Source organism: Pseudomonas sp. R2-37-08W (assembly GCF_003851705.1).
Taxonomy (GTDB): domain Bacteria; phylum Pseudomonadota; class Gammaproteobacteria; order Pseudomonadales; family Pseudomonadaceae; genus Aquipseudomonas.
Map to the genome: position 1 here is coordinate 4,129,135 of NZ_CP027728.1, position 115,343 is coordinate 4,244,477.

Genomic DNA, 115,343 nt, shown 5'->3' on the forward strand with positions numbered 1-115,343 from the left:
GCCGCCATGCGTGTAAAAGCATCCAACAGCAAAGCAAAGCCAGCTCCCGCCGTTGAAACCAGCGAATCGATCAACAGCCAGATTGCTGCGTTTCTCAAGTCCGGTGGCGAAATCCAGCAAATTGCCAAGGGCGTAAGCGGCCAGACTTTCGGCCCGTCCAAGCAGATCAGCCTGGGCAAGAAGTAACACCTGCGCAACGCACCTGGTCCCTAAGCGTCTTGCCTTCAAGGCGCTAGGACTAGAGCTCCGAAACACCCTCTGCTTCACCCTTTATTGCGCAAAAACGACGAACGGGCCTCATCTGCGCGCATTCGCCGGTATCCTTGCACACGTCTAGCACGGGCATCCGCCTGATTTTTCGTTACTGCTCCTCGCTTTTCATGGAGTGAAGCATGTTCAAACCCTGCACGTTTCTGATCGTTGCGTTAATTGCCAGTCCGCTCGCCCAAGCGCAGATCTTCCAGCGCGAATTGGGCGACTTTGACCTTAAATTGGGCACCACGCCCAGCCGCAGCATGGCCCAGGGTCTGGTCAAGCCCACCGCGCCCGGCAGCGACTCGTTCCACGGCGGCCTGGACTTGAGCCACGACAGCGGCGTGTATTTCGGGCAGTTCTCGCCGAATATGGACCTGTCCTCCAAGAGCACGCTCGAAATCGATTCCTACATGGGTTTCAAACACCCTTTCGACCAGACCCTGGGCTACGAAGTCGGCCTGATCCACTACAGCTATCCCAAGCTCAGCCCTCTGGACAGCCAGGAGTTCTACGGTGGCCTGAACCTGTTGGGCAACCGCTTCGGCGCCTCCTTCAGCAACGACCCCGACCGCCAGGACAGCACGCTGTTTGCCGACCTCGGCGGTACCCAGCCTTTCGGTATCGGGGTCAGCATGAAGTACACCACCCATCAGCTGGGCACCCCGGTTTCGGTGGAAAATGGCTCCATCCGCACGTTCAGCGACTGGTCGGTACAGTTCTCCCGAGAATGGAAAGGCGTTGACCTGGACTTGATCTACAGCGACTCCAGCCTCAGTGGTGGGGACTGTTCGGCCTACTCCGGACACAATTCGCAATGTGATGGGCTGTTGACCTTGAAGGCCGTGCGATCGTTTTATTGATGGGCTGAACTGTCGCCCCCGCCGCAGGTTCACATGCATTAACCCCCATCCGTGCAAGGACCCGCCCATGTTGCGTCGGCTCAAATTTCTGGCGTTATTGCTGACCCTGAGCCTGGCGCTCGCCGGCTGCAACCGCGTAGGCCTGGCCTACCGTAATCTCGATGTGATTATCCCCTGGACCCTCAACGATTACCTGGACATGAACGCCGGGCAAAAGAGCTGGTTCAACGACAGCCTCAAGCAGCACCTGGCATGGCACTGCACCACGCAATTGCCGGGTTACCTGGATTGGCTGGACCGCTTGCAAACGATGGTCGACAGCAATCAGGTCACGGACGCGGCCTTACAAACCCGTACCGTGGAAGCCAAGCAGGCCATCGGCGAGATTGCGCGTGAAATCACCCCGACTGCGGTGCAATTGCTGCAAGGTCTGGATGACCAACAGGTCAAGGAGATGAACGACGCCCTGGCCAAAGACCTGCGCAAACGCCAGGACGAATACCTCAAGCCGCCACTGCCCCAGCAGATCAAGGAACGCGCCGAACGCATGAGCAAGCGCCTGGACGCCTGGATCGGCCCGCTCAGTACACGTCAGCAAAGCCGGGTGATGGCGTGGTCCGTCGCGTTGGGTGATCAGAACACCGAGTGGATCGGCAACCGCGCGCGCTGGCAGGCTCAATTCATCGACGCCGTGCAGCAGCGTCAAAGCGTCGACTTCCCGCGCAGGATGCAGCAACTGCTGGTCGACCGTGAGAGCCTGTGGACCCCGGCGTACCGCAGCGCCTACGCACAGACCGAAGCCGCGGCGCGCAGCCTGATCGTTGACCTGATGGCTGAAAGCACCGCGCAGCAACGCTTGAAGCTGACCCAGAAAATCGACGCCGTGCGCAGCGACTTCAAGGCGCTGAAGTGCCTGAAGGCCACTCCATCCCAATAAACGTGGAAGCAGGCACACCCGCTACCACTCGCGCGTAAACCCTAAATCGCACCACCGGCAATAGCCGCCTCGGACGCGACACGATCAAAGGTTTGTTCATCCAGCGCGTCGTCCTGCTGGTCCAACACATGACGCGGGTGATTCTCCCCCGGGATTGAGCTATCGATCAGCGAGAGCAGGCTTGCACCTCGCGGAGTCAGAATGAAATTCTCACCATTGCCGCCCTCTTCCTCCGGACGCGACTCAATAAACCCGCGCTTGAACAACAGCGCTTCATAATCGGCGGCGGTCTTCTTCAACGCATCCAGATTGCCGGTGGGCTCACCCGCCGTGGCCTTCTCGGCGGCTTCCTGCTCAGCGTATTTGCGGGGAGCAAAACTGCCCTCGCCGTTTTGCACTTCATGCAACAGCCGCTCGATCAGATCCCAGTTGTAAGTCGTCATCCTGATTCCTCCTGCAGGCGTAGAAAAATTAGCCTGTCAAAACTAGTGACCCGCCCGCGCGCTGGCCGTTCAGCTGGATGGACGGGGCGTCATTTCCCTGAACTTTCCAGGCGTTTGCCCCCTCAACCGAACATCATCGCCAAGGAGGTCCGAACCATGAAAACCCTGATGAACCTGGCCATTGCCGCCACGCTGCTGGGCGCCCTGCCCGCCTGGGCCTGCACGCCCGAAGAGGCCACGGCCAAGCGTGAGGCGCTGGCCAAGGAAGTGAGCCGGCTCACTGAGCAGAACCCCGCCAAAGCCAAGGAGATGAATGACCAGTTGCAGAAGATGGATCTGGACACCGAAAGCGCGCAATTTCCCGACAAATGCCAGTTGATCGATGCCCGGCTTAAAGAGCTGAAGGAAGCCGCTGCCAAAGCCAAATGAACAAAGCGTGGCGCGGAGCGCCACTGGCTGCGCTCCCACGCGGAGCATGGGAGCGATCAAACTGAGCGCATAAAAAAACCGGACAATGTCCGGTTTTTTTCGTCTAACTCAGGCCTTACTCGGCAGCGGGTACTTCCGGCTTGCGGCGCTTGAGCGGGGCCATGCCGTCCTTGCTGACGAGCGACAGGTTGTCGGTCTTCGGCCGGTTGGCGATCTTGCGCTTGGTCGGCGACTTGGCGCCGGCTTTCTTCTTGTCGCCCTTGACGTCAGTCTTTTTCTTCTTCACGCCGACGGCCTTGCCCGACGCCTTGACCTTCTTCGGCCCAGTGTAGGTGCCTTTGACTTCCTTGATGGTGCGGCGCTCGAACGATTGCTTCAGATAGCGCTCGATGCTCGACATCAGGTTCCAGTCACCGTGGCAGATCAGCGAGATGGCCAGGCCATCGTTGCCAGCACGCCCGGTACGGCCGATACGGTGAACGTATTCGTCGCCGCTGCGCGGCATGTCGAAGTTGATCACCAGGTCCAGGCCATCCACATCAAGGCCGCGTGCGGCGACGTCGGTGGCGACCAGGATCTTCACGCCGCCGGCCTTGAGGCGGTCGATGGCCAGCTTGCGGTCCTTCTGGTCCTTTTCGCCGTGCAGCACGAACGCCTTGTATTCCTGCGCTACCAGGCGGCCGTAGATGCGGTCGGCAGCGGCGCGGGTGTTGGTGAACACGATCGCCTTCTGGTAGGTCTCGTTGGCCAGCAGCCAGTTGAGGATCTGTTCTTTGTGCACGTTGTGATCAGCGGTAACGATCTGCTGACGTGTGGTCGCGTTCAGATCGCTGACGTTGTTGACCTGCAGGTGCTCGGGATCGTTCAGGACCTTGGCAACCATCTCGCGCAGGGTCGAGCCGCCGGTGGTGGCGGAGAACAACATAGTCTGCTGGCGGTTGATGCACTCGGCCACCAGGCGCTGCACGTCATCGGCAAAGCCCATGTCGAGCATGCGGTCGGCTTCGTCGAGCACCAGCACTTCGACTTCCTTGAGGTCGAGGTTGCCGGCATTGAGTTGCTCGATCATGCGGCCTGGGGTGCCGATCAGGATGTCCGGCACCTTGCGCAGCATGGCGGCCTGGACCTTGAAGTCTTCACCGCCGGTGATCAGGCCGGACTTGATGAAGGTGAACTGGGAAAAGCGCTCCACTTCCTTCAAGGTCTGCTGGGCCAGCTCGCGGGTTGGCAGCAGGATCAGCGTCTTGATGCTGACGCGGACTTTGGCCGGGCCGATCAGGCGGTTGAGAATCGGCAGGACGAATGCAGCGGTCTTGCCGCTACCGGTTTGCGCCGTCACCCGCAGGTCACGCCCTTGGAGCGCGAGCGGGATGGCCGCTGCTTGCACAGGCGTAGGCTCGACAAATTTAAGCTCGGCCACGGCTTTGAGCAGGCGTTCGTGCAGGGCGAATTGGGAAAACACGGGTGCTACCTCGAAGAAATACAAAATATCAGCTGCATAGGGTACCGGTTTCGGGCGTCCAAACCGAGTTTCTTTACGCGAACAGGGCTAATCAGCTGTTTTTTTGTCAGCATTTTTCTCCATACCGAGGTGTCTGGGATCAAGACTGCCCCGGCTTATAGGCCCACGCCCCGAACATTACGTCCCCGACGTATATTCCGCCTGACTGGCTTCGCTCATCGTCCAGACGTTGTTCCAGCGTTTCAATGTTGACCTCGTCTGGTGTCGCAACCCCCAGCGCGACTATGCGTGGCAAGCAGGCACGTACGATGTAGCCCAGGCCGTAAGGTGTATCAGGGGTTTGTACGACGCATTCGGCACGCACATCCGCAACACGCAATCCGGCAGCGGTGAAGATACCGTGCAGGTTAAAGCCGATATGCAAGTCGGCGCCTTCGCGCGCGATCATCTGCTGTATCCAGCCTTGCGCCGTTCTGTGCAGGGGGAAGGCGTCAATGCTGGCTGGGGCCATCGTCGTATCATGCTCCTGGAACACCATTACCCCGCCTGGATGAAGATGCTTGACCAGTGCGCTGACGGTGGCCACGGTATCTGCCTGGTACATGAGCACTCGTCTGCCCACGATAGCGTCGAACATGCCAATAGATTCAGTCAGGTTGAGTAACCCGCTTTGAATGAAATTGGGCACAGGGTACTTAGCGGATGCCTCGCGTTTGCGTGCTGTAGCAAGCGCATTATCATCGTGATCAACCCCGACGACTTCGCCAGTCTCGCCGACCAGAGTGCTTAGCAGGAAGGAAACGTCCCCCGTTCCGCAGCCGACATCCAGAACACGCATCCCCTCACGTATCCCAGCATCAATAAGAAGTTGTTTGGTGAAGTCACGCTTGGCAAGGTTCATGTCTTGGCTCCGAAATCCAGCCTGGAGTCTGACGGACGCTTGCTGTTAATAGAACCCCACCCAGCGAGAGGGGTCTGCTTTTGTATCAAAGCTCGGGAATACATCGAATGTCTGCACAACAAGGCCTGGTAATACTCGCTCGGGGAGGCTACGCCGCTCGGGGCGTGCTGTATTTGATCATCGGCATCTTCGCACTGCTGGCAGCACAGGATTCGACAAGACCAAAAGACAGCCACAAGAGCCTGGAAGCACTGCTTAGCCAACCCTTCGGCTATTTTCTCGTTGGGCTTGTGGTGGCGGGTCTACTCGCATTTGCGGCTTGGCGCGCTCTGCAAGCTACGCGTGATGTCGACCATCATGGCAAGGAACTTAAAGGCTTGGTGATTCGCGCGGGTCTGTTAGCGGGAGGTATGGTCAACGGCGCTCTCGCGCTCTTTGCATTGGGCCTGCTTATTAGCGGCATTAAAAGCTCGGGTAACTCCAGCGGGCAGACCAAAGACTGGCTGGCGCATCTCTTGTCATGGGATCACTCGAATGTGTTGGTGTACCTGATCGCACTTGTTCCACTCGGTGTAGGTATTGCTCACATCATCAAGGGGTGGAAAGCCTCGTTCGAGAAATATTTTGAGGCCGATGAAGACGTCATGCAGTACGTCCGCCCAGTGTCGCGGTTCGGCCTAATTGCCCGTGGAGTAGTTTTTATAGAGATCGCGTTGTTGCTGGCAATCAGCGGTTCCACTTATCAAGCCATGAACCCACCAGGTATGAAAGAAGCCCTGAACGCGCTGCAGAATCTTCCAGCTGGATGGCTGATATTGATGGTGATGGCCTTGGGGCTAATTGCGTTCTCGGCTTACAGCTTCTCTGAAGCCTTCTGGCGCAAGATCAATATGGATGTTCCGGGGGTGCCGAGGCCGTAGTTCCGTGCCGGCTCAGCGAAGGGTTGGGCCAGTTCTACCTTGTGCCGCTCAATGCGGATCCGGTTCAGGTTCAGGTTGAACCTCTGTTGCTCAGGCGCACTCCCAAACCTAAATCCAGGAGAAACGTATGAGCCAGACAGCTTTAGTCGTGGGCGCCAGCGGAATCGTCGGCAGCGCCATCACTCAATTACTAATCGAGAACAATTGGCAGGTCGCCGCGCTGTCGAGGCACCCGTCGCAAGCGCAAGGTGTTATCCCTGTCGCGGCAGACCTTCAGGATCCAGCTTCGCTGCAACATGCGCTGGCGGATTTGAAACCCACTCATGTATTCATTACTACTTGGTCACGGCAAGCCACGGAGGCCGAGAACATTCGCGTTAATGCGGCCATGGTACGTAACGTGCTCACCGCCATTCGCCCAGCCAAGAGCGTTGAGCACGTGGCTCTGGTTACTGGCCTGAAACATTACCTCGGCCCGTTCGAAGCGTATGGTAAGGGCAGCCTTCCGCAAACACCGTTTCGCGAAGAACAGGGGCGTCTGGATATCGAAAATTTCTACTACGCCCAGGAAGACGAACTATTCGCCGCCGCTGAAAAGGACGGCTTCAGATGGAGCGTTCATCGCCCGCATACCGTCACCGGGGTTGCGGTAGGCAACGCGATGAATATGGCAACCACCCTCGCCGTCTATGCCTCGATTTGCAAACAAACCCATCGCCCTTTTGTGTTTCCCGGATCAAAAGTGCAGTGGGACAGCCTCACCGATATGACGGATGCACGGCAGTTGGCCATACAACAACTGTGGGCGGCCACCACGCCGGCTGCGGCCAATCAGGCATTCAACGTCACCAATGGCGATGTATTCCGTTGGAAATGGATGTGGGGCCGAATTGCCGACTATTTCGCCTTGCCTGCTGCCGATTATCCCGCGTCACTCTCACCCCTTGAAAAGCAGATGGCTGACGACCAGGCCGTATGGGCGCAAATGGTCGCGGAACACGGCCTGAAAGAACCCGATATAGGTCGCCTGGTGTCACCATGGCACACGGATGCAGACCTTGGTCGCCCCATTGAAGTTGTCACGGATATGTCGAAAAGCCGTGCCATGGGCTTTACCGCCTACCAGGCGAGCGATCAAGCATTTTTCGACGTGTTCGACAAACTACGCGATATGCACTTGATACCTTAGGTCGTCACTTCGCCAGCCAGGACTCAACAGTCGCGGAGCCATGTTCTGCTTTCCAAGCCTTTAGCGTTTTGTGATTGCCGCCCTTGGTTTCGACGACTTCACCGGTATGAGGGTTTTTATAAACTTTCAACTGGCGTGGCTTGCGGCTGCCGGCTTTGAATTCGACGGCTGGAACGCGACGCCCTGCTTGTGGATCAAGCAAGTTGATAACGTCCTTCAGGCTGTAGCTATATTTTGCGAGTAAATCGCGCAGCTTCGTTTCGAATTCAATTTCTTTCTTGAGGCCGGCATCGCCCTTCAAAGCTTCGAGGGCCTGAAGCTGTTCGGCGAGGTGTTTTTCGAGCTGGCGGAATTCTGCGAGTTTAGACATTGGAAACCTCTTCTAGATGTGTTGTTACGTTACACCAAAAAAGACCCGAGCATGAACTGATAGAACTGTAAGCGTACGCCCTATTAATAAATTGAATCCCAGGTAACGGAACAAGGTCATTGAGTATAAGAGTAGGAGACGCCCATTGATGTATCCAACAACGCCCGATGGCCGCTATTTCGTAGTCAATGGCAAACTCTGGCGATGCAGTAATCCTTTACTACCCTCAGACGTTCGGCAGCGTTTGGTTAACGAGCTTATGGATGCGCGTCGTGAAGTAAAAACCGCCAAAGCGTCAGGTGATGAGGGCCAGCTGAAAAGCGCGAGGGCGAAGGTTCAAAAGGCCAAGGTTGATCTGGGTGAGCGCGGGCCCGTCTGGTGGGATGACGGTTCACCCGACTTCAATCAATGTCAGGTGAAAAACACGCCCTATTCGGCCTGGCACAAGTCTCTCGCTGCTATGTAAGCGACGCCCGCTTGATCCCCAACCGACTGACCCACACCGCCGCCAGAATCACCAGGCCGCCCAAGGCCAGCCTTCCCAGAGGCTCATGCTGGTTCCAGATCAGCAGGTTCAGCAGCAGCCCCACCGGCACATGCAGGTTGTTCACCACCGCAAGGGTGCCGCCATTGACCAGGCAGGCCCCCTTGTTCCACCAGTACATGCCCAGTGCGGTGCTGACCAGTCCCAGGAACACCAGCACGCCCCATTGCAGCGGGGCCTGGGGCAGGAAGTCGGCCTTGCCGAACAGCAGGAACGCGGGTAACACCACCACCAAGGCGCCCAGGTAGAAATAGCCGAAACGCCGGTAGTGCGGCTGATCACTTGGATAGCGCGCCACCAAGTGCTTGTACATGACTTGCCCGGCGGCGTAGGTGAAGTTGGCCAGTTGCAGCAGCAGGAAGCCCATCAAGAAGTGCGGCGTGATCTGGTCGAAGCGGATTACTGCCGCGCCCGCCACCGCCACCAGCGCGGCGACCAGTGCCCAGGGATTGAAGCGCCGGTTGAGCGCGTCTTCGATCAGGGTCACGTGCAACGGTGTGAGGACAGTGAACAGCAACACCTCCGGCACCGTGAGTACGCGAAAGCTCAGGTAGAGGCACACGTAGGTCACGCCGAACTGCAGCGCACCGATGATCAGCATGCTGCGCATGAATGCCGGTTCCACCGCGCGCCAGCGGGTCAATGGAATGAAGATCAGCCCGGCCAGGACCACGCGCACCAGCACCGCGAAATAGCTGTCGACGTGACCGGCGAGGTATTCGCCGATCAAGCTGAAGGAAAATGCCTGAATCAGAGTAACAACCAGTAGATAGCCCATGTGCGCCTCGTTTCGAATGGGCGCGACATTAAAGCTTTTCGATGTTTGAAGAAACTCGAGGCAAAAAAAACCCGACCTCGCTAAAGCGGCAGTCGGGCAGGAGCACTCAGGAGCACAAGTGCAAAGGGAGGTTCGGTACGCGTACTTGAAGGGATTGCGTGGCCCTAGATAAACACCGGGGGATTATCTGGCGATTAAAGGATCAAGCCACTTGGGCAAGCAGCGCCTTTGCATGGTTGAGGCCTTTTTCCTGGAAGTCACCGCTCAGGTTCACGCCTTCGGCATGGATAAAGGTGACGTCGTGAATTCCGATAAAGGCCATGACCTGGCGCAGGTACGGTTCCTGATGGTCCGATGCGGCACCGGTGTGAATGCCGCCACGGGCAGTGAGCACGATGGCGCGCTTGCCGGTCAGCAAACCTTGCGGCCCGGTGGCGGTGTACTTGAAGGTCACTCCAGCGCGCAACACATGGTCCAGCCAGGCCTTGAGGGTGCTGGGGATGGCGAAGTTGTACATCGGCGCCGCCATCACCAGCACGTCGGCGGCGAGCAGTTCGTCGGTCAAGGCGTTGGAGCGGTCCAGGGATGCCTGTTCGATAGCGTTGCGTTGTTCGGCGGGTTTCATCCAGCCGCCCAGCAGGTTGGCGTCCAGATGGGGCACGGGGTTGAGCGCCACGTCGCGCACGGTGATCCGGTCGCCTGGATGAGTGGCCTGCCATTGGCTGATGAATTGCTGGGTCAGTTGGCGGGAAATCGAATCCTGCTGGCGAGCGCTGCTTTCGATGATCAGAACGTTGGACATGGCCATGTAGGCTCCATCGGTAAATGCTGTAAGTCGATGGAGAAAAGATTAACCAGGGCCCGTTCGATTAAAAAGCACAAAAAACTGCTATAACCCATCTAGAAATTTGTTTATAAGCGGAGTATTCCGTTGGGCATGCTCCGCTTTTGCTTTATTTCGGCGCGCACGTCAGGGCGATGCGCATCTTGATGATCGCGCGGTTGAACTTGACCGTGGTGTTGGTGCTTTTGCCCGCAGGCACGGTGACGGTACGACGCCGCGGCGCCTCAGGGCCGTTGGTAAAGACTACCGAACACACCGCCGCTGTCGTGCCGTAGTTGTTGAGCTGAATCGAACTGATATCGCCGTCCACATCGGACGCGGTGTAATCGATGCTTACACCCTCGATCTTTTTCGTCACGTCGATGGGATAGGCAAACGCGCTCATCGGCAGCAACGCCAGCACCACACAACAGAATTTTCTCATTCGGCAGTCTCCAATAAGGACCGCCAGCTTAGGACAAGAGGAGCTCATCTTGAAAGCGCCCCGCGTTACCCTCGATCAATGGCGCACGTTGCAAGCCGTGGTCGACCATGGCGGCTTCGCCCAGGCGGCCGAAGCGCTGCACCGTTCGCAGTCCTCGGTGAGCTACACCGTGGCGCGCATGCAGGACCAGCTCGGCGTGCCGCTGCTGCGCATCGACGGGCGCAAGGCGGTGCTCACCGATGCCGGTGAAGTGCTGCTGCGCCGCTCGCGGCAACTGGTGAAAAACGCCAGTCAACTGGAAGACCTCGCCCATCACATGGAACAAGGCTGGGAAGCCGAAGTGCGGCTGGTCGTGGATGCGGCCTACCCCAATGCGCGCCTGGTGCGCGCCCTGACCGCATTCATGCCGCAGAGCCGAGGGTGCCGGGTGCGCTTGCGTGAGGAGGTGCTCTCCGGCGTCGAAGAGCTGCTGATAGAAGGCGTGGCGGACCTGGCGATTTGCGGGTTCAGCATCGCCGGTTACCTGGGCACGGAAATGAGCGATGTGGAATTCGTCGCCGTGGCCCACCCCGAACATGCGTTGCACCGCATGAACCGTGAGTTGAGCTTCCAGGACCTGGAAAGCCAGATGCAGGTGGTCATCCGTGACTCCGGCCGCCAGCAACCGCGGGATGTGGGTTGGCTCGGCGCCGAACAGCGCTGGACCGTCGGCAGCCTGGCCACCGCCGCCGCGTTTGTGGGCAGCGGCCTGGGTTTTGCCTGGTTGCCCCGGCACATGATCGAGCGCGAACTCGCTGAAGGCGTGCTCAAGCAACTGCCCCTGGAACAGGGCGGCAGCCGCCATCCCACATTCTATTTGTATTCGAACAAGGACAAACCCTTGGGCCCGGCGACGCAGATCCTCGTGGAATTGTTGCGCACCTTTGATACCGCTCCGCTGGACGCGCCCTTCGCGGCCCCCGGCAAGCCTGAAGGAGTTCGCCCATGGCCTGCTTTCAATTCCGCAAGCTCGACGCGAGGGTGCGCTGTGGCGGCAGGAACAACGCTCCAGAATCACCTGTCCAACTTGGTTATCAGCGCCGAACACGACTACACCCCCGTGGCGCAGAAAGAAATCTATGTAAAACTGCTGCCCAACGCGCGACTGGTGGTGATTGAAGATTCCCGCCATGCCACGCCCCTGGACCAACCCGAAGTCTTTAACGCTACCCTGCTCGACTTTCTAAACTCCGTCGATGCCACTACCCAGGATCACTGACCCATGCTGAAAAAAATCGCCTTCCTTGCCGGTTCCGTTCTGTTCGCTGCCAACCTGATGGCAGCCGAGCCCGTCAAGGCCCCCCACGTCTTGATCTCCACCACCAACGGCGACATTGAAATCGAACTGGACCCGGTCAAGGCGCCGATCAGTACCAAGAATTTTCTTGCCTATGTCGACAAAGGCTTCTACACCAACACGATTTTTCACCGTGTGATCCCAGGCTTCATGGTTCAGGGCGGCGGGTTCACCCAGCAGATGTCGCAGAAGCCGACCGAAGCACCGATCAAGAACGAAGCCAGCAACGGCCTGCATAACGTTCGCGGTACGCTGTCCATGGCACGTACGTCTAATCCCGACTCGGCCACCAGCCAATTCTTCATCAACGTGGCCGACAATGCCTTCCTCGACCCGGGTCGCGATGCCGGTTACGCCGTATTCGCCAAAGTGGTCAAGGGCATGGACGTGGTCGATGTCATCGTCAACTCCCAGACCACCACCAAGCAAAACATGCAGAACGTGCCAATCGATCCCGTCCTGATCAAGTCGGCCAAGCGCATCGACTGAGGTCTGCGGGTAGACCTGCAAGTAGCTCCGCACGTTGCCCACAAGGCAGCGTGCGCATTTGAAAGGAGAGCCCGCACGGCGGGCGTCAAGCCTAATGCTCTATCGTCGTTTTGAACAACTGATCGACATCTTCCGCGATGCTCCCAGCGCGGCCCCTCCCGAAAAAGTCCTGCCCTTCTATCTCTATTACCTGCGCCAGGTGTGGCCCTGCTTCGCCGCATTGCTGGTGGTGGGACTGGTCGGTGCGCTCATCGAAGTCGCGCTATTCAGCTACCTGAGTCGCATCATCGACCTGGCCCAGGGCACGCCGCCGGCGAATTTCTTTCAGGTCCACAGCGCGGAGCTGATCTGGATGGCCGTGGTCGCGCTGCTGTTGCGCCCGATCTTCAACGGCCTGCACGATTTGCTGGTGCACCAGACCATCAACCCCGGCATGACCAGCCTGATTCGCTGGCAGAACCACAGCTACGTGCTCAAGCAGAGCCTGAACTTCTTCCAGAACGATTTCGCCGGGCGCATCGCCCAGCGCATCATGCAAACCGGCAACTCCCTGCGCGATTCGGCCGTTGCGACGGCGGAGGCCATCTGGCATGTGTCGATCTATGCGATCAGTTCCCTGGTGTTATTTGCCGAGGCAGACTGGCGGCTGATGGTGCCGCTGATCACCTGGATCATCTGCTACAGCCTGGCACTGCGCTACTTCGTACCCCGGGTCAAAGAGCGCTCGGTGATTTCCTCCGAGGCGCGTTCCAAGCTGATGGGCCGCATCGTCGATGGCTACACCAACATCACGACGTTGAAGCTGTTCGCCCATACGCAGAATGAGCAGGAATACGCCAAGGAAGCGATCATCGAGCAAACCGAAAAAGCCCAACTGGCCGCCCGCGTGCTGACCGGCATGGACACGGTGATCACCCTCTTGAACGGCCTGTTGATCGTCACCACCACCGGCCTGGCTTTGTGGTTGTGGACCCAGTCGCTGATTTCCGTGGGCGCGATTGCCCTGGCCACCGGCCTGGTGATTCGTATCGTCAACATGTCCGGCTGGATCATGTGGGTGGTCAATGGCATTTTCGAAAATATCGGCATGGTGCAGGACGGCCTGAAAACCATCGCCCAGCCGCTGGCCGTGACAGACCGCGACAACGCCCCGCGCCTGAGCGTGCCCCATGGCCAGGTGCGTTTCGAGCAGGTGGATTTTCACTATGGCAAGCAGAGCGGAATTATTGGCGACCTCAACCTTGAAATCAGGGCCGGGGAAAAGATCGGCCTGATCGGCCCGTCCGGCGCGGGCAAGTCGACCCTGGTCAACCTGCTGCTGCGCCTCTACGACCTGCAAGGCGGGCGCATCCTGATCGACGACCAGAACATCGCCGAAGTCGCCCAGGAAAGCCTGCGCGCGCAGATCGGCATGATTACCCAGGACACTTCGCTGCTGCACCGCTCGATCCGCGACAACCTGCTGTATGGCAAACCGGATGCAACCGACGAAGAGCTCTGGGCCGCCGTGCACAAGGCCCGCGCCGACGAGTTTATCCCGCTGCTGTCAGACGCCGAAGGGCGCACCGGCCTGGATGCCCACGTGGGCGAACGCGGGGTGAAACTCTCGGGCGGGCAACGCCAACGGATCGCGATTGCCCGTGTGCTGCTCAAGGACGCGCCGATCCTGATCATGGACGAGGCTACCTCAGCGCTGGACTCGGAAGTGGAAGCGGCGATCCAGGAGAGCCTGGAAACCCTGATGCAGGGCAAGACCGTGATTGCGATTGCGCACCGCCTGTCGACCATTGCGCGAATGGACCGCCTGGTGGTGCTGGAGAACGGCCAGATCGCCGAAAGCGGCAGCCATGCCCAATTGCTGGCACACGGCGGGCTGTATGCGCGGTTGTGGCAACATCAGACGGGTGGGTTTGTCGGGATAGATTGAAGGCATCGAAATCCAGGGCAAGGGGTAATGCCAGTCAGTTAAGGACGAACACTGTACCTGTGGCGAGGGAGCTTGCTCCCGCTGGGCCGCGAAGCGGCCCCAAAAATGGGACTGCTGCGCAGTCCAGCGGGAGCAAGCTCCCTCGCCACAGGTTACTTTTTTTTACCCTTTCTACTTCTTAACTGACTGGCATTAGGGCAAGGGGCAGTCAGCCCTGCCGATAAGGCAGGGCCTCCCGCGCCTCTTCGGCATACGCCAGAACCCCCACTCGCTCGCGCTCAAGGAAATCCTCCACGGCGTTTTTCAACCCCGGATGGCGCAGGTAATGCCACGAACGGGTGATCACCGGTTCAAAGCCGCGAATCAATTTGTGCTCACCCTGGGCGCCCGCGTCGAAGCGTTGCAGGCCGTGGGCGATGGCGTAGTCCATGCCCTGGTAGAAACAGGTTTCGAAATGCAACCGGTCGAATTCCGCCAGGCAGCCCCAGTAGCGGCCGTAGAAACTGTCGCCACCGATCAGGCTGAACGCCATGGCCACCGGGCGTGAGCCCTGTTTGGCCAGTACTACGCGGATCGCCTTGGGCATGCGCTCGGCCAGCAGGCTGAAAAACGCCCGGGTCAGATAGGGCGACTGGCGACGTACCGCGTAGGTGTTGGCGTAGCAGGCGTAGACGAAATCCCACTGGGCTTCGCTCAGCTCATGCCCCTGCAGCCACTCGAACTCAATGCCCTGCCCCGCCACCTGCTCGCGTTCTTTGCGCATCTGTTTGCGCTTGCGTGAACTCAGGGCGTCAAGAAAGTCCTGGAAGTCGCGGTAGCCACGGTTCTGCCAGTGGAATTGGCAGCCCAGGCGCTGCAGCCAGCCGGGTTGCCGGGCCAGTGCGTCGTCGGCCAACGTGTCGGTGAAGTTGATATGGGCACTGGAGAGCCCTTCGATTTCCAGGTAACCGGGCAGGCTGTTCAACAGCTCGAAGCCGTCTTCGGCATTGGCGGCCAACAGTCGCGGGCCGCTGACCGGACTGAACGGCACAGCCGTCAGCAGCTTGGGGTAGTAGTCGATGCCGGCGCGCGCGCAGGCGTCGGCCCAGCCATGATCGAACACGTACTCGCCGTAGGAATGCCACTTGCGATAACCGGGCAATGCGGCCACCAGCCGATCACCTTCCCAATGCAGCAAATGCTCCGGCTGCCAGCCCGACTGGGGGCCCAGGCTGGCACTGTCTTCCAGCGCACTCAGGAAGGCATGCCGCACGAACGGCTGGGCCTGCGGCGCCAGGGCATCCCAGGCCTGCGGGGTGATTTCGGACAGGCTGTGCAGGCGTTGCAACGGCATCGGCATCCTCTCTGTTTCTGACGTGAAAGCCTGGCGAGTATCGCCTATCACAGCCCTATGCACATCACCAAAAATGGCCGGACACAGCTCTAAACCGATAGTTCCATCGGCAAACAATTTGTCATACAGATGAAATCACTTAGCCACTACTCCGTCATAAACCGCCGCGATACTGACGCCTGTTTTCAGAGCACCCGGGTTGCCGGGTGGCATTTTTTTCCGTCCGTCATCGGTCGGTTGTGTCCTGGAGGGGTTGTATCCCTCCTCACTTTCGGAGATTGATATGCGTCTTGCTTCCACTAAAACTGCGGCGGCCCTGTGTGGCGGCCTGATGCTGGCCCTCAGCGTTCCGGCCAGCGCTGCAGTCGACGCTAAGTTGCTCGACATGCTCAAGGCCAACGGCCAGATCACCGCTTCGCAGTACACCGAATTGCAAAACGAGTTGGCCAAAGACCAGAAAGAACAGCAGATCGCCCGGCAAGCTCAACAAGAAACCAACGAACAGATCGCCGCCACCGCGAAAAAAACCAACGAGCTGAGCAGCTTCGACCAGAAGCTGGCCTGGGCCGCCAAGACTCAGTTCAAGGGCGATGTGCGCTTTCGCCAGGAAACCATCAAGATCGATGGCGAGCCCAACAACGGTGGGCGTGACAAGGACCGTCAACGTATCCGAGCGCGTCTGGGTGCCTACACCGAAATCAACCCGCAAGTGGACACCGGTATCCGTATCGCCACGGGCGGCGGTGACGATGCGCGCTCCACCAACCAGGACCAGGATGGTTACTTCGATAAAAAATCGATCTGGCTGGACCTCGGCTACATCGACTACCACCCGGACCAGATCAAGAACCTGCACGTGATCGGCGGCAAGATGCTGCAACCGTGGGTGAGCATGGGCGATGTGATCTGGGACAGCGACATCAACCCAGAAGGCCTGGCGGTCACCTACAAATACCCACTGGGCGGCAGTGCCGAACTGTTCGGCAGCCTGGGTAACTACAACCTCAAGGACAACGTCGACGGCGACGGCGTGCAATTTCGCCACGACCTGCGCCTGACCTCCGGCCAGTTGGGCACGCGTTTCTCTCTCACCGATAACCTGAAAATGACCCTGGGCGGCAGCGTCTACGCTTACCAGAACGACAAGGACAGCCGCTGCACGACCACCACCACGCCTTGCGCACTGGCGGTCAACGGCAACTCGGCCAATAATGAATTCCGCCTGTATGAAGGTTTTGCCCAGGCGGACATCGGCGGCCTGGCAGTGCCGTTGGCCTTCTACGGCCAGTACGTGAAAAACAACGATGCCGTGACCGATCAGGACACCGCCTGGTTGGTGGGTGCCAAGTCCAAGGTGTTCGGTTTCAACCTCGACTATAACTACCGCGATACGCAACGCGACGCGGTCGTGGGCGCCTTCACCGATTCGGACTTCGCCAACGGCACCACCGGTTCGCGCGGTCACAAGATGAAGGTCAGCTACGACATCGACAAGAACTTCGCCCTGGGCGCCACCTACTTCCTGACCAAGGCTGACTACGCCAGCCGTACCCAGCGTGATGCCAACACCAACACCCTGCAACTGGATGCTGAAGCCAAGTTCTGACCTCACCCGTGTAGGAGCGAGCTTGCTCGCTCCTACACGTCTTTACGTCGTTCGGCCGCGAGCCGTTCGGCCAGCGCATCCACGTCCTTTACCGGTTCGTCCGGCATGATCCGCAACGTCGCCTGCATCAGGCGCATCTGGCGAATGAAACGCCGGCAGTTCGGGCAGAACATCAAGTGATGACGCACCAGCAGACGCTCACGAAAGGTCAATTGCCCATCGAGGTAGTCACTGGAACGCGCCACTTGCTCTTTACACGTCAACATTCGCCCGTTTCCTCAAAATGCTCCACGGTTGCGAAGACTTTAAGCCGTGCTCGATGCAACAGCACGCGCACATTGGAGAGTGAGAGCGTCAGAAGATTACAGATTTCTTCCAGCTCCAGGCCCTGGCGCTCGCGCAGCACCAGCACGCTGCCCTGCAACTCGGACAAGCTCAGAATCGTATGCTCCAGGCATTTACGCAATTCCTCCTCGGTCAGCAAGGCTTCCGGCGTGTCCTGGTGCCAGGCATAAGGGGCGACAGCCCAGTGGCCATCGTCCGGGGTGAAGCGTTCATCACCGATGGTGCCATGGGGGGAAGGCAGGTCGTCGAGTAACACCTCGCGACGATTTTGCTTGTAGCGGCCCTTGGCGGCGTTCGCCGTGATGGTCAGCAGCCAGGTCTTCAGGCTGGAGCGCCCTTCGAACCTGGCAAGGTTGCGGACCACCGACAACCAGGCGTCCTGCACCACCTCATCGGCATGCCGCTGGCCGACGATGGCATAGGCCACCGCCCGCATCGCACTCTGGTAAGTGGTGACCAGTTCCTTGTAGGCCCGCTGTTCGCCCTTGAGCAGGCGTTCAAGCAGGTGCGCGTCGTCCGCTGCGGCCATTCAACACCTCGATGTAAACGCGCGCATCAGCGTTTGCGCAGGATCACACTGCCGATTGAATATCCCGCACCGAACGAGCTGAGCACCGCCACGGAGCCCTTGGGCAAGTCGTCCTGATAGGTGTGAAACGCAATCACCGAACCCGCCGAGCTGGTATTGGCGTAGGTATCGAGGATCACCGGTGCTTCTTCCACCGAGGCCTCGCGGCCGAGCAGTTTTTTCACGATCAGGTGGTTCATGCTCAGGTTGGCCTGGTGCAGCCAGAAGCGCTTCACATCGTTGACGCCCAGCTGGTTCTCCGCCAGGTGCGTAGCGATCAGCTCGGCCACCATCGGGCACACATCGCGGAACACCTTGCGGCCTTCCTGCACGAACAATTTGTCCGGTGCGCCGATGCCCTCTTCCGCCGTGCGGTTGAGAAAGCCAAAGTTATTGCGGATGTTGTTGGAGAACTGGGTCAGCAGCTTGGTGCTCACCACATCGAACTGATGCTCGGACGTCGCCAGGTCAGCCCGCTCGAGGATCACCGCCGTGGCGGCATCACCAAAGATGAAGTGGCTGTCACGATCACGGAAATTCAGGTGGCCGGTGCAGACTTCCGGATTGACCATCAGGATCGCCCGGGCCTGGCCCAGCTGGATGCTGTTGGCGGCATTCTGGATACCAAACGTGGCCGACGAACACGCCACGTTCATATCGAAACCGAAGCCCTGGATACCCAGGGCCTCCTGAACCTCAATGGCGATGGCCGGGTAGGCGCGCTGCAGGTTGGAACAGGCGACGATCACGCCATCGATATCAGCGGCGGTCTTGCCTGCGCGCTGCAGGGCCTGTTCGGCGGCGCCGACGGCCATCTGGCAGAGCACCGACCATTCGTCGTTACTGCGCTCGGGCAGGCGTGGGGCCATGCGCTGAGGGTCGAGGATGCCGTCCTTGTCCATCACGAAACGGCTCTTGATGCCCGAGGCTTTTTCGATGAACGCCGCACTGGACTCAGTCAGTGCCTGCACGTCACCGCGCTCGATGGCAGCGGCGTTTTCGCGGTTGAACTGCTGCACATAGGCATTGAAAGACTGCACCAGCTCTTCGTTGGAGATGCTGTTGGCCGGGGTGTACAGGCCAGTGCCGCTGATGACGACGTTATGCACGGTCGTTCCTCTAAATCTGTCAGGCAGAAGATATTGGTACCGTCGTACCAAACTGTAAGTCGTTCGATTCCGTCCAGCGGGCATCGAACTGGCAACGCTTTATTCATCTTGTAACCGCGAAGTTTGCCACAACGCCGGTGATTTGGCGCCATATGCCAGACAAACATCTCATTGTGGGAGGGGGCTTGCCCCCGATGGCGGGGTATCAGCCCCTGATCTGTAGCTGACACACCGCTATCGGGGCATAGATATCTACACAACTTTGGCGTAGCCCTGAACCTGTGGCGAGGGAGCTTGCTCCCGTGGCGACCTGGCGGCCTTTAGCTATCTGACTGATGCCGCGCGATCCAAATGTGGGAGGGGCGGTGCGACGATTCGACTTGCTCCCGATGGCGGCCTGACAGCCGACCAGGATGTTGGATCAAGGCGAGTACATATCCGTTGCTGCGGTAACGGCGGCTTAGGGTTCCGCCCTTACGGCGTCTCACTTTTGAAAAGCGCAAAAGTAAGCAAAACGCTCTTGCCCCACCACTCGGCACCTCGCCCCGGCTCGGTGTGCCCGTAATCCGACATTGATTTGGGGGGCCGCCGCCCCGCGCCATCCATGGCGCGGGGCGGCTAAACCGGCGTCCCTGCCGGTTTACCCCCAAATCACTGTCGGATTACGGCCAGCGTGGTTTAACGGGGCGCTTAAGATCAAGAGCGGCTCGCTTCGCATCGTGGTTACTGTTGGCTGCTACAAAGTTGTGTAGATACCTATGGCTGTCGGGGGCAAGCCCTAATGCCAGTCAGTTAAGCGTACACCGCCGTCTGTAGGAGCGAGCTTGCTCGCGAAAAACGTCAACGATAACGCGTGCTTTCTGGATGAACGCGGTGCCTGTGAGTTTTTCGCGAGCAAGGGCTAGCCGCCCGCCTCGCTCCTACAAAAAGCATTAACTGACTGGCATTAGGGCAAGCCCCCTCCCACATTTGACCCTGTTCAGTTCAGGAAACCGGGAATGCTTCAGGGCTCGACCTGGCTCCATTGCTTGCTCAAGCGCTTATCGGAAATCGGCACCTTGGTCCCCAGTTGCTGGGCAAACAACGACACCCGGTATTCTTCCAGCCACCAGCGATAGAGCTCCAGCTGCGGATCACGTTTGCCTTCCTGGGCGTGTTTATTCAGACGATTTTGGTACTGCGCCCACAGGCCACTCAGCTCGGCGCTCCACACACGGTCCTTCTGCACCTGGCTCGGCAGTTTTTCCAGGCGCAGCTCGATGGCCTTGAGGAAACGCGGCAGCTCCTTGAGCCATTGGGCCGGGGTCTCGCGCACAAACCCTGGGTATACCAGGTTGCTCAACTGCTGCTTGATATCGTTCAAGGCCACCGCCTGGGCGAGGTCGATCTTGCCTTTGAAGCGTTTTTGCAGGCCGTGCCAGAGTTTCAGCACTTCCAGGGTCAGACGCGCCAGACGCTCGGCCTGTTCGGTCCAACCGCCACGTTTGCGCTCGGCCAGCGCGGCCAGCCCAGCGCCATCGCGCGGCAACGTGGCTTCGCCTTCCAATACGCAGGTATCGAGGCTGGCCAGCAGGATATCTTCCACCAGCGCCTCGACACGCCCCAGTTCGCGGTACATCAGGCCCAATTCGGTCAGGCCCGGCAATTTGCCGCGCAGGAATTTCGCCGGCTCCGCCAATTGCTGCATCAACAGGCGCTGCAAGGCACGCCGATGCTGGAACTCGGCCTCGGCGGCCGTGGAGAAACGCCCTTCCTTGACCGTGCCGTTTTCTTCCACCAGCGCGGGGTACACCGTCATCGACAGGCCGGCGATGTTTTGCTGGGTTTTTTCGGCCACCGGTGCAAACACCTTGGCGTGCACCGGCTGCTGGCTTTTCGCGGTTTGCGGCACCGCCAGGGCGGCCTGGCTGGCTTCGGCGAAACGCGCGGTCAGCTGTGCCAGGTCACGGCCTTCGCCGAGGAATTTGCCCTCGCCGTCAACCACTTCCAGGTTCATCTTCAGATGGTTTTCCACCTGCTCTGCGGCCTCCGCCCAGGCTTCATCGCTGACCCGCGCACCGGTCATGCGCAGCAATTCGCGGCCCAACGCCTGGGGCAGTGAACCCTGGCCAAACTCGATGCGCTGCAGCGCCGCCTTGACGAAATCCGGCACCGGCACGAAGTTTTTGCGCAGCGCCTTGGGCAGGTTACGCACCAGGGCGATGCACTTGGCTTCGATCACTCCCGGCACCAGCCATTCCAGGCGCTCGGCGGGCAACGCCGGCAACAGCGGCGCCGGCACGCGCAGGGTCACGCCGTCGCGCGGGTGGTTGGGTTCGAAGTGGTAACTCAAGGCCAGGGCCAGGTCGCCCAGGTGCAAGGTGTCCGGGTAATGCGCCGCGGTGACTTCACTGGCTTCGCGGGCCAGCACGTCTTCCTCGCGCATGATCAGCAGTTGCGGGTCTTTCTGGCTGTTGACCTTGTACCAGCTGTCGAAGGTCGCCGTCTGGTGGATCTCTGCCGGCAAACGCGCATCGTAAAAGGCGTAGAGGGTTTCCTCGTCGGCCAGGATGTCGCGACGGCGCGCCTTGGCTTCCAGTTCGTCGAGTTGCTCCAGCAGTTGCTGGTTGGCCGTGAGGCACTTGGCTCGGGACTGGATCTCTCCACGCACCAGGCCTTCGCGAATGAACAGCTCGCGGGACACCACCGGGTCGATCGGCCCGTAATGCACCGGCCGGCGTCCGACGACGATCAGCCCAAACAGCGTGATCTGTTCAAACGCCACCACCTGGCCGCGCTTTTTCTCCCAATGGGGTTCGAAGTGGTTTTTCTTGATCAGGTGGCCGGCCAGCGGTTCGATCCAGTCGGCGTCGATCTTGGCCACCATGCGCGCATACAGCTTGGTGGTTTCCACCAGTTCGGCGGTCATCAGCCATTGCGGGCGCTTCTTGCCAATGCCCGAGGAAGGATGAATCCAGAAACGCCGCTGCCGGGCACCGAGGTAGTCGCCGTCCTCGGTCTTCTGGCCGATCTGGCTGAGCAAGCCGGACAGCACCGCCTTGTGCAATTTCGGGAAGTCGGCGGGTTCCTTGTTGATCGTCAGCTGCATGTCGCGACAGATCAGGCTCAACTGGCGATGGGAATCGCGCCACTCGCGCAGGCGCAGGTAGTTAAGGAAGTTTTTGCGACACCAATTGCGCAGCGGGCTGGCGGTCAGTGCCTGGCGCTGTTCTTCAAAGCCGCGCCACAGGTTGACCAAACCGGCGAAGTCCGAATCCGGGTCTTTCCACTGCGCATGGGCCTGGTCGGCGGCCTGCTGGCGTTCCGGCGGGCGCTCGCGCGGGTCCTGGATCGACATGGCGCTGGCCACGATCAGCACTTCCTGCAAGCTGCCGAGCTTGGCGGCTTCGAGCAGCATGCGGCCCATGCGCGGGTCCACCGGCAGGCGCGCCAGTTGGCGGCCGAGCGGCGTGAGCTGGCTGTTACGGTCTACCGCCGACAGCTCTTGCAGCAGGTTGAAACCGTCGCTGATGGCCTTGCCATCCGGCGGTTCGATAAACGGGAAGTCGGTGATTTCACCCAGGCGCAGGTGCAGCATCTGCAGGATCACGGCGGCGAGGTTGGTGCGCAGGATCTCAGGGTCGGTAAATTCCGGGCGCCCGATAAAGTCCTCTTCGCTGTACAAGCGAATGCAGATGCCCGGCTCGACCCGGCCGCAACGGCCTTTGCGCTGGTTGGCGCTGGCCTGGGAAATCGCCTCGATCGGCAGGCGTTGCACCTTGGCGCGGTAGCTGTAGCGGCTGATGCGTGCGGTGCCGCTGTCGATCACATAACGAATGCCCGGCACGGTCAGCGAGGTTTCCGCGACGTTGGTCGCCAGTACCACGCGCCGGCCTGGGTGTGATTGGAAAATGCGCTGTTGCTCGGCCGGTGACAGGCGCGCATACAGCGGCAGGATCTCAGTGTGCTTGAGCTGCGCCTTGCGCAGCATCTCGGCGGCGTCGCGAATTTCGCGTTCGCCGGGCAGGAACACCAGCACATCACCGGGGCTGCGGCGTTCGCTGCGCTCGTAGGCGGCGATTTCGTCGAGGGTGGCGAGGATTGCCTGGTCGACGGTCAAGTCATCCTCGACGCGGTTGCCCTCCTCGTCCTGCTCCAGGGTCAGCGGGCGGTACCAGGTGTCCACCGGGAAGGTACGGCCTGACACCTCCACGATGGGCGCATCGTCGAAATGCTTGGAGAAACGCTCCAGGTCGATGGTCGCGGAGGTGATGATGACTTTCAGGTCCGGGCGACGCGGCAGCAGGGTCTTGAGGTAGCCCAGCAGGAAGTCGATGTTCAGGCTGCGCTCATGGGCTTCGTCGACGATGATCGTGTCGTAGCGTTCCAGGTAGCGATCGTTCTGGGTTTCCGCCAGCAGGATACCGTCGGTCATCAGTTTGATCAGGGTGTTGGAGTCGCTCTGGTCCTCGAAGCGCACCTGATAGCCGACCAGCGCGCCGAGCGGCGTGGCCAGCTCTTCGGCAACCCGGCTGGCAACGCTGCGCGCGGCAATCCGGCGTGGCTGGGTGTGGCCGATCAGGCCGAACTGGCCGCGGCCGATCTCCAGGCAAATCTTCGGCAACTGGGTAGTTTTACCCGAACCGGTCTCACCGGCGATGATCAGCACCTGGTGCTTGTTCAGCGCAGCCTTGATTTCATCGCGCTTGGCGGCAATCGGCAGGCTGTCGTCGTAACGAATCACCGGCAGGCTGTCCCGCCGCGCCGTGACCTGGGCGCAGGACGCCTGCATACGCGATACCCACTGCGCCAGCTTCTGCTCATCGGGCTTCTTGCGCAGCTCAAGCAACTGGCGCCGCAAGCGGTTGCGGTCGGCAAGCATGGCGTGATCGAGGGTTTTAAGCAGTTGGTCGATGGTGGGCGCTTGGTCGGTCATCAGGTACGCAAAGGTCTTTTAATGAGGCAGGTAAGCCTGCGGTGACATGATCGTAGACGGCAATTGTCGCAGATTTCTGTCCTTGTAAACGAGCCAAGCCCTTTCTTCACGGCAACACGGCCGCTTCATACGCGTGAGCCGGCTATTTTTAGCTCGACGGGGTCGTGCCACCTACTCTCTCATTCGACTTTTCACGCAGGGCTATCAGAACGCGCATCTGGCCTGGTGACGATCCGGCGCGATTTACTGCGGCACGCGCCCCCACCCGCACACCCACCCCACGCGGCTCGCCAAGGAAAAACCTCATGCCCACCGTATCGGAGAAACCATTATGTTCGGATCAAAACCATTGCCCGCCTACCAACCCGGCGGCGCCGTGGGCAGGCTGTTCCAGCAAACCTACGCCATCCATGAAGCGGTGGTTGAAAGCCTGGTAGGGCAAGGCCAGCGGCACATGCTCGATAAATGCCGGCGCCTTGAACACGCATTGTTTGGCCCTATCAGTCGAATGCCCGACCGTGCCGCGCAGGAAAAAGGCCATCAGCTTCAGGCCTGGATGCACAGTTCAAGGATTGATGAAGCGCTTGCAGCCTTAGACCAGGAAAGCCACAAACACTTCGCCGTGCAACCGGATGACAAAACAAGCCTGCACGCCCTCCAGCAACGCTACGAGCAACTGACCGCTCGCGTGGAGCGCCGCGACGCCCTGCTGGGTCGACGCGCAGCGTGGGCCGCCGCCATCGCGCCACCGTCCTGCGAGCTGGACCCGATAACGGTTGCCGTCCTGCCGCCTGCCCCCCTGAGCAACCAGCTGAGTGGGCACACTCTGGAACAGGCGGTCAAACATATCAACGCTCTGGAGAAGGAGATTGCCCTGCTGGACAACCACATCAGGCAAGAGCCGCAGCCTCTGTCTCACGCCGAGGAAGAGATCTTTCTCAGGCAACGCAACGCCATGACCGAGTCTCGCAATGCATGGGCAACGGGCCGTTTGAAAGGCAGCAGCCAATTCAAATCCTCCGTTGGCCTGGCCCCGGAGCGTAAACGCCTGGAGCAGAGTCTGGAGCGGCACAAACAACTGGCACCGGTGGAACTGACACTCCACCGACTGGAACGCACAGTCGAGACCGTGCAGCGCAACGGCCTGGGGGAGAAACTCTCGGCCCAGGCGGTCGATGCCGCACGGGACGTCTTGGTGAATTTGCGCGACGCCTGGCGCAACGGCAACCTTGATGGCAGCTCGATCGAGGGCATGAACCCTGCGCTGCTGCTGACCCCGCCAAACAACCGCCGAATCAAACTGGAATTGGCCGTCATCGAAAAGGCCTTTGTACAACTGAACGCAGTGCCCCGTACGGAACAAGCTGGCATTGCCGAGGAACGTGCGCAGTTCAAGGCAGTGATTGATTCCGCAAACAACATGCACGTCAAACACGCGGCGATCAGTCAACTTAAAGAACGCAATAAACAGCGAGCGCTGGTCGCTGAACTGAACACCGATTTGCGCACTATCTACACCGATCTGACAAACACGCTGGCCCTTCATCGGTTGACCGCTACGCAACCGTAACGCATAGCGATTTAAACGACCGTACACCAGCTTCAACCCAGCCCGGCCAAAAGAGCTCGACCACGCGCTTCAAAAACAGGCGCCCAGTGGCTGATTGCACATCGCAGTCGGCCACTGGGCCACGCTTACCTCTTCAACTCGCCAGCCCCTCTTCATCACGCGGGTCCTTGCGCCGATACGGAAACACGTCAATCACCTTCCCCGCGCGAATGGCCTCCTGCAGCCCTTTCCAATAGTCCGCGTTATACAGCTCACCATGCAGCTCATCGAACAGCTTGCGCTGGCCGGCGTCGGCGAACAGAAAAGGCGGGAATTCCTCAGGAAACACATCCAGCGGGCCAATGGAGTACCACGGTTCGGAGGCCATTTCATCCTCTGGGGTACGCGGCGCGGGAATGTGGCGGAAGTGGGCCTCAGTGAGAAAGCAGATTTCATCGTAGTCATAAAACACCACCCGGCCGTGACGGGTGACGCCGAAGTTCTTCAGCAGCATGTCACCGGGAAAGATATTCGCCGCCGCCAATTGCTTGATCGCCAGCCCGTAGTCTTCCAGGGCTTCGCGCACCTGGGCGGGGTTGGCGTTTTCCAGGTAGAGGTTGAGCGGGGTCATGCGCCGTTCGGTCCAGCAGTGGCGGATCAGCACGGTGTCACCTTCCACTTCGACGGTGCCGGCGGCCACTTCCAGCAACTCGGCGAGGCAGTCGGGCTCGAACTTGCTCAAGGGAAAGCGGAAGTCGGCGAACTCCTGGGTATCGGCCATGCGCCCCACGCGGTCGACACTTTTGACCAGGCGGTACTTCTCGATCACCGTGGCGCGGTTGACGTTTTTCGACGGTGAGAAACGGTCCTTGATGATCTTGAACACGGTGTTGAAGCCCGGCAGGGTAAACACGCTCATGACCATGCCACGCACGCCCGGCGCCATGATGAACTGGTCATCGGTGGTGGCCAGATGATTGATCAGGGCGCGGTAGAACTCCGACTTGCCGTGTTTATAGAAGCCGATGGACGTGTACAGCTCGGCGATGTGCTTGCCGGGCAGGATGCGCTTGAGAAAGTCGATGAACTCCGCCGGCACGGGCACGTCGACCATGAAATAGGAGCGCGTAAAGGAAAAGATGATCGACACCTCAGCTTCGTCGGTGATCAACGCATCGATCTGAATACCCCGCCCTTCGCGGTGCAGCAATGGGATCACCAACGGCCATTGTTCGTCGCGGGTGTAGATACGCCCCACCAGGTAGGCGCCTTTATTACGGTAGAGCACCGAGGAAAACAGCTCGATGTTCAGGTCCGGGTCTTTGCACACCCAGTCCGGCAGGTTTTCGCGCAGTTGGGCTTCCAGGCGTTGCAGGTCGGCAGGCAAGTCGGCATAGGGTTCACTGAAGCTGTAGTCCGCAAAAATCTGCGCAAGCATCTGCGCCATGTTGCCGGCAGGCGTGTAGATGCGGGTCTGCGCCGCCCGCGCCAGACGCTGGGTGGGGCGCGTGGTGTGGATAAACATGCAGCCGTCGCTGATCAGGTCATGGCTGAACAGGCTGCAAAACACCGAGTTGTACCAAGTTTCGGACAGCTCATCGTCAAAGCGCAGGTCGATCAGGCCGATGTAGGCGCTTTTCACCTGGGGCCACAGCTCGATGTCCTGCAACACGCCCGCCTCGAAAGCAGCCCGCAGACGCGCCGTGACCTCACCCACTTTCTCTTCATACAGGCTGATGCGCGCCGCCGAAGCGGCTTGCCCTTGCTGCCATTGGGCCTTTTCGAAACGCTCGCGAGCGCCATCGGTGATCTGGCGAAAGTGCTCACGGTAGTCGTCAAAACCGTCGAGGATCATCCGGGCGATAGCAAGGGCGGACTGCGGCATGCGGAAAACCTCGAACAGGTATCGGGAAGCCCTGAGCTTAGCCAGTGAACCCAGGCAGGAGAAGGAGGATTTTTCGCCGGCCGCCGTACTTAGCGATTGTGTCGACCGGAACGCTGGGCAACACTCCCCGGCCTGATCGTGTAGGAGTTTTCCGTGAAACCTGTCGACACCCTGTACTTGCTGGGACTGGCCGCCATCTGGGGCGCGAGTTTCCTGTTCATGCGCATCATCGCGCCGGAAATCGGCACCGTGCCGACCGCATTTTTCCGCGTGTCGATTGCCGCCGCAGGCTTGTTGGTGATCCTGGCGTTGATGCGCGTGAGCTGGAATTTCCAGGGTAAGTTCAAGACGGTACTGCTGCTGGGCGTAATCAACTCAGGGATCCCGGCGACCATGTACTCGGTGGCGGCGCAGGTATTGCCCGCGGGTTATTCGGCGATCTTCAATGCCACCACGCCGCTGATGGGCGTACTGATTGGCGGGTTGTTCTTCAGCGAACGCCTGACACCGTCGAAAATCGCGGGTGTAGCCCTGGGGCTGTTTGGCGTGGCCGTGCTCACGCGTGCGGGGCCGGTGGCCTTTGATCTGGAATTGTTGATGGGCGCACTGGCGTGCCTGCTGGCGACCACCTGCTATGGCTTTGCCGGTTTTCTGGCGCGGCGCTGGCTGGATCAGCGCGGCGGGTTGGACAGTCGCCTGTCGGCCTTGGGCAGCATGCTGGGCGCTACATTGTTCTTGCTGCCGTTGTTTGCCTACAGCGCCATCAGTCAGCCGCCGGCGAGCTGGGGTGGGTGGCAAGTGTGGATGTCGTTGCTGGGGTTGGGCCTGGTGTGTACGGCGTTCGCCTACATCCTGTACTTCCGCCTGCTGTCATCCATCGGCCCGGTCAAGTCGATGACCGTGACCTTCATGATCCCGCCGTTCGGCGTACTGTGGGGCGCGTTGCTGCTGGATGAGCCGCTGTCGATGGCCCACGTATATGGCGGGGTGTTGATCGCCGGCGCGTTGTGGCTGGTGTTGCGGCCACAAAAAGCTCGGGTCGAGGATGCGCTGTCAGCCTCACAGTGAGGGCTCGGCGGTTTGCGCGCGACCATTGCCAGCGGATTGTTGCAAAAAATAAGTTAAATAAATGCCCTACATGGCCGATACCCCCTGAAAGCCTTGCGGATTGAACAATCATGCGTAATAACCAACCCGTTACCCAGCGCGAACGTACCTTCCCCGCTCAGCAACGGTTGATCTCCACCACAGACGCCAAGGGTGTAATCACCTACTGCAACGACGCCTTCGTCGAAATCAGTGGGTTCACCCGCGACGAACTGACCCGTGCCCCGCACAATCTGGTGCGTCACCCGGACGTTCCGGCGGCGGTGTTCGCGCACATGTGGTCGACGCTCAAACAAGGCTTGCCATGGATGGGCATTGTCAAGAATCGCTGCAAGACCGGTGACCACTACTGGGTTAACGCCTATGTGACACCGGTCTTCGACGGCAACCAGGTGATCGGCTACGAATCGGTGCGCATCAAGCCCACCGCCGAGCAGATCCGCCGGGCCGAAGCGCTCTATCAACGCATCAACCAGGGCAAGTCGGCCGTTCCCCAGCGGGACAAGTGGCTGCCGGTGCTGCAGGACTGGCTGCCGTTTATCCTGGTCAGCCAGTTGAGCTTCATGATCGGCGCCACACTCACGTCCCAGTGGGGTTTCGCCTTGGCGGCAGCGCTGTCGGTGCCGTTGGGCCTGTTGGGCCTGAGCTGGCAGCAACGCGGCCTCAAGCGTTTGCTGCGCCTGGCCGAGCAGACCACCTCCGACCCGTTGATCGCGCAGATGTACACCGACAGCCGCGGCGCCCAGGCGCGGCTGGAGATGTCGATCCTCAGCCAGGAAGCGCGTCTGAAGACCTGCCTCACCCGCCTGCAGGACACTGCCGAACACCTCAACGACCAGGCCGCGCAGTCCAACACCCTGGCGCACAACAGCTCCAGCGGCCTGGAGCGCCAGCGCGTAGAGACGGAACAGGTAGCCACTGCGGTCAACCAGATGGCGGCGACCACCCAGGAAGTCGCCAGCCACGTGCAGCGCACGGCAGATGCCACCCAGGAAGCCAATCGCCTGACCGGTCGCGGCCGCGATATCGCCGGGGAAACCCGTGAGGCGATTCAGCGCCTGTCGGTGGCGGTGGGCGAAACCGGTATCACCGTCACGCAATTGGCCAAGGACAGTGATGAAATCGGCGGCGTGGTGGATGTGATCAAAGGCATTGCCGACCAGACCAACCTGCTGGCCTTGAACGCCGCCATCGAAGCGGCGCGCGCAGGTGAGATGGGCCGTGGGTTTGCGGTGGTGGCGGATGAAGTGCGCCAGTTGGCGCAACGCACCGCCGAATCGACCGGGCAGATCCACACGCTGATCGCCAAACTGCAGCAAACTGCCGCCGCCGCCGTGCAAACCATGGACGCCGGGCATCGCCAGGCCGAAGAGGGTGTGGCACGGGTGATGGAAGCGGATCAGGCGCTGGTCGGTATCAGTGAGGCGGTAGCGAATATCACCGACATGACCACCCAGATCGCCGCCGCGACCGAAGAGCAAAGCGCGGTTGCCGAAGAGATCAGCCGTAACATCAGCACCATTGCGTTGCTGGCGGACCAGACCTCGGAGCAGGCGATGAGCTCGGCGCAATTGAGTGAAGAGTTGACGCATACCGCCAATACCCAGTACTCGCTGGTGGAGCGGTTTAACCGGTAGACCGCTATCGGGGGCAAGCCCCCTCCCACATTTTGACCACATTCCAAATTTGGAACTCGGTCAAATGTGGGAGGGGGCTTGCCCCGGTACAAACCGGGGACATCGTTTACATTTCTAACCGGGGACATGGTTTACAGGTTAATACGCATGATCAGGAGGTAACTGATCATGCCCTGGAACCAAGAGTCTCCGATGAATCAACGAATCAGACTGGTCGCTGACTGGCTTTCTGGTAACTACACCAAAAGCCAGCTGGCGCGCCGCTTTAACGTAAGTCGGCCTACCGTCGACAAATGGATCGGCCGGCACAATGGCGATTTAAAGTCTTTAGCCGAACTGTCCCGACGCCCTCACAACAGCCCCAATAAAACCGACGATGAAATCCTGGCCCGTGTGGTGGCGATGAAGGAGGCGCACGATAAATGGGGTCCGAAGAAGCTTCTCGAGCTATTGCGACTTGAAGATCCCTCCATCGCCTGGCCTTCCCCAAGTACAGCAGGCCAATGGCTTGATCGACTTGGGCTCGTCCAAAAGCGGCGCTTCAAGCGCAGACACGGTACTTCCCCTGTAGCAATGCGCGAGGCCAACGAACCTAACCAGACATGGTGCGCCGACTACAAAGGGCAATTCAAAATGCATAACGCGCAGATGTGCTTCCCTTTGACCATCACAGACCACGCGTCCCGGATGATTTTGGCGTGCAGGGCTCATTCAAAGATCAAGACTGAACCTGTTAAACACGCCTTTGAGAGACTGTTTGAAGAGTACGGCATGCCCGAAGTTATTCGGTCGGACAACGGTGTTCCGTTTGCCTCTCCTGGCCTGGCAAGAATGTCCACGCTGGCAGTTTGGTGGATACGTCTGGGCATCTATCCGGAGCGCACCATGCCAGGAAGACCGGCCCAAAATGGTCGCCATGAGCGGATGCACCGTAGCTTGAAACTGGAGCTGCCCTTAGGAGAAAACTTAATCGAGCAGCAGCTTTTGCTGGAGCATTTCAGGCATGAGTTCAATTACGTGCGCCCTCATGAAGCGCTCGGCATGAAGCGTCCAGGGGACGTGTATGTGCCGTCTACCCGGATTTACCCAGGATGCTTGCCGGATGTGGAGTATCCGTCCGAAATGAAGGTTCGAAGCGTCAGACAGGACGGGTCGATCAAGTGGAACGGCAAGTTGGTATTTATCAGCGAGGCATTGTCTGGGGAACGGATAGGACTCAGAGAAGCTGAAGATGATGTTTGGGATCTGTACCTATGTGATTATCCCTTGGGGAGATTTGGACGCGGTATGACCCGCGTCCAGGCCTCAAATGTGTAAACGATGTCCCCGGTTTCAGTTGTAAACGATGTCTACGGTTCTACACCCCGATAGGTCCCTAACAGGCACCAAGAAACCCAGCCACCTTCACCGCCGCAGCCTCCAGATGCTGCTCATGACTAAACCCCGAAGCCTTCAACGGCTTCAAATCATGATCCCCCGCCACCAGCCACATCACCTCGATGCCCGGCGACAGCTCATACCCCTCCACCGCCGCCCGATTACCCAGTGCATCACGCTCGCCCTGCACAATCAGCGTCGGCGTCTTAAGCGCAGCCAAATGCTCTACCCGAGGTTTTTCCGGCTTGCCCACCGCATAGAACGGATAGCCCAGGCACACCAACCCAGCGGCGCCCAGTTCATCGGCCAATAAACTGGCCATCCGCCCGCCCATGGATTTGCCGCCAATCGCCACCTTGCCCGCGACATGACGCCGCACCAGGGCATACACCTCCCGCCACGCCTCCAGCAGTTTCGGCGCCGGGTTCGGTGGGCGCTTGCCTCCGTCCAATCGGCGCTGGGCCATGTAGGGAAACTCGAAGCGCACGACGTTAACGCCATGCCCGGCAAGGCGCGCAGCCATGTCGTTCATGAATGCCGAGTCCATCGGCGCGCCGGCGCCGTGGGCCAGGATCAAGGTGACGGGCTCGCCTGAAACCGCCTGCGCTGCGACATCCCACAACCAGCCGCGTTCACGCACACACTGCGCCCATTGATCCCCGTCAATACTGGCCTTGTGCTCTTTGCCCATGCTTGCCTCGCTTTTTAGTCTGCCTATAACTCCAGCCCAAGTGCCGCTCCGGCTTGGGTTGAACCGTGGATGGGGAACCATGAACACTACTTTAAGTACCGCCTATAACTACAAGGTGGTCCGCCAATTCGCCATTATGACGGTGGTGTGGGGCATCGTCGGCATGGGCCTCGGGGTTTTTCTCGCGGCCCAATTGGTTTGGCCTGCGCTCAACTTCGATTTGCCCTGGACCAGCTTCGGTCGCCTGCGCCCGCTGCACACCAACGCCGTGATCTTTGCCTTCGGTGGCTGCGCACTGTTCGCCAGCTCCTTCTATTCGGTGCAGCGCACCTGCCAGACACAGCTATTCGCACCGAAAATCGCCGCGTTCTGCTTCTGGGGCTGGCAGCTCGTCATCCTGTTGGCCGCGATCAGCCTGCCGCTGGGCTACACCAGTTCCAAGGAATACGCCGAGCTGGAATGGCCGATCGACATCCTGATCACCATCGTCTGGGTGGCCTACGCCATCGTGTTCTTCGGCACGATCATGAAGCGCAACACCAAGCACATCTATGTGGGTAACTGGTTTTTCGGCGCATTCATCATCACCGTGGCGATCCTGCATATCGTCAACAACCTGGAAATCCCGGTCAGCCTGACCAAGTCCTACTCGCTGTACGGCGGTGCGACGGATGCCATGGTGCAGTGGTGGTACGGGCATAACGCTGTAGGCTTTTTCCTCACTGCCGGCTTCCTCGGGATGATGTACTACTTCGTGCCCAAGCAGGCCGAACGCCCGGTGTATTCGTATCGTTTGTCCATCGTGCACTTCTGGGCGCTGATCACCCTGTATATCTGGGCCGGCCCCCACCACCTGCACTACACCGCGTTGCCGGATTGGGCACAGTCGTTGGGCATGGTGATGTCGCTGGTGCTGCTGGCACCGAGCTGGGGCGGCATGATCAACGGCATGATGACGCTCTCGGGCGCCTGGCATAAGTTGCGTAGCGACCCGATCCTGCGCTTCCTCGTGGTGTCCCTGGCGTTCTACGGCATGTCCACTTTCGAGGGCCCGATGATGGCGATCAAGACCGTCAACGCCCTCTCCCACTACACCGACTGGACCATCGGCCACGTCCACGCCGGCGCACTCGGTTGGGTGGCGATGATTTCCATCGGCGCGCTGTACCACATGATCCCCAAGGTCTTCGGGCGTGAGCAGATGTACAGCCTCGGCCTGATCAACGCGCACTTCTGGCTGGCCACTATCGGCACCGTGCTCTACATCGCTTCGATGTGGGTCAACGGCATCGCCCAGGGCCTGATGTGGCGTGCGATCAATGAGGACGGCACCCTGACCTACTCCTTCGTCGAAACCCTGGTGGCCAGCCACCCGGGCTACATCGTGCGGCTGGTGGGCGGTGCGGTGTTCCTCAGCGGCATGTTCCTGATGGCTTACAACACATGGCGCACCGTGCGCGCGGTGCAGCCCGCCGACGCCATGCCTGTCGCGCAACTGGCCTGAGGAGGTTGTGATGAAACACGAAGTCATTGAAAAAAACGTCGGCCTGCTGATGCTGCTGATGGTGCTCGCCGTGAGCATCGGCGGCCTGACCCAGATCGTCCCGCTGTTCTTCCAGGACGTGACCAACAAGCCGGTCGAAGGCATGAAACCCTACACCGCGCTGCAGCTGGAGGGCCGCGACATCTACATCCGTGAAGGCTGCGTGCAGTGTCACTCGCAGATGATCCGCCCGTTCCGCGCCGAGACCGAACGCTACGGCCATTACTCGGTGGCCGGCGAAAGCGTGTGGGACCACCCGTTCCTGTGGGGCTCCAAGCGCACCGGGCCGGACCTGGCCCGCGTGGGCGCACGCTACTCGGACGACTGGCACCGCGCGCACCTGTACAACCCGCGCAACGTGGTGCCCGAGTCGAAAATGCCGGCCTACCCATGGCTGGTGACGGCCCCGGTCGACAGCAGCCACACCGAGACCAAACTGAACGTCATGCGCACCCTGGGCGTGCCTTACACCGACGACGACATTCGTGGTGCGGTCGCCAGCCTCAAGGGCAAGACCGAAATGGACGCGCTGGTTTCCTACCTGCAAGTGCTCGGCACTGCCATCAAGAGCAAGAGGTGAGCCATGGGATTTGAATTCGACGCGGGCACTATCCGCGGCCTCGGCACGCTGGTGGTCGCCATCGCTTTCATCGGCTTGTCGCTGTGGGTGTTCAACAACCGCCGCAACGCGGACTTCGAGCAGGCGCGCCTGCTGCCGTTCGCCGATGAACCTTCTCCCTCCGACGCTCAAGAAGCGCCCGCACCAAGGAGCACTCGGCCATGACTACCTTCTGGAGTACATGGATCTGCGTATTGACCCTCGGCAGCCTGATCGGCCTGACCTGGCTGTTGATCGGCACCCGCAAGGGCGAAACCCACGGCAGCGTCGACCAGACCATGGGCCACGCCTTCGACGGCATCGAGGAATACGACAACCCGCTGCCCCAGTGGTGGTTCATGCTGTTCGTCGGCACGCTGGTGTTTGCCGTCGGCTACCTGGTCCTCTACCCGGGCCTGGGTAACTGGAAAGGCGTGTTGCCGGGTTATGAAGACGGCTGGACATCGACCAAGGAATGGGACAAGGAGATGACCAAGGCCGACGCCAGGTTCGGGCCGATCTACGCCAAATTCGCAGCGATGCCGGTGGAAGAAGTGGCCAAGGACCCGCAAGCCTTGAAGATGGGCGGTCGCCTGTTCGCCTCCAACTGCGCGGTGTGCCACGGCTCGGATGCCAAGGGCGCGTACGGCTTCCCCAACCTGGCGGACAGCCACTGGCGCTGGGGCGGTTCGGCCGCAGCGATCAAGGCCACCATCCTGGGCGGTCGCCACGCGGCGATGCCGGCCTGGGGTGAAGTGCTGGGCGACGATGGGGTGAAGAATGTTGCCGCGTATGTACGCCACGACCTGGCCAAGTTGCCCTTACCGGCCGACAGCACGGCCGACCTGGCGGCGGGCCAGGCCGCATTCAACACCACCTGTGTTGCCTGCCACGGGCCGCAGGGCCACGGTGTGGAAGCCATGGGCGCGCCAAACCTGACCGAGCCTGCAGGGTTTATCTACGGCACCAGCCTGGCGCAGCTGCAACAGACCATCCGTCATGGTCGCCAAGGCCAGATGCCTGCGCAGGAAGTGCTGCAAGGCAATGACAAGGTGCATCTGCTGGCGGCTTATGTTTACAGCCTTTCCCATAACGCTGACGGTGCAACGCCGGAAAGCCAACCTCAGTAACCATTAGCTGTGGCGAGGGAGCTTGCTCCCTCGCCACGGTTCGCCACTGCTTGCGCGACTAAGTGTCGCACCCTTCCCAAGACCAACTTTCCCCACCTCAGATTCGGGTCTACGCTTGCTTTCAAGCGAAGCGATTTCGGCGTACGCGACAACCGCTGTCGAGGCTCCGAAATTTTCTTGTCCACTCGATCAGCTTTCTATTTCTATTTTATCCTTACATCAAACATGGAAAGGGCGCAGAATCTGGCGTGGAACGCATTGATACAGGTCAGTCATTGCGTTGCAATGGCCCCTCGCTTTCTACATACTTGCGGCCGATTTTACCTATAAAAATACCTAAACCGTGGAACCTTAGAATGAGCACAGCAATCAGTCCGACTGCTTATAACTATAAGGTCGTTCGCCAGTTCGCCATCATGACGGTGGTCTGGGGGATCCTTGGCATGGGGCTCGGGGTGTTCATCGCCTCGCAACTGGTTTGGCCACAATTGAATTTCGACCTGCCCTGGACGACCTTCGGCCGCCTGCGCCCGCTGCACACCAACCTGGTGATCTTTGCCTTCGGTGGCTGTGCGCTGTTCGCCACCTCCTACTACGTTGTGCAACGCACCTGCCAGACACGACTGATTTCCGATGGCCTTGCCGCCTTTACCTTCTGGGGCTGGCAGGCGGTCATCGTCGGCGCCATCATCAGCCTGCCCCTGGGCTACACCACCACCAAGGAATACGCCGAGCTGGAGTGGCCGATCGCCATTTTGCTCGCCATTGTGTGGGTGACCTACGCCGTGGTGTTCTTCGGCACCATCGTCAAGCGCAAGACCAAGCACATCTATGTCGGCAACTGGTTCTACGGCGCCTTCATCCTGGTCACGGCGATGCTGCACATCGTCAACCACGCGTCCCTGCCGGTCAGCCTGTTCAAGTCCTACTCGGCCTATGCCGGCGCGACGGACGCGATGATCCAGTGGTGGTACGGGCATAATGCCGTGGGCTTTTTCCTGACCACCGGCTTCCTTGGGATGATGTACTACTTCGTGCCCAAGCAGGCCGAACGTCCCATCTACTCCTACCGCCTGTCCATCGTGCACTTCTGGGCGCTGATCACCCTGTACATCTGGGCCGGCCCGCACCACCTGCACTACACCGCGCTGCCGGACTGGGCGCAGTCGTTGGGCATGGCGATGTCGATCATCCTGCTGGCGCCGAGCTGGGGCGGCATGATCAACGGCATGATGACGCTCTCGGGCGCCTGGCATAAGCTGCGCACCGACCCGATCCTGCGCTTTCTGGTGGTTTCGCTGGCGTTCTACGGCATGTCGACCTTCGAAGGCCCGATGATGGCGATCAAGACCGTCAACTCGCTCTCCCACTACACCGACTGGACCATCGGCCACGTCCACGCCGGTGCCCTGGGCTGGGTGGCGATGATCTCCATCGGCGCGCTGTACCACATGATCCCCAAGCTGTTCGGGCGTGCGCAGATGCACAGCGTCGGGCTGATCAACACGCACTTCTGGCTGGCCACTATCGGCACCGTGCTCTACATCGCCTCGATGTGGGTCAACGGCATTACCCAGGGCCTGATGTGGCGTGCGATCAACGACGACGGCACCCTCACCTACTCGTTCGTCGAAGCGCTGCAAGCCAGCCACCCGGGCTATATCGTGCGCGCCCTGGGCGGTGCGTTCTTCGCCACCGGCATGCTGTTCATGGCCTACAACGTCTGGCGCACCGTGCGTGCCTCCGACCCTGAGCAAGCTGAAGCCGCCGCCAAGATCGCCGTCGTGGGAGCCCACTGATGAAGCATGAAGTAGTCGAGAAGAATATCGGCCTGCTGGCCTTCTTCATGGTCATCGCCGTGAGCATCGGCGGCCTGACCCAGATCGTCCCGCTGTTCTTCCAGGACGTGACCAACAAGCCGGTCGAAGGCATGAAACCGCGCACCGCCCTTGAACTGGAGGGCCGCGACGTTTACATCGCCAACGGGTGCGTGGGCTGCCACTCGCAGATGATCCGCCCGTTCCGCGCCGAAACCGAACGCTATGGCCACTACTCGGTCGCCGGTGAAAGCGTGTGGGACCACCCGTTCCTGTGGGGTTCCAAGCGCACCGGCCCGGACCTGGCGCGCGTTGGCGGGCGTTACTCCGATGACTGGCACCGTGCGCACTTGTACAACCCGCGCAACGTGGTGCCGGAGTCGAAAATGCCGGCGTACCCGTTCCTGGTGGAACACAAGCTCGACGGCAAGGACACCGCGAAAAAAATGGAAGTCCTGCGCACCCTGGGCGTGCCCTACACCGACGAAGACATCGCCGGTGCGGCTGCTGCTGTCAAAGGCAAGACCGAAATGGACGCATTGGTGGCCTACCTGCAGGGCCTTGGCACCCTCATCAAAAGCAAACGGTGACCGGCATGGATATCGGAATGATTCGTGGCCTGGGCACCGTTGTGGTGATGGTGGCCTTTATCGGCCTGGCGCTGTGGGTGTTCAGCCCACGGCGCAAATCGGAATTCGACGACGCGACCATGCTGCCTTTTGCGGATGACCCGGAAGCCATCAAGCACGTCGAGCAAGCGTCTAGGAGTAACAAAGAATGACTACGTTCTGGAGCCTGTACGTCACAGTCCTCAGTCTGGGTACCATCTTCGCCCTGACCTGGCTGCTGCTGTCGACCCGCAAGGGCCAGCGCGCCGAACAGACGGACGAGACCGTCGGCCACTCGTTCGACGGCATCGAGGAATACGACAACCCGCTGCCCAAATGGTGGTTCATGCTGTTCGTCGGCACCATCATCTTCGCCCTCGGCTACCTGGCCCTGTACCCTGGCCTGGGCAACTGGAAAGGCCTGCTGCCGGGTTACAACTACCTCGACAACGACAAGCAAACCGCGTTCGCCAACGGCCAGACCGGCTGGACCGGCGTGCACGAATGGGAAAAGGAAATGGCCAGGTCGGAGGCCAAATTCGGGCCGATCTTCGCCAAATTTGCCTCGATGCCGATTGAAGAAGTGGCCAAGGACCCGCAAGCCCTGAAGATGGGCGGGCGTCTGTTCGCCTCCAACTGCTCGGTGTGCCACGGTTCCGACGCCAAGGGCGCCTACGGTTTTCCCAACCTGACCGACGCCGACTGGCGCTGGGGCGGCGACGCGGCGACCATCAAGCAAACCATCATGCAGGGCCGCCATGCGGTGATGCCAGGCTGGGCCGAAGTGATCGGCGAGCAAGGCGTGGCCGACGTAGCGGCGTTCGTGGTGACCAACCTCGATGGCCGCAAGCTGCCGGAAGGCGCCAAGGCCGACGTCGCCAACGGCGCGAAACTCTTCGCCGCCAACTGCGTGGCCTGCCACGGCCCGACCGGTAAAGGCACCCCAGCCATGGGCGCACCGGACCTGACTCATCCGGGTGCGTTCATCTACGGTTCGAGCTTCGCCCAACTGCAGCAGACCATTCGCTATGGCCGCCAGGGCCAGATGCCAGCGCAGGAACAACTGCAGGGCAACGACAAGGTGCACTTGCTGGCGGCGTATGTGTACAGCTTGTCCCATGGGGATAAGAAGGCTGAGGAGCAGTAATTCGTCGAATACAACAAAGCCCCGCGCAGCAAAAACTGGCGGGGCTTTTTGTTTCTGGCGCTCAGAATCTGTCAAACAGGCATGGACTACCACTCGCGGCCTCGGACTTGCCGCACACAACCACAAGTAGTAACGTAACTACATCACATCCGACAAAGGGGGGCCGCCCCATGACCATCACCACCATTTCCAGCCGCGAATTCAACCAAGACACAAGTGGTGCCAAAAAAGCCGCACGCCAAGGGCCTGTTTTTATCACTGATCGCGGCAAGCCCGCCCATGTACTGCTAAGCATTGAGGACTACCAGAAATTGACAGGTCTGAATGCCGACATCGTTGACCTGCTGGTGATGCCGGAAGCGGCGGATATCGACTTCGAAACCGAGCGCGCCGTGATCATTCATCGACCCGTGGACCTTCCCTGATGTATCTACTCGACACCAATGTTATCTCCGAACTTCGTAAACCTCAGGCTGATGCAAACGTCGTTGCCTGGGCAAAAAGCGTGATAGCGCCACGCATGTTCATTTCCGCGATCACGCTCAAGGAACTGGAAACCGGAGTGCTGCGCGTTGAGCGGCGAGACCCGACTCAGGGGAAGGTGTTGAGGGCCTGGCTCAAGCGCCATGTGATGCCCGCCTTTGATGCCCGAATCCTGCCCGTTGATGCGGCGGTCGCGTTGCGTTGTGCGCACTTGCATGTTCCAGACCGGGCCAACGAGAGTGACTCGTTGATCGCCGCAACCGCTCTGGTTCATGGGCTTACCGTCGTCACGCGCAACGTCAGCGACTTCAAATCCAGTGGTGTTGCGCTGATTAATCCATGGGAGGAATGACCTGCCTACCCACAAAACCATCCATACTTCACAAGTCAATTGATCCAGATCACGTACACCATCAATTGATTTCCCCCAACGCGACCAAAGGTCGCACCCTTCACGTACCACCGGGGGCGTATCATTAGGCCACTGCAACATCCTTAATTTGACCCCGGTTGGCACGTACTGGCCGAGGCAAATCTCCACCGCCGTGGGATGCAATGATGAGCAACCAGATACCGGTACACGACGTTACCCCGCCTGCCAAAACCGTCGATCTCTATGCGTCACGAGAGAAAATCTACACCCGCGCCTTCACCGGGCTGTTTCGCAATCTGCGCATGCTCGGCGGTGCCGGCCTGTTCCTGCTGTACTTCGGCACGGTGTGGCTGAACTGGGGCGGCCACCAGGCGGTGTGGTGGAACCTGCCGGAGCGTAAGTTCTTTATTTTCGGCGCAACCTTCTGGCCTCAGGATTTCATCCTGCTGTCGGGCATCCTCATCGTCGCGGCGTTTGGCCTGTTCTTCATCACGGTTTACGCCGGCCGCGTCTGGTGCGGCTATACCTGCCCGCAAAGCGTGTGGACGTGGATCTTCATGTGGTGCGAAAAGGTTACCGAAGGCGATCGCAACCAGCGCATCAAGCTGGACAAGGCGCCCATGGGCGTCAGCAAATTCCTGCGCAAATTCAGCAAGCACACGCTGTGGCTGCTGATCGGTTTTGTCACCGGCCTGACCTTTGTCGGCTACTTCTCGCCGATCCGCGAACTGGTATTGGACTTTTTCACCGGCCAGGCCGATGGCTGGTCGTATTTCTGGGTGGGTTTCTTCACCCTCGCCACCTACGGCAACGCCGGCTGGCTGCGCGAACAGGTGTGCATCTACATGTGCCCCTATGCGCGGTTCCAGAGCGTGATGTTCGACAAGGACACGCTGATCGTTTCCTACGACCCACGTCGTGGCGAAGTGCGTGGCCCGCGCAAGAAGGGGGTCGACTACAAGGCTCAGGGCCTGGGCGATTGCATCGACTGCACGATGTGCGTGCAGGTGTGCCCCACCGGCATCGACATCCGCGACGGCCTGCAGATCGAGTGCATCGGTTGCGCTGCCTGCATCGACGCCTGCGACAACATCATGGACAAGATGGAGTACCCACGCGGCCTGATCAGCTACACCACCGAGCACAATCTGTCCGGACAGAAAACCCATAAGTTGCGCCCGCGCCTGATCGGTTACGCCTTGGTATTGCTGGCGATGATCAGCCTGCTGGTGGCCGCGTTCTTCATGCGTTCGCTGGTGGGCTTCGACGTGAGCAAGGACCGTGTGCTGTACCGCGAAAACGCCGAAGGGCGCATCGAGAACGTCTACAGCCTGAAAATCATGAACAAGGATCAACGCGACCACACCTACGTGCTCGACGCCGCCGGCCTGCCCGACCTCAAGCTGCAAGGCCGACGCGAAATCAAGGTGGCCGCCGGCGACATCGTCAGCATGCCGGTAGAGTTGTCGAGTGCGCCCGAGCAGTTGCCGTCAAGCACCAACGAGGTAACGTTCATCCTTGAGGACGCCGACGACAACAGCGTCCGCATTGAAGCCAAGAGCCGATTCATCGGCCCACAAGTCCGTTAGACAGGGAACACGAGAATGCCCGTAACCACTGCCGCAAGCCCCTGGTACAAGCACCTCTGGCCCTGGATCATCATCGCGATCCTCGCCTGCTCAGTGACCCTGACCTTGTCCATGGTGACCATCGCGGTGAACCACCCGGACAACCTGGTCAACGACAACTATTACGAGGCCGGCAAAGGCATCAACCGCTCCCTGGACCGCGAACGCCTGGCCCAGACCCTGCAACTGCGCGGCAAGCTGCACCTGGACGCGCTGACCGGAGAAGTCGATCTGCACCTCACCGGCTACAGCAACCCGAACACCCTGGAGCTGAACCTGATCTCCCCGACCCAGCCGGCGAAGGATCGCAAGATCAACCTGACCCGCAGCGCCAGCGAACCGGGCCGCTACATCGGCCAGGTCACCGACAAGGTCGAAGGGCGCCGCTTCGTGGAACTGCTCGGCGTGGAAGGCGACAAGACCTGGCGCCTGTTTGAAGAAGAAGAGGTCAGCCACGACACAGACCTGCTGCTGGGCGATGAGCCGTTGCAAGGTGCCGAAGACCTGAAGAAGTAACTGATCATTCCCACGCTCCGCGTGGGAATGCAGCCCGTGGCGCTCAGCGCCATAAAAGCGGACGCAGAGCGTCCAGCGAGGCGTTACCACGCAGAGCGTGGGAACGATCTGAGATCCCGAACCATGATCACCCCCTGCTACCACTGCGCCCTGCCCGTCCCCTCCGGCAGCCGGTTCACCACACAAGTCCTCGGCGAGCGCCGCGAACTGTGCTGCCCGGGTTGCCAGGCGGTGGCCGAGGCGATTGTGGCGGGCGGGCTGGAAAGCTATTACCAGCACCGCAGCGAAGCCTCGGCCAACCCCGAAGCGCTGCCGGTGCAGCTTATCGATGAACTGGCGCTGTACGATCGCGCCGATGTGCAAAAGCCTTTCGTACGCCACACCGGCGAATTCGCCGAAGCCACCCTGCTCATGGAAGGCATCAGTTGCGCGGCCTGTGGCTGGTTGATCGAGAAACACCTGCGCAGCCTGCCCGCTGTGGCCGAGGCGCGGCTGAACCTGTCCAACCACCGGCTGCACGTGCGCTGGGCCGACGGGCAGTTACCGTTGAGCCAGGTGCTCAGTGAGCTGCGCCATATCGGCTATGCCGCCCATCCCTATCAAGCGGACCGTGCCGCCGAACAACTGGCCGGCGAGAATCGCCTGGCCCTGCGCCAACTGGGCGTTGCCGGGTTACTGTGGTTCCAGGCCATGATGGCGACCATGGCCACCTGGCCTGAATTCAATATCGACCTCAGCCCCGAGTTGCATGTCATCCTGCGCTGGGTCGCGATGTTTCTGACCACCCCCATCGTGTTCTACAGCTGTGCGCCGTTTTTCAAAGGGGCGCTGCGCGACCTGCGCACCCGCCACCTGACCATGGACGTGTCGGTGTCCCTGGCCATTGGCGGGGCTTATCTGGCGGGCATCTGGACCGCGATCACCGGCGTGGGCGAGTTGTACTTCGATGCGGTCGGCATGTTCGCGCTGTTCCTGCTGGCCGGCCGCTACCTGGAGCGACGTGCCCGCGAACGCACGGCCGCCGCCACCGCGCAGTTGGTCAACCTGCTGCCCGCCTCGTGCCTGCGCTTGACCGCGGACGGGCAGAGCGAACGCATCCTGCTCGGCGAACTGACCTTGGATGATCGGGTGCTGGTCCACCCTGGCGCGGTGTTGCCAGCGGATGGCGTGATTCTCGAAGGCCAATCCAGCGTCGACGAATCCCTGCTTACCGGCGAATACCTGCCGCAGCCCCGGCAGGTCGGCGATGCCGTCACCGCCGGCACGCTCAACGTCGAAGGCGCGCTGACCGTCCAAGTGCGTGCCTTGGGCCACGACACACGCCTGTCTGCCATCGTGCGCCTGCTGGAGCGTGCCCAGGCCGAAAAACCGCGCCTGGCGCAAATCGCCGACCGCGCCGCACAGTGGTTTCTGCTGGGCTCCCTGCTGGCGGCTGCGGTAATCGGCCTGGTGTGGTGGGAGCTCGATGCCTCCAGGGCGTTCTGGATTGTATTGGCCATGTTGGTAGCGACCTGCCCGTGCGCGCTGTCCCTGGCCACCCCCACCGCGCTCACCGCCGCCACCGGTACGCTGCACACCCTTGGCTTGCTGCTGACCCGTGGCCATGTGCTGGAAGGGCTCAACCAGATCGACACGGTGATTTTCGACAAGACCGGCACGCTCACCGAGGGACGCCTGGCGTTGAGGGCCATCCGGCCTCTGGGCGAGCTGGACAGCGAGCAGTGCCTGGGCCTCGCCGCCGCGCTGGAAAACCGCTCCGAACACCCGATTGCCCGCGCCTTCGGCCGTGCCCCCCTGGCTGCCGATGACGTTTTGAGCAGCCCCGGCCTGGGCCTGGAAGGCCGCGTGGGCGAACGCCTGATGCGCATTGGCCAAGCCGCTTTTGTCTGTGAACTCAGTGGCGCCCCCATCCCAACTTCACCAGACGAAGCCGGACAATGGCTGCTGTTGGGTGATCAACGCGGCGCGCTCGCCTGGTTCGTGCTCGACGACCGCCTGCGCAGCGATGCGCCAGCCCTGCTTGCCGCGTGCAAGGCGCGCGGCTGGCGCACGCTGCTGCTGTCGGGGGACAGCTCGCCGATGGTCGCCAGTGTCGCGTCTGAGCTGGGCATCGATGAAGCCCACGGCGGCCTGCGCCCCGACGACAAGCTGCAAGTGCTGCAACGCCTGCACCGGGAAGGCCGCAAGGTGCTGATGCTCGGCGACGGTGTCAACGATGTGCCGGTCCTGGCCGCTGCGGATATCAGCGTGGCGATGGGTTCGGCCACCGACCTGGCAAAAACCAGCGCCGACGCGGTGCTGTTGTCCAACCGCCTGGAGGCGTTGGTGCAGGCTTTTACCTTGGCGCGACGCACACGCCGGGTGATCATCGAAAACCTGCTGTGGGCAGGGCTGTACAATGGCCTGATGCTGCCGTTCGCGGCCCTGGGGTGGATCACCCCCATCTGGGCGGCCATCGGCATGTCCCTCAGCTCGTTGACGGTGGTGCTCAATGCCCTGCGCCTGACGCGCCTGCCCAGCGCGCAGGCCGCCAGTGCCCCCTTGATAAACCGCCCGCTGCCGGCTTGAACCGCGCGGGCATGGAGTGCAGATGCCAGCTCTATACGTGATGATTCCGGCGGCGCTGCTGTTAGTGGGCGTGGCCATCTACATTTTCTTCTGGGCCGTGGACAGCGGCCAGTACGAAGACCTCGACGGCCCGGCACACAGCGTGCTGTTCGACGATCAGGACCCGAATCACCTGGCCGCCGTCGACGAAGCCAACCGCATCGAGCAGCCGCCCAAAGAGCCGCCCCATGCTTGAGCTGGCGCCTTTGCTGGTTTCTGCGCTGATCCTCGGCCTGCTCGGCGGAGGCCATTGCCTGGGCATGTGCGGCGGCTTGATGGGGGCGCTGACCCTAGCCATTCCCCCTGAGCAGCGCAGCCGCCGGTTCCGCCTGCTGCTGGCCTACAACCTGGGGCGCATCCTCAGTTATGCCGCGGCGGGGTTGCTGATCGGCCTCGCCGGCTGGGCCGTGGCCAACAGCCCGGGGGCAATGTTCATGCGCGTGCTGGCGGGGTTGCTGCTGATCAGCATGGGCCTGTACCTGGCCGGTTGGTGGAGCGGCCTGACCCGCATCGAACGCCTCGGTCGCGGCCTGTGGCGGCATATCCAGCCAGTTGCCAACCGCTTGCTGCCGGTCTCAAGCCTGCCTCGCGCATTACTGCTGGGCGCGCTGTGGGGCTGGTTGCCGTGCGGGTTGGTCTACAGCACCCTGCTATGGGCCGCCAGCCAGGGCAATGCACTGGACAGCGCGTTGCTGATGCTGGCGTTCGGCCTAGGCACCTGGCCGGTGTTGCTGGCGACCGGGCTGGCCGCCGAACGTGTCACCGCGCTATTGCGCAAGCGCAGCGTGCGCATGGCCGGTGGTGTGCTGGTGGTGTTGTTCGGCCTCTGGACCTTGCCTGGGCCGCACCAGCACTGGCTGATGGGGCACTGACACGCCTGTGGCATAGCGCCGCTCCCCGTTGATGCAAATCAACATGCCCTCCCCACCCTGCCCCTAGACTCGGCCGACTAGCCAATCCGGGGGACCGCGCCCATGCTCGACGCCATTCGTTGGGACACAGATCTGATTCACCGCTACGACCTGGCGGGGCCGCGCTACACGTCCTACCCCACCGCCGTACAATTCGACAGCCAGGTCGGCTCCTTCGACCTGCTCCATGCGCTGCGCGACAGTCGCAAGGCCATACGGCCGTTATCGCTGTATGTGCACGTGCCGTTCTGCGCCAACATTTGCTACTACTGCGCCTGCAACAAGGTGATCACCAAGGACCGTGGCCGCGCCCAGGCCTACCTGCAACGCCTGATGCAAGAGATCCAGCAGGTGGCCTGCCACCTCGACCCGAAACAGCCGGTGGAGCAACTGCATCTGGGGGGCGGCACGCCGACCTTTCTCAGCCATGACGAGCTGCGCCAGGTGATGACCCACCTGCGCCAGCACTTCAATCTGCTGGAGGACGATTCGGGCGACTACGGCATCGAGATCGACCCTCGCGAAGCCGATTGGGCAACCATGGGCCTGCTCCGTGAACTGGGCTTCAACCGCGTCAGCGTCGGCCTGCAAGACCTCGACCCCGAGGTGCAACGGGCGGTCAATCGCCTGCAGAGCCTGGAAGAAACCCGCGCGGTGATCGACGCGGCGCGTACCCTGCAATTTCGCTCGATCAATATCGACCTGATCTACGGCCTGCCCAAGCAGTCGCCACTCAATTTTGCGCGCACCGTGGAGGAAGTCATCGGCCTGCAACCGGACCGTCTGTCGGTGTTCAACTACGCGCATTTGCCGGAACGCTTCATGCCGCAGCGGCGGATCCATACCGAAGACCTGCCCTCGCCGGCAGAAAAATTACTGATGCTGCAAACCACCATCGAGCAGTTGACCCAGGCGGGATATCGCTACATCGGCATGGATCATTTTGCGCTGCCGGATGACGAACTGGCCATCGCCCAGGAAGAAGGCACGCTACAACGCAATTTCCAGGGCTACACCACGCATGGGCATTGCGATTTGATTGGGCTGGGGGTTTCAGCGATCAGCCAGATCGGCGACCTTTATTGCCAGAACAGCAACGACCTCAACCAGTACCAGAACGCCTTGGCCGGTGCGCAACTGGCCACCAGTCGCGGCCTGATCTGTACCACCGACGACCGTCTGCGGCGGGACGTGATCCAGCAGTTGATCTGCCATTTCAGCCTGGAATTCGCGGGCATCGAGCAGAGGTTCAATATCGATTTTCGCGGCTATTTCGATGAGCTGTGGCCGCAGTTACAGATAATGGCCGCAGACGGCCTGATCGAGCTGGATGCCCGGGGCATCCGCGTGCTGCCGGCCGGGCGCCTGCTGGTGCGCTCGGTGTGCATGGTGTTCGATGCATACCTCGAGCACCAGAACCGGCAGCGGTTCTCGCGGGTGATCTGATTACATCGACAGCGAGGCGGCTTTCATCGAGTCCTCGGCACTCATGCCCTTCATCGACTTGGCCAGCGATGTCTGAGCGGACATCAGGCCCGCCTGCAGCGAACTGATTTCGCTCTGCAGCGCGCTGGTACGAGCGCGAGCCTCTTCAGGGGACAGGTTATTGGCGGCGGCTACCGCTGCCAGCTCGGCTTGTTTTTCGGCAATCTGTTGCTTCAACTGGCGGATCATTTTCAGTACCTGCTTGACGTTGTCGTCCAGGCCGCTGTCATCGATGTCCGAATTGCTGCTCTTGGCCGCGCCTGCAGCCTGGAAGGCAGCAGCGGAAATAGTCACGGTCACACCTTCAACCACTTTGGTTGGCGTGGTTTTTTCTTCAATCGCCGGTACCTTTTCGTCGGCCTCGCTCGCCGCCTTTGCATCAGGCACAAACGGGACGCGGACAGCAGGGTTGTAGGCACTGATAACAGACATGATCCGAGTTCCGTCTAATGGATGTGCCCCTGTATCGACCTCACGCGCAGAATCTTTAGACCGCCGACGGTTTCTCGTTGGCGCTGGCCTCGCCGCCCTCCAGTGCGTTACCCTTACGTCTTATGTGTGTTTTCCCACAAGGATTTAAGAAATGTCCGAGCCAGTTAAACAGCGCGCTCACGGCCAGGCCCACTGCAAGGATTGCAGCCTGGCCCCCCTCTGCCTGCCACTTTCATTGAATCTGGAAGACATGGATGCGCTGGACGACATCGTTAAACGCGGCCGCCCATTGAAAAAAGGCGAGTTTCTGTTTCGCCAGGGCGACAAGTTCGACTCGGTCTACGCAGTACGCTCAGGGGCGCTGAAGACGTTCAGCCTCAGCGATGGTGGCGAAGAGCAAATCACCGGTTTCCACTTGCCCAGCGAACTGGTCGGGCTGTCGGGGATGGACACTGAGATTCATCCGGTGTCGGCCCAGGCGTTGGAGACTACGTCGGTGTGTGAAATCCCCTTCGAGCGCCTGGATGAATTAGCCTTGCAACTGCCGCAATTGCGCCGTCAGTTGATGCGCGTGATGAGCCGTGAGATTCGTGACGATCAACAGATGATGCTGCTGTTGTCGAAAAAAACCGCCGACGAGCGCATCGCGACGTTCCTGGTCAACCTGTCGGCGCGTTTCCGCGCCCGCGGGTTTTCGGCCAACCAGTTCCGCCTGAGCATGTCGCGCAATGAAATCGGCAATTACCTGGGCCTCGCAGTGGAAACCGTGTCCCGCGTGTTTACCCGCTTCCAGCAAAATGCGCTGATTGCCGCCGAGGGCAAGGAAGTGCATATCCTCGACCCCATCCAGCTGTGCGCGCTGGCCGGCGGTTCCCTGGAAATGTGATCCAGGGCCTGCGGCCAAGCGAACCCGCGAGGCCGCAGGTATACTTCGAGTCCGTTTTCCGCCCAGGACTCTTCGACGATGACTTTCGATTCGTTCGACATCAAATCCCTGATCCGCCCCGTCATCGACTTCCCCAAGCCTGGGGTAATCTTCCGTGACATCACGCCATTGTTCCAATCACCCCGTGCCCTGCGCCTGGTCGCCGACAGCTTTGCCCAACGCTATGTCGAAGCCGATTTCAGCCATATCGGCGCGATGGATGCGCGCGGTTTCCTGATCGGCTCGATCATCGCCTACCAGCTCAACAAGCCACTGATCCTGTTTCGCAAGCAAGGCAAGCTGCCGGCCGACGTCCTGGCTGAGGGTTACCAGACCGAATATGGCGAAGCCTTCCTTGAAGTGCACGCCGACAGCCTGTGCGAAGGTGACTCGGTGCTGATGTTCGATGACTTGATCGCCACGGGCGGCACCCTGATTGCTGCGGCGAACCTGGTGCGGCGCATGGGCGCAAAAATCTTTGAAGCGGCGGCGATCATCGATTTGCCGGAGCTGGGTGGGTCGCAGCGCTTGGAAGACATGGGCATCCCGACGTTTTGCCTGACGCAGTTTGCCCTGACCGAGCGATAAGTAGTGCCCTCATTGGCCCCATCGGGGGCAAGCCCTAATGCCAGTCAGTTAAGCGTACACCGCCGTCTGTAGGAGCGAGCTTGCTCGCGAAAAACGTCAACGATAACGCGTGCTTTCTGAATGAACGCGGTGCCTGTGAGTTTTTCGCGAGCAAGCTCGCTCCTACGAAAAGCCTTAACTGACTGGCATTAGGGCAAGCCCCCCTCCCACATTGGGTATTTGCAGTGGTCGTTAGAGGGCGATCGGCTTACGACCGGCGAAAGAGTGCGCCAAGGTGCCGCCGTCGACCAGTTCAAGTTCTCCACCCAGGGGCACACCATGGGCGATTCGCGAGGTGATCAACCCTTTGTTGCTCAGCAATTGGGCGATGTAATGCGCCGTGGCTTCGCCCTCCACCGTCGGGTTGGTCGCCAGGATGATTTCGCTGAAGGTGCCCTGCTCTTCAATCCGCGCCACCAGTTGTGGGATGCCGATGGCTTCCGGCCCCAGGCCATCGAGCGGCGACAAATGGCCTTTGAGCACGAAATAACGCCCGCGGTAACCGGTTTGCTCCACCGCGTACACATCCATCGGCCCTTCCACTACGCACAGCAGGGTGTCGTCGCGACGGGGGTCGGCGCATTGCGGGCAGAGTTCTTCTTCGGTCAGGGTGCGGCATTGGCGACAGTGGCCTACGCCTTCCATGGCCTGGCTCAAGGCCTGGGCCAAACGGGTGCCGCCGCTGCGATCGCGCTCCAGCAGTTGCAGCGCCATGCGCTGGGCGGTTTTCTGGCCGACGCCCGGCAAGGTACGCAGGGCGTCGATCAGTTGGCGAATCAGGGGGCTGAAGCTCATGGGCGAAGGGTCCGACAAAACAACGAGACGCGGTTTATACCCGCGCCTCGGATTAGCGTCAAATGCTCAATCCTGTGCGACGCGCACCACCAACTTGCCGAAGTTGCGTCCCTCGATCAAACCGATAAAGGCTTCAGGTGCCTGCTCCAGGCCGTCGACCACGTCTTCGCGGAACTTGATCTTGCCATCGCGCACCCAAGGCGCCATGGCGCTCAGGAACTCGGGCTGGCGATCACCGTAGTCGTCAAACACGATAAAGCCCTGGATGCGCACACGCTTGGTCAGCAAGGTGCGTTGCAGCGCCGGCAGGCGATCCGGCCCGCTTGGCGCTTCATGGGCGTTATACCCGGCGATCAGCCCACAGAGCGGAATCCGCGCCTTGGGGTTGAGCAGCGGCAGCACGGCATCGAACACCTTGCCACCGACATTTTCATAGTAGATGTCCACGCCGCTGGAACAGGCCTGCGCCAGCTCGTTGGCGAAATCTGCGCCCTTGTGGTCGATACAGGCATCAAAGCCCAGCTCCTCCACCACGTAGCGGCACTTGTCCGCACCGCCAGCAACCCCCACTACGCGCAAACCCTTGAGTTTGGCGACCTGGCCCACCACCGAGCCCACCGCACCGGAGGCAGCCGCCACGACCAGGGTTTCACCGGCCTTGGGCTGGCCGATGTCCATCAGGCCCATGTAGGCGGTCATGCCTGGCATGCCCAGCACACCCAAAGCCATCGATGGGCTCGCCAAGCCGTCGGGCACCGGCATCAGGTTGCGGCCATCGCTGATGCTATGACTTTGCCAGCCGGTGGAGCCCACGACGAGGTCGCCCACTTCGAATTTCGGATGGCGTGATTGCTCGATGCGGCTGACAGCGCCACCGGTCATCACCTCGTCGATTTCCACCGGCGCGGCGTAGGACGGCGCGTCGCTCATGCGTCCGCGCATGTAGGGGTCCAGGGACAGGTAGAGCGTCTTGAGCAGCACCTGGCCGTCCTCCAGCTCTGGCAGGGTTACCCGTTCGAGGCGGAAATTTTCCGGGGTCGGCGCGCCTTGAGGGCGTGAAACCAGGACGATGCGTTGGTTGAGCGTCGGTTCTTGAGGCATCAGGGGCTCCTTAGCGAATGCATGCGTATAGGGTGCAGACCCTGATTGTTGCGCCAGGGTTCAGAACCAATAGGCACATACAAAAATGCCAGGCACAAGGCCTGGCATTCGGGTGCAGCGCAAAGCCGGTCAATCAGAACGGCAGCTTCATACCCGGTGGCAGTTGCATGCCAGCGGTCACGCCGCCCATTTTTTCCTGGCTGTTGGCTTCGATCTTGCGCACGGCGTCGTTGACGGCAGCGGCGAACAAGTCTTCCAGCACTTCGCGGTCGTCATCGCTGACGCCCTCGAGCAGGCTGGGGTCGATGCTGACGCGCTTGATGTCGTGACGACCGGTCATCACCACGCTGACCATATCGCCACCGGCTTTACCGGTGACTTCGGCGTTGGCCAGTTCTTCCTGCATCTTGGCCATCTTTTCCTGCATCTGCTGCGCCTGCTTCATCAGGCCGGCCATGCCACCTTTCATCATGGGAATTACCTCAAAAGTACGTGGATCAAATTAGTCGCCCGGTTCATGACGCCTGGGGCGCCGGGGCTTCGACAGGTTCAATAGTATCGTGACGGACGACCGCACCGAACTGTTGCATCATTTGTTGGATAAGCGGATCAGCCTGGATCGACGCCTCGGCGTCGCGCTGGCGGTTCAGGCGCCGACGCGTCGCAGCCTGGGCCGGGGTTTCCTGCTCGGGCTTGATCAACTCGATGGCGATGGTCAGCGTGCGCCCATGGTACTGGTTGAGCGCATCGTTGAGCCGGCGCTGCTGAGTGGCATTGAACAAGGCGCTGTGGGCCGGGTCCAGGTGCAGCAGCCAGTGGTCGCCGTCGATGCTAATCAACGTGCAGTTGGCCGCGATACTGGCGGTCATGCCGGAGATCGGCAATTTTGGAAACAATTCCAGCCATTGCAGGGCCAGGCCGGTGGCCGGGGCGGCGGCAGGCTCCGCCTCCGGCTCGGGGGCCGGCTCGGCGGTGTGTTCGCTGGCAAGTTCGTCCAGGTAGCTGTAGGCCGAATCCATGTCCGGCTCGATGTAGTCCTCGTCCAGCGGCGGTTCGTCGTCGAGGTCGATGCCGGGGGTGGCCGCCTCAACCTGGGCGACAGTCGGCTCGGGCACAGGCGCGGATACCCACTCCGGCGCATCCGGCACCACGCTGTCCGGGGTCGGCGTGGGCATGGGCGTCAATTCCGGCTGCTCACCAGTGGTGTCCAGCACCGGCTCCACGGCGGGCTGTTGCTCGGGCTCGACGGGCGCTTCAACCGGGTCATTCCAGGGCAGATCGACCACCGGGGCGACTTGCGGCTCAGGCTCTGGTTCTGGCTCGATAACCGCTTCAGGCGCGGCCACCGGGGCGGCCACCACAGGCTCGGGAACCGCTGCGGGCGCAGCCACTACTGGCGCAACCACCGCCGCGCCAGCCACTGGTTTGGCGGAATCAACTGTGGCCTGGCTGATCCCCACTGGCTTTAGCGGCTGTCTCGGCGCATCCGCCGAGTCGGCGGGCCGGAAGGCCAGCATCCGCAGCAGCACCATCTCGAAGCCCCCTCGCGGGTCCGGCGCCAGGGGCAGGTCACGGCGGCCGATCAGGCCCATCTGGTAATAGAACTGCACATCTTCGGCCGGCAGCGCCTGGGCAAGCGCCAACACGCGGTCGCGGTCGCCATGGCCGTTATCGACACCCTCAGGCAATGCCTGGGCGATGGCGACGCGGTGCAGCACATTGAGGATTTCCGAGAGCACACCGTTCCAGTCCGGGCCCTGCTCGGACAAGTGGCGCACGGCTTCGAGCAACGCCTTGGCGTCGCCCTCGATCAGCGCGTGCAGCACGTCGAACACCTGGCCGTGGTCCAGCGTGCCGAGCATGGCGCGCACATCGGCGGCCAGGACCTTGCCTTCTCCGAAGGCGATGGCCTGGTCGGTGAGGCTCATGGCATCACGCATCGAGCCATCGGCAGCGCGGCCAAGCAGCCACAGCGCGTCGTCTTCGAACGGTACATTCTCGACGCCCAGCACGTGGGTCAGATGCTCGACCACCCGCTCAGGGGTCATGTTCTTCAGGGAGAACTGCAGGCACCGCGACAAAATCGTCGCAGGAAGTTTCTGCGGGTCGGTGGTGGCCAGGATGAATTTGACGTAGGGCGGCGGCTCTTCCAGGGTTTTCAACAGCGCGTTGAAGGAATGGCTGGACAGCATGTGCACTTCGTCGATCAGGTAGACCTTGAAGCGGCCACGGCTCGGCGCGTACTGCACGTTGTCGAGCAGCTCGCGAGTGTCTTCGACCTTGGTGCGGCTCGCGGCGTCGATCTCGATCAGGTCGACGAAACGCCCTTCGTCGATCTCGCGGCACACCGAACAGGTGCCGCAAGGGGTCGATGTGATACCGGTTTCACAATTCAGGCATTTGGCGATGATGCGCGCAATCGTGGTCTTGCCCACCCCGCGGGTACCGGTGAACAGGTAGGCGTGGTGCAGCCGCTGGCTGTCCAAGGCATTGATCAGAGCCTTGAGCACATGGGTCTGGCCGACCATTTCGCGGAACGAGCGCGGGCGCCATTTACGTGCAAGAACCTGATAACTCATCGAAAACCGTCGCAACTGGGAAGCGGAAGCCGGTAATGCTAGCGGAGCAGGGGGGAAATTGCATCCGGCACGCTCATAAAGTCGCCTCCCGCCGGTTTAAATCTTCGGCGCCACCAACCGTGCGTACTGCTCCTGGCTGATCCAGCCCGTGAACGAACGGTCATCGGCATTGATGAACTCGACCTGCGCCCAGCCGTCCTTGAAGGCCAGCACCCCCACCACATCATTCTTGACGATGTAGGGTCGCTTGGCGGCTTTGGCACCCGGGGCTTTCAACAGGTAAGCCTTGTCGGCCGACACCGTCACCAGGCCGATCCATTTTTTCCTGGCGGTCTGGCTCAACTCCAGGCCCGTCGCAATCTCTGGCATCAACACATTGATGCAACCAGGATGCTGGCGGCCTTGCGCCACGGTCAGGCTCACGCCGTCGGACGCCGCTGCCACGCTGCCGGGATACGCCACGTCGAGCCAGGTGGTCAGCGCCTCGGGCGTGCCCTGCAGAAAAAACCTGCAGCCCCGCGTCACGCCCTCGCCCAGGCTTTCCGAGTAAAACCCTTCGACCTGCTGCTGCGGCGTCACTGCCAGCATCAGCCCTTCGTACTTACCCGAATGCAACGCGGCCGAGCCTGCCAGGGCCGGCACCACGGCGCACAGCGACAACACACCTACCGCCAGAAAACGAATCATCTTATTTCTTCCCTTCCAGTAGGTCGTAGGCCTGCTTCATCAGCACGTCGTAGTTGCCATAGTCCTCGCCGTTATAGTTGCGGGCCATGGCGGTAAAGTCCTTGTTTTTCATCGCACTCATCAACGCGGTATTTTTGCCGCAAAGGGCCAGGTAGGCCTTGAGCTGATTGCCGGCATTCACTTTCATTGACGCCACGAACTCAAATACCGTCTTGAACCCGCACGACGCAAAATTGAACCCCATGATCTGGAACATGCCCCACGAGGCCGACATCAACGCTGCTTCCTGGTCGAGTGCGAACGCAGTGGCCATGGTTTCCCAGGCTTTGACCTGATCCTTGTTGTTGGCCTGCCACTGCGGGCCGGCTTTTTTCTTGTAGATGTACGACAGCAGCGGGTGCGCCTGGTCGTAGATGTGCTTGGTGTATTTGCGAAATTGATGGCCTTCGAAGGCGATGATCGGCAACTTGGCCGGCCCGAAGCCCACCTTCCCGCCCGACTCCACGGTGGCGAATGCCTTGATGACATTCACCGAGATCCCATTGCCCAGCTGCTTGGCAGCGTTCTGGAAGTCCGTTTCGCTCAGCGTCGCGCCACCGTCGCAGGTGGCTTGCATCATCAGCTGCCGGTTACGCCGTTCGGCCTCGATCACCGCGCGCACCTGGTTGAGGTAGACATTGACCGTGGCCTGCACCGCATCGGCATTGTTATTGCCGAAAGCGTTGAGAAAGCTCGGAATACGCATGCTCGGGAAGGCCTGCACCGGCACCTTCACCGCCTCTTCGATCAAGCTGTTGAAGGTGCGCCCGGTGGGGTCGATGACGCCATCGGGGTGGGCATATTTGAGATGACGGAACTGGTACTGGCTGATGCACTGCACCAACTGGCCGTCGCATTTGCCGTTTTCGGGCAGGGGGAAACCCATTTTGGGGATGATCAGGTTGAATAAATACTGGATGCACTGAACATCGGCAGGCAAGTTGCGAGCTTTACCGGGCGCGCCGACCGAGGCACTGATAAGACGAGGCAACCCTTGCAGGCTTTTCATGACAGACATCCTTGTGAGTTAAAGAAGTGAGAGCACTTCAATATCGATCCGCGCCGTTGGCATATGCTGAAACAAGCAGCCGGCGCACGCTAACAAGGTGGTTTGGGGTTGTCCAGAGGGGGTTTGGAAAGTTGTGAATCAGCCAGGGTAAATCACTCAGTAGCCATGCACGTCACGGGTCTTCTGGTACTGGTGGTAGTCGATCCACTCGACCACGTCATAGGGCAGATAAAGCTGCGTTGTGGCCCGGGAAATGGCGATATACACCGCGCACAGGCGCTGATCGAACGCATAGGCGTCCTTGAATTTCACATTGGTCAACAGCTCAGGTGTGAGCAACACCTGATCGAATTCCATGCCGCCAGCGTCCTGGGCCAGCATCAATAAACAGCGCTCGCCCGGATGGCCGCTCAGCCTGTTCAAGCGGGTCACGTCGGCGACGTTGAAGCCTTTTTCCAGCTCGGCCTCGACCCACAGGAATGCCTCATCGAACCGGCACGCGTCGCGCACTTGCTGCCAGTCGGCCAGATCGCTGAAAAACGGATGGGGCCCGCGGTCACTGTGCTCGCTGCCATAGAACTCTGGCTTGAACAGCGCGATGACGGTGTCCATGAAGTGCTTGAGGTCCTGCTGCGCCTCATTGCTGGGAAAGGCACAGGCACAACGCTCTTCGCTCAGTTGGATGAGCCATTTCATGGTGTCCCAGTGGGACGCGGTCAGCACCACGCAGCCGGGTGGCGGTACGAAGCCTTGGGGATACAGCTCGATACCGACATCAGCGTCCCGCGCGCCTTCGAAGAGCACCTTGCTTTTCTCGGAGTGCTGGCTGATCAGCGGATTGACCAGGCGCTCGACATTGCGCCCGGAACGCACGGAGTAGCTCACCTGCGTGTGGCGAACCTCACGGGCACGCCTGACCATCACCCCGCTGGCCTGCTGATACTCATCGCCCAGGGTAATCAGCACCTGGCGACCGCGCTCGATGATTTGCAGCAAGGGCGCCGGAATGTCCTGGCTCTCGTCAATCAGCACATGGGTATAGCGATCAGGCACCACACTGCCCGCCAGGCTTGCGCGCTTGATCATCAACAAGGCTTCGAACCCGGTGTGGCTGCTCCAGGCCGCATTCGCCTCCAGGTAGCCCCATAACCGGCTGGAATATTCGACCAACGCCTGGGCATCGACAGAGGACAACGGTTGCTTGAAATGCGGCAGATGCTTGGCCGACAGGCTGTAATCCCAGGAGCGGCAGTAGCTTTCAAGCACCTTGAGGCACACATCCAGCACCGCCTGCCCTTCCAGGCGACGAAAACCGAAGATGTTCAATTGCTGGGCCAGTGCCTGTTTGCTCGGGACGCGCACTTGCGTATTCACCGGCTGCGGCCTGGGGCCATGCAACAAGGCATGCGCGAACGCCTGGAAGGTGTGCCCGGCCTTTCGCTCCCGCGTGCCCACCATGCGTGCGCGCAGGGTCTCGAGCTTGGCCGGCGTACGTGCCAGCAGCAGGGTCTTTTCGGGGCGCAAGTGCTCCATCAGCGCCACCAGCAGGTGACTCTTGCCAATGCCGGCGTACCCCTGGACGTGCAGGTCTTCGTTCAGGTTGGCGCGAAAGGTCCTGACCAGTTTGTCCTGCTCGGCACTCAACCAGCGCTCGCGGTGCCTGGGCGTGACCATCTGCTGGCGGAACGGGTTGTTGGCCTTGAGGTGACGAACTTTGTATTCGACGTCCCATTTTCCGTCGGGCAACAGGTAGGTTCGCGCCAGGACTTCATCGGCCAGCAGAAAACGCAACTTCAGGCTCTTGACCACATTCAGGCCGAAGTACAGCTTGCGTGGGTCAAACAGCCGCTGCGCTTCCGACAGCAAGCTCACGGCAGCTGAATGCCTGGCATCCACCGCCCAGCCAATGAGCTTGGCCAGCACCCGTTCAGCGCCCACCGCGCTCAATTCGTTTTCCGGCATTTGCGCAAGATTCTGGATCACCAGCACCGCTGCCAGCTCTGGCTCGCTCAGGGCTACGAGCGCATTGGCAGCGTCGGCGCCCAGCAAACCCGCACAGGTTTCATCCGTGATCGGCAGGAATACAGGGCTGGATAGATCAAAATGTTCCGAATGCATACGGCCTCATAGCCAGGGGAGAAACGCTTGGGAGTATGCCACTCGCGGTGAAATAGCCGTCATGAACTGTGCAACAAGCGTCACAGATGATTGGCTGGGGATATGGATTCAGAGAAGGGTATTACAGGAAGGAGCGTTATGGAGGCAACCCCACCAGCCACACCCCGGCACACAATGTTCCCGCTGTGGCTGCTGCCTTCCGGCTCTGACCAGGTTCACGGGTAATCGTTGCGGGGGGACCGATGGGGTCACCATAACGACGCTCGCCTCTCGGCAAGCGGGGCCATTGTACCGATCTGATCGGAAGTTACAACCGTAAAAAATGAGAAGCTTCAAGTACTTGCCATGGCCGTCAACAACACTGCTATCCAATGTGGGAGGGGGCTTGCCCCCGATGGCGGTGGGTCAGCCACTGATGAGTAGACTGACACTCCGTCATCGGGGGCAAGCCCCCTCCCACACTGGCTGATCATTGTGCCTGGAGGACCTCATCGGCCCGGCCGCCCTCTTCCTGGATCACCAGGTGGATGAAGTGCAGCTTGGCGATCACCGCCGGCGGCAGCACGAAGGGGTAAAAGTCCGGCTGGCCCATGCTGCGCGACAACTCGTTGAGCATACCGGCCAGTTCGATCCAGGCGTTGACGAAGGAGAGGAATGCCGCACCGCCAGGGTGCTCGGGGTCGTACAGCGTGGTCAGGGGGAACGGCTGGTAATCCAGGTCCATCTCGCGGGCGCTCATGCCGAAGCCCAAGGCGGTGTCGACCGCGTCCATCATATGCAGGTAATGCGCCCAGGTTTCGGCCCAATCTTCCCAAGGGTGCATGGTCGCGTAGGCGCTGACGCAGTTTTGCTGCCAGTCCGGGCGGGGTCCGTTCTGGTAGTGCTGGTCGAGCGCGTCGGCGTAACTGGCGCGTTCGTCGCCGAACAGCCTGCGAAAAGGCTCGAGCCAGTGGCTGCCTGCGATCAGGCGATCCCAGTAATAGTGGCCGACCTCATGGCGAAAGTGCCCGAGCAGCGTGCGGTAGGGCTCGCGCATCTGCACGCGGATCTTTTCCCGATGGGCGTCGTCGGCTTCCTTGATATCAAGGGTGATCAGGCCGTTGGCGTGACCGGTGGTGGGCGCATTGCCTTGCAGGTCGACGCCGACGAAGTCGAACGCCAGGCCGGTGTCTTCGTCGACGCGTTTGGGCACCACCTGCAGGCCCAGGCTGATCAGTTGCGCAACCAATCGACGCTTGGCGGTTTCCACCTTGCGCCAGCGCTCGGGGTTTTCCGGCACGGACAAGTCGGGGATGGTGCGGTTGAGGCTGCAGGCCACGCACAAGGGAAAGGTGCTGTGCGCCGGGACCAGCCAGTTGCAGGCCGCCGGGGTCTCAAGGTTGGCGCACCGGCGAAAGGCGCCGGCGTCGAGGTTGTCGTCCATCAGCCAGGTGCCGACGGCGGGGCCGGGCTGCAGTGAGGACAAACGACTTTGCCAGGGGTGATAGCCCAGCAGCGCCGAGCAGGCCAGGCACTGGCTGTTGCGAAAGAACAACGACTGGCCGCAGCGGCATTGCCATACCTTGCTGTTACGCGAAGATCCGGCCATGAACGGTGCAGCGATACGCGAGCTGAGCTGGTCGAAGTAGCGGAACATGGCGATCTTTCCCTGGGCTGACTGAGACTAGATCATTTCCCTCGCAGGATCGTTCCCACGCTCAGCGTGGGAATGCATGCGGTGACGCTCCGCATCATGCCTTGGAAGAGCAGACGCGGAGCGTCCGGGGTGGCATTCCCACGCGGAGCGTGGGAACGATCGTCATACGGGGATATTGTGCCCGGCCAGGAACGCGACGAAGGCCTCCTCGTCCAGCACTTTAAGCCCCAATTCGCTGGCTTTGGCCAACTTGGAACCAGCGCCGGGCCCGGCCACCACGCAATGGGTCTTGGCCGAAACGGAACCGGCCACCTTGGCGCCGAGGCTTTCCAGCTTGTCCTTGGCCACGTCGCGGCTCATCAACTCCAGGGAGCCGGTGAGCACCCAGGTATGCCCGGCTTCCGGCAGGCCTTCGACGACCTTTTTCTCGCTCTGCCAATGCATGCCGAAGTCTTTGAGCTGCTGCTCGATGGCCAGGGCATGGCGGGCGTTGTCCGGATTATCGAAGAACTCACGTACGGCCTTGGCCTGTTTTTCGGGCAGGGCCTGGCGCATGTCCAGCCAGTCGGCCTTGATCACGCCTTCGAGGCTGCCGAACTTGTCCGCCAGTTTTTGCGCCGCGCCCGGCCCCACGGAGGGCACGTGCAGCTTGTCGAGCAGGCCGCCCAGGGCGGTGCTGGCGGCGAATTCGGCGCTCAGGTCGCCCTGTTCCTGCAATTGCAGGGCGCATTCATCGGGCGAAAGCAGCGCGCCGATCACGTCCTGGTTATGGCTGTCTTCAAAGAAGCTATGGATCTCGTGCGCCACTTCCAGGCCCACGTCCGGCAAGTATGTCAGCACTTCCGGCAATGCCTTCTGCACACGCTCGAGGGAGGCCAGGGAGCGCGCCAGCACCTTGGCGGTCTCCTCGCCCACATCGGGAATACCCAGGGCGTAGATAAACCGCGCCAAGGTCGGCGTCTTGCTGTTTTCGATGGCGGCGATCAGCTTCTTGCTGGAAATATCGGCAAAACCTTCCAGGTCGATGATCTGCTCGTACTTGAGCTTGTAGAGGTCGGCGGGCGAGCCGATGAGTTTTTCATCCACCAGTTGCTCGATGGTCTTGTCGCCCAGGCCGTCGATGTCCATGGCGCGGCGCGAGACGAAATGAATGATCGCCTGCTTGAGCTGCGCGCCACAGGCCAGGCGCCCGACGCAGCGGTACACCGCGCCTTCGCTGACGGTTTCCTTGCCCTTGCTGCGCTTGACCAGCTGCGTGCGCTCCACATGGGAACCGCATACCGGGCAGTGCTCGGGGATCTGCACGGCGCGGGCGTGCTCCGGGCGACGCTCGGCCACCACCGACACCACCTGCGGGATCACATCCCCGGCGCGGCGGATGATTACTGTATCGCCGATCATCAGGCCCAGGCGCGCCACTTCGTCCATGTTGTGCAGGGTGGCGTTGGACACGGTCACACCCGCCACCTTGACCGGCTTCAACCGTGCCACGGGCGTGACGGCACCGGTGCGGCCGACCTGGAATTCCACGTCGAGCAACTCGGTCAGCTCTTCCATGGCCGGGAATTTATGCGCAATGGCCCAGCGCGGCTCGCGGGCGCGGAAGCCCAGTTCACGCTGGGCGGCGATGCTGTTGACCTTGAACACTACGCCGTCGATTTCATACGACAGGCTGTTACGCCGCGCGCCGATGTCGCGGTAATAGTCCAGGCATTCCTGGATCCCTTTGGCCAGCTTCAGTTCATGACTGATCGGCATGCCCCACTTCTGCAACTGCTTGAGGTTACCGATATGGGTGTCACTGATATCCGCCGTCACCTGGCCGATGCCATAGCAGCAGAATTCCAGCGGGCGGCTGGCGGTGATCTTCGAATCCAGTTGGCGCAGGCTGCCGGCGGCCGCATTGCGCGGGTTGGCAAAGGTTTTGCCGCCCACCTCCAGCTGCGAGGCGTTCAGGCGCTCGAACCCAGCCTTGGACATGAACACTTCACCGCGCACTTCCAGGGTGGCCGGCCAGCCGCTGCCGTGCAGCTTCAACGGGATGTTACGCACGGTGCGCACATTGATGCTGATGTCTTCGCCGGTGGTACCGTCGCCTCGGGTCGCGCCGCGTACCAACTCGCCGTCCTGGTACAGCAGGCTGACCGCCAGGCCGTCCAGCTTCGGCTCGCAGCTGTATTCGACGCCGCTGAACAGGTCACCGGCCGGCAGGTCCAGCCCCTCGGTCACCCGCCGATCGAATTCGAGCATGGTCGCTTCATCGAAGGCGTTGCCCAGGCTGAGCATCGGGATTTCATGCCTGACTTGGGTGAACGCCGACAGCGCCGCACTGCCGACCCGCTGCGTCGGTGAATCACGCGTCACCAGTTCCGGATGCTCGGCCTCCAGGGCCTTGAGCTCATGGAACAAGCGGTCGTACTCGACGTCCGGAATGCTCGGCTCGTCGAGGACGTGGTAGCGGTAGTTGTGCTGATCCAGTTCAGCGCGCAGTTCGAGGATGCGGGTATGGGCGGCGGTCATGGGTGTTCTCTCATAAAGCAAAAGAGCAGCCGAAGCTGCTCAATATGTTAGTGCGCTTATTCTACTGACAACGCCGAAGCGCAATCCTCAGCGTTTCTGTGTCAGGGCGCGACGCTCGAACTCGACGATGCGCTGACGGTAATGCTCGATGGTCTGGGCGGTGAGCACGCTGCGTTGGTCGTCCTTGAGCTCGCCGTTCAGTTCCTGGGACAGCTTGCGCGCTGCGGCCACCATCACGTCGAACGCTTGTTTCGGGTGACGCGGGCCTGGCAGGCCGAGGAAGAAACTGACCGCCGGGGTGCTGAACAGGTCGATATCGTCCAGGTCGAACGTGCCCGGCTTGACCGCGTTGGCCATGGAAAACAGCACTTCGCCGTTACCCGCCATGCTCTCGTGACGGTGGAAAATATCCATCTCGCCAAAGCGCAGGCCGCTTTCAAGGATGTTCTGCAACAGCGCCGGGCCTTTGAAGCCACCGGCATCGCGGCAGATCACACTGATCACCAGCACTTCTTCGGCGGCCGGCTGATCGTTGACCGATTGGCGCGGGGCGTTCTTGCCGGCGTTTTCATCCGGGAAGTCATCGTCGCGGCTGCTGAAGCTCGGGCCTTCGTCGACATCGAGATTCAAGTCGCCCTGATGCGGCTCGGCCACGCCAGCACTGCCGCGCTTGCCGCGCTTGGACGACGGCTCACGGGCCTCACGCACCGGCGCGCTCATCGACGGCAGGTCGTGCTCGTCCAATTGCGGTTCCTTGTGGGTGTCCAGCACACGGGGAGGTCCCAGCAACTCGGCGCTGCCGTCGTCGTCGGGCAAGTTGGACAGGTTTCGGTCCAGGCGAAATTTAAGCTTGCCCTTGCCACCGCGCATGCGGCGCCAGCCATCAAAAAGAATACCGGCAATGACAATGATGCCGATGACGATCAGCCACTCGCGCAGACCGATTTCCATGTAATCCCGTGCCTCTATAAAAAATGCTGAAAAATAAGGGGTTTAGCACCGTGCAAACCGCTTTAAAACGTGGCGCCAACTCTATGTTCTGACTGACGTTTTGCCCACGCATACGAAAAATTGACATTAAACTAGCACGACCAAAGATAACTTTACACAGTTGCAGCGAAATGTGTCGAATTGCCAGCTTTTAGGCATGGTAGGTAATTTCCTACAGCCAGCTCCAACTGTGGCTACAAGCCCTGAGCTACAAGCTTCAAGCCAACTCACTTGCAGCTTGCCCCTTGAAACTCACAACTCGCCGCTAGGCGTCCACCATCTTCATCGCTTCTTCCACATCCACCGCCACCAAACGCGAACAGCCTGGCTCGTGCATCGTCACGCCCATCAACTGATCGGCCATTTCCATGGCGATCTTGTTGTGGGTGATATAGATGAACTGCACGGTCTGGGACATCTCCTTGACCAGCCGAGCGTAGCGTCCAACGTTAGCGTCATCCAGCGGTGCGTCAACTTCGTCGAGCATGCAGAACGGTGCCGGGTTCAGCTTGAAAATGGCAAATACCAGCGCCAGCGCCGTCAGGGCCTTTTCGCCGCCGGACAACAAATGGATGGTGCTGTTCTTCTTGCCCGGAGGCCGCGCCATGATCGTTACCCCTGTATCGAGTAGATCTTCGCCCGTCAGTTCCAAGTAGGCGCTGCCACCACCGAAAACTTTTGGGAATAACGCCTGTAAACCGCCATTAATCTGATCAAAGGTATCCTTGAAGCGGTTGCGGGTCTCCTTGTCGATCTTGCGGATCACATTTTCCAGGGTGTCGAGGGCTTCGACCAGGTCGGCGTCCTGGGCATCCAGATAACGCTTGCGCTCGGATTGCTGCTGGTACTCATCGATGGCCGCGAGGTTGATCGCACCGAGTCGCTGGATACGCGCGGCAATCCGCTCAAGTTCTTCTTCGGCGTCTTTCTCGTTGGCCTGGGCGGTCAGTGTGTTGAGCACGCCGTGCAGGTCATAACCGTCTTCGAGCAGTTGATCCTGCAAGGTCTTGCGGCGCACGGTCAGGGCTTGCCATTCCATGCGCTGTTGTTCGAGCTGGCCGCGAATCAACTGGGACTGCTGCTCGGCCACGGTGCGGCGCTTTTCGGCGTCGCGCAGTTCGCGGTCGGCGTCTTCCAGGGCGATCTGCGCGGTCTTGAGTTCTTCGTCGACGCTCATGCGTTTGTCGAGCAGTTCTTCAAGCTTGAGGCGCAGTTCTTCAAGGGGCGCTTCGCCCTCCTCCAGGTTGAGGCTCAGTTGCTCGCGCTTTTCGGTGAGGCGTTCCGATTGCATCTCCAGGCGCTCGAGGGCCTGGCGCGTGGAATCATGCTGGGCACGCAACGAGCCCAGGCGCACCGCCAACTGGTGGGCGTGGTCTTTGTGCTGACGGGCTTCCTGGCGTACGCGGTCGAGGCGTTCGCGCAGGCTGTCGCGCTGGGCCAGCAGCAGTTCGCGCTGCTCGGTGTCCAGGGCCATGCTGTCGAGGGCTTCCTGCAGGTGCAGGCGCGCTTCGCCGACCTGTTCATGCTCCAGGGCGCGCTGTTCGCCCATCTCGGCGACTTCTTCGTCAAGGCGGGAGCGGCGCAGGGTCAGCTGTTCGACCTTGGCCTTGCTCGCCGACAGCTGGGCTTTGAGTTCGCCTTGCTGGCGCGCCTCGTCCTGCAACAGGCGGCGCAGGTGTTCGCGGCCGGTCTCTTGCTGGCGCTGAGTGGCGCGCAGGGTTTGCAGCTCGGTTTCCAGGCTTTCCAAGGTGGCTTCGCGCTCTTCACGTTCGGCGCTCAGGTTGACGATTTCCTGGCCACGGGCCAATACGCCGCTTTCAGCTTCGCTGGCACGCCGCACGCGCAGGAAGTGCCGGCCGACCCAGTAACCGTCACGGCTGATCAGGCTTTCGCCGGCCGCTAACTGGCCGCGCTGGGCCAAAGCCTGCTCAAGGGTTTCCACAGGTTTGACCTGGCCCAGCCACGGCGACAGGTCAATCGCCGCCTCGACCTTGTCCAGCAGGCTGCCCGGCACGCGCGTGCCATCGGCAGCCGGGCTGAGCAGGCGCAAGTCACCCTGGGCGAAACCGGCCAAGTCGAAGCCGCCAAAATCATCCACCAGCACCGCTTGCAGGTCGGCGCCCAACACGGTTTCCACCGCCAGCTCCCAACCGGCTTCTACTTTCAAACCTTCGGCCAGGCGCGGGCGTTCGGCCAAGTGCTGGTCGCGGAGCCACTCGGCGGTGCCGGTGCCTGGGTCCAGCGCGGCTTGCTGCAAGGCTTCCAATGAGGCCAGCCGCCCGTTGAGGCGCTGCAAATCGCCCTGGGCCTGTTGCTGCGCCTGGGTTGCGGTGTGCAGTTGCTGGCGCAATTGTTCCAGGCGCTCCACTTGCTGGGCTTCGCTGGCTTCGAGCTCTTCCAGGGTCATTTCGCTTTCGGCCAGTTGCTCGCTCAACTGCAGGATCGCCGCGTCTTCCGGGTCGGCGGCGAGCAACACGCGCTCTTCCTGCAGACGGCGCTGACGCTCGGCCAAACGCTCCATGCTGGTTTCCAGTTGCTGGATACGCGACTGCTGCACCTCGGCCTGGCGCCGCGGTTCGGCGGATTTGAGGTTGAACGTGTCCCACTGCTCCTGCCAGCCGTGCATGCTGGTTTCGGCCTCTTCCAACGCCGCCGCGGCTTCTTCGGCGGCGGCGCTGGTGATTTCCTGCTCGGGGGTGAGCATGTCCAACTCTTCGCCCAGGGTCAGCAGCAAGGTACGGTCGTGGCCCAGGTGCGATTCGGTCTCCAGGCGTGCGCGTTCGGCTTCCTTCAGATCGTCCTGCAACTGGCGCAGACGCTGCTGGCCGTGCTGGATGCTCTGTTCGACCCGGGCAATATCGCCGCCCACTGAATAGAAGCGCCCCTGCACCAGATTGAAGCGTTCGGACAGCTCATGGTGCCCGTCCCGCAGGCGTTCGATACTGGCGTCGGCGTTGCGCTGCTCGGCCACCAGCGCTTCGAAGCTGACTTCCTGGGTGCCGATGATCGCCTCGCGCTGGCCGACCTGATCGTTCAACGCCTGCCAGCGCAGGGCCGACAATTGGGCCTTGAGCTGGCGCTCTTCGGCCTTGTATTCCTGATACTTCTCGGCGGCCTGGGCCTGGCGGTGCAGGCGCTCCAGCTGGCGCTCCAGTTCTTCGCGCAGGTCGGTCAGCCGGGCGAGGTTTTCATGGGTGCGGCGGATGCGGTTTTCGGTCTCGCGGCGGCGCTCCTTGTATTTGGAGATGCCCGCCGCTTCCTCGATAAAGTTGCGCAGGTCTTCGGGCTTGGCTTCGATCAGCTTGGAGATCATGCCCTGTTCGATGATCGAGTAGCTGCGCGGGCCCAGGCCTGTGCCGAGGAAGATATCGGTGATGTCGCGTCGACGGCATTTGGTGCCGTTGAGGAAGTAACTGTTCTGGCTATCGCGCGTGACTTTACGGCGGATGGAGATTTCCGCGTAGGCCGCGTATTCGCCGACCAGGGTGCCGTCGGAGTTGTCGAACACCAGTTCGATGCTGGCCTGGCTCACCGGCTTGCGGCTGGTGGAGCCGTTGAAGATGACGTCGGTCATCGACTCGCCGCGCAGGTTTTTCGCCGAGCTCTCGCCCATCACCCAACGGACGGCGTCGATGATGTTCGACTTGCCGCAGCCATTGGGCCCGACCACCGCCGCCATATTACTGGGGAAGTTCACCGTGGTCGGGTCGACGAAGGATTTGAACCCCGCCAATTTGATGCACTTGAGCCGCACGCTTAGGCGTCCGCCAACGCTGCGATCACCAGCGTGCTGCTGCGCTGGCAGTAGGCCGACAACACCAGGCGGATCTGCGCCAGGTCACGGGCCAGCACGGCAGCGAGCAGCTGTTCGAACAGCGTCAGGTACTCGCTCATTTCCGCCTTGCGCTGCTCCAGGGCCAAATAATAGGCACGGTTCATCGCCGGCTGCAGGTTCTCGACGGTTTCCTGCAGATATGGGTTGTTGGCGAAGGGGTACGCGGCGCGCATCACATTGAAGCTTTCTTCGACGAAGGCGCGGATGTCCTGGCGCTCATAGCTGGCCATCAGGCGCTGCTGGATTTGCAGGAAGGGCGCCATGTCGGCCTGGGTCTGCCAGCCTTCGGCAACCGCATTGCCGAGCAGGATGTACATCTCGCCCATCAACGTACACAGGCTCTGCACTTTGTGTGCGCTGAGTTCGGTGACGTGGGCGCCACGGCGCGGCAGGATCGCGATCAAGTGCCGGCGCTCGAGGATCAGCAGGGCTTCGCGCACGGAACCACGGCTGACATTCAGCGCCAGCGTGACTTTCTGTTCCTGGATCCGCTCCCCAGGCTTGAGATCGCCGCGAATGATACGTTCGGCGAGGTGGTGAGCGATTTGCTCGGCGAGACTGTCCGGCGCCTTGAACGTCATGTTTTCCCTTCAAAATCTGCTATCGGTACAAGCGCGGCAGTGTAGCGCATTGGCCCGCTGATGGCGCTACGCCCACGGTGGCGAATTTGGCATGAAACACGCAAGCCTGGAAAGCCACAAGCCCCTGAAAACACCGGTTCCAGAAGACTGAACCATAATTGAATAGGTTGTGACCGCAGTTTCTTGACCCTTAGGTCAGAAAATCATTGACCGAAAAGTCAGACATGACTAGATTCGGCGCAAAGCGGTTAACAACAATAATGAATCTGCGAGGCCTTCCGTGATCCAGTTTTTACTTAACCAGGAACTCCGTAGCGAGCACGCCCTGGACCCCAACCTGACCGTGCTCAACTATTTGCGTGAGCATGTGGGCAAATCCGGCACCAAGGAAGGCTGCGCCAGCGGCGACTGTGGTGCATGCACCGTGGTGGTCGGCGAGTTGCACCGCAACGATCAAGGCGTCGAGCAGGTTCGTTATCGCAGCCTCAATTCGTGCCTGACCTTTGTCTCGTCGCTGCACGGCAAGCAACTGATCAGTGTCGAAGACCTCAAGCACCAGGGCCAACTGCACAGCGTGCAACAGGCGATGGTCGAGTGCCACGGTTCACAGTGCGGCTTCTGCACCCCGGGTTTCGTGATGTCGTTGTTTGCCCTGCAAAAGAACAGCGACGCCCCCGACAGCCAGAGAGCCCACGAAGCCCTGGCCGGCAATCTGTGCCGTTGCACCGGCTATCGCCCGATTCTGGCCGCTGCCGCACAGGCCTGCTGCAACAAGCCCCAGGACCAGTTCGACAGCCGCGAGGCCCGGACCATCGCGCAGCTCAAGGCCATTGCGCCGACGCAAACCGGTGAACTCAACAGTGGCGACAAACGCTGCCTGGTGCCGCTGACTGTCAGCGACCTGGCCGACCTCTACGACGCTTATCCGCAAGCCCGCCTGCTGGCCGGCGGCACCGACCTGGCGCTGGAAGTCACCCAGTTCCATCGCACCCTGCCGGTGATGATCTACGTCGGCAATATTGAAGAAATGAAGCGCATCGAATCCTTCGACGACCGCCTGGAAATCGGCGCCGCCACCGCCCTCTCCGACTGCTACGCCGCGCTGCACCACGCATACCCCGACTTCGGCGAATTGCTGCATCGCTTCGCCTCGCTGCAGATCCGCAACCAGGGCACCCTGGGCGGCAATATCGGCAACGCCTCGCCGATTGGTGATTCGCCGCCGTTGCTGATCGCTCTTGGCGCACAGATTGTGCTGTGCAAGGGCAATACCCGGCGCACCCTGGCGCTGGAAGACTACTTCATCGACTACCGCGTGACCGCCCGCCAGGACAGCGAATTCATCGAGAAAATCATCGTACCCAAAGGCCACTCGCTGTTTCGCGCATACAAGGTTTCCAAGCGCCTGGACGATGATATTTCCGCCGTGTGCGCCGCCTTCAACCTCAAGCTCGACAACGGTGTGGTCAGCGAGGCCCGCGTCGCCTTCGGCGGCATGGCCGCCATCCCCAAGCGCGCCAGGCACTGCGAGACGCAGCTGACGGGTGCCACCTGGAACGCCGCCACCGTGGAGAAAGCCTGCGCCGCCCTGGCCGAGGATTTCACCCCGCTCTCGGACTTCCGCGCCAGCAAGGAATACCGCCTGCTCAGCGCGCAGAACCTGTTGCGCAAATACTTCATCGAACTGCAAACGCCGCACATCGAGACTCGGGTGACCGCTTATGTCTAACCATCACGCCGTGGAAAAAACCCAGGCCGAACTGGCCGAACTGTTCGCCCGCGACCTGACCTCCGGGGTCGGCCGCAGCGTCAAGCATGACAGCGCCGCCAAGCATGTCAGCGGTGAGGCGCAGTACATCGACGACCGCCTCGAATTCCCCAACCAGCTGCACCTGTATGCGCGCATGTCCGACCGCGCCCACGCGAAAATCCTCAGCATCGACACCGCGCCCTGCTACGCCTTCGACGGCGTGCGTATCGTGATCACCCACGAAGACGTACCGGGCCTGAAAGACATCGGCCCGTTGATGCCCGGCGATCCGCTGCTGGCCATCGACACCGTGCAGTTCGTCGGCCAGGTGGTACTGGCCGTGGCCGCCCGTGATCTTGAGACCGCCCGCAAAGCGGCCATGGCGGCGGTGATCGAATACCAAGACCTGGAGCCAGTACTGGATGTGGTCGAGGCGTTTCGCAACAAACACTTCGTGCTCGACAGCCACACCCATCAACGCGGTGATTCGGCAGGCGCTTTGGCAACGGCTCAACACCGCATCCAGGGCACGCTGCACATCGGCGGCCAGGAACATTTCTACCTGGAGACCCAGATTTCCTCGGTGATGCCCACCGAAGACGGCGGGATGATCGTCTACTGCTCCACGCAGAACCCCACCGAAGTGCAGAAGCTTGTCGCCGAAGTGCTCGACGTGTCGATGAACAAAATCGTCGTCGACATGCGCCGCATGGGCGGTGGCTTCGGCGGCAAGGAAACCCAGGCCGCCAGCCCCGCCTGCCTGTGCGCGGTGGTGGCGCGCCTCACCGGCCAGCCGACCAAGATGCGCCTGCCGCGGGTCGAAGACATGCTGATGACCGGCAAGCGCCACCCCTTCTACATCGAATACGACGTGGGCTTCGACGACGCCGGCCGTTTGCACGGCATCAACCTGGACCTGGCCGGCAACTGCGGCTGTTCGCCAGACTTGTCCAACTCGATTGTCGACCGCGCGATGTTCCATGCCGATAACGCTTATTACCTGGGCGACGCGACGGTGAACGGCCATCGCTGCAAGACCAACACCGCCTCCAACACCGCTTATCGCGGCTTCGGCGGCCCCCAAGGCATGGTCGCCATCGAGGAAGTGATGGATGCCATCGCCCGCCATCTGGCGCTGGACCCGCTGGCCGTGCGCAAGGCCAATTACTATGGCAAGACCGAACGCAACGTCACCCACTACTACCAGACCGTCGAGCACAACATGCTCGAAGAAATGACCGCCGAGCTTGAGGCCAGCAGCCAATATGCCGAGCGCCGCGAAGCGGTCCGCCTGTACAACGCCCACAGCCCGATCCTGAAAAAAGGCCTGGCGCTGACCCCGGTCAAATTCGGCATTTCGTTTACCGCCAGCTTCCTCAACCAGGCCGGTGCGCTGATCCACATCTACACCGACGGCAGCATTCACCTGAACCATGGCGGTACCGAAATGGGCCAGGGCCTGAATACCAAGGTCGCCCAGGTGGTGGCCGAAGTATTCCAGGTGGACATCGACCGCGTGCAGATCACCGCCACCAACACCGACAAGGTGCCCAACACCTCGCCGACAGCAGCCTCCAGCGGCGCCGACCTGAACGGCAAGGCCGCGCAGAATGCCGCCGAAACCATCAAGCAGCGCCTGGTGGAATTTGCCGCGCGCAAGTACGACGTCAGCGAGGCGGACGTGGAATTTCGCAACGGTTATGTGCGCGTGCGTGAACAGATCCTGAGCTTCGAGGCGCTGATCCAGCAGGCGTATTTCGCTCAGGTCTCGCTGTCGAGCACCGGCTTCTACAAAACCCCGAAGATCTTCTACGACCGCAGCCAATCACGCGGGCGGCCGTTTTACTACTTCGCCTTTGGCGCGGCGTGCTGCGAAGTGATCGTCGACACCCTGACCGGCGAATACAAGATGCTGCGCACCGACATCTTGCATGACGTGGGCGCCTCGCTGAACCCGGCCATCGACATCGGCCAGGTGGAAGGCGGGTTTATCCAGGGCATGGGCTGGCTGACCATGGAAGAGCTGGTGTGGAACAACAAGGGCAAGCTAATGACGAACGGCCCGGCCAGCTACAAGATCCCGGCCGTGGCGGACATGCCGCTGGACCTGCGGGTCAAGCTGGTGGAAAACCGCAAGAACCCGGAGGACACGGTGTTCCATTCCAAGGCCGTGGGTGAACCGCCGTTCATGCTCGGGATTGCCTCGTGGTGCGCGATCAAGGATGCAGTGGCGAGCCTGGGTGACTATCGGCATCAACCCAGGATCGATGCGCCGGCCACGCCGGAGCGGGTGTTGTGGGGGTGTGAGCAGATGCGGCAGTTGCAGGTGGCGACCGTTGTTGAGGCGCAAACCGAGATGGCTTCGCTCTAGACCGAGGCGCTGCCATCGGGGGCAAGCCCCCTCCCACAGTGGTCCTCATTTGCAGGAAGAATGAGGTCAAAATGTGGGAGGGGGCTTGCCCCCGATAGCGGCCGAACAGACACCACAAGAGGTGACCATGAACAACTGGATCAGCGCCCTCGCCGACCTGCAGAACCAAGGCGAACCCTGCGTGCTCGTCACCATCATCGAAGAGCTTGGCTCCACGCCGCGCAACGCCGGCTCGAAGATGGTGATCAGCGCCGCCCACACCTTCGACACCATCGGCGGCGGGCACTTGGAATACAAGGCGACGCACATCGCCCGCGACATGCTTGCCCGTGGCCAGCAGAGCACCCACCTGGAGCGTTTCAGCCTCGGCGCGAGCCTGGGCCAGTGCTGCGGCGGCGTGACGGTGCTGCTGTTCGAACCCATGGGCCAGGTGCAGGCGCAAATTGCGGTGTTCGGCGCCGGCCATGTGGGACGTGCGCTGGTGCCGTTGCTGGCGAGCCTGCCGTGCCGGGTGCGCTGGATCGACTCGCGCGAGCAGGAGTTTCCGTCACACATCCCCCAGGGCGTGCGTAAAATCGTCAGCGAAGAGCCGGTCGACGAAATCGCCGACTTGCCGGCGGGCAGCTACTGCATCGTCATGACCCACAACCACGCACTGGACCTGGAACTGACCGCCGCCCTGCTCAAGCGCAATGACTTCGCCTACTTCGGCCTGATCGGCTCCAAAACCAAACGGGTCAAGTTCGAACATCGCCTGCGCGATCGCGGCTTCGACACCGCGCACCTGCAACGCCTGCGCTGCCCGATGGGCCTCAGCGAGGTGAAGGGCAAATTGCCGGTAGAGATCGCCATTTCCATCGCCGGCGAAATCATCGCCACCTATAACGCCCATTTCGGCCAGCACACCGCCAGCGCCGAGCCCATCGCCAAACTGCTGCCGGTATCTCGCCGCAGCCAAGCCAAGAATTGAGATCAGCATGCCTTTGACCCGCAAAGCCTACCGTGCCGCCATCCTGCACAGCATCGCCGACCCCGCCGAGGTTGGCATCGACGCGTCCTATGAGTATTTCGAAGACGGCCTGCTGGTGATCGACAATGGCCGGATCAGCGCGCTTGGCCACGCCAGCGACCTGCTGCCGACCCTGCCTGCCGATATCGACGTCACGCACTACCAGGATGCGCTGATCACCCCCGGCCTGATCGACACCCATATCCACCTGCCGCAGACCGGCATGGTCGGCGCCTATGGCGAGCAGTTGCTGGACTGGCTCAACACGTACACCTTCCCGTGTGAAAGCCAGTTCGCCGACAAGGCGCACGCTGACGAAGTGGCGGATATTTTCATCAAGGAACTGCTGCGCAATGGCACCACCACCGCGCTGGTGTTCGGCAGCGTGCACCCGCAATCGGTGAACGCCTTCTTTGAAGCCGCCGAAAAACTCGACCTGCGCATGATCGCAGGCAAAGTGATGATGGACCGCAACGCACCGGATTATCTGACCGACACGCCGGAATCCGGCTACCAGGAAAGCAAGGCACTGATCGAGCGCTGGCACGGCAAGGGCCGCCTGCATTATGCGGTCACGCCACGTTTCGCCCCCACCAGCACGCCGGAGCAACTGGCGTTGGCCGGGCAACTGCTGGGGGAGTATCCGGACCTGTATATGCAGACCCACATCAGTGAGAACAAGCAGGAAGTCGAATGGGTGAAGGCGTTGTTTCCAGAGCGCAACGGCTATCTGGATGTGTACGACCACTACAAACTGCTCGGCGAACGCTCAGTGTTTGCCCATGGCGTGCACCTGTGCGACGACGAATGCGCGCGGCTGGCAGAAACCGGCTCGGCCGTGGCGTTCTGCCCGACCTCGAACCTGTTCCTCGGCAGTGGCCTGTTCAACCTGCCGATGGCCGAGAAGCACAAATTGAATGTGGGCCTGGGCACCGACGTGGGCGGCGGCACCAGCTTCTCGCTGCTGCAAACGCTGAATGAAGCCTACAAAGTCATGCAGTTGCAGGGCGCGCGGTTGAGTCCATTCAAGTCGCTGTACCTGGCCACCCTGGGCGGTGCGCGCGCGCTGCGCCTGGAAGACAAGATCGGCACGTTGCAGCCGGGGACGGATGCGGACTTTTTAGTGTTGGACTACAACGCTACGCCGTTGCTGAGCTATCGCTTGAAGCAGGCGAATAACATTGCCGAGACGTTGTTTGTGTTGATGACCCTGGGGGATGACCGGACGGTGTTGCGGACGTATGCAGCGGGGCAGTTGGTGCACCAACGCTAATTTCAGCCGCAACACAAAACAAATGTGGGAGGGGGCTTGCTCCCGATAGCGGTCGGTCAGTAACAAATATGTTGTCTGATACACCGCAATCGGGAGCAAGCCCCCTCCCACATTTTTATCCCAGGTGAGTCAGGGAAGTTACAGTTTTACCGACGAGCGCCCTGGCTTCTTGGTCTGCAACAAATGCGAGAACACCGCATGCAGATCATCCGACGCGCTCTCCTCATCGAGGTTGAGCTTGCTGTCGATGTGGTCCATGTGATGCATCATCAAATCCACCGCCAGTACCGCATCCCGGGCTTCGATCGCGTCGATCAGTTGGGTGTGTTCATCGTAGGAACAGTGCGAGCGGTTGCCGCTTTCGTACTGGGCGATGATCAAGGAAGTCTGGGACACCAGGCTGCGCTGGAAGCTGATCAGCGGCGCATTCTTCGCCGCTTCAGCCAGCTTCAAGTGAAATTCGCCGGAGAGGCGGATGCCGGCGCCGCGGTCGCCACGGGAGAAACTGTCGCGTTCGTCGTTGACCATCTGGCGCAACTGGGCCAGCTGCTCAGCGGTAGCGTGCTGCACCGCCAGCTCGGTGATCGCCCGCTCCACCAGGCGCCGCGCCATGAACACTTGGCGGGCCTCGTCGACGCTCGGGCTGGCGACGACCGCGCCACGATTGGGCCGCAGCAGCACCACGCCTTCATGGGCCAGGCGCGACAACGCGCGGCGAATGATGGTGCGGCTCACGCCGAAGATTTCGCCCAGTGCCTCTTCACTCAATTTGGTGCCGGGTGCCAGGCGTTGTTCGAGGATCGCCTCGAAGATATGCGCATAGACGATATCGTCCTGGGTTCCGCTGCGACCGGCCTTGCCGGCTCGCGGTTGTTTCTTGAGAGGTTGCAACTGTTCGTTCATGGGCACTCGGGTTTGGAGAACGGCGGCGAATTAACGGTAATACGGCAACAGCGGGTCGCTGGCAAGTATCACCTGAAAACAGGGCACATTGTACACAACCCACTGCGCCAACACACTGTACGGCTGTTTGCGGCGTCGGCTGTATTGCAATGAGTCGTTGCGTTTGAGTTTAGGCTTGAATCCGCAACTTCTCTTGCACAAGGAACATCTTTCCATGACCGACGCCACCCAAGCGCCCTTGCGCCCGCTGGCCGACACTTCACCTTCGGCCATCGTCGCCGGTTTCATCGCCATGATGACCGGCTACACCAGCTCGCTGGTGCTGATGTTCCAGGCCGGCCAGGCCGCCGGTTTGACCACGGCGCAGATTTCGTCGTGGATCTGGGCGCTTTCCATCGGCATGGCGGTGTGCAGCATCGGCCTGTCCCTGCGCTATCGCACGCCGATCACCATTGCCTGGTCGACACCCGGCGCGGCGCTGTTGATCACCAGCCTGGGCGGGGTCACCTACGGCGAGGCCATCGGCGCCTACATCACCTGCGCGGTGCTGGTGACCCTCTGCGGGCTGACCGGCAGCTTTGAAAAACTGGTCAAGCGCATCCCTGCCTCACTGGCGGCGGCGTTGCTGGCGGGGATTCTGTTCAAGATCGGCAGCGAAATCTTCGTCGCCGCACAGCATCGCACCGGCCTGGTGCTGGGGATGTTTTTCACTTACCTGGTCATCAAGCGCCTGTCGCCGCGTTATGCCGTGCTCGCTGCACTGGTGATCGGCACCCTGCTGTCGGGCTTGATGGGGCTGCTGGACTTCAGCGGCTTTCACCTGGAAGTCGCGGCACCGGTGTGGACCACGCCGCACTTCTCACTGGCGGCGACCATCAGTATCGGCATCCCGCTGTTCGTGGTGGCGATGACCTCGCAAAACATGCCGGGTATCGCCGTGCTGCGCGCCGACGGCTACAGCGTGCCGGCCTCGCCATTGATCACCACCACCGGCCTCGCCTCACTGGTGTTGGCGCCCTTTGGCTCCCACGGCATCAACCTGGCGGCGATCAGCGCGGCGATCTGCACCGGGCCGCACGCCCATGAAGACCGCAACAAGCGCTACACCGCCGCCGTGTGGTGCGGGGTGTTCTACGGGATTGCCGGGGTGTTCGGCGCCACCTTGGCGGCACTGTTCGCAGCGTTGCCCAAGGAACTGGTGCTGTCGATCGCGGCCCTGGCATTGTTTGGCTCGATCATCAATGGCCTGAGCATCGCCATGAATGAGCCGAAGGAACGGGAAGCGGCGCTGATTACCTTCATGGTCACCGCGTCAGGCTTGACGTTGTTTTCCATCGGTTCGGCGTTCTGGGGGATTGTGGCGGGGGTGTTGACGCTGCTGATCCTGAACGGACGCAAGGCATAAAAAAACGGCGACCCTCAGGTCGCCGTTTTTTTCAGTATCACTTAGCCGCGTTGATCGGCTTTTCCGGATACCACACGTCCAGCAACGGGCTGACTTCAGCCTTGGTCAGCTCGGAACGGGTTTTCAACCAGGCTTCGACAGCAGCACGCTGCTCTTCGGAGACCGAGCCGCGCTTCTGCAGGCAAACCAGACCGTAGTCATCGCCGCCGACATAGCCCAGACCGTTGGCTTCCATGGCTTCTTTGATGAATGCTTCGAGGAAAGCGTCGATAGCTTCTTCACTCAGGCCTTCTTTGAAGTCCAGGTTCAGTTCGAAACCCAGCTCTTGAAATTCATCAACGCACAGTTTTTTGCGCAGACGCTGGGAACGGTTAGTCGCCATTGGAACAATCCTCATAAGTAATAACGGGCGGCACTTTAGCAGTTTAAGGCGGCAATTGCCCGACTCTCTGGGACGGGCGGCGCTTTGCCGATAAAAAAACCCGGTTTACCCGCTATCGTTCAGCTACACGTAAGCTCAGCTTGGGGCATAATGCCGACACTTTCGTGACCAATGAGGGATTTTCTTCCATACCCCTCGCCTTTTTCACCCTTCTCAGCAGTAGGGTTTTATTTCCTATGATCAAATCTTTACGTTCTGTTTTCCTCGCCGGTGTTCTCCTGCCACTGGCCGTTTGCGCCACCGCCGCCCCCATCAATACCACCCTGCCCCCAGCGTCGCACAGGCCCTCCAGAAGGCAAAACTGCAAAATACCGCGTTGTCCCTGGTGATGTTGCCGCTGAACGGCCCTGGTACGCCGACCGTGTTCAATGCCGACGTGTCGGTGAACCCTGCCTCCACCATGAAACTGGTGACGACCTACGCGGCCCTGGAGATGCTCGGCCCCAACCATCAGTGGAAAACCGAGTTCTACACCGACGGCGTACTCAGCGGCGGCGTGTTGCGCGGCAACCTGTACCTCAAGGGCGGCGGCGATCCCAAGCTGAATATGGAAAAACTCTGGCTGTTGATGCGCGACCTGCGCGCCAACGGCGTACAGCAGGTCACCGGCGACCTGGTGCTGGACCGCAACTTCTTCCACCAGCCGCAATTGCCGGAGTTCAATGACGACGGCAACGACGAGAACAAGCCGTTCCTGGTCAAGCCCGATGCGCTGCTGGTCAACCTCAAAGCCCTGCGCTTCGTGACACGCAACGATGCCGGGCGGGTGATCGTGTCGGTCGAGCCGCCGATTGCGAGCATTCGCATCGACAACCAGGTGAAAGTCTCCAACGCCAAACAGTGCACTGGCGACGTGCGCTACAGCCCGATGACCGCCGCCGATGGCAGTATGACCGTGACCGTCAGTGGCCAGTTGGCGGACGGCTGCAGTTCACAGACCTACCTGTCGCTGCTCGACCATGCCACCTACACCGCCGGCGCCGTGCGTGCGATCTGGAAGGAATTGGGCGGCACCATCCAGGGCCGCGATATCCAGGCGCCAGTGCCCAAGGATGCCAAGGTCCTGGCCCGGGCATTCTCGCCGGACCTGGCGGAAATCATCCGCGACATCAACAAATACAGTAACAACACCATGGCCCAGCAACTGTTCCTGAGCCTGGGCGCGCAGTTTCGCAACGATGCTGATGGCGACGATGCCAAGGCCGCGCAACGCGTAGTACGTCAATGGCTGGCGAAAAAAGGCATTACCGCGCCACACCTGGTGATGGAGAACGGTTCCGGCCTGTCCCGCGCCGAACGGATCAGCGCCCGCGAAATGGCGGCCATGCTGCAAGCGGCCTGGAAAAGCCCCTACGCCGCCGAGTACATCAGCTCGCTGCCGATCGCCGGCACCGACGGCACCATGCGTAAACGCCTGAAGACCACCGCCATGCGCGGCGAAGCCCATGTGAAGACCGGAACCTTGAACACCGTGCGCGCCATCGCCGGGTTCAGCCGTGACAACAACGGCAACACCTGGGCGGTGGTGGCGATTCTTAACGACTCCAAGCCGTGGGGCGCGTCGTCGGTGCTGGACCAAGTACTGCTGGACCTGTATCGCCAACCGAAGGCGGTTGCAGCCGCACCGGTGCTCTAGACCTATTCAACGCCGCTGTCACACAGCTCCACCCGGTCTCTGCCCGTCTGCTTGGCGGTATACACCGCCGAGTCCGCGCGCAGCAGCAACCCGTCAATGCCTTCATCGACACGCCAGCTGGCCACCCCAAAGCTGGCGGTGACGATGCCAGCCGGCGCCATCGGCGTGCTGCGCAACGACTGCCACAACTGCGTCGCCAAGTGGTAAGCCTGGGCGCCATCGGTGTGCGGGCATAGCACCACGAATTCTTCCCCACCCAACCGACAGAACACGTCGGTGCGGCGCAAGCGTTGGCTGATTCGCCTGCACAGCTCCTGCAACACACCGTCCCCGGCGCCGTGCCCGTACTGGTCGTTGACCCGCTTGAAGTGGTCGACATCCAGCATGATCACCGACAGCGCCCCAGACGTACGGGTGTGGCGCAGCAGTTCGGCTTTCACGCGGTCCTGGAAATAGCGGCGATTGTGGATGCCCGTCAGGGAGTCAGTGATGGACAGCGTGCGCAACTCTTCTTCCACGCGCTTGAGGTCAGAAATATCCGACACATAACCGTGCCACAACGTACCGCCGCCGGGTAATTCCTCCGGCGTGGCCTCGCCACGAATCCAGCGCAGGCCGCGCTGGGGCAGCTGCACGCGATACTCTTCGCGCCAATGGCTCAGTTGCAGCGCCGACAAGCGTATCGACGCGCGTACCCGCTCAAGGTCCAAGGGGTGAATGCGTTCCAGGAGCTTGCCCGCATCCTGCTGCAACACGCCAAGCTCGATCTCATAGATATCGCGCATGCCTTCGCTGGCGTAAATGAAGCGCCAGCTGTTGTGGGGCTCCAGGGTGAACTGGAAGATGCCGCCAGGCACATGGGCACTGAGCTTTTTCAGCAAGCGATCGCGCGCGGCCAACGCTTCATAGGCGCGCTTCTGCTCAGTGACATCCAGGTAAATCGCCAAGTGCCCGACCCACAGGCCATGGTCATCCAGCAACACCGTGACCAGCATATTTACGGTCAACGGGCTGCCGTCCTCGCGCACCAGCGTCCACTCGCGGGCATCCTGTTGACCGTCGGGACTTTCCACCAGCATCGCCTGGCTCGGCGCGATACGCTTGCCCAGCGCCACACTCAAGCGCGTGGCGCGGGTCTCGAGCTCGGCGGCCAGGTGCAGACTTTCCAACGTCAGGCGGCCCACCACGTGCTCACTCTTGAACCCCAGCATGCGCTCGGCCCCGGCATTGAACATGTTGATGACACCGCGCAAGTCCGTGGCAATGATTGCAACGTGCGTCGCCGCATTCAACACGCTGCGCAATTGACCATGCGCGCCCCGTAGCTCCTGTTCACGCAGGCGCAACTGAGCGGTACGCTGCTCCACCAGGGTCAACGCCCGCTGGCGTTGGCTGACCAGCACATAAAGCAAGGCACTGAGCAGCACACTCAGCAGCACGCCCATGATCAGTATGGTGTTGGTCGAGGAATGGTTGGCCTTGTCGAATACCTCACTGGCACGCAGGCTCAGCGCGTAGACGTGGTCACCGAGGGTAAGACGTCGGGCGGCGACAAGATCGCTGCCGCCCGGCGCATTGCTGGACGCATACAGCACACGCTGCTCAGTGTCGGAGGTGTCGACGATCTGCATCGCCAGGTTATCCCGGTTTGCCTTGGGCAACCCATCGGCCACCAGTTGGCGCAGGCTGATCACCGCCATGACGTAACCGTACGGCTGGACATCGACGGTCTTGCTGACCGGCGCCACCAACAGTACCCCTGCGGCATAGGCCGGTTCCACGCCGACCAATTGCATGGGCTGGGACACCGCCACCTTGCCGCTTTTCTGCGCACGCTCCAGCACAGCGCGCCGCAGGGGTTGGGCCAGCAGATCAAACCCCAACGGCGAGCCCAGCAGACTTTGGGTCTGGCTGTATAACACCGGTACATATTCATCGCGCTCGGAAGCGGGCGCCAACTCACCTGCCGAATTCAGTTCACGGATGTTGAAAGGTACGCCGCGCTGGCGCGAGATGTCCTGTTCAAACCGGCTGCGCTGATCCCGAGGCACACGCGGCGCCCAGGCATAGGCACGCGCATGCAACAACAAAGGCTGGGCGAAGCCGTCAAATTCGCTGCGAGACACCTCGCCGGAATTGACGAAGAAGCGGCGCAGGCTATCCAGGCGCAGCTCCTGGTCTTCGAAGCGCTCCTGAATCCGGCTGTAGCGCTCATTGACCAGCAACTGGAAGCGCTGGCGCACCTGCTGCTGATTGAGGTCGGCAGCGGCCCACGCGATGACCAGGGTCAGTGCGCTACCGATTGCCAAAACCACCAATGCCACCAGCCAAGCCGATGCCTGTTCACTGATAAAACCAAGGATCTTCGGGCGTACGGCTTGCATTGGCATAGGCGATACTCACAACGCCAGCGTGCGGGGGGTGTCACTTTGGCTGGACGTTAAGTTATAGCCATCGGTGGGGGTTTGACCAGCGTAAATACCGGCTGTGACGAGGGAGCTTGCTCCCTCGCCACACGCATCAGCGTGCGGTAATTTTCCAGGCGCGGTGGATCTTGGCGTTACGCGCGAAATCCGGGTCGATGGTCTTGTCGCTGATCTCCTCGACCGCATAGCGTTCGCTGAGGTTGTCTTCCAGCTGAAACTTGCGGAAGTTGTTCGAGAAGTACAGCACGCCGCCCGGCGCCAGGCGCGCCATGGCCAGGTCGAGCAATTGCACGTGGTCACGCTGCACGTCGAAAATGCCTTCCATGCGCTTCGAGTTGGAGAAGGTCGGCGGGTCGATGAAAATCATATCGAACTCATCGCGACTGGCTTCCAGCCACGCCATCACATCACCTTGTTCCAGGCGGTTCTTGTCGGAAAAGCCGTTGAGGGAGAAGTTGCGACGCGCCCAGTCCAGGTAGGTCTTGGACAAATCGACACTGGTGGTGCTGCGCGCGCCACCCTTGGCCGCGTGCACGCTGGCGGTGGCGGTGTAGCAATACAGGTTGAGGAAACGCTTGCCCGCCGCTTCCTTCTGAATGCGCAGGCGCATCGGGCGGTGGTCGAGGAACAGGCCGGTGTCCAGGTAGTCGGTGAGATTGACCAGCAGCTTCACGCCACCTTCGCTGACCTCGGTGAACTTGCCCTGGGCGCTCTGACGCTCGTATTGCTTGGTGCCGCTTTGACGCTCGCGACGCTTGACCACCACGCGACTTTTGTCGACGTTCAGTGCCTGGGGAATTGCCGCGAGCGCGTCAAACATGCGCGCCGAGGCTTTTTCCGGGTCGATGGACTTCGGCGCGGCGTATTCCTGCACATGCACCCAATCGTGATACAGGTCGATAGCCATGGAGTACTCCGGCATATCGGCGTCGTACACGCGGTAGCAATCCACGCCTTCGCGCTTGGCCCACTTGCCCAGCAGCTTGAGGTTTTTCTGCAGACGGTTGGCGAACATTTGCCCGCCCTCGCTCAAGCGCGCCTGTTCGACCACCGGGGCCGGGGCTGGCTTGATCGGGTTGCCGTTCTTGTTGTACTGACGCTCGACCGGTTCGGTCGGGGCCTGGTCGTAAGCCGCTTGCTCACGTTCAGCCTGGCGCTGCTCCGGGGTACGACGCTCGCCGGTGACGAACTGGTCCGGGTTGACCTTGATCAGCAACAATTTGCACGGTAACGCGCCGTTCCAGAACGAATACTGTTTGTGGCTGCGGATACCCATGCGCTTGCCCAGGTCCGGCGCGCCGGTGAACACTGCAGCTTCCCATCCCATGCAAGCCTGGCGCAGACGCTCGCCAAGGTTCTGGTAGAGGTACAACAGGCTGGCCTCGTCCCCCAAACGCTCGCCGTACGGCGGGTTGCAGATCACCAGGCCTTTCTGGTTCTGGTCCGGGCGCGGCTCGAACGTGCCGACTTCGCCCTGGTACACCTTGATCCAGTGGCTCAGGCCGGCGCGCTCGATGTTGTTGCGGGCCGGCTGGATCAGACGCGGATCGGCTTCATAGCCACGCACCCACAGCGGAGTTTTGTTCATGCCGATAGCGGCACGTTCGGTGGCCTCGGCGTGCAGCTTCTTCCACAACGCCGGGACGTGTCCGAGCCACGTGGTGAAGCCCCACAGTTCGCGATTGAGGTTGGGCGCCATGTCGGCGGCGATCATTGCGCCTTCGACCAGGAAGGTGCCGACGCCGCACATCGGGTCGGTCAATGCGCCGCCTTCGGCAGCGATGCGTGGCCAGCCAGCGCGGATCAGGATCGCGGCCGCCAGGTTTTCCTTCAACGGCGCGGCACCCTGCTGCAGGCGGTAGCCGCGCTGGTGCAGGCTGTGGCCGGACAGGTCCAGGGACAGGATGGCTTCGCCACGGTCCAGGCGCAGGTGGATGCGCAGGTCCGGGTTGATCTTGTCGATGGACGGACGTTCGCCAGTCGGGGTGCGCAGTTTGTCGACGATTGCATCCTTGACCTTCAGCGCGCCGAAGTGGGTGTTGTCGATGCCCGAGCCGTGACCGCTGAACTCCACCGCCAGCGTACCGTCGCTGACCATGTGGTCGGCCCATTCGATATCCAGCACGCCGTGGTAGAGGTCCTCGGCGTCCTTCATCGGGAAGCGCTTGAGCACCAGCAACACCCGGTTGGCCAGACGCGACCACAGGCACAGGCGGTAGGCGGTTTCCATGTCGGCCATGCCGCGCACGGCCGAGGTGTGCTCGCGGGCGTCCTCAAGGCCAAGCCCGACGGCTTCCTCGATCAGCAGGCCTTCGAGGCCCTTGGGGCAGGTGAGGAAGAGTTCAAAACGGTCCGACATGGGGCATTCCAGGCTTTTCAGCAATCAATGAACGGGCGACGCATCGCCGGTTCGGTTTTCAATCAAGCACTTTTCTTGAAGAGTGCTCGCGTGGCACGAATGTGCCGCTCCACCTCGTCTGACGGGCCTTTGGGCCTTTAGTGACGGGGCAGAAGAAGAATTTGAAGCAACAAAAAGAAATATTCTGACCCTTCGTCGAATAATAACCGACTGCAACAGGCGGGCATTCTCACCAAAGGATTAAACACATTCTCTTCGCAGGGCACATCATAGCTGGCTTTGCCTAGGAAAAGGGGCGAAAAGCCATCCCAGCTTATGGCTATAGCATCGTTATCGTTACGTGCTTATGACAAAACGATCATTGAATCCATGTGACCTATTGGTTAGAACTCAACACAGGTTGGCGCCGTAACGACGTCGACACTTCGGCTCGCCACGCCGGCAGCGAGCCCACCAACGGCAGAAAAACTCTGCCCGGCCTCACACGAGGCCGAAGGATATCTAGACAGTCAACAAGTGAGGGAAACACCCTATGAGAAGACTTAAGCGTGATCCGTTGGAAAGAGCATTTTTACGCGGATATCAATATGGCGTTCATGGAAAATCCCGTGAGCTTTGCCCATTTACTCTACCGTCGGTGCGCCAAGCCTGGATCAATGGCTGGCGAGAAGGACGAGGCGACAACTGGGACGGTATGACTGGCACTGCGGGTATCCACAGACTCAACGAACTTCACGCCGTCGGCTAATCAGGGCACTTAATTCCGACACAACAACTTGAATATGTAGCGATTTAACCACGCACGTCCTATCCGGGCGGCGGGCTTCGGCCCAGGGGCTCCTCTATGGAGCCCTTTTTATTGCCTGGCAGTAAATAGCCTTCAGCGCAGGGCGGCGATCGCGTCCACCGATTCGCGAATCAGCGCGGGGCCTTTGTAGATGAAACCGGAGTACAACTGCACCAGGCTTGCGCCCGCCGCGATCTTTTCAGCCGCGTGCTTGCCTTCGGTGATCCCCCCCACGGCGATGATCGGCAAGCGCCCCGCCAGTTCGGCCGCCAGCACCTTGACGATATGGGTGCTTTTGTCCCGTACCGGCGCGCCGGACAGACCGCCCGCCTCGTCACCGTGAGCGAGGCCTTCGACGCCCACACGGCTGAGGGTGGTGTTGGTCGCGATCACCGCATCCATGCCCGCGTTCATCAGGGCCTGAGCCACCAGCACGGTTTCTTCATCGCTCATATCGGGAGCGATCTTGATCGCCAATGGCACTCGCTTGCCGTGGCGCACTGCCAGGTCTTCCTGGCGCTGGCGCAATGCTTCGAGCAATTGCTTGAGGGAGTCGCCGAACTGCAGGCTGCGCAAGCCCGGGGTGTTGGGCGAGCTGACGTTGACGGTGACGTAGCTGGCGTGGGCGTAGACCTTGTCCAGGCAGATCAGGTAATCGTCCACCGCACGCTCTACCGGCGTGTCGAAATTCTTGCCGATGTTGATACCGAGGATGCCCTTGTACTTCGCCGCCTGAACCCGTGACAACAAATGGTCCACACCCAGATTGTTGAAGCCCATGCGGTTGATGATCGCCTCGGCTTCCGGCAGGCGGAAGATCCGGGGCTTGGGGTTACCCGGTTGCGGCCGAGGCGTCACGGTGCCGATTTCGACGAAACCGAAACCCAACTGCGCAAACCCGTCGATTGCCGCACCGTTCTTATCCAGGCCGGCCGCCAGCCCGACCGGATTGGGGAACTCAAGGCCCATCACCGACACCGGTACTTTCGCCGCAGCCTTGCATACCAGGCCATTGAGCCCCAGGCGGCCACCGGCACCGATCAGGTCCAGGGACAGATCGTGGGAGGTTTCCGGGGAGAGTTTGAACAACAGCTGGCGGGCCAGGGTATACATGGGCGGGCTAGACTCGGATGACGGCGAAAGGTGGCGCGATTATAGCCGGGGACACACGCTGCATGCGAGGCGTGCTGCCCAATCGTCAATTACGATGGGCCATCAATGCCTCATAACGCGCCCAGACTTTTTCAGCGTAACGCATGCGCAACGCATCACGCTCCGCCCCGGCGCCCGCTCCCACATTGTAGGAACCCACCGCCGTCCAGTTATAGCCGAAACGCTGAACGAACCCGGCAAGAATCGAGGCACCGACCTCCACCGACAAACACGGCTCGCTCAACAGCCGCTCTTCGGTAATGCCCAGCTTGAGCAGGCGAGGCAGGTGACTGCTGTTGATTTGCATCAAGCCGATATCATGCGTGCCATTAGCGTTGGCATAGTTGATCGCTTCTGCGCGGGACCCCGACTCTACCGCCGCGATGGCCTGCAGCAACTCCGGCTCGAAGTCGTAACGACGCGCCACTTCATCCCAGCAGTAGGCCAGGGCCTGGTTGCTGCCCATCAGCACACCCAGCATCAGGCCCCTGCCCCACACTTTAAACATTGCTGATCTGTCCGCACGCCGAACACACGTGCATGACGTGCTTGGGCTCAACGTTCCGGACCTGCACAGGGCAGGTAAAACGGTAGCCCTTGCCATACACGGTCTTGATAAACCCTTTGTCGGACTTCAAGTGTCTGCGCAAGGCGTAGATGCAACGTGTCAATGACTCATCAGCCACCTCGCCCCGGGGCCAGGCAAGCGCCAACAAGCGGTCCTTGGTCATCAACGAACCGCCGGAAACCAGCAACAGTCGGAGCACGCTCCCCTCTTTGGGCGGCAGTTGAATATCGGTTTCCCTACCCGTGAGCCGACCATCTTCATGCAAGGTCCAGTGAGCGAAAACCAGGGAATTTGTCGATTCTTCAATCCCGATGTCCATAAGGCGTCCTGCACATTCGACTGCTGACATTCAAATCCTTCTTGCTGTGACGGCTCACTCGCCCGATGCCATGACTATAAAAACCTGTCTCGCGTATCACGCTAGGAAAAACCCTATTCAGTCAGCGTTTTTCAGCGTCTCGTTGTAAGACAGTTCACCACTCAACCCGAACGAGGTAGCCATTCCTGATACACCTCATGCAATTCAACGCCTAACCGGTCCTCCAGCTGCACCAACTCACCCACAGCCATCAACTGCCCGTTGACCCGCACCTCCACGCAGTGGATGACCTCAGGCGCCAAAGGCAACACTTTCCCCGGCGCAAACGCAGCCAGACGCTTACGGCTGATCAATTGCTCCTGCAGCAGTATTTCCAGGTACATGGACAAACGCCTTTTATTCAGGGGGAACGCTCGCGGCCCGGCCTTACGAACGCACGTTGCACACGTTCATATTGCGCAGCCGTCAACGGCGGCGGCCCGGCCGGAGGCTTCGATTCGTCACGGCCCACATCCACCCGCCATGACGAGACTTCATTCAGTTGCCTGGGTACATCCAGTTCATCTACCAGCTTCTCGATCAGGCTTACCTGGGCCGGTTTGCCTTTGATCAAGAGGCTGTTGGTGTCCGCATAGGCGATCAGCGTCAGGTTCTTGTCCGCCAGCGGGCCCTTCTGCTCGCCGGCCAGCAGGCCTTGAATGATGGAGGCCATCCCCGGCACGCTGACCTTGCTCGCGCCGCTGCCATACTGCCGATCCTCGACGTGGGTATTGAATACCTGCACCACCCCGAAGGCGTGCGTCCCCACGCGCAGCTCACTGCGTTGGCGGTCCGTCAATTGCGCCAGCCGCAGCACCTGGTTGACATAGCTGGGTGGCCCGGACACGTAGAAGGTACGCACCCCGCTGTCGCGCAAGGGATAGCGCGATTCATCCAGCCCCGTTCGGCGCAAGATGCCGCGCAGTCGGTTGACTGAGATGTACCGCAACGTCACCACGGAGGTTCTCGCTTCAGTCGCGTTGTAGACGTGCACCGATTGCCCGTCGCTGTGCCAGATCAGGCCTTCACGCCGGGCCAGCGCCTCGAGGACCTGTTGGGGCGCCTCGAAATCGAAGGTCCCGCTGACACGCCTGGGCGCCGCCTCCCGACTGACCACCACAGGCAGACCCAGGGGCACCGACAATGCAGCGAAAAAACTGGCCAGGCTTTCATCGCTGGCCTGATACGGCTCGCCCCAGGCAACCCGGCTGAGCAGCAACAGCACCACCCACAGCAGCGTGCTACCGAGGCAGTGGCGGTTCGTCGGAATGGGAGATTCAGCATGCACCTTGGTTTTCCTGGGGCGGTAGAACGCGAAAGAGCGGCCATACTGAGAGGCAGGCGAGGTTCAATCATGATGGAAAGCTGACGGCTGCCCCGTGGCATGTGCCTTGCTATGCACTCTCTATCAGGGCGCGCGCCAACGACGGAGCGGGCCTACGGACAAAGGCGTCGTTTCCCTGCAATGGCTGGTATCGCCATCCGAGGGCACGACGCTTTTTTTTGAGAGAAAAGGTAGGTGTGGATGAACGATTCGGTCGGCAACAGCCCGGTGATCCCGGCGCTGGCCTGGGTAAACGGTAGTGACGCGCCGGAAAAGAGCAGTCTCGACCTGGGGTTCATGGCCTTGACTGATTGCGCCTCGCTGGTGGTCGCCGCCACCCAGGGGTTTGCGCAACCCTACGGCCTCACGCTCAACCTCAAGCGTCAAACGTCCTGGGCCAACCTGCGCGACAAACTGGTCAGCGGTGAGCTGGACGCCGCCCACAGCCTGTACGGGCTGATCTATGCCGTGCACCTGGGCATCGGCGGCGTTGCTCCGAGCCCGATGGCGGTGCTGATGGGGCTGAACCAGAACGGGCAGAGCATCAACCTGTCCCGTGGGCTGCAACAGCAAGGCGTGGTCACTCCTGAGGCATTGGAGCGTCATGTGCACCAAAGCCGTACAAAACTCACCTTCGCCCAGACTTTTCCCACCGGCACCCACGCCATGTGGCTGTATTACTGGCTGGCGAGCCAGGGCATCCACCCGCTGCGGGACGTGGACAGCGTGGTGGTCCCCCCGCCGCAAATGGTTGCGCACCTGCAAGCCGGTCGTATCGACGGCCTGTGCGTCGGTGAACCCTGGTGCGCCAGCGCCGTCAAGCAGAACCAGGGCTTCACCCTGGCGACCAGCCAGTCGATCTGGCCGAATCATCCGGAAAAAGTCCTGGGCTGTACCCAGGCCTTCGTCGACCAATACCCCAATACCGCCCGTGTGCTGGTGATGGCGATTCTCGAAGCCAGCCGTTTTATCGAAGCGAGCACGCAAAACCGTCGCTCCACCGCCCAGCTGCTCAGCGCCCGCGAGTACCTCGACGCACCGCTGGACTGTATCGAACCGCGCCTGCTGGGCAATTACGAAGATGGCCTGGGCAACCAGTGGCAGGACCCGCATGCGCTGCGTTTTTTCGACGATGGCGCGGTCAATCTGCCCTACCTTTGCGACGGCATGTGGTTCATGACCCAGTTCCGCCGCTGGGGCCTGTTGCGCGAAGACCCGGATTACCTTGAGGTTGCCCGCCAAGTGCAACAACTGGATGTGTACCGTCAAGCCGCCAGCGCCGTCGGCGTCCCGCCCCATGACGAAGACATGCGCAGCAGCCAGTTGATCGACGGCAAGGTCTGGGACGGCTCCGACCCCGCCGGCTATGCCCGCAGCTTCCGTCTGCACGCCATGGCGGACGACACCAGCCGCCAAGCGCTGCGTTGACAGGAGCACGACCATGCTGCGAATCCTGTTGATCAACGACACCCCGCGCAAAGTCGGTCGGCTCAAAGCCGCGTTGACCGAGGCCGGTTTTGAGGTGATCGATGAATCCGGCCTGACCATCGACTTGCCCGCGCGCGTCGAAACGGTGCGCCCCGACGTGATCCTGATCGATACCGAGTCACCCGGCCGCGATGTGATGGAGCAGGTGGTGCTGGTCAGCCGCGATCAACCCCGCCCTATCGTGATGTTTACCGACGAGCACGACCCGAATGTCATGCGCCAGGCGATCAAGTCCGGGGTCAGTGCCTACATCGTCGAAGGCATCCAGGCACAGCGCCTGCAACCAATCCTCGATGTGGCCATGGCACGCTTCGAAAGCGACCAGGCCCTGCGCGCCCAGCTTCACGCCCGCGATCAACAGTTGGCGGAGCGCAAGCGCATCGAGCTGGCCAAAGGACTGCTGATGAAAATGAAGGACTGCAATGAGGAAGAGGCCTACACCCTCATGCGCCGCCAGGCCATGAGCCGCCAGCAGAAACTGATCCAGGTCGCCGAACAGATTATTGCCATGAGCGAATTGCTCGGGTGATGTGGCGCGGCTCTTGCTAAAGAACCTCTACAGGTAGCCAACGGCGGTTGCCCAATCCACGACAAAGACGTCGCACACCCGGTTTGCCCTCGCGGACCCGGTGGCGGCGTTTTTTCGTTTTAGACCCAACCGTTGAGGTGCGTGATGAAATCAAGCTTCTGGAAATCCGGGCACACCCCGACCCTGTTTGCCGCGTTCCTGTATTTCGACCTGAGCTTCATGGTCTGGTACCTGCTGGGCCCGCTGGCGGTACAGATTGCCGCCGACCTGCACCTGACCACTCAACAGCGCGGCCTGGTGGTCGCCACGCCGATTCTGGCGGGCGCGGTGTTGCGCTTTCTCATGGGCATGCTGGCCGACAAGCTGTCGCCCAAGACCGCCGGGCTGATCGGCCAGGTGATTGTCATTGTCGCGTTGTTCTGCGCCTGGAAACTGGGCATTCACAGCTACGAGCAAGCCCTGCTGCTGGGCCTGTTCCTCGGCATGGCCGGTGCCTCGTTTGCCGTCGCCCTGCCGCTGGCCTCGCAATGGTACCCGGCCGAGCACCAAGGCAAAGCCATGGGCATCGCCGGCGCCGGCAACTCCGGCACCGTGTTTGCGGCCTTGCTGGCCCCGGTACTGGCGGCGGCCTTTGGCTGGAGCAATGTGTTCGGCTTCGCGCTGATTCCGCTGATCCTCACCCTGATCGTGTTCGCCTGGCTCGCCCGCAATGCCCCGCAACGCCCGAAAGCCAAGTCGATGGCCGACTACTTCAAAGCCCTGGGTGATCGCGACAGTTGGTGGTTCATGTTCTTCTACAGCGTGACCTTTGGCGGCTTCATCGGCCTGGCCAGCGCCCTGCCCGGCTACTTCAACGATCAGTACGGCCTGAGCCCGGTGACCGCCGGCTACTACACCGCAGCCTGTGTCTTCGGTGGCAGCCTGATGCGCCCCCTGGGCGGTGCCCTGGCGGACCGTTTCGGCGGGATCAAGACCCTGCTCGGCATGTACAGCGTGGCGGTGATCTGTATTGCGGCGGTGGGTTTCAACCTGCCCAGTTCCTACGCCGCGCTGGCGCTTTTCGTCTGCACCATGCTCGGCCTTGGCGCCGGGAATGGCGCATTGTTCCAACTGGTGCCACAGCGTTTTCGCAGTGAGATCGGCGTGATGACCGGTTTGATCGGCATGGCCGGCGGCATTGGCGGCTTTGTGCTGGCAGCCGGCATGGGTGCGATCAAACAGAGTACCGGCAGTTACCAGGTGGCCCTGTGGCTGTTCGCCAGCCTCGGCGTGCTGGCCTGGTTTGGCCTGCACGGCGTCAAGCGTCGCTGGAGAACCACCTGGGGCTCGGCTGCCGTGACCGCTGCGCGCGTCTGATGAGCCTGCAACTGAGCGTCGCCCAGGCCAGTGCGATCGGCCCACGGGCGGAAAACCAGGACGCGCTGCGGGTGGTCACGCCCATGGCGGAACTGGCCGCGAGCAAAGGCTACCTGTGCGCGTTGGCCGACGGTGTCAGCCAATGCGCCGATGGCGGCCTGGCCGCACGCTCGACCCTGCAGGCGCTGGCCCTGGACTACTACGCCACGCCGCAGACCTGGGGCGTGGCCCAGGCGCTGGAACGTTTACTGGTCGCGCAGAATCGCTGGCTGCAAGCCAATGGCGGCGGCCAGCCGCTGCTGACCACCCTCAGCGCCCTGGTGTTTCGTGGCCAGCGTTTCACCCTGGCCCACGTCGGCGATTGCCGCGCCTATCGCTGGCTGGACGGCGAGCTGCAGCGCATCAGCGAAGACCATGTGTGGGAGCAACCGGGCATGCAGCATGTGCTCAAGCGTGCCCTCGGCCTGGACCAACATTTGGTGCTGGATTTTCTCGACGGAGAACTGCGCGCCGGCGAGTGTTTCCTGCTACTCAGTGACGGGGTCTGGGCCACGTTGGGCGACCACAGCATCCGCGCGATTCTGCGCGAGCAAAGCGACTTGGACCTGGCGGTCAACACTCTGGTGAATGCCGCGCACTTGGCAGGAAGCCAGGACAACGCCAGCGCCTTGCTGGTGCGCATCGATGCCCTCGGCGCCGCCACGCTGGGCGACGCACTGGTGCAGTTGCAGCAGTGGCCGCTGCCGCCGCTGCTCAAGGCCGGGCAACGCTTCGAAGGTTGGCAGGTGCACAGCCTGTTGGCGCAGAGCCGACAGTCATTGCTGTATCGGGTGGAGGATGATCAGCAGCGGCCCTGGTTGCTGAAAACCTTGCCGCTCAATCGCGAAGCAGACACTGACGCCGCCCAGGCCCTGCTCTCGGAAGAATGGTTTCTGCGCCGGGTCGCCGGCCGCGCATTCCCTGAAGTGCATGCCGCCAGCGGGCGTCAGCATTTGTACTACGTGATGCGTGAATATCCGGGGCAAACCCTGGGCGAATTGTTCAAGCGCCAGGGCCCATTGCCCCTGGCTCAATGGCAGTCCATCGCCGAGCGTTTGCTGCGCGCGGTGGGCCTGCTGCACCGCCGGCAGATCCTGCACCGCGATATCAAGCCGGAAAACCTGTTGCTGGGGGATGACGGTGAACTGCGCGTGCTGGATTTCGGCCTGGCCTACTGCCCAGGGCTGTCCGAAGATCGTGCGCATGTGCTGCCCGGCACCCCGAGTTTTATCGCGCCGGAGTCGTTCAATGGCGAGCGGCCTACGGCGCAACAGGATTTGTACAGTGTCGGCGTCACGCTCTATTACCTGCTGACCGGCCACTATCCCTACGGCGAAATCGAAGCTTTCCAACGTCCGCGCTTCACTCAGGCGGTCAGCGCCAGCCGCTACCGTCCCGACTTGCCCGACTGGTTGCCCGCGAGCCTCGAACGGGCCGTGGCCGCGCAACCGCAGCAACGTTATGAAACCGCCGAAGAATGGCTGCTGGTGCTGGAACAGGCCGACCGCCGTGAGCTGAGCGTGCGCGCCCGCCCCTTGCTGGAGCGTGAACCGCTGAAGGTCTGGCAAACCCTGGCGATGGCTTCGCTGCTGATCAATCTGGTGCTGCTCTACTGGCTTTTGCACCACTAACGGGCAAAACCCTGCGGCATTCGCGCTAAATGCCCAATAAAACTGGGGGCATCGGCACTTGGCACAGCTGCTGCATTAGCTATCCCAACAACCCACATATAGCCGCTCCTTCAACGTCGAAGGGCCGAGCTTCCCGAGAGAACGGGACCAGGACAAAGGCGTCCTCGCTAGGTAACTAGCGGGGACGCCTTTTTTTGTTTGCGCGTGATTGGTCGGAGAGCGACATGAAAAAACTCAAACTGGTGATGATCGGCAACGGCATGGCCGGGGTTCGCACCCTGGAAGAACTGCTCAAGCTCAGCAGCGAGCTCTATGACATCACCGTGTTCGGCGCCGAGCCCCACACCAACTACAACCGCATCCTGCTGTCGCCGGTATTGGCCGGCGAGCAGACCTTCGAAGAGATCGTGCTCAACGACCTGGACTGGTACCTCGATAACAACGTCAAGCTGCTGCTCAACCGCAAGGTGGTGCAGATCGACCGAGTGAAACGCCGGGTCATCGCCGAAGACGGTACCGAAGCCGAATACGATCGCCTGCTGATCGCCACCGGTTCCACCCCGTTTATCCTGCCCATTCCCGGCAACACCTTGCAGGGCGTGATCGGCTACCGCGATATTGCCGACACCCAGGCCATGATCGACACCGCCAAGACCCACAAGCACGCCGTCGTCATCGGTGGTGGGCTGCTGGGCCTTGAGGCCGCCAACGGCTTGATGCTGCGCGGCATGCAGGTGACTGTGGTGCACATCGGTGAATGGCTGCTGGAACGGCAACTGGACAAAACCAGCGGCCAACTGCTGCAAACCGAGCTGGAAAGCCGTGGCCTGGTATTCCGCCTGTGCGAACAGACCCAGGCCTTGCACGATGCCGGCAACGGCCGGGTCGGCTCGGTGCAGTTCAAAAATGGCGACATCATTCCCGCCGACCTGGTGGTGATGGCCGCTGGTATCCGCCCCAACACCGAACTTGCGGAAAAGTCCGGCATCCCCTGCAACCGTGGGATTCTGGTCAACGACACGATGCAAACCTACGACCCGCGCATCTATGCCATCGGCGAATGCGCCAGCCACCGTGGGATTGCCTACGGCCTGGTGGCGCCGCTGTTCGAACAGGCCAAGGTCTGCGCCAACCATCTCGCCCAGCTGGGTTTCGCCACTTATAAAGGTTCGGTCACCTCCACCAAACTGAAAGTCACCGGAATCGACCTGTTCTCCGCCGGAGACTTCATGGGCGGCGAAGGCACTGAAACCATCACCCTCTCCGACCCCATCGGCGGCGTGTACAAAAAACTGGTGATCAAGGACGACATCCTGGTCGGCGCCTGCCTGTACGGCGATACCGCCGACGGCGGTTGGTATTTCCGCCAGATCCGTGAGAACCACGCGATTGGCGAGATTCGCGACCATTTGATGTTTGGCGAAAATGCACTGGGCGATGTAGGCCATCAGGGCCAGGACAAAGCCATGAGCATGGCCGACAATGCCGAGGTCTGCGGCTGCAATGGCGTGTGCAAGGGCACCATCGTCAAGGCGATCCAGGAACAAGGGCTGTTCAGCGTCGATGAGGTGAAAAAGCACACCAAGGCCGCCAGCTCCTGCGGGTCTTGCGCGGGGCTGGTGGAGCAGATCCTGATCAACACCGTGGGCGGCGCCGCCGACGTCAAACCCAAGAGCGAAAAAGCCATCTGCGGTTGCAGCGACCTCAACCACGGGCAAATCCGCCAGGCCATTCGCGACCAGCACCTGCTGACCATCGCCGGCACCATGAGCTACCTGAACTGGCGCACGCCCAACGGTTGCGCCACCTGCCGCCCGGCGCTGAACTACTACCTGATTTCCACCTGGCCGGGCGAAGCCAAGGACGACCCGCAGTCGCGCCTGATCAACGAGCGCGCCCACGCCAACATCCAGAAAGACGGCACCTATTCCGTCGTCCCACGCATGTGGGGCGGCGTGACCAATCCGTCGGAGCTGCGCCGTATCGCCGATGTGGCCGACAAGTACAACGTGCCCATGGTCAAGGTGACCGGCGGCCAGCGCATCGACTTGCTTGGCATCAAGAAGCAGGACTTGCCCGGCGTCTGGAAAGACCTCGACATGCCGTCCGGGCATGCCTACGGCAAATCCATCCGTACCGTGAAGACCTGCGTGGGCAGCGAGTTCTGCCGCTTCGGTACGCAAAACTCCACGCAACTGGGCATCGAGCTGGAGCACGACCTGTTCAATATGTGGTCGCCGCACAAGGTCAAGCTGGCGGTGTCCGGCTGCCCTCGCAATTGTTCGGAAGCGGGCATCAAGGACGTGGGAATCATCGGCGTGGACTCGGGCTGGGAGATGTATATCGGCGGTAACGGCGGGATCAAGACCGAAGTCGCGGAGTTCTTCGTCAAGCTCAAGACCGCCGAGGAAGTGCGCGAATACAACGGCGCATTCCTGCAGTTGTACCGCGAAGAAGCCTTTTACCTTGAGCGCACCGTGCATTACCTGCAGCGGGTGGGCATGGACCATATCAAGAAAGCCGTGCTCGAAGACCCGGCCCGGCGCCAGGCCCTCAACGAGCGCCTGCAGTTTTCGCTGTCGTTCGAGCAAGACCCCTGGAAAGAACGCCTGGAACAGCCGCTGCTGAAAAAAGAATTCGACGTTATCCCGATCAAGCAATTGGAGGTGCCAGCATGAACTGGCTGGATATCTGCGCCCTGGAAGAAATCAACGCATTGGGCTCGCGCATCATCAACGGGCCCAAGGGCGACATTGCGATTTTTCGCACCAGCGACGATGAGGTCTTCGCCCTCGATGACCGTTGTCCGCACAAAGGCGGGCCGCTGTCCCAAGGTTTGATCTATGGCAAGCGCGTGGCCTGCCCGCTGCACAATTGGCAGATCGACCTGGCGTCCGGCGAAGCCCAGGCGCCGGATATCGGTTGCGCCCATCATCACCTCGCCCGCGTGGAAAACGGCCGAGTGATGCTGGCCCTGCGGGACGCAGGGTGATGGACCGCCAGGTCACCGCGTCCACCTGCTGTTATTGCGGGGTGGGCTGCGGCGTGCTGATTGAGCATGACGGCACCCGGATCCTCGGCGTGCAAGGCGATCCGGACCACCCGGCCAACTTTGGCAAGCTGTGCAGCAAGGGCGCCAGCCTGCATCTGACCGGTGACCTCGACGCCCGCGCCTTGTACCCGGAGTTGCGCTTGGGCAAAGACCTGGCCCGCGCCCGTACCGACTGGGATACCGCCCTGGAACATGCGGCCACGGTATTTGCCGAGACCATCGCCGCGCACGGTCCGGACAGCGTGGCCTTCTACATCTCCGGGCAATTGCTGACCGAGGACTACTACAGCTTCAACAAACTGGCGCGCGCCCTGGTCGGCACCAACAATATCGACAGCAACTCGCGGCTGTGCATGTCCTCAGCCGTCGTTGGATACAAGCGCAGCCTGGGCGCCGATGCCCCACCCTGCAGCTATGAAGACCTGGACACCAGCGACTGCGTGATGATCGTCGGCAGTAACATGGCCTACGCTCATCCAGTGTTGTTCCGACGCTTGGAAGAAGCCAAGGCGCGCCGCCCACAGATGAAAGTCGTGGTGATCGACCCACGGCGCACAGACACCTGCGAACTGGCTGACCTGCACCTGGCGATACTGCCGGGGACCGACGTCGCGCTGTTTCATGGGATTTTGCATCTGCTGCTGTGGGAAGACTGGATCGACCGCGATTTTATCCAGGCGCATACCGACGGCCTGGCCGAGCTGAAACGTCTGGTGCATGACTACACGCCGCAGATGGTCACGCAACTGTGCGGGATCAGCGTCGAACAGTTGCGCCTGTGCGCACAGTGGGTGGGCACCTCCAGTAGCTTTTTGTCGCTGTGGTGCATGGGGTTGAACCAATCTACTGCGGGCAGTGCAAAAAACAGCGCGCTGATCAACCTGCACCTGGCCACCGGTACGATTGGCCGGCCAGGCTGCGGGCCGTTTTCCCTGACCGGCCAACCCAATGCCATGGGCGGGCGCGAGACCGGCAGCTTGTCGAATTTGCTGCCTGGGCATCGCGACGCCGCCAACCCCGAACATCGCGCAGAAGTCGCCGCTTATTGGGGCGTCGATCAACTGCCCGCTAGCACCGGCCTCACGGCCATCGAACTGTTCGAGCAGGTGCAGGCGGGCAAGATCAAAGCGTTGTGGATCGCCTGCACCAACCCCGCCCAATCATTGCCGGACCAGAATGCCGTGCGTGCAGCCTTGGCGACATGTCCGTTTGTGGTATTGCAGGAAGCGTTTCGAACCACCGAGACCGCCGCCTACGCCGACCTGCTGTTGCCCGCCGCCAGCTGGGGTGAAAAAGAAGGCACGGTGACCAACTCCGAACGGCGTATTTCCCACGTGCGACGCGCCATCAGCGCACCGGGAGAAGCGTGGCCGGATTGGGCGATTACGGTGGATTTCGCCCGACGCCTGGAGCGTCGTCTGCGGCCGGGCCTGAGCAGCCTGTTTGCCTTTGAGCAACCGGCGCAGATTTTTGACGAGTTCAAGCTGCTGACGCAGGACCGCGACCTGGATTTGTCAGGCATCAGCCATGCCCTGCTTGACCGGCTCGGTCCGCAACAGTGGCCGTTTCCCAGGGGTGCACAGGCCGGAACGCCGCGCCTCTACGTGGATGGCATTTTCCCCACCGCTAATGGCCGTGCGCAGTTTGTCGCCGACCCTTACCGCGCCGCCAAGGAGCAGCGTGACGCACGCTTCCCCTTGACCCTGATCACCGGCCGCCTGCGCGACCAATGGCACGGCATGAGCCGTACCGGCACGGCAGCGCAGTTGTTCGGGCATGTCAGCGAAGCGCTGTTGAGCCTGCACCCGGACGAGTTGCGCCGTCACCGCTTCAAAGAAGGCGACCTGGTCAGCCTGAAAAGCCGTCGAGGCAATGTCATCGTCGCGGTCACCAGCGATGACAGCGTGCGCCCCGGCCAGGCGTTCCTGCCCATGCATTGGGGCGACCGTTTTCTCAAAGGCGGCGTCAACGTGCTGACCCAGCCGGCGTGCGACCCGTTGTCGAAACAGCCGGAGCTCAAACACAGCGGTGTGCGCCTGGAAGCGGTGCAACTGCCGTGGCAGCTGTTTGCGCTGATTGAGGGCGATGTGCAGCGACATTTCGAAGCCCTGCGCCCGCTCTGTGAGGGTTTTTCCTACGTCAGCCTGAGCCTGTCCGGACGTGAGCGTCCCGCGTTGCTGGTACGCGCAGCCCATACCGAGGCGCCAGACCTGCAGTTGCTGAACCGCATCGACCAGTTGCTTGGGCTCAATGACGGCCCGGTGATGGCGTATGACGACCCGCGCCGTTCCATCGGTAAACGGGTAAAAATCGAAAAAGGCCGCATTACCGCGTTGCGCCTGGCCGGCGAAACCCTCGCCCGCCATTGGCTGCAGAGCCTCTGGCTGGAAGGCCGCGCCGACGATCAATTACGCCGCTGGCTATTGGCGCCGTTAAGCGCGCCACCGGGGGGTGCCGCAGCCAGCAGCAAGGTCCTGTGCAACTGCATAAATGTCAGCGAAAACACAGTTTGCGCCGGGATCGCCCGTGGCCTGGACCTGAATGGGCTCAAACAAGAACTGGGGTGCGGCACGCAGTGCGGCTCCTGCGTGCCGGAAATCAAACGTCTTTTGGCCGCCAGCCCGCAGCCAATCGCAATCAGTCTGTGAGGTAACAACATGAGCGCAAAAGTTTGGCTGGTAGGCGCCGGGCCCGGTGATCCGGAATTGCTCACCCTCAAAGCGGTAAGGGCCCTGCATGAAGCCGACGTGGTGTTGATCGACGATCTGGTCAACGCGGCCGTGCTGGAGCACTGCGCCGATGCGCGCGTGATCACCGTCGGCAAGCGTGGCGGCTGTCGTTCCACGCCGCAGGATTTTATTCACCGCCTGATGCTGCGTTACGCGCGCCAGGGTAAGTGCGTGGTGCGGCTTAAAGGTGGCGACCCGTGCATTTTCGGCCGGGGTGGCGAAGAGGCAACCTGGCTGCGCGAACGTGGAGTCGAGGTGGAGTTAGTCAACGGCATCACCTCAGGGCTGGCCGGAGCGACGAATTGCGATATCCCGTTGACGTTGCGCGGTGTAAGCCGTGGCGTGACGCTGGTCACGGCGCATACCCAGGACGACAGCAGCCTGAATTGGCGCGCACTGGCCGAGGGGGGCACGACGCTGGTGGTGTATATGGGCGTCGCCAAGCTGGAAGAGATTCGGCAACAGTTGCTGGAAGGTGGCATGGCTGCGGATATGCCGGTGGCGATGATCGAAAATGCGTCGTTGCCCGAGCAGCGCGAATGCCGTAGCGACCTCGCCGCCATGCATGAAGACGCGCAGGCGTTTGCGCTGAAGAGCCCGGCGATCCTGGTGATTGGCCGTGTTGCCAGCGCAGCCCAGATGGCTTGCGCCGCAGCAGCCGCCAGCGCCTGAGGCAAATCACAGGCAAAAAAAAGCCCGGCCTAAGCCGGGCTTTTTGTGAAACTCGGCTAATTACTTAGCTTGAGCTTCAACCGCTGCTTCTACGCGACGGTTTACAGCGCGACCAGCTTCAGTTGCGTTGTCAGCAACTGGGCGGGATTCGCCGTAACCTACGGAGGTGATGCGGCTAGGAGCTACGCCATCTTTAACCAGGACTTGCTTAACAGCGTCAGCACGACGCTGGGACAGCTTCTGGTTGTAAGCGTCTGGACCTACGGAGTCAGTGTGACCAGCAACTTCTACGTTGGTGTCTGGGTACTGAGCCATGAAGTCGGCCAGGTTTTTGACGTCGCCGTAGCTGTTAGGCTTAACAACCGACTTGTCGAAGTCGAACTTAACGTCCAGCTCAACACGAACAACCTGAGCAACCGGAGCTTCTGGCTCTGGAACTGGCTCTGGAGCTGGTGCTGGGGTAGGAGCTGGAGCAGCAGCGCCAGCGTTACCGCCGAAGTTCACGCCCAGGCCAACCAGTGCGGAGTAGTCCCACTTGCCGTTGTCCAGACCGTAGTCAGCTTCAACACCAGCACGAGCGTACAGGTTGTTGGTGAAGTAGTACTTCACGCCGGTACCGATGGTAGCGAAAGTGGTCTGGTCGCGACCGCTGTGACCGTCAGCTTTTACGTTGCCACGGCTCTGGTGGCCGAAACCGCCTTCAACGTATGGACGCAGGCTGTCAACGCCAGCTTGACCGAAGTGATATTGGGCAACCAGGCTGCCGGTATCACCTTTGATCTTCTGGCTACCAGTACCGTCGTTCGAACGGGTGTGGTTAGTCTTGTCGTAGGACAGGTTCAAGGACAGGTCGTCGGTCAAGAAGTAACCGATGCGAGCGCCAGGATTGAAGCCGTCTTCGATGTGCTTGACGCTATCGTTGTACTGCTTCTTGTAGAACAGCTCGCCTTCAACTGCGCCTTGGCCTTGTGCCAGAACGCCGAAAGAAGTAGCGGCAATAAGAGAACCAATGGCCAAGCCCAAGGTGTTTTTCAGTTTCATCCGTTAAATCCCCATCTGGTGATTGTAAAGCAGTCCCACAAACCGGGGGACAACTCGGCGACAAGTCTAACAGAACTTGCCTACACGTAAGAGATATTTGCTACGCACTAAGTTTCAGTCTCGCCCGCAAATTTCTCACGTAATTTATCAAGAGCACGTTTGTAACGCATTTTTGTAGCACTCAAGCCCATATGCATGATGTCAGCGATTTCCTGAAATTCCAATTCTGCGACGAAACGTAGCACCAGAATTTCACGGTCAATCGGGTTCACATGCACCAGCCAGCGATCAAGTCCGCCCTTTTCCTCGGGTGCCGGCGCCTTTTCCTCAGACGCCTCCTCAAGGGGGTCCAGACTCAAAGCGTCCATCAAGCGACGCTTTCGCCGTTCCTTCCGATACTGCGTGATGCACTCGTTGTAGGTGATGCTGTAGAGCCAGGTCTTGAACTTCGATTTGCCCTCGAAGTTCTTCAGGCCGTACAGCACCTTGAGCATCACTTCCTGACAGACATCATCCGCATCTCTATCGTTCCCCAAATACCTTGAACAAACGTTGAACAGAGTGCGTTGATACCTGCGCATCAATTCTTCGTACGCGCGTGTTACGTGAAACAGCTCCGTGTGCGAACGCGCGACCAACTCCTCATCAGAGAGCTCACGGGGGTCATAGCGCGTGGACAGCGTTTGGGCTTTATTCAAAACAAGTCGTGCCGGCAGTCAGGTCAATGTCCGCTGCAACCCGGTCAGCCGGGTTCGCGGCGGCGTACATTAGCAGGGTTTGCCGGTTTAGCGGCTACTGACCTGCTGCTCCAGGAGAATCCGGTTGGACAGCGACACCAGTTCTCCGTCATCGGTCAGCACGGTCGTCTTGACTGTGCCGATCTCCTCGATTTGCCCTTCAACCTCGCCCACACGCACCTGTTGCCCAACTTGATACAGCTCACGCACATAGATTCCCGCAAGAATCTGACCGGCAATTTCCCGGCTTCCCAACCCCATGGCCAGCGCAACGGCCAGACCAACGGTAATCAAAACGATCACAATAACGTGGTTCAGCAGGTCAGTCTTGACCTCCAATTGGCTGATCGCGACGGAAATGCTGATGATGATCACCAGCCCCTGGGCAATCCGCCCCAGGCCTGCCGCGTAGTCCAGCCCGACGCCTTCAGCGGCTCCGCGCACCAGGCCATTGGCCAGTTGCGCGAGCAAAACACCTACCAGCAACACCAGCGCGCCGCCGAAAACTTTCGGCAAATACAGTGCCAGCATGTCGAGCGTAGCTGAAACTCGCTCAAGTCCAAGGGACTGAGCCGCAGAAACCAGGAAAATCAGTAGAACGAACCAATAAACGATCTTGCCGATCAGCGTAGAGATCGGCACTTGCAGCCCGGCGCGGCCCAGCAGCTTGGTCAGGCCGGTGCCGGCCATCAGGCGATCCAGCCCGAGTTTGGCGAGCAATTTGGACAGCAGGGTGTCGAGCAACTTGGCCACGACAAAGCCCAGCAATACCAGGACCAGGGCACCAAACAGGTTGGGAATGAAATTCGCCACCTTGGTCCACAATGCGGTCATCGCGGTGACCAGGCTCTGGGTCCAGAGATCAAGTTCCATATTCAGTCAGCCTTATCAGCAGTGCGAGCAAGAGGTTTATTACGGGAAACCGGTGACACATGGGCCGAACCGTTGTTCAGGGCCATCATCAATGCCGGCACCCAGCGCCCGAGCAGACCGAACAGGTCACCCGCCCCTACCTGACGGTTGGCGGTTTTCAGTACGCGACCCAGGCAAGCGTCGTCATCACGGTTGGATGGCGAAGCATTGAGCATGTCACGTAAAGACTGTTCGAACGGATCGTGCATAAGAGACCTCTCGCAAGTGATTTAAAAGACGAGGGTAAAATTCATCGGGTCACATCGGCCCTTTCCTACGTTCAGCTCATATTCAGTTCAAACCCAGCGCAACCGTCGAAACAACCACCATTGCCCCAGGGCCACGCAGACCATCAGCAAGCAGGCAATCATGAATCCGTAGGGGCTGCTGGAAAACGGTATCCCCCCCACATTGATGCCCAGCAGGCCGGTCAAAAAACTCATCGGCAAGAAGATGCCGGTGATGATTCCGAAACGGTACATCGTGCGGTTCATGCGCAGGCTCAAGCGCCGGTCTTCGGCCTCAAGCACAAGCCCCACGCGCTCCCTGGCCAATTCGAGCTCTTCCAGGTAACGGGTCAGGCTGTTGTGCAATTCGTTCCAGTAGTCGGCGTCGTCTTCACAGAACCACGCCAGTTTGATCCGCGTCAGTTGCGCGAAAATATCCCGTTGCGGCGCCAGAAAACGCTTGAGCCCGGCCGCTCGCCGACGGATCTGCAAGACGCTGCCGTGCTCCGGCGTATACCGTTCGTCGGCATCGAGTTTTTCTTCCTCGGAATCGACAATTTCGGACAGCCCGGTGACCAGATCCTGCACTTTGTTGGTCAGGTACTGCGCCATATAAAGGATGAGTTCAGACGCAGTTCTTGGCCCCTTACCCTCGGCCAGTTGCACCAACAGCTCATCAGTGGCGCGCAGCGGGCGCAAACGCAGGGAAATCACACGACTTGCCGCTGCGAAGATACGTACCGAAACCATGTCCTCCGGTTCCGCGCCGGGGTTGAGATTGATCCCACGCAAAAACAGCAGCAGTTCGGCATCCGGTAACGGCAGCAGCCGCGGACGGGTGTTTTCTTCCAGCAGGAGGTCACACGCAAATTCGCTCAAACCGCTGGATTTGCGCAGCCAGGTCTGGGTTTGAGGGTGGCTGCGGTCCCAATGCAGCCACAGGCTTTCCTGAGGCTGCAGTTGCAACGCGTCAAGCTCAGTCCGGGCAATCGAACGCGCACCGCCTTTACCGTCCAGCACCAGGGCATGCACCAGCCCCCATTGCGCGTTTTCTTCCTCGAACATCCTCATCCCTTTCGGCTACTGCGTTTATTCAGGCATTTTCAGTGGGCTGGGCGAGACGATCACACCGTTGTTATCGGCATACACGTATTCGCCTGGGCGGAACGTCACGCCCGCAAAGGTCACCACCACGTTCAGGTCGCCAAGGCCGCGCTTGTCGGTTTTCATCGGATGGGAAGCCAGGGCCTGCACGCCCAGATCGGTCTGGGCAATCACATCGACGTCGCGGATGCACCCGTAGATCACCATGCCTTCCCAGCCGTTTTTCGCGGCTTTCTCGGCGATCAGGTCACCCAGCAACGCACGCCGCAGCGAACCACCGCCATCGACTACCAATACCTTGCCGGTACCCGGCTGCTCGGCCTGTTCCTTGACCAGGGAGTTATCTTCGAAGCACTTGATGGTGACAATTTCGCCGCCGAAGGAATCTCGGCCACCGAAGTTGCTGAACATCGGCTCGACCACCTGTACCAGCTCCGGGTACGCGTCGCACAGGTCGGGGGTCACGTAATGGTTCATCGAGAAACTCCTGTCGTCAAAAATGAAGTCGGACATCCCACGGTGTACATCAGAAAAACGTCTTGCAACAGGCATTCTTTAAGGGCTTGGCCGGTAATGGCGGCCATGATCAGACTCACCTGCGCGTAACGCAATGGCTGTTACGCGACTGAATATGACCAGAAGCGCCTGAGGCGTCATATCTTAGCCGCAACCACTCAAGAGTGAAACGCCCCCGGTAGAGCGCTTCGTTAAACCGCAACAGCCACCTCGGGCCGGGAGCCGAACAAAGGTGTCAACGGGTCTTTCAACCAGCGTTCCACCAACGGCCACACTTCGGCCTGTGCGGCTTTGCTGACCAGCATTTGTACATGCCCGAAATCCTCGCTGAAACCCTGCCGACGCCCCAAGCAGAGGTATTGGCGATGCTCGCTGCCGACTTGCTCGAACAGCTTGCGACACGCCCAGTCCGGATCTTGCCGGTCGCCTGCCGCGCTGACCGCCAACAGCGGCACGTCGACTTCTGCCAGGCCTTTCCACCAATCACGCTCGGCGTCGCCAAAGCGGCCGAACAGGCCATTCCATCGCATGGCTTCGATCATCACGCCGGCCGGCTCATCCTCGGGCCCGCGTTTGAATCGTGGGCCGGACACCTGGGCAAGACGCTTCAAGATAAATCGACCGCCCCATTCCACCGGTGGAATTTTCAACGGCCAGTGCGTGCGGCTGACCTGGCAGCCAAAGATCGCCACCGAAGCCACCCACTGCGCGCTCAGGTATTGCCCGCCCAGCGCGGCAACCAACGTGGTGGCGCCGAGGGAGTGCCCGATCCAGTGCGCAGCCTGCCCGCTTTGCTCGTGCACAAACGCACCAATGGCCGGCAAATCGTAACGTGCATAATCGGCGACCCGGTTGCGGGCGTAGTCGTGGTTGCGCTTGGACAGGCCATGGCCGCGCATTTCCGGGATCCATACATCAAACCCCTGGCGTGCCAGGTGAGCCCCCAAACCGATGCCCTTGGGCGAATACCAGAAGCGCCGATTGGAAAAACTGCCATGCAAGAAAATAACCGGCGTGCCCCGGTTTTCCGGGACATCGGCCAGGCCCAAACGGGTAACCGCCAGCTCGACGGTACCGTCGGGGCTGTTACCGGGCTTGAGGCGGTACACATCTTCACTCAGGTCGCCACGACGTTCAGCGCTGATCAAGGCGACGGGAAACAGGTTGCTGCTGCTTTGCATAATCTTCTTGCACAAAAAAGGGCGGCGTCCGGTAGGAGTCCGCCCTGTACAGATAAGAATGCCGGTCACCCTCAACGGGTGACCGGCACTTTTGACGTAGCGACGTTAAGCGGGCGCTTGGCCTTCGGCGAGGAAGAACCAGGTTTCCAGCACGGAGTCGGGGTTCAGCGAGACGCTTTCGATGCCCTGTTCCATCAGCCACTTGGCCAGGTCAGGGTGATCGGAAGGGCCCTGGCCGCAGATACCGATGTACTTGCCGGCCTTGTTACACGCCTGGATAGCGTTGGCCAGCAGCTTCTTGACCGCAGGATTTCGCTCGTCGAACAGGTGAGCGATGATCCCGGAGTCGCGGTCCAGGCCCAGGGTCAGCTGGGTCAGGTCGTTGGAGCCGATGGAGAAACCGTCGAAGAACTCCAGGAACTCTTCGGCCAGGATGGCGTTGGACGGCAGCTCGCACATCATGATGACCCGCAGGCCGTTCTCGCCGCGTGTCAAACCGTTTTCAGCGAGCAGGTCGACCACCTGGCTCGCCTCGCCCAGGGTGCGCACGAACGGCACCATGATTTCGACGTTGGTCAGCCCCATTTCGTTGCGCACACGCTTGAGGGCGCGGCATTCGAGTTCGAAGCAGTCACGGAACGCTTCGCTGATATAACGCGAGGCGCCACGGAAGCCCAGCATCGGGTTTTCTTCTTCTGGCTCGTAGAGCTTGCCGCCGATCAGGTTCGCGTATTCGTTGGACTTGAAGTCCGACAGGCGCACGATGACCTTTTTCGGGTAGAACGCTGCCGCCAGGGTGCTGATGCCTTCCACCAGCTTCTCGACATAGAAGCCCACCGGGTCGTTGTAGCCGGCGATGCGCTTGTCGACGCTTTCCTTGATGTCCAGCGGCAGGCCGTCGTAGTTCAACAGGGCCTTGGGGTGCACGCCGATCATGCGGTTGATGATGAACTCCAGGCGGGCCAGGCCCACACCGGCGTTCGGCAACTGCGCGAAGTCGAAGGCGCGGTCCGGGTTGCCGACGTTCATCATGATCTTGAACGGCAGGTCCGGCATGGCGTCGATGGAGTTCTGCTTGATGTCGAAGCCCAGCTCGCCTTCGAAGATGAAACCGGTGTCGCCTTCGGCGCAGGACACGGTCACACCCTGGCCATCTTTCAACAGCTGGGTGGCGTTGCCGCAACCGACGACCGCAGGAATGCCCAGCTCACGGGCGATGATCGCCGCGTGGCATGTGCGCCCGCCACGGTTGGTGACGATGGCGCTGGCGCGTTTCATCACCGGTTCCCAGTCCGGGTCGGTCATGTCGGAGACCAGCACGTCACCCGGCTGGACTTTGTCCATCTCGGACACGTCCTTGATGATGCGTACCTTGCCGGCGCCGATGCGCTGGCCGATGGCGCGGCCTTCCACCAGCACGGTGCCGGTTTCTTTCAGCAGGTAGCGTTCCATGACGTTGGCCGACGTGCGGCTCTTAACGGTCTCGGGACGGGCCTGCACGATGTACAGCTTGCCGTCGTCACCGTCCTTGGCCCATTCGATGTCCATCGGGCACTTGTAGTGCTTCTCGATGATCATCGCTTGCTTGGCCAATTCGCTGACTTCAGCGTCGGAGAGGCAGAAACGCGCGCGCTCGGCCTTGTCGACGTCCACTGTTTTAACGGAACGACCGGCCTTGGCCTCGTCGCCGTAGATCATCTTGATCGCCTTGCTGCCCAGATTGCGGCGCAGGATGGCCGGGCGGCCGGCCTCGAGGGTGTGCTTGTGCACGTAGAATTCATCCGGGTTCACCGCGCCTTGTACGACGGTTTCGCCCAGGCCGTAGGCGCCGGTGATGAATACCACGTCACGGAAGCCCGATTCGGTATCGAGGGTGAACATCACGCCGGCGGTGCCGGTTTCGGAACGCACCATGCGCTGCACACCAGCAGACAAGGCCACCAGCTTGTGGTCGAAACCCTGGTGCACGCGGTAGGAAATGGCGCGGTCGTTGAACAGCGAGGCAAACACTTCCTTGGCCGCGCGGATCACGTTCTCCACGCCGCGGATGTTGAGGAAGGTCTCTTGTTGACCGGCGAACGAGGCGTCCGGCAAGTCTTCGGCGGTGGCCGAGGAGCGCACGGCGACGGCCATATCCGGGTTACCGGCGGACAAGGTGGCGAAGGCGGTGCGGATCTCTTCGTTGAGCTTCTCGGGGAACTCGGCGTCCATGATCCATTGGCGGATCTGGCTGCCGGTTTTGGCCAGGGCGTTGACGTCATCGACGTCCAGGGCGTCCAGCGCGGCGTGGATCTGGGCGTTGAGGCCGCTCAGCTCGAGGAAATCGCGGTAAGCCTGGGCCGTGGTGGCAAAACCACCCGGCACCGAGACACCGGCGCCTGCAAGATTACTGATCATCTCGCCGAGGGATGCGTTCTTGCCCCCCACATGCTCTACATCATGGACGCCGAGCTTATCGAGGGAAACTACGTACTCTACCAAGGTGATCTCTCCACTTTCTGTGTTGGAAAAGCTCAGGACGCGGCTTGCTCAGTAGGAGCGAACGCCAGCGCTTGTGGCCTGGACCTGGAAAATAAGTGAGAATGCGGCCCACTGCGGGACGGCAAAATCGCGCCTATCATATCCAAGATTCGCCATCAGCTTAAGGCCCAGGGCTCAAATGAAACGATCTGCTTTCTTTATTTCCGATGGCACCGGCATCACGGCCGAAACACTGGGCCAGAGCCTGCTCGCGCAGTTCGAAAACATTACCTTCGCCAAATTCACACGGCCTTATATAGACAGCGTGGACAAAGCGCGGGCCATGGTACAACAAATCAATCTGGCGGCTGAAAAAGACGGTTTTCGCCCGATCATTTTCGACACCATCGTCAATCAAGACATTCGTGAGATTCTCGCAACGTCGAATGGTTTCATGATCGACATTTTCTCCACGTTCCTGGCGCCATTGGAACAGGAGCTGAGCGAACATTCCTCCTACTCCGTCGGAAAGTCCCATTCCATTGGGCATAACTCCAACTATATGGAGCGGATCGAGGCGGTAAACTTCGCCCTCGACAACGATGACGGCGCCCGCACGCACTACTACGACAAGGCTGACCTGATCCTGGTCGGCGTATCGCGCTGCGGCAAGACACCCACCTGCCTGTACATGGCCATGCAATTCGGTATCCGCGCGGCCAACTACCCGCTGACCGAAGACGACATGGAACACCTGACGCTGCCAGCCGCGCTGCGCGCGCATTCCCACAAGCTGTTCGGCCTGACCATCGACCCGGACCGGCTGACCGCCATCCGCAACGAACGCAAGCCCAACAGCCGCTATTCCAGCTACGCCCAATGCGAATTTGAAGTGCGTGAAGTGGAAAATCTGTTCCGGCGCGAGAATATTGCGCACATCAATTCCACGCATTTTTCGGTGGAAGAGATTTCCGCGAAGATTCTGGTGGAGAAAGGTGTGGAGCGGCGGTTCAAGTAGCCTTTGGGAGGTTTGCTCCTGACGGAGGTGTGTCAGTTGGCGAATTAACCGGCTGATCCAGCGCCATCGGGGCATAGGTATCTACATAACTGTGTAGCAGCAGCCTACGCTAACCACGATGCGAAGCGAGCCGCTCTTGCTCTTGATCCTGCTCTTGATCTTAGGCGCCCCGTTAAACCACGCTGGCCGTAAGCCGATATTGATTTGGGGGGTAAACCGGCAAGGATGCCGGTTTAGCCGCCCCGCGCCATGGATGGCGCGTGGCGGCGGCCCCCCAAATCAATGTCGGATTACGGGCACACCGAGCCTAAGCGAGGTGCCGAGTGGTGGGGCAAGAGCGTTTTGCTTACTTTTGCGCTTTTTGTACGGACCGGACACATGGTTGACGGGTGTGCGGGGACATGGTCGACACTTTGCGGCGAGCCAACTTCGTCGGAAAGCCATCATGCCTTGGACTACGAGAGACGCCATGAGCCTGAAAGAAGAGTTCGTTGCCTTAGCACGGCAACCCGGCAGCAACAAACGTGAGTTGTGTCGACGATTCGGTATCAGCCCACAAACAGCGTACAAGTGGCTCAAACGCTACGAGGCGCTGGGTCAGCCTGGTCTGCAAGAGAAATCCCGCAGGCCAGCGACCAGCCCTAAACTGACTCAGACGGCTTTGGAAGCCCAAATCATCGCACTTAGACAGGCCCATCCAGCATGGGGTGGACGCACCATTAGTAGCCTGTTGGAAAAGCGCATTGCTCCCAGCACCGTCACCAATGTCTTGCACCGCCATGGCCTGATTCAACCGCCTCAGAAGGAACATACGGCGACGTTGCGATTTGAACACGACGCGCCTAATGATCTGTGGCAGATGGATTTCAAAGGACATTTCGCACTGCAACAAGGTCGATGCCACCCCCTGACTCTGTTGGATGACCACTCCCGGTTCAGCCTAGCCATTGATGCCTGTGATAACGAACGGGGAGCCACGGTGAAGGAGAAGATGATCGAGGTTTTCCAGCGCTATGGCTTGCCAGTTCGGATCAACGTTGATAACGGCGCTCCCTGGGGCTCGCCACGCAATCCGGGTGAAGTTTCAGAACTGAGTATCTGGCTGATTCGCCTGGGAATTCGGATCAGCTTCAGCCGTCCTCGCCATCCTCAAACCAATGGGAAGATCGAACGTTTCCACCGCTCGCTCAAAGCAGAAGTGCTTGATGGGCGTTATTTTTCCACACTGATGGAGGCTCAATCGGCTTTTGATCAATGGCGTGAGGTTTATAACCTGCAGCGCCCTCATCAGGCGCTGGGCTACAAGGTGCCTATGGACCGCTATCGGAGCAGTCCCTGGGCGTATCCACAGCAACTGTCGGAATTTGAATATGGCCCAGATGATGTGTTGGCTAAGGTTTATGACAGTCGATTTCGCTTTCAGAAACGCTACTTCAGCATCGCCAAAGGTCTGCGTGGACAACACATCGCAATACGTCCTAACGCTGAGAGAGATGGCTTATTTGACGTCTACTTCTGTCATCAATTTCTACGGACCTTCGACGTGAATAACCCTGACTACGGGGCATAATGTGTCCACTATGTCCCCGCACAGGTGTCAACCATGTGTCCGGTCCGTACACGCTTTTCAAAAGTGAGACGCCGTAAGGGCGGAACCCTAAGCCGCCGTTACCGCAGCAACGGATATGTACTCGCTCTGATCCAACATCCTGGTCGGCTGTCAGGCCGCCATCGGGGGCAAGCCCCCTCCCACATTTGGCCGGTATCCATCAGGTCTACAGGTGGAACCTGCCGCCACCCTGGCCCAGCGCGGTCGCCAGCGCATCAAAGCCCTCGCGCAACAACTGATCATCCCCCGACGTATTACAGATACTCGCACGGATGAACTGCGGCACTGCGGTCTGCCCCACGGCAAACGCCTCGGCGGTCGCGATCAGGTAATTGTTCTGTTTGAGCTCCGCCTCGATTTCCGACGCGCGCCAGGGTTCAGGCACTTCGATCCAGAAGTGTGGGCTGTTGAGGTGAGTGCGGTAGGCCAGTCCATTCAATAAGCCTTCGACCAACGCCTTGCGCCGGCTGATCTCGTTGATCTGCTGGCGCAGCAGGTATTCGGCCGTGCCGTTTTCGATCCACTGGGTCGCCAACTCCAGGGTCACCGGGGTGGCCATCCAGCAGGTCGAACGCAACGCCGCCGACACCCGACTGACCAGCGCCGGTGGCGCATGCACGTAGCCGACGCGCAGACCGGCCGACACCGCTTTGCTCAGGCTGCTGATCAAAATCGTCCGCTCGGGCGCAAAGGCGCTCAACGGCGGCGGGCGGTCTTCCACCAAAACGCCATGGGCCTCGTCCTCGAGAATCAGCAGATTGTGTTCGCGACAGACCTTGACCAAGGCCTCCCGGCGCGCCACCGATAACACCGCCGTCGTAGGATTCTGGATGGTCGGTGTGCAGTACAGCGCCGAAACCCGGTGATTACGACAGACTTCATCCAGTGCGCCCGGCAACACACCTTCTTCGTCCATTTCCAGCCCGATCAGCCGCACACCCAGCATACGCGCGGCAGTGATCAGCCCTGGGTAAGTCAGTTGCTCGGTGACCACGGTGTCGCCGGCGCGCAGCAACGCCATCATCGCGCAGAGCAGGCCGTGCTGGCCGCCATTGACGCAGATGACCTGCTCGGGAATCGGATGGAAGTCGCGCTGCACCAGCCATTGCGCACCGGCTTCACGGTAGCGCGGCAGGCCTGCATCCGGGGTGTAGGCGCTGATGTCCTGGAGGAATTTGCCGTTGGTCGACAGGGTCTGGAAGCTCTGGGCGAGAAACACCGTTTCCTGCCCGGGAATGTGCATGTTGCGGCTCATATCGAAGTACTGGCGTGGCTCCTCGCTGAAATTGCGAAAGCCCTCATCACGCTGGCGCTCCATCCCACGCTTACGCACGAATGTGCCGTCACCCACACGCGCCACCACCAACCCTAACCGCTCCAGCTCACCGTAGGCCCGGCTGATGGTGCCGATGGTGACACCCAGATTGTCGGAAAGCACCCGATGGGGCGGCAGTTTTCTTCCCGGTTCAATCGTGCCTTCAAGGATGCCCCTTTCCATGACATCGGACAGGCGCTTGTACTTCACGCCCTGACCTTTGGACAACCCCTCACGCATAATTGACACCATGTCAATATTTGTTTTGACAGTCATCATTCGCCCTAATAGTGTGCTTTTGCGGGTTCAATCACCGGATTGAATCACTTATAACAAGTTCAATATAGAGTTCAATTCCGGCTCAGGGAAGCAATAAACGATGCCAATGTCCGCCGTTCTTGAAAACACCGCAAAAACCAAAACCCAGAAACAGTGGCTGGCCGGCCTGATCACGAGCGTCATGTTCCTGATCGTGTGCCTGAGCTGGGGCACCACCTGGCTGGGCATCAAGATCGCGGTGGAAAGCGTGCCGCCACTGACCTCCGCGGGCCTGCGCTTCCTGATCGCCTTCCCGTTGTTCCTGTGTTTTGCCATGGTGCGCCGCGAGCCGATTCTGTTTCCGCGAGAAAGCCGTTGGTTCTTCGTGTTCGTGACCCTGTCCTACTTCAGCATTCCCTATTACCTGCTCAACTACGGCGAGATGCATGTCTCGTCCGGCCTGACCGCCCTGCTGTTCAGCTGCATGCCGGTGTTCATCCTGATCTTCTCCGCGCTGTTCCTGCGTGAGCGCATCTACCTCTCCCAGGTGGTCGGCATCGGCATCGGGTTCGCCAGCCTCTACATGATCATCAAAAGCCAGGGCCTGCACCTGGACCACGCCGAGTTTTTCGGCGTATTGGCGATTCTGACCGCCGCGATCATGCACGCGTTGTGCTACGTGATTACCAAGCAAAAAGGCAGCGCCATCAGTGTCATCACCTACAACACCCTGCCCATCGGCATTGCCGGGCTGATGCTGTTCGTGGCCGGCCTGTGGTTCGAGACCCCGACCTTCGACGACATCACCCTGCGCTCCTGGAGCGCGCTGTTCTACCTCGGGCTGGTGGCGTCGGTGGGCGGCTTCATTGTGTATTTCATGCTGCTCAAGCGCCTGAGCCCGATCATCTTGTCCTTCGTGTTCATCATTTTTCCGGTGTTCGCCGTCATCATCGGCGCCTGGTACGAAGGCGTGGAAATTTCCCGTGACCTGATGCTGTACTCGGCGATCCTGCTGGGCGGTTTTGCGATCACCAAGTTGCCGATCGAAAAACTGCTGGCCAAGAAAAATTGAGTACGCCACCTCCCACCCAGCGACGCGAGAGAAACATGGACGTCCTCCGCCCCGAAGCCCTGGAACAGATCTACGCCCACGCAAGCGGCAGCTATCCCGAGGAATGCTGTGGCTTCATCTTCGCCGATGGCAGTGTGTACCTGGGCAGCAATATCCAGAACGAGTTGCACTGCAAGAACCCGCAGATGTACCCGCGCAGCGCGGCCAGCGGCTACACCTTTTCAGTCGCCGACACCTTGTTGATGAACAAGGCGTTTCGCAGCGACAACCCGGTGGTGGTGATCTACCACTCGCACCCGGATGTCGGTGCCTATTTCAGCGAGGAAGACCAGGACAAGGCACTGTTTCTCGGCGAGCCGATCTATCCCGTCAGTTACCTGGTGGTGGATGTTCGCCAAGGCCAGGCCCTGGGGTCAAAGCTGTTTGCCTGGGATGGCAAGCATTTCGCCCTTCAACCTTTCAACGACCTGCACACGGAGTTGTCCATGAACGCTGTCTCTTTCCCTGACATTCTGGTTCGCGTGGCCAAGCTGCCGGAATCGACCCTCGAGGGCGCCGGATCGACATTGCGCGAAGTCATTGAAAACCTCTGCAACAGTCACCCACAGTTGCGCCAGCACCTGTTTCACGAGAAGAACAACCAGCTCAAGGAACACTTCCTGTTCACCGCCGAGGAGGAGCTGATCGACGCTGACGACAGCTTGCCGGCGAAGGCCCGCATCGAAGTGCTGCTCGCCACCTCCGGCGGCATCGACGTCGAGACCCTGAGCAACGAAGAAGTGCAACGCTACGTCCGCCATATCACCCTGCCCGGCGTCGGCCGTGAAGGTCAGTTGAACCTGAAAAAAGCCAAGGTGCTGATCATCGGCACCGGTGGCCTGGGCTCGCCCATCAGTCTTTACCTGGCGGCGGCCGGCATCGGCACCCTGGGGCTGGTGGACTTCGACGTGGTGGAAAGCAGCAACCTGCAACGCCAGATCGTGCATGGCAACAGCACCCTGGGCATGCCCAAGGTGGAATCCGCCAAGCAACGCCTGCAAGACCTCAACCGCCACATCCAGATCAACGCGCACAACACCGCGCTCACTGCCGACAACGCCCTGGAGCTGGTGGGCGCCTATGACCTGGTGATCGACGGCACGGACAATTTCGAGACCCGCTACCTGGTCAATGACGCCTGTGTACAGCTGGGCAAACCCTTGGTGTACGGCGCCATCTACCGTTTCGACGGGCAAATCAGTGTACTTAACTATAAAGGTGGGCCTTGCTACCGCTGCCTGTTTCCCAGTGCACCGCCTGCGGAACTGGCGCCCAATTGCAACGCCGGTGGGGTGATCGGCGTGCTGCCGGGGGTGGTCGGGATGATCCAGGCGACCGAGGCGATCAAATTGCTCATCGGTATTGGTGAACCCTTGTCCGGCCGCTTGATGCGCTTCGATGCGCTGGCGATGAAATTCAGCGAGATCCGCTTCAAGCGCCGTGCCGACTGCCCCTGCTGCTCGGAACGGCGCCACAGCGAAGCCGTCGCACCGACGCTGTGCGCGGATGCGGTGCCGAGCCAACCGTCCCTCGCCGAGGAACGCTACATCAAGCCCCGCGTGCTCAAGCAAGTGATCGACAACCACCGCAGCGCCGACGTCTTGCTCGACGTGCGCGACGCCAGCGAACTGGAAGTGTGCAAATTGCCGGGGGTGGTGCACATCCCCCTGGCAGAGCTGGATGAACAGCTCGACAGCCTGAGCCGCGACAACACCCACTACCTGATCTGCTATGCCGGGACGCGTGCCGAGCAGGCCGCCAGCACCTTGTTGGCCGCAGGCTTCGCCAATACCAAGGTGCTGCAGGGCGGCATGAAACATTGGGTGCGCGACGTCGAACCCGACATGCCGCTGTACTGATCGGGGGCCGACTGATGCTGCATAACTCCATTCTCGACGTGATCGGCCACACCCCGATCGTACGTCTGGCGCAGTTTTCCGAAGACCTCGGCATCGAGGTCTATGCCAAGCTGGAATCCCTCAACCCGGGCGGTAGCCACAAAGCGCGTATCGCCCTGGGCATGATCCTCGACGCCGAACGCCGGGGCGTGCTGATGCGCGACTCAGGGCAGACCATCATCGAACCCAGCGGTGGCAATACCGGCATCGGCCTGGTGATGGCGGGCAATGTGCTCGGCTACAAAGTGGTGCTGGTGATTCCGGACAACTACAGCCCCGAAAAACAGAAGCTGCTGCGCCTGTACGGCGCCCGGGTGGTGCTGTCGGACAGCCGCCTCGGTAACAATTCCCACGGCGAAAAGTGCATGGAGCTGCAGTTGGAAAACCCCAACTACGTGATGCTCAACCAGCAACGCAACGGCGCCAACCCGCAAACCCACCGCGACACCACCGCGCCGGAAATCATCCGCGCCTTCGGTGAGCGGCGTGTGGACTACTTCGTCAGCGGCATCGGCACCGGTGGGCATATCACCGGTATCGGCGAAACCCTCAAGGCCGCCTGGCCGGAGATCCGCGTGATGGGCGTGGAGCCGGAGGAATGCGACCTGCTCAAGGACCAGCACGCCTCGCACGCCATCCAGGGCCTGTCGATTGGGCTGATCCCGAGCATTCTCAACCTGGACGTACTGGACGGCATGCTCAAGGTGTCGCACGCGGCGTGCCTGGAGATGATCAAACGCATCATGCGCACCGACGCCATCAGTCTGGGGCTGTCCTCAGCCGCCAACATGGTCGCCATCGCCCAGCTCGCCCCGGAACTGCCGCCCGAAACGGTGGTGCTGACCATGGTCTACGACAATGCCGACAGCTACCTGCCCAGTTTCGAATAACCGGTTACCCAACCAACCAGAATGCGGGGGTGCCTCCATGGGAGGCTTTATCGACATGCAACAGCTGCATGATGAGTTGCTGACCCACCTCATCCAAACCCTGACGCCTGCGCAGATGAAGCAACTGGAGCCGCACCTGGCGCCGCTGATCCAGACTGCCGCCCAGGCGGTGGCCGAGGACTTGATCGCCTACGCCTATCGCGACCCGGCCTCGCGCGGGCGCGGCGAATTGATCCTGGAATCCTACGCCTCGTTCAAGGCGGTGTTGTTCTACCGGCTTGCGCACCTGGTGTGGAATTTCCCGGAGCCCGCCCCCGGCGTCTTTACCCGCATCGCCCTCAAGCTCAGCAACCAGGGCAAGATCCTCTCCGGGGCCGAGATTCACCCGGCTGCGCGCATCGGCCGGCGCTTTGTACTGGACCATGGCTACGGCACGGTCATCGGCGAAACCTGCGAGATCGGTAACGACTGCTACATCCTCTGCGGCGTGACCCTGGGCGCGCGCGGCATCGCCAACAACCCGGACGGCAAGCGCCATCCACGCCTGGGCAACAATGTCGAGGTCGGCGCCGGGGCACGGGTGCTGGGCTATGTGCAGATCGGCGACAACGTATTTATCAGCCCCTCCTGTGTCATTACCCAGGACGTGCCGGCGGGCACCAAGGTCAAGGTGGTCAACCAGATCCAGCTGCAGAAAAACGATGAATCGGATCACAGCAGCTACCTAGGCGCGTTCGCCCTGGATGAGCGCCTGCATGTCGTCGGCGAGGTGGATGCCGGCCATAAGGTCACGGTGCTGGACGCCGACTTCCATCCGCTGCCAGGGCTGATGCTCGAACCCACGGTGAAAGAGCGTC

The 115,343-nt window shown here is 60.8% G+C and carries 97 protein-coding genes, 1 other RNA gene and 4 pseudogenes (1 of these 102 running past the window's edge); 55 read left to right on the top strand and 47 right to left on the bottom strand.

Going from position 1 to position 115,343, the window contains the following annotated elements; translation table 11 throughout:
* The first annotated feature begins 6 nt into the window (after nucleotides 1–6).
* The 3 genes from C4J93_RS18980 (at nucleotide 7) to C4J93_RS18990 (ending at nucleotide 2,052) form a co-directional block, all read left to right on the top strand.
* Entirely contained in the window at nucleotides 7–186 is a 180-nt protein-coding gene (locus tag C4J93_RS18980) for a hypothetical protein (RefSeq protein WP_003193095.1), read from the top strand.
* Between the two features lie 206 nt (nucleotides 187–392).
* Complete coding sequence (locus C4J93_RS18985; protein WP_124371463.1) at nucleotides 393–1,115, top strand: TorF family putative porin; 723 nt, start codon at nucleotides 393–395, stop codon at nucleotides 1,113–1,115.
* 67 nt (nucleotides 1,116–1,182) lie between these two features.
* Nucleotides 1,183–2,052: a DUF6279 family lipoprotein gene (locus C4J93_RS18990; RefSeq protein ID WP_124371464.1), complete on the top strand. Its 870-nt coding sequence runs from the start codon at nucleotides 1,183–1,185 to the stop codon at nucleotides 2,050–2,052.
* 41 nt (nucleotides 2,053–2,093) lie between these two features.
* Here C4J93_RS18990 and C4J93_RS18995 read toward each other — a convergent pair whose 3' ends face one another.
* Nucleotides 2,094–2,495 carry a transcriptional regulator gene (locus tag C4J93_RS18995; RefSeq protein WP_124363853.1) on the bottom strand — a complete coding sequence of 134 codons (402 nt, stop codon included), beginning with the start codon at nucleotides 2,493–2,495 and terminating at the stop codon, nucleotides 2,094–2,096.
* A 156-nt stretch (nucleotides 2,496–2,651) separates the two neighbouring features.
* Between C4J93_RS18995 and C4J93_RS19000 the strand changes: the two genes are divergently transcribed.
* A complete protein-coding gene (locus tag C4J93_RS19000) occupies nucleotides 2,652–2,924 on the top strand; it encodes a hypothetical protein (protein ID WP_124430201.1) in 273 nt (90 codons plus the stop codon).
* A 115-nt stretch (nucleotides 2,925–3,039) separates the two neighbouring features.
* On the opposite strand, the gene C4J93_RS19005 is transcribed toward C4J93_RS19000, so the two are convergent.
* Nucleotides 3,040–4,386 (bottom strand): DEAD/DEAH box helicase, encoded by a 1,347-nt coding sequence (locus tag C4J93_RS19005; RefSeq protein ID WP_124430202.1) that lies wholly within the window; start codon nucleotides 4,384–4,386, stop codon nucleotides 3,040–3,042.
* A 139-nt stretch (nucleotides 4,387–4,525) separates the two neighbouring features.
* A complete protein-coding gene (locus tag C4J93_RS19010; RefSeq protein WP_124430203.1) occupies nucleotides 4,526–5,287 on the bottom strand; it encodes a methyltransferase domain-containing protein in 762 nt (253 codons plus the stop codon).
* Between the two features lie 107 nt (nucleotides 5,288–5,394).
* On the opposite strand from C4J93_RS19010, the gene C4J93_RS19015 reads away from it, so the two are divergent.
* A complete protein-coding gene (locus tag C4J93_RS19015) occupies nucleotides 5,395–6,207 on the top strand; it encodes a DUF1206 domain-containing protein (protein ID WP_124430204.1) in 813 nt (270 codons plus the stop codon).
* Between the two features lie 127 nt (nucleotides 6,208–6,334).
* Nucleotides 6,335–7,396 carry an SDR family oxidoreductase gene (locus tag C4J93_RS19020; protein WP_124430205.1) on the top strand — a complete coding sequence of 354 codons (1,062 nt, stop codon included), beginning with the start codon at nucleotides 6,335–6,337 and terminating at the stop codon, nucleotides 7,394–7,396.
* Nucleotides 7,397–7,400: 4 nt separating this feature from the next.
* On the opposite strand, the gene C4J93_RS19025 is transcribed toward C4J93_RS19020, so the two are convergent.
* Nucleotides 7,401–7,766: a histone-like nucleoid-structuring protein, MvaT/MvaU family gene (locus C4J93_RS19025; RefSeq protein WP_124430206.1), complete on the bottom strand. Its 366-nt coding sequence runs from the start codon at nucleotides 7,764–7,766 to the stop codon at nucleotides 7,401–7,403.
* Between the two features lie 148 nt (nucleotides 7,767–7,914).
* Between C4J93_RS19025 and C4J93_RS19030 the strand changes: the two genes are divergently transcribed.
* Complete coding sequence (locus C4J93_RS19030; RefSeq protein ID WP_124430207.1) at nucleotides 7,915–8,232, top strand: hypothetical protein; 318 nt, start codon at nucleotides 7,915–7,917, stop codon at nucleotides 8,230–8,232.
* On the opposite strand, the gene C4J93_RS19035 is transcribed toward C4J93_RS19030, so the two are convergent.
* From C4J93_RS19035 to C4J93_RS19045, 3 genes are all read right to left on the bottom strand, one after another.
* On the bottom strand, nucleotides 8,225–9,088 hold the full coding sequence (locus tag C4J93_RS19035; RefSeq protein WP_124363861.1) for a carboxylate/amino acid/amine transporter: 864 nt from the start codon (nucleotides 9,086–9,088) through the stop codon (nucleotides 8,225–8,227). The genes C4J93_RS19030 and C4J93_RS19035 overlap by 8 nt on opposite strands.
* Before the next feature lie 202 nt (nucleotides 9,089–9,290).
* Nucleotides 9,291–9,890: an FMN-dependent NADH-azoreductase gene (locus tag C4J93_RS19040; protein WP_124363862.1), complete on the bottom strand. Its 600-nt coding sequence runs from the start codon at nucleotides 9,888–9,890 to the stop codon at nucleotides 9,291–9,293.
* 151 nt (nucleotides 9,891–10,041) lie between these two features.
* A complete protein-coding gene (locus C4J93_RS19045) occupies nucleotides 10,042–10,356 on the bottom strand; it encodes a 3-phosphoglycerate kinase (protein ID WP_124430208.1) in 315 nt (104 codons plus the stop codon).
* A gap of 49 nt (nucleotides 10,357–10,405) precedes the next feature.
* On the opposite strand from C4J93_RS19045, the pseudogene C4J93_RS19050 reads away from it, so the two are divergent.
* The 4 genes and pseudogenes from C4J93_RS19050 to C4J93_RS19060 form a co-directional block, all read left to right on the top strand.
* Nucleotides 10,406–11,317, top strand: a pseudogene (locus tag C4J93_RS19050) (LysR family transcriptional regulator); the annotation flags it as partial.
* Between the two features lie 73 nt (nucleotides 11,318–11,390).
* Nucleotides 11,391–11,614 (top strand): annotated as a pseudogene (locus tag C4J93_RS27785) (alpha/beta fold hydrolase); the annotation flags it as partial.
* 3 nt (nucleotides 11,615–11,617) lie between these two features.
* Nucleotides 11,618–12,181 (top strand): peptidylprolyl isomerase, encoded by a 564-nt coding sequence (locus C4J93_RS19055; protein ID WP_124430209.1) that lies wholly within the window; start codon nucleotides 11,618–11,620, stop codon nucleotides 12,179–12,181.
* Nucleotides 12,182–12,275: 94 nt separating this feature from the next.
* Nucleotides 12,276–14,108 carry an ABC transporter ATP-binding protein gene (locus C4J93_RS19060; protein WP_124430210.1) on the top strand — a complete coding sequence of 611 codons (1,833 nt, stop codon included), beginning with the start codon at nucleotides 12,276–12,278 and terminating at the stop codon, nucleotides 14,106–14,108.
* A gap of 208 nt (nucleotides 14,109–14,316) precedes the next feature.
* On the opposite strand, the gene C4J93_RS19070 is transcribed toward C4J93_RS19060, so the two are convergent.
* Nucleotides 14,317–15,441 carry a GNAT family N-acetyltransferase gene (locus C4J93_RS19070; protein ID WP_124430212.1) on the bottom strand — a complete coding sequence of 375 codons (1,125 nt, stop codon included), beginning with the start codon at nucleotides 15,439–15,441 and terminating at the stop codon, nucleotides 14,317–14,319.
* 283 nt (nucleotides 15,442–15,724) lie between these two features.
* Here C4J93_RS19070 and C4J93_RS19075 point away from each other — a divergent pair, with 283 nt between their 5' ends.
* A complete protein-coding gene (locus C4J93_RS19075) occupies nucleotides 15,725–17,047 on the top strand; it encodes a putative porin (protein ID WP_124407869.1) in 1,323 nt (440 codons plus the stop codon).
* Nucleotides 17,048–17,079: 32 nt separating this feature from the next.
* Here C4J93_RS19075 and C4J93_RS19080 read toward each other — a convergent pair whose 3' ends face one another.
* The 5 genes from C4J93_RS19080 to C4J93_RS19100 form a co-directional block, all read right to left on the bottom strand.
* A complete protein-coding gene (locus C4J93_RS19080) occupies nucleotides 17,080–17,313 on the bottom strand; it encodes an anti-sigma factor (protein ID WP_124371475.1) in 234 nt (77 codons plus the stop codon).
* Nucleotides 17,307–17,921: an RNA polymerase sigma factor gene (locus C4J93_RS19085; protein WP_124367914.1), complete on the bottom strand. Its 615-nt coding sequence runs from the start codon at nucleotides 17,919–17,921 to the stop codon at nucleotides 17,307–17,309. The genes C4J93_RS19080 and C4J93_RS19085 overlap by 7 nt, the downstream gene beginning before the upstream one ends.
* Before the next feature lie 26 nt (nucleotides 17,922–17,947).
* Nucleotides 17,948–19,069 (bottom strand): beta-ketoacyl-ACP synthase III, encoded by a 1,122-nt coding sequence (locus C4J93_RS19090; RefSeq protein WP_124363871.1) that lies wholly within the window; start codon nucleotides 19,067–19,069, stop codon nucleotides 17,948–17,950.
* 1,003 nt (nucleotides 19,070–20,072) lie between these two features.
* On the bottom strand, nucleotides 20,073–23,984 hold the full coding sequence (gene hrpA, locus C4J93_RS19095; RefSeq protein ID WP_124430213.1) for an ATP-dependent RNA helicase HrpA: 3,912 nt from the start codon (nucleotides 23,982–23,984) through the stop codon (nucleotides 20,073–20,075).
* A gap of 340 nt (nucleotides 23,985–24,324) precedes the next feature.
* A complete protein-coding gene (locus C4J93_RS19100) occupies nucleotides 24,325–24,525 on the bottom strand; it encodes a hypothetical protein (protein ID WP_124371478.1) in 201 nt (66 codons plus the stop codon).
* Here C4J93_RS19100 and C4J93_RS19105 point away from each other — a divergent pair.
* On the top strand, nucleotides 24,493–25,554 hold the full coding sequence (locus tag C4J93_RS19105) for a hypothetical protein (RefSeq protein WP_124430214.1): 1,062 nt from the start codon (nucleotides 24,493–24,495) through the stop codon (nucleotides 25,552–25,554). The genes C4J93_RS19100 and C4J93_RS19105 overlap by 33 nt on opposite strands.
* Before the next feature lie 133 nt (nucleotides 25,555–25,687).
* Here the strand turns inward: C4J93_RS19105 and aceK are convergent, their stop codons facing one another.
* Complete coding sequence (aceK, locus tag C4J93_RS19110; RefSeq protein ID WP_124430215.1) at nucleotides 25,688–27,418, bottom strand: bifunctional isocitrate dehydrogenase kinase/phosphatase; 1,731 nt, start codon at nucleotides 27,416–27,418, stop codon at nucleotides 25,688–25,690.
* 153 nt (nucleotides 27,419–27,571) lie between these two features.
* On the opposite strand from aceK, the gene C4J93_RS19115 reads away from it, so the two are divergent.
* The 3 genes from C4J93_RS19115 to C4J93_RS19125 all read left to right on the top strand — a co-directional run bounded on the left by C4J93_RS19115 (nucleotide 27,572) and on the right by C4J93_RS19125 (nucleotide 31,479).
* Nucleotides 27,572–28,486: a DMT family transporter gene (locus tag C4J93_RS19115; RefSeq protein WP_124430216.1), complete on the top strand. Its 915-nt coding sequence runs from the start codon at nucleotides 27,572–27,574 to the stop codon at nucleotides 28,484–28,486.
* Between the two features lie 110 nt (nucleotides 28,487–28,596).
* Complete coding sequence (locus C4J93_RS19120; protein WP_124367920.1) at nucleotides 28,597–30,162, top strand: PAS domain-containing methyl-accepting chemotaxis protein; 1,566 nt, start codon at nucleotides 28,597–28,599, stop codon at nucleotides 30,160–30,162.
* Nucleotides 30,163–30,330: 168 nt separating this feature from the next.
* The gene (locus C4J93_RS19125; RefSeq protein WP_124429758.1) at nucleotides 30,331–31,479 is read left to right on the top strand and encodes a DDE-type integrase/transposase/recombinase; all 1,149 of its coding nucleotides are present in this window, start codon (nucleotides 30,331–30,333) and stop codon (nucleotides 31,477–31,479) included.
* Nucleotides 31,480–31,537: 58 nt separating this feature from the next.
* On the opposite strand, the gene C4J93_RS19130 is transcribed toward C4J93_RS19125, so the two are convergent.
* Entirely contained in the window at nucleotides 31,538–32,230 is a 693-nt protein-coding gene (locus C4J93_RS19130; RefSeq protein WP_124430217.1) for an alpha/beta family hydrolase, read from the bottom strand.
* 79 nt (nucleotides 32,231–32,309) lie between these two features.
* Here C4J93_RS19130 and ccoN (C4J93_RS19135) point away from each other — a divergent pair, with 79 nt between their 5' ends.
* The 16 genes from ccoN (C4J93_RS19135) to hemN all read left to right on the top strand — a co-directional run bounded on the left by ccoN (C4J93_RS19135) (nucleotide 32,310) and on the right by hemN (nucleotide 47,037).
* Entirely contained in the window at nucleotides 32,310–33,734 is a 1,425-nt protein-coding gene (gene ccoN, locus C4J93_RS19135) for a cytochrome-c oxidase, cbb3-type subunit I (RefSeq protein WP_124371484.1), read from the top strand.
* A 10-nt stretch (nucleotides 33,735–33,744) separates the two neighbouring features.
* On the top strand, nucleotides 33,745–34,353 hold the full coding sequence (ccoO, locus tag C4J93_RS19140) for a cytochrome-c oxidase, cbb3-type subunit II (protein ID WP_124367922.1): 609 nt from the start codon (nucleotides 33,745–33,747) through the stop codon (nucleotides 34,351–34,353).
* Nucleotides 34,354–34,356: 3 nt separating this feature from the next.
* Nucleotides 34,357–34,557 carry a cbb3-type cytochrome c oxidase subunit 3 gene (locus tag C4J93_RS19145; RefSeq protein WP_124363882.1) on the top strand — a complete coding sequence of 67 codons (201 nt, stop codon included), beginning with the start codon at nucleotides 34,357–34,359 and terminating at the stop codon, nucleotides 34,555–34,557.
* On the top strand, nucleotides 34,554–35,501 hold the full coding sequence (gene ccoP, locus C4J93_RS19150; RefSeq protein WP_124371485.1) for a cytochrome-c oxidase, cbb3-type subunit III: 948 nt from the start codon (nucleotides 34,554–34,556) through the stop codon (nucleotides 35,499–35,501). Before C4J93_RS19145 ends, ccoP (C4J93_RS19150) begins: the two co-directional genes overlap by 4 nt.
* A gap of 356 nt (nucleotides 35,502–35,857) precedes the next feature.
* Entirely contained in the window at nucleotides 35,858–37,300 is a 1,443-nt protein-coding gene (gene ccoN, locus C4J93_RS19155; RefSeq protein ID WP_124363884.1) for a cytochrome-c oxidase, cbb3-type subunit I, read from the top strand.
* Nucleotides 37,300–37,908, top strand: coding sequence for a cytochrome-c oxidase, cbb3-type subunit II (gene ccoO, locus C4J93_RS19160; RefSeq protein ID WP_124363885.1), 609 nt, complete (start codon nucleotides 37,300–37,302; stop codon nucleotides 37,906–37,908). The genes ccoN (C4J93_RS19155) and ccoO (C4J93_RS19160) overlap by 1 nt, the downstream gene beginning before the upstream one ends.
* 5 nt (nucleotides 37,909–37,913) lie before the next feature.
* Entirely contained in the window at nucleotides 37,914–38,099 is a 186-nt protein-coding gene (locus C4J93_RS19165; protein WP_003193169.1) for a CcoQ/FixQ family Cbb3-type cytochrome c oxidase assembly chaperone, read from the top strand.
* The gene (gene ccoP, locus C4J93_RS19170) at nucleotides 38,096–39,073 is read left to right on the top strand and encodes a cytochrome-c oxidase, cbb3-type subunit III (RefSeq protein WP_124430218.1); all 978 of its coding nucleotides are present in this window, start codon (nucleotides 38,096–38,098) and stop codon (nucleotides 39,071–39,073) included. The genes C4J93_RS19165 and ccoP (C4J93_RS19170) overlap by 4 nt, the downstream gene beginning before the upstream one ends.
* A 170-nt stretch (nucleotides 39,074–39,243) precedes the next feature.
* A complete protein-coding gene (locus C4J93_RS19175; RefSeq protein ID WP_124363887.1) occupies nucleotides 39,244–39,498 on the top strand; it encodes a type II toxin-antitoxin system Phd/YefM family antitoxin in 255 nt (84 codons plus the stop codon).
* On the top strand, nucleotides 39,498–39,908 hold the full coding sequence (locus C4J93_RS19180; RefSeq protein WP_124371488.1) for a type II toxin-antitoxin system VapC family toxin: 411 nt from the start codon (nucleotides 39,498–39,500) through the stop codon (nucleotides 39,906–39,908). Before C4J93_RS19175 ends, C4J93_RS19180 begins: the two co-directional genes overlap by 1 nt.
* A 206-nt stretch (nucleotides 39,909–40,114) precedes the next feature.
* Nucleotides 40,115–41,518: a cytochrome c oxidase accessory protein CcoG gene (gene ccoG, locus C4J93_RS19185; RefSeq protein ID WP_124363889.1), complete on the top strand. Its 1,404-nt coding sequence runs from the start codon at nucleotides 40,115–40,117 to the stop codon at nucleotides 41,516–41,518.
* Between the two features lie 15 nt (nucleotides 41,519–41,533).
* Entirely contained in the window at nucleotides 41,534–42,073 is a 540-nt protein-coding gene (locus C4J93_RS19190; RefSeq protein WP_124371490.1) for a FixH family protein, read from the top strand.
* Nucleotides 42,074–42,196: 123 nt separating this feature from the next.
* Nucleotides 42,197–44,641 (top strand): heavy metal translocating P-type ATPase, encoded by a 2,445-nt coding sequence (locus tag C4J93_RS19195; protein WP_124430219.1) that lies wholly within the window; start codon nucleotides 42,197–42,199, stop codon nucleotides 44,639–44,641.
* Nucleotides 44,642–44,663: 22 nt separating this feature from the next.
* Entirely contained in the window at nucleotides 44,664–44,876 is a 213-nt protein-coding gene (ccoS, locus tag C4J93_RS19200) for a cbb3-type cytochrome oxidase assembly protein CcoS (RefSeq protein ID WP_124430220.1), read from the top strand.
* Nucleotides 44,869–45,552: a sulfite exporter TauE/SafE family protein gene (locus C4J93_RS19205; protein WP_124430221.1), complete on the top strand. Its 684-nt coding sequence runs from the start codon at nucleotides 44,869–44,871 to the stop codon at nucleotides 45,550–45,552. Before ccoS ends, C4J93_RS19205 begins: the two co-directional genes overlap by 8 nt.
* A 102-nt stretch (nucleotides 45,553–45,654) precedes the next feature.
* Nucleotides 45,655–47,037: an oxygen-independent coproporphyrinogen III oxidase gene (gene hemN, locus C4J93_RS19210; RefSeq protein ID WP_124430222.1), complete on the top strand. Its 1,383-nt coding sequence runs from the start codon at nucleotides 45,655–45,657 to the stop codon at nucleotides 47,035–47,037.
* Here hemN and C4J93_RS19215 read toward each other — a convergent pair whose 3' ends face one another.
* Complete coding sequence (locus tag C4J93_RS19215; protein ID WP_124371494.1) at nucleotides 47,038–47,508, bottom strand: hypothetical protein; 471 nt, start codon at nucleotides 47,506–47,508, stop codon at nucleotides 47,038–47,040.
* A gap of 151 nt (nucleotides 47,509–47,659) precedes the next feature.
* On the opposite strand from C4J93_RS19215, the gene fnr reads away from it, so the two are divergent.
* Nucleotides 47,660–48,394 carry a fumarate/nitrate reduction transcriptional regulator Fnr gene (gene fnr, locus C4J93_RS19220; RefSeq protein WP_124363895.1) on the top strand — a complete coding sequence of 245 codons (735 nt, stop codon included), beginning with the start codon at nucleotides 47,660–47,662 and terminating at the stop codon, nucleotides 48,392–48,394.
* A gap of 78 nt (nucleotides 48,395–48,472) precedes the next feature.
* A complete protein-coding gene (locus tag C4J93_RS19225) occupies nucleotides 48,473–49,021 on the top strand; it encodes an adenine phosphoribosyltransferase (RefSeq protein WP_124363896.1) in 549 nt (182 codons plus the stop codon).
* A gap of 231 nt (nucleotides 49,022–49,252) precedes the next feature.
* Here C4J93_RS19225 and recR read toward each other — a convergent pair whose 3' ends face one another.
* From recR to C4J93_RS19290, 13 genes are all read right to left on the bottom strand, one after another.
* Nucleotides 49,253–49,855, bottom strand: a complete 603-nt coding sequence (gene recR / locus C4J93_RS19230; protein WP_124363897.1) for a recombination mediator RecR — start codon at nucleotides 49,853–49,855, stop codon at nucleotides 49,253–49,255.
* A gap of 66 nt (nucleotides 49,856–49,921) precedes the next feature.
* Nucleotides 49,922–50,956, bottom strand: coding sequence for an NADP-dependent oxidoreductase (locus C4J93_RS19235; RefSeq protein ID WP_124430223.1), 1,035 nt, complete (start codon nucleotides 50,954–50,956; stop codon nucleotides 49,922–49,924).
* Between the two features lie 133 nt (nucleotides 50,957–51,089).
* The gene (locus tag C4J93_RS19240; protein ID WP_124363899.1) at nucleotides 51,090–51,428 is read right to left on the bottom strand and encodes a YbaB/EbfC family nucleoid-associated protein; all 339 of its coding nucleotides are present in this window, start codon (nucleotides 51,426–51,428) and stop codon (nucleotides 51,090–51,092) included.
* A 43-nt stretch (nucleotides 51,429–51,471) separates the two neighbouring features.
* Complete coding sequence (dnaX, locus tag C4J93_RS19245) at nucleotides 51,472–53,535, bottom strand: DNA polymerase III subunit gamma/tau (RefSeq protein WP_124430224.1); 2,064 nt, start codon at nucleotides 53,533–53,535, stop codon at nucleotides 51,472–51,474.
* Between the two features lie 96 nt (nucleotides 53,536–53,631).
* A complete protein-coding gene (locus tag C4J93_RS19250) occupies nucleotides 53,632–54,222 on the bottom strand; it encodes a hypothetical protein (protein ID WP_124430225.1) in 591 nt (196 codons plus the stop codon).
* A 1-nt stretch (nucleotide 54,223) separates the two neighbouring features.
* Complete coding sequence (locus C4J93_RS19255) at nucleotides 54,224–55,270, bottom strand: N-acetylmuramidase family protein (RefSeq protein ID WP_124430226.1); 1,047 nt, start codon at nucleotides 55,268–55,270, stop codon at nucleotides 54,224–54,226.
* A gap of 156 nt (nucleotides 55,271–55,426) precedes the next feature.
* On the bottom strand, nucleotides 55,427–57,388 hold the full coding sequence (locus C4J93_RS19260; protein WP_124430227.1) for a hypothetical protein: 1,962 nt from the start codon (nucleotides 57,386–57,388) through the stop codon (nucleotides 55,427–55,429).
* A 148-nt stretch (nucleotides 57,389–57,536) separates the two neighbouring features.
* Nucleotides 57,537–57,633: signal recognition particle sRNA small type (gene ffs, locus C4J93_RS19265), an RNA gene on the bottom strand.
* Nucleotides 57,634–57,857: 224 nt separating this feature from the next.
* Nucleotides 57,858–59,024 (bottom strand): putative zinc-binding metallopeptidase, encoded by a 1,167-nt coding sequence (locus C4J93_RS19270; RefSeq protein WP_124430228.1) that lies wholly within the window; start codon nucleotides 59,022–59,024, stop codon nucleotides 57,858–57,860.
* A 162-nt stretch (nucleotides 59,025–59,186) separates the two neighbouring features.
* A complete protein-coding gene (gene ligA / locus C4J93_RS19275) occupies nucleotides 59,187–61,544 on the bottom strand; it encodes an NAD-dependent DNA ligase LigA (RefSeq protein ID WP_124430229.1) in 2,358 nt (785 codons plus the stop codon).
* 87 nt (nucleotides 61,545–61,631) lie between these two features.
* The gene (gene zipA, locus C4J93_RS19280; protein ID WP_124367939.1) at nucleotides 61,632–62,495 is read right to left on the bottom strand and encodes a cell division protein ZipA; all 864 of its coding nucleotides are present in this window, start codon (nucleotides 62,493–62,495) and stop codon (nucleotides 61,632–61,634) included.
* A 304-nt stretch (nucleotides 62,496–62,799) separates the two neighbouring features.
* Nucleotides 62,800–66,288 carry a chromosome segregation protein SMC gene (gene smc / locus C4J93_RS19285; protein ID WP_124430230.1) on the bottom strand — a complete coding sequence of 1,163 codons (3,489 nt, stop codon included), beginning with the start codon at nucleotides 66,286–66,288 and terminating at the stop codon, nucleotides 62,800–62,802.
* A 2-nt stretch (nucleotides 66,289–66,290) separates the two neighbouring features.
* Complete coding sequence (locus C4J93_RS19290) at nucleotides 66,291–66,950, bottom strand: GntR family transcriptional regulator (RefSeq protein WP_124363911.1); 660 nt, start codon at nucleotides 66,948–66,950, stop codon at nucleotides 66,291–66,293.
* A gap of 280 nt (nucleotides 66,951–67,230) precedes the next feature.
* On the opposite strand from C4J93_RS19290, the gene xdhA reads away from it, so the two are divergent.
* The 4 genes from xdhA (at nucleotide 67,231) to guaD (ending at nucleotide 73,353) form a co-directional block, all read left to right on the top strand.
* Nucleotides 67,231–68,679 carry a xanthine dehydrogenase small subunit gene (xdhA, locus tag C4J93_RS19295; protein ID WP_124430231.1) on the top strand — a complete coding sequence of 483 codons (1,449 nt, stop codon included), beginning with the start codon at nucleotides 67,231–67,233 and terminating at the stop codon, nucleotides 68,677–68,679.
* Nucleotides 68,672–71,071 carry a xanthine dehydrogenase molybdopterin binding subunit gene (xdhB, locus tag C4J93_RS19300; RefSeq protein WP_124430232.1) on the top strand — a complete coding sequence of 800 codons (2,400 nt, stop codon included), beginning with the start codon at nucleotides 68,672–68,674 and terminating at the stop codon, nucleotides 71,069–71,071. The genes xdhA and xdhB overlap by 8 nt, the downstream gene beginning before the upstream one ends.
* Nucleotides 71,072–71,198: 127 nt before the next feature.
* Nucleotides 71,199–72,041 (top strand): xanthine dehydrogenase accessory protein XdhC, encoded by an 843-nt coding sequence (xdhC, locus tag C4J93_RS19305; protein ID WP_124430233.1) that lies wholly within the window; start codon nucleotides 71,199–71,201, stop codon nucleotides 72,039–72,041.
* A gap of 7 nt (nucleotides 72,042–72,048) precedes the next feature.
* Nucleotides 72,049–73,353: a guanine deaminase gene (guaD, locus tag C4J93_RS19310; RefSeq protein ID WP_124430234.1), complete on the top strand. Its 1,305-nt coding sequence runs from the start codon at nucleotides 72,049–72,051 to the stop codon at nucleotides 73,351–73,353.
* A gap of 138 nt (nucleotides 73,354–73,491) precedes the next feature.
* Here guaD and C4J93_RS19315 read toward each other — a convergent pair whose 3' ends face one another.
* Nucleotides 73,492–74,256, bottom strand: coding sequence for a GntR family transcriptional regulator (locus C4J93_RS19315; RefSeq protein WP_124363916.1), 765 nt, complete (start codon nucleotides 74,254–74,256; stop codon nucleotides 73,492–73,494).
* A 214-nt stretch (nucleotides 74,257–74,470) separates the two neighbouring features.
* Between C4J93_RS19315 and C4J93_RS19320 the strand changes: the two genes are divergently transcribed.
* Nucleotides 74,471–75,661 (top strand): benzoate/H(+) symporter BenE family transporter, encoded by a 1,191-nt coding sequence (locus C4J93_RS19320; RefSeq protein WP_124363918.1) that lies wholly within the window; start codon nucleotides 74,471–74,473, stop codon nucleotides 75,659–75,661.
* Nucleotides 75,662–75,698: 37 nt separating this feature from the next.
* On the opposite strand, the gene C4J93_RS19325 is transcribed toward C4J93_RS19320, so the two are convergent.
* Nucleotides 75,699–76,043, bottom strand: coding sequence for a YggL family protein (locus C4J93_RS19325; RefSeq protein ID WP_010208515.1), 345 nt, complete (start codon nucleotides 76,041–76,043; stop codon nucleotides 75,699–75,701).
* A 236-nt stretch (nucleotides 76,044–76,279) separates the two neighbouring features.
* On the opposite strand from C4J93_RS19325, the pseudogene dacB reads away from it, so the two are divergent.
* Nucleotides 76,280–77,739 (top strand): annotated as a pseudogene (dacB, locus tag C4J93_RS19330) (D-alanyl-D-alanine carboxypeptidase/D-alanyl-D-alanine-endopeptidase).
* Between the two features lie 2 nt (nucleotides 77,740–77,741).
* Here the strand turns inward: dacB and C4J93_RS19335 are convergent.
* Nucleotides 77,742–80,129 (bottom strand): GGDEF domain-containing protein, encoded by a 2,388-nt coding sequence (locus C4J93_RS19335; protein WP_124430235.1) that lies wholly within the window; start codon nucleotides 80,127–80,129, stop codon nucleotides 77,742–77,744.
* 130 nt (nucleotides 80,130–80,259) lie between these two features.
* Complete coding sequence (rlmKL, locus tag C4J93_RS19340) at nucleotides 80,260–82,524, bottom strand: bifunctional 23S rRNA (guanine(2069)-N(7))-methyltransferase RlmK/23S rRNA (guanine(2445)-N(2))-methyltransferase RlmL (RefSeq protein ID WP_124430236.1); 2,265 nt, start codon at nucleotides 82,522–82,524, stop codon at nucleotides 80,260–80,262.
* 532 nt (nucleotides 82,525–83,056) lie between these two features.
* Between rlmKL and rmf the strand changes: the two genes are divergently transcribed.
* Complete coding sequence (gene rmf / locus C4J93_RS19345; protein WP_002553055.1) at nucleotides 83,057–83,272, top strand: ribosome modulation factor; 216 nt, start codon at nucleotides 83,057–83,059, stop codon at nucleotides 83,270–83,272.
* A gap of 132 nt (nucleotides 83,273–83,404) precedes the next feature.
* Here rmf and C4J93_RS19350 read toward each other — a convergent pair whose 3' ends face one another.
* From C4J93_RS19350 to C4J93_RS19370, 5 genes and pseudogenes are all read right to left on the bottom strand, one after another.
* The gene (locus C4J93_RS19350) at nucleotides 83,405–84,424 is read right to left on the bottom strand and encodes a quinone-dependent dihydroorotate dehydrogenase (RefSeq protein ID WP_124407900.1); all 1,020 of its coding nucleotides are present in this window, start codon (nucleotides 84,422–84,424) and stop codon (nucleotides 83,405–83,407) included.
* A gap of 85 nt (nucleotides 84,425–84,509) precedes the next feature.
* A complete protein-coding gene (locus C4J93_RS19355) occupies nucleotides 84,510–84,971 on the bottom strand; it encodes a transglycosylase SLT domain-containing protein (protein ID WP_124430237.1) in 462 nt (153 codons plus the stop codon).
* Entirely contained in the window at nucleotides 84,964–85,350 is a 387-nt protein-coding gene (locus C4J93_RS19360) for a winged helix-turn-helix domain-containing protein (protein WP_124430238.1), read from the bottom strand. Before C4J93_RS19360 ends, C4J93_RS19355 begins: the two co-directional genes overlap by 8 nt.
* A gap of 161 nt (nucleotides 85,351–85,511) precedes the next feature.
* Nucleotides 85,512–85,733 carry a FliM/FliN family flagellar motor switch protein gene (locus tag C4J93_RS19365; RefSeq protein ID WP_124371513.1) on the bottom strand — a complete coding sequence of 74 codons (222 nt, stop codon included), beginning with the start codon at nucleotides 85,731–85,733 and terminating at the stop codon, nucleotides 85,512–85,514.
* A gap of 107 nt (nucleotides 85,734–85,840) precedes the next feature.
* Nucleotides 85,841–86,677, bottom strand: a pseudogene (locus C4J93_RS19370) (secretin N-terminal domain-containing protein); the annotation flags it as partial.
* 237 nt (nucleotides 86,678–86,914) lie between these two features.
* On the opposite strand from C4J93_RS19370, the gene C4J93_RS19375 reads away from it, so the two are divergent.
* From C4J93_RS19375 to cobA, 8 genes are all read left to right on the top strand, one after another.
* Entirely contained in the window at nucleotides 86,915–88,141 is a 1,227-nt protein-coding gene (locus C4J93_RS19375) for a CmpA/NrtA family ABC transporter substrate-binding protein (protein ID WP_124430239.1), read from the top strand.
* A gap of 13 nt (nucleotides 88,142–88,154) precedes the next feature.
* Nucleotides 88,155–88,730, top strand: coding sequence for an ANTAR domain-containing response regulator (locus C4J93_RS19380; RefSeq protein WP_057721200.1), 576 nt, complete (start codon nucleotides 88,155–88,157; stop codon nucleotides 88,728–88,730).
* A 144-nt stretch (nucleotides 88,731–88,874) separates the two neighbouring features.
* The gene (locus C4J93_RS19385) at nucleotides 88,875–90,086 is read left to right on the top strand and encodes a NarK/NasA family nitrate transporter (protein WP_124430240.1); all 1,212 of its coding nucleotides are present in this window, start codon (nucleotides 88,875–88,877) and stop codon (nucleotides 90,084–90,086) included.
* Entirely contained in the window at nucleotides 90,086–91,756 is a 1,671-nt protein-coding gene (locus tag C4J93_RS19390; protein ID WP_124430241.1) for a bifunctional protein-serine/threonine kinase/phosphatase, read from the top strand. Before C4J93_RS19385 ends, C4J93_RS19390 begins: the two co-directional genes overlap by 1 nt.
* A 224-nt stretch (nucleotides 91,757–91,980) precedes the next feature.
* Nucleotides 91,981–94,434 carry a nitrite reductase large subunit NirB gene (nirB, locus tag C4J93_RS19395; protein ID WP_124430242.1) on the top strand — a complete coding sequence of 818 codons (2,454 nt, stop codon included), beginning with the start codon at nucleotides 91,981–91,983 and terminating at the stop codon, nucleotides 94,432–94,434.
* Entirely contained in the window at nucleotides 94,431–94,748 is a 318-nt protein-coding gene (gene nirD, locus C4J93_RS19400; RefSeq protein ID WP_057721197.1) for a nitrite reductase small subunit NirD, read from the top strand. The genes nirB and nirD overlap by 4 nt, the downstream gene beginning before the upstream one ends.
* Nucleotides 94,748–97,456 (top strand): nitrate reductase, encoded by a 2,709-nt coding sequence (locus C4J93_RS19405; protein ID WP_124430243.1) that lies wholly within the window; start codon nucleotides 94,748–94,750, stop codon nucleotides 97,454–97,456. Before nirD ends, C4J93_RS19405 begins: the two co-directional genes overlap by 1 nt.
* A gap of 9 nt (nucleotides 97,457–97,465) precedes the next feature.
* Nucleotides 97,466–98,209 (top strand): uroporphyrinogen-III C-methyltransferase, encoded by a 744-nt coding sequence (gene cobA, locus C4J93_RS19410; RefSeq protein ID WP_124371518.1) that lies wholly within the window; start codon nucleotides 97,466–97,468, stop codon nucleotides 98,207–98,209.
* Nucleotides 98,210–98,269: 60 nt separating this feature from the next.
* Here the strand turns inward: cobA and C4J93_RS19415 are convergent, their stop codons facing one another.
* The 8 genes from C4J93_RS19415 to ppsA all read right to left on the bottom strand — a co-directional run bounded on the left by C4J93_RS19415 (nucleotide 98,270) and on the right by ppsA (nucleotide 106,408).
* Nucleotides 98,270–99,250, bottom strand: a complete 981-nt coding sequence (locus tag C4J93_RS19415; RefSeq protein WP_124371519.1) for an OmpA family protein — start codon at nucleotides 99,248–99,250, stop codon at nucleotides 98,270–98,272.
* Nucleotides 99,251–99,357: 107 nt separating this feature from the next.
* Entirely contained in the window at nucleotides 99,358–99,948 is a 591-nt protein-coding gene (sigX, locus tag C4J93_RS19420; protein ID WP_003193286.1) for an RNA polymerase sigma factor SigX, read from the bottom strand.
* An 87-nt stretch (nucleotides 99,949–100,035) separates the two neighbouring features.
* A complete protein-coding gene (locus tag C4J93_RS19425; RefSeq protein WP_003193288.1) occupies nucleotides 100,036–100,860 on the bottom strand; it encodes a mechanosensitive ion channel domain-containing protein in 825 nt (274 codons plus the stop codon).
* A gap of 2 nt (nucleotides 100,861–100,862) precedes the next feature.
* Nucleotides 100,863–101,108, bottom strand: coding sequence for a CrfX protein (locus C4J93_RS19430; protein ID WP_124430244.1), 246 nt, complete (start codon nucleotides 101,106–101,108; stop codon nucleotides 100,863–100,865).
* A gap of 87 nt (nucleotides 101,109–101,195) precedes the next feature.
* The gene (locus C4J93_RS19435; protein WP_124407908.1) at nucleotides 101,196–102,191 is read right to left on the bottom strand and encodes a zinc transporter ZntB; all 996 of its coding nucleotides are present in this window, start codon (nucleotides 102,189–102,191) and stop codon (nucleotides 101,196–101,198) included.
* Between the two features lie 24 nt (nucleotides 102,192–102,215).
* A complete protein-coding gene (gene rraA, locus C4J93_RS19440; protein ID WP_124363934.1) occupies nucleotides 102,216–102,707 on the bottom strand; it encodes a ribonuclease E activity regulator RraA in 492 nt (163 codons plus the stop codon).
* A gap of 230 nt (nucleotides 102,708–102,937) precedes the next feature.
* Entirely contained in the window at nucleotides 102,938–103,927 is a 990-nt protein-coding gene (locus C4J93_RS19445) for an alpha/beta fold hydrolase (protein WP_124371521.1), read from the bottom strand.
* Nucleotides 103,928–104,032: 105 nt separating this feature from the next.
* Complete coding sequence (gene ppsA, locus C4J93_RS19450) at nucleotides 104,033–106,408, bottom strand: phosphoenolpyruvate synthase (protein WP_124363936.1); 2,376 nt, start codon at nucleotides 106,406–106,408, stop codon at nucleotides 104,033–104,035.
* Nucleotides 106,409–106,586: 178 nt separating this feature from the next.
* Here ppsA and C4J93_RS19455 point away from each other — a divergent pair, with 178 nt between their 5' ends.
* Complete coding sequence (locus C4J93_RS19455) at nucleotides 106,587–107,405, top strand: pyruvate, water dikinase regulatory protein (protein ID WP_003193298.1); 819 nt, start codon at nucleotides 106,587–106,589, stop codon at nucleotides 107,403–107,405.
* A 445-nt stretch (nucleotides 107,406–107,850) separates the two neighbouring features.
* Nucleotides 107,851–108,975: an IS481 family transposase gene (locus tag C4J93_RS19465; protein ID WP_124369797.1), complete on the top strand. Its 1,125-nt coding sequence runs from the start codon at nucleotides 107,851–107,853 to the stop codon at nucleotides 108,973–108,975.
* A 205-nt stretch (nucleotides 108,976–109,180) separates the two neighbouring features.
* Here the strand turns inward: C4J93_RS19465 and C4J93_RS19470 are convergent, their stop codons facing one another.
* Nucleotides 109,181–110,605 (bottom strand): PLP-dependent aminotransferase family protein, encoded by a 1,425-nt coding sequence (locus tag C4J93_RS19470; RefSeq protein WP_124430246.1) that lies wholly within the window; start codon nucleotides 110,603–110,605, stop codon nucleotides 109,181–109,183.
* A gap of 160 nt (nucleotides 110,606–110,765) precedes the next feature.
* Between C4J93_RS19470 and C4J93_RS19475 the strand changes: the two genes are divergently transcribed.
* The 4 genes in view from C4J93_RS19475 to C4J93_RS19490 are tightly spaced (at most 37 nt apart) and all read left to right on the top strand, a layout consistent with a single transcriptional unit that may run on beyond the window.
* Nucleotides 110,766–111,659: a DMT family transporter gene (locus tag C4J93_RS19475; protein ID WP_164485293.1), complete on the top strand. Its 894-nt coding sequence runs from the start codon at nucleotides 110,766–110,768 to the stop codon at nucleotides 111,657–111,659.
* Between the two features lie 35 nt (nucleotides 111,660–111,694).
* Nucleotides 111,695–113,557, top strand: a complete 1,863-nt coding sequence (gene moeB / locus C4J93_RS19480; protein ID WP_124430248.1) for a molybdopterin-synthase adenylyltransferase MoeB — start codon at nucleotides 111,695–111,697, stop codon at nucleotides 113,555–113,557.
* Nucleotides 113,558–113,571: 14 nt separating this feature from the next.
* A complete protein-coding gene (locus C4J93_RS19485; protein ID WP_124430249.1) occupies nucleotides 113,572–114,486 on the top strand; it encodes a PLP-dependent cysteine synthase family protein in 915 nt (304 codons plus the stop codon).
* A 37-nt stretch (nucleotides 114,487–114,523) separates the two neighbouring features.
* Nucleotides 114,524–115,343: the 5' portion of a serine O-acetyltransferase gene (locus C4J93_RS19490; protein WP_124363941.1), read on the top strand. The gene runs 173 nt beyond the window's last position; only the first 820 of its 993 coding nucleotides appear in the window; its start codon is at nucleotides 114,524–114,526; the stop codon falls past the right edge of the window.

Coding starts and splice junctions, on each gene's coding strand:
- nirB (WP_124430242.1), top strand. CDS start 91,981: ATGAAAAAACTCAAACTGGTGATGATCGGCAACGGCATGGCCGGGGTT.
- hemN (WP_124430222.1), top strand. CDS start 45,655: ATGCTCGACGCCATTCGTTGGGACACAGATCTGATTCACCGCTACGAC.
- C4J93_RS19380 (WP_057721200.1), top strand. CDS start 88,155: ATGCTGCGAATCCTGTTGATCAACGACACCCCGCGCAAAGTCGGTCGG.
- C4J93_RS19455 (WP_003193298.1), top strand. CDS start 106,587: ATGAAACGATCTGCTTTCTTTATTTCCGATGGCACCGGCATCACGGCC.
- C4J93_RS19235 (WP_124430223.1), bottom strand. CDS start 50,956: ATGCCTCAAGAACCGACGCTCAACCAACGCATCGTCCTGGTTTCACGC.
- ccoO (WP_124363885.1), top strand. CDS start 37,300: ATGAAGCATGAAGTAGTCGAGAAGAATATCGGCCTGCTGGCCTTCTTC.
- C4J93_RS19435 (WP_124407908.1), bottom strand. CDS start 102,191: ATGTTCGAGGAAGAAAACGCGCAATGGGGGCTGGTGCATGCCCTGGTG.
- ccoO (WP_124367922.1), top strand. CDS start 33,745: ATGAAACACGAAGTCATTGAAAAAAACGTCGGCCTGCTGATGCTGCTG.
- C4J93_RS18985 (WP_124371463.1), top strand. CDS start 393: ATGTTCAAACCCTGCACGTTTCTGATCGTTGCGTTAATTGCCAGTCCG.
- C4J93_RS19270 (WP_124430228.1), bottom strand. CDS start 59,024: ATGTTCCGCTACTTCGACCAGCTCAGCTCGCGTATCGCTGCACCGTTC.
- C4J93_RS19485 (WP_124430249.1), top strand. CDS start 113,572: ATGCTGCATAACTCCATTCTCGACGTGATCGGCCACACCCCGATCGTA.
- C4J93_RS19190 (WP_124371490.1), top strand. CDS start 41,534: ATGCCCGTAACCACTGCCGCAAGCCCCTGGTACAAGCACCTCTGGCCC.
- ccoG (WP_124363889.1), top strand. CDS start 40,115: ATGAGCAACCAGATACCGGTACACGACGTTACCCCGCCTGCCAAAACC.
- guaD (WP_124430234.1), top strand. CDS start 72,049: ATGCCTTTGACCCGCAAAGCCTACCGTGCCGCCATCCTGCACAGCATC.
- C4J93_RS19465 (WP_124369797.1), top strand. CDS start 107,851: ATGCCTTGGACTACGAGAGACGCCATGAGCCTGAAAGAAGAGTTCGTT.
- C4J93_RS19315 (WP_124363916.1), bottom strand. CDS start 74,256: ATGAACGAACAGTTGCAACCTCTCAAGAAACAACCGCGAGCCGGCAAG.
- C4J93_RS19070 (WP_124430212.1), bottom strand. CDS start 15,441: ATGCCGTTGCAACGCCTGCACAGCCTGTCCGAAATCACCCCGCAGGCC.
- C4J93_RS19350 (WP_124407900.1), bottom strand. CDS start 84,424: ATGTATACCCTGGCCCGCCAGCTGTTGTTCAAACTCTCCCCGGAAACC.
- C4J93_RS19045 (WP_124430208.1), bottom strand. CDS start 10,356: ATGAGAAAATTCTGTTGTGTGGTGCTGGCGTTGCTGCCGATGAGCGCG.
- C4J93_RS19040 (WP_124363862.1), bottom strand. CDS start 9,890: ATGTCCAACGTTCTGATCATCGAAAGCAGCGCTCGCCAGCAGGATTCG.
- ccoP (WP_124371485.1), top strand. CDS start 34,554: ATGACTACCTTCTGGAGTACATGGATCTGCGTATTGACCCTCGGCAGC.
- C4J93_RS19425 (WP_003193288.1), bottom strand. CDS start 100,860: ATGGAACTTGATCTCTGGACCCAGAGCCTGGTCACCGCGATGACCGCA.
- aceK (WP_124430215.1), bottom strand. CDS start 27,418: ATGCCGCAGTCCGCCCTTGCTATCGCCCGGATGATCCTCGACGGTTTT.
- moeB (WP_124430248.1), top strand. CDS start 111,695: ATGGACGTCCTCCGCCCCGAAGCCCTGGAACAGATCTACGCCCACGCA.
- recR (WP_124363897.1), bottom strand. CDS start 49,855: ATGAGCTTCAGCCCCCTGATTCGCCAACTGATCGACGCCCTGCGTACC.
- C4J93_RS19195 (WP_124430219.1), top strand. CDS start 42,197: ATGATCACCCCCTGCTACCACTGCGCCCTGCCCGTCCCCTCCGGCAGC.
- C4J93_RS19015 (WP_124430204.1), top strand. CDS start 5,395: ATGTCTGCACAACAAGGCCTGGTAATACTCGCTCGGGGAGGCTACGCC.
- C4J93_RS19105 (WP_124430214.1), top strand. CDS start 24,493: ATGCCCGACCGTGCCGCGCAGGAAAAAGGCCATCAGCTTCAGGCCTGG.
- C4J93_RS19130 (WP_124430217.1), bottom strand. CDS start 32,230: ATGGGCAAAGAGCACAAGGCCAGTATTGACGGGGATCAATGGGCGCAG.
- C4J93_RS19405 (WP_124430243.1), top strand. CDS start 94,748: ATGGACCGCCAGGTCACCGCGTCCACCTGCTGTTATTGCGGGGTGGGC.
- rlmKL (WP_124430236.1), bottom strand. CDS start 82,524: ATGTCGGACCGTTTTGAACTCTTCCTCACCTGCCCCAAGGGCCTCGAA.
- rraA (WP_124363934.1), bottom strand. CDS start 102,707: ATGAACCATTACGTGACCCCCGACCTGTGCGACGCGTACCCGGAGCTG.
- C4J93_RS18995 (WP_124363853.1), bottom strand. CDS start 2,495: ATGACGACTTACAACTGGGATCTGATCGAGCGGCTGTTGCATGAAGTG.
- xdhB (WP_124430232.1), top strand. CDS start 68,672: ATGTCTAACCATCACGCCGTGGAAAAAACCCAGGCCGAACTGGCCGAA.
- rmf (WP_002553055.1), top strand. CDS start 83,057: ATGAGAAGACTTAAGCGTGATCCGTTGGAAAGAGCATTTTTACGCGGA.
- C4J93_RS19430 (WP_124430244.1), bottom strand. CDS start 101,108: ATGCACGATCCGTTCGAACAGTCTTTACGTGACATGCTCAATGCTTCG.
- nirD (WP_057721197.1), top strand. CDS start 94,431: ATGAACTGGCTGGATATCTGCGCCCTGGAAGAAATCAACGCATTGGGC.
- C4J93_RS19365 (WP_124371513.1), bottom strand. CDS start 85,733: ATGTACCTGGAAATACTGCTGCAGGAGCAATTGATCAGCCGTAAGCGT.
- C4J93_RS19385 (WP_124430240.1), top strand. CDS start 88,875: ATGAAATCAAGCTTCTGGAAATCCGGGCACACCCCGACCCTGTTTGCC.
- C4J93_RS19335 (WP_124430235.1), bottom strand. CDS start 80,129: ATGCCAATGCAAGCCGTACGCCCGAAGATCCTTGGTTTTATCAGTGAA.
- C4J93_RS19030 (WP_124430207.1), top strand. CDS start 7,915: ATGTATCCAACAACGCCCGATGGCCGCTATTTCGTAGTCAATGGCAAA.
- C4J93_RS19120 (WP_124367920.1), top strand. CDS start 28,597: ATGCGTAATAACCAACCCGTTACCCAGCGCGAACGTACCTTCCCCGCT.
- C4J93_RS19080 (WP_124371475.1), bottom strand. CDS start 17,313: ATGTTGACGTGTAAAGAGCAAGTGGCGCGTTCCAGTGACTACCTCGAT.
- C4J93_RS19445 (WP_124371521.1), bottom strand. CDS start 103,927: ATGCAAAGCAGCAGCAACCTGTTTCCCGTCGCCTTGATCAGCGCTGAA.
- C4J93_RS19145 (WP_124363882.1), top strand. CDS start 34,357: ATGGGATTTGAATTCGACGCGGGCACTATCCGCGGCCTCGGCACGCTG.
- C4J93_RS19355 (WP_124430237.1), bottom strand. CDS start 84,971: ATGTTTAAAGTGTGGGGCAGGGGCCTGATGCTGGGTGTGCTGATGGGC.
- C4J93_RS19240 (WP_124363899.1), bottom strand. CDS start 51,428: ATGATGAAAGGTGGCATGGCCGGCCTGATGAAGCAGGCGCAGCAGATG.
- C4J93_RS19035 (WP_124363861.1), bottom strand. CDS start 9,088: ATGGGCTATCTACTGGTTGTTACTCTGATTCAGGCATTTTCCTTCAGC.
- C4J93_RS19470 (WP_124430246.1), bottom strand. CDS start 110,605: ATGACTGTCAAAACAAATATTGACATGGTGTCAATTATGCGTGAGGGG.
- C4J93_RS19250 (WP_124430225.1), bottom strand. CDS start 54,222: ATGATTCGTTTTCTGGCGGTAGGTGTGTTGTCGCTGTGCGCCGTGGTG.
- C4J93_RS19225 (WP_124363896.1), top strand. CDS start 48,473: ATGACTTTCGATTCGTTCGACATCAAATCCCTGATCCGCCCCGTCATC.
- dnaX (WP_124430224.1), bottom strand. CDS start 53,535: ATGAGTTATCAGGTTCTTGCACGTAAATGGCGCCCGCGCTCGTTCCGC.
- C4J93_RS19415 (WP_124371519.1), bottom strand. CDS start 99,250: ATGAAACTGAAAAACACCTTGGGCTTGGCCATTGGTTCTCTTATTGCC.
- fnr (WP_124363895.1), top strand. CDS start 47,660: ATGTCCGAGCCAGTTAAACAGCGCGCTCACGGCCAGGCCCACTGCAAG.
- ccoN (WP_124363884.1), top strand. CDS start 35,858: ATGAGCACAGCAATCAGTCCGACTGCTTATAACTATAAGGTCGTTCGC.
- C4J93_RS19060 (WP_124430210.1), top strand. CDS start 12,276: ATGCTCTATCGTCGTTTTGAACAACTGATCGACATCTTCCGCGATGCT.
- C4J93_RS19215 (WP_124371494.1), bottom strand. CDS start 47,508: ATGTCTGTTATCAGTGCCTACAACCCTGCTGTCCGCGTCCCGTTTGTG.
- C4J93_RS19360 (WP_124430238.1), bottom strand. CDS start 85,350: ATGGACATCGGGATTGAAGAATCGACAAATTCCCTGGTTTTCGCTCAC.
- C4J93_RS19390 (WP_124430241.1), top strand. CDS start 90,086: ATGAGCCTGCAACTGAGCGTCGCCCAGGCCAGTGCGATCGGCCCACGG.
- C4J93_RS19375 (WP_124430239.1), top strand. CDS start 86,915: ATGAACGATTCGGTCGGCAACAGCCCGGTGATCCCGGCGCTGGCCTGG.
- ccoS (WP_124430220.1), top strand. CDS start 44,664: ATGCCAGCTCTATACGTGATGATTCCGGCGGCGCTGCTGTTAGTGGGC.
- C4J93_RS19100 (WP_124371478.1), bottom strand. CDS start 24,525: ATGGCCTTTTTCCTGCGCGGCACGGTCGGGCATTCGACTGATAGGGCC.
- C4J93_RS19125 (WP_124429758.1), top strand. CDS start 30,331: ATGCCCTGGAACCAAGAGTCTCCGATGAATCAACGAATCAGACTGGTC.
- C4J93_RS19010 (WP_124430203.1), bottom strand. CDS start 5,287: ATGAACCTTGCCAAGCGTGACTTCACCAAACAACTTCTTATTGATGCT.
- C4J93_RS19000 (WP_124430201.1), top strand. CDS start 2,652: ATGAAAACCCTGATGAACCTGGCCATTGCCGCCACGCTGCTGGGCGCC.
- C4J93_RS19180 (WP_124371488.1), top strand. CDS start 39,498: ATGTATCTACTCGACACCAATGTTATCTCCGAACTTCGTAAACCTCAG.
- C4J93_RS18990 (WP_124371464.1), top strand. CDS start 1,183: ATGTTGCGTCGGCTCAAATTTCTGGCGTTATTGCTGACCCTGAGCCTG.
- C4J93_RS19075 (WP_124407869.1), top strand. CDS start 15,725: ATGCGTCTTGCTTCCACTAAAACTGCGGCGGCCCTGTGTGGCGGCCTG.
- C4J93_RS19325 (WP_010208515.1), bottom strand. CDS start 76,043: ATGGCGACTAACCGTTCCCAGCGTCTGCGCAAAAAACTGTGCGTTGAT.
- C4J93_RS18980 (WP_003193095.1), top strand. CDS start 7: ATGCGTGTAAAAGCATCCAACAGCAAAGCAAAGCCAGCTCCCGCCGTT.
- C4J93_RS19320 (WP_124363918.1), top strand. CDS start 74,471: ATGACCGACGCCACCCAAGCGCCCTTGCGCCCGCTGGCCGACACTTCA.
- xdhC (WP_124430233.1), top strand. CDS start 71,199: ATGAACAACTGGATCAGCGCCCTCGCCGACCTGCAGAACCAAGGCGAA.
- C4J93_RS19165 (WP_003193169.1), top strand. CDS start 37,914: ATGGATATCGGAATGATTCGTGGCCTGGGCACCGTTGTGGTGATGGTG.
- C4J93_RS19205 (WP_124430221.1), top strand. CDS start 44,869: ATGCTTGAGCTGGCGCCTTTGCTGGTTTCTGCGCTGATCCTCGGCCTG.
- hrpA (WP_124430213.1), bottom strand. CDS start 23,984: ATGACCGACCAAGCGCCCACCATCGACCAACTGCTTAAAACCCTCGAT.
- zipA (WP_124367939.1), bottom strand. CDS start 62,495: ATGGAAATCGGTCTGCGCGAGTGGCTGATCGTCATCGGCATCATTGTC.
- ccoN (WP_124371484.1), top strand. CDS start 32,310: ATGAACACTACTTTAAGTACCGCCTATAACTACAAGGTGGTCCGCCAA.
- C4J93_RS19175 (WP_124363887.1), top strand. CDS start 39,244: ATGACCATCACCACCATTTCCAGCCGCGAATTCAACCAAGACACAAGT.
- C4J93_RS19290 (WP_124363911.1), bottom strand. CDS start 66,950: ATGACGTTCAAGGCGCCGGACAGTCTCGCCGAGCAAATCGCTCACCAC.
- C4J93_RS19085 (WP_124367914.1), bottom strand. CDS start 17,921: ATGGCCGCAGCGGACGACGCGCACCTGCTTGAACGCCTGCTCAAGGGC.
- C4J93_RS19055 (WP_124430209.1), top strand. CDS start 11,618: ATGCTGAAAAAAATCGCCTTCCTTGCCGGTTCCGTTCTGTTCGCTGCC.
- C4J93_RS19260 (WP_124430227.1), bottom strand. CDS start 57,388: ATGCATTCGGAACATTTTGATCTATCCAGCCCTGTATTCCTGCCGATC.
- cobA (WP_124371518.1), top strand. CDS start 97,466: ATGAGCGCAAAAGTTTGGCTGGTAGGCGCCGGGCCCGGTGATCCGGAA.
- ligA (WP_124430229.1), bottom strand. CDS start 61,544: ATGACCGCCGCCCATACCCGCATCCTCGAACTGCGCGCTGAACTGGAT.
- C4J93_RS19020 (WP_124430205.1), top strand. CDS start 6,335: ATGAGCCAGACAGCTTTAGTCGTGGGCGCCAGCGGAATCGTCGGCAGC.
- C4J93_RS19025 (WP_124430206.1), bottom strand. CDS start 7,766: ATGTCTAAACTCGCAGAATTCCGCCAGCTCGAAAAACACCTCGCCGAA.
- C4J93_RS19255 (WP_124430226.1), bottom strand. CDS start 55,270: ATGAAAAGCCTGCAAGGGTTGCCTCGTCTTATCAGTGCCTCGGTCGGC.
- ccoP (WP_124430218.1), top strand. CDS start 38,096: ATGACTACGTTCTGGAGCCTGTACGTCACAGTCCTCAGTCTGGGTACC.